The sequence below is a fragment of the Hydrogenophaga sp. genome (assembly GCF_050182545.1).
In the GTDB taxonomy this organism is placed as follows: domain Bacteria; phylum Pseudomonadota; class Gammaproteobacteria; order Burkholderiales; family Burkholderiaceae_C; genus Hydrogenophaga.
In genome coordinates, this window is the sequence record NZ_JBFXCD010000002.1 from 221,730 (window position 1) to 334,837 (window position 113,108).

Genomic DNA, 113,108 nt, shown 5'->3' on the forward strand with positions numbered 1-113,108 from the left:
CCGAACGCGCCGAGTACGCACTGCACCGCAATGCGGCCGACGACACGGGTTACCGCCGATTCCTGCAGACGGTGGCCGCCCCCCTGCTGCAACGCCTGGCGCCGGGGCAGCAGGGGCTCGACTACGGCTGTGGTCCTGGCCCGGTGCTGGCCTCGATGCTGCGCGAGGCCGGCCACGCGGTCGCGCTCTACGACCCGATCTACCAACCCGACCCCGCCACGCTGGCCGGCACCTACCACTTCATCACCTGCACCGAGGTGGCGGAACACTTCCACCGCCCGGCAGACGAGTTCCGGCGGCTGGATGCGCTGCTCGCGCCCGGCGGCTGGCTCGCGCTGATGACGCGCTTTCAGACCGATGACGCGCGCTTTGCGCAATGGCACTACCGCCGCGATCCGACCCATGTGGTGTTCTACCGCGAGGCCACGCTGCGCTGGCTCGCGCGACACCACGGCTGGCGCTGCGAGGTGCCATGTGCCAATGTGGCACTGATGCAAAAGTCCGTCACCGGCTGAGGGGCCGCTTGCAGTGCCCGTGAGACAATCAGCCGCGTGCGCACACGGGTGCCACGCCCCTTTCCACAGCCTCTGGACACATACCATGAACCGCTGCACGACCCCCACACCCTCCCGAACCCGCAGGACCGCTGCCGCCCTGGCGGCCACGATCGGCCTGGGCTTTTTCAGCGCCGGCACCGCGCACGCGCAAGCGGTGCAACGCAACTTCCCCGACAAGGCCCTGCGCGGCGAGATGGTGGTGGTGCAACCACCGTTGGTGGCGATGGACGACCGGCCCACGCGCCTCTCGCCGGGCGCCCGCATTCTGGACACCAGCAACCGGCTGGTGCGCTCGGCCACGCTGGTCAACCAGGAACTGGTGGTGAACTACACCATGGACCACCGGGGTCAGGTCCATCAGGTCTGGATCCTGACCGAGGCCGAGGCGAAGGAAAAGCGCCCGGGCTACGGCACACAGCGCAACTTCACATTCGAGTCGCAGCAGGCCACCCCGGCCGCCACATCGTCCAACTGAGGGCGGCGGCCCGCGCCGCACCGCCACCCGGGCCAGCACGCCTCCCGCGGCGGGCCGCGCCCATTCCCGACTGGAACACCCATGAGCAGAAAAGTCTTCATCAAAACCTTCGGTTGCCAGATGAACGAGTACGACTCGGACAAGATGGCCGACGTGCTGGGCGCTGCCCAGGGTTACGTGCCCACGCAGGACGTGGAGGAAGCCGATCTGATCCTGTTCAACACCTGCTCGGTGCGCGAGAAGGCGCAGGAGAAGGTGTTCAGCGACCTCGGCCGTGTGCGGCACCTGAAGGAAAAAGGCGTGCTGATCGGCGTGGGCGGCTGCGTGGCCAGCCAGGAAGGCGCCGAGATCATCAAGCGCGCGCCCTACGTGGACGTGGTGTTCGGCCCTCAGACCCTGCACCGCCTGCCCGAGATGCTGAACCAGCGCGCGCTGCAGGCGCTGCCGCAGGTCGACATCAGCTTCCCCGAGATCGAGAAGTTCGACCACCTGCCACCGGCCAGGGTCGATGGTGCCTCGGCCTTCGTCAGCATCATGGAAGGCTGCTCCAAGTACTGCAGCTACTGCGTCGTGCCCTACACGCGCGGCGAAGAAGTGAGCCGCCCGTTCGACGACGTGCTGGTGGAGGTGGCGGGCCTGGCCGACCAGGGCGTGAAGGAAGTGACCTTGCTGGGCCAGAACGTGAATGCCTACCGCGGCGCCATGGGAGAGACCAGCGAGATCGCCGATTTCGCGTTGTTGCTGGAGTACGTGGCCGACATTCCCGGCATCGAGCGCATCCGCTACACCACCAGTCACCCCAATGAATTCACCCCGCGCCTGATCGAGGCCTACGCGAAGATCCCGCAACTCGTGAACCACCTGCACCTGCCGGTGCAGCACGGCAGCGACCGCATTCTCATGGCGATGAAGCGCGGCTACACCGCCATGGAATACAAGAGCACGGTGCGCAAGCTGCGCGCGATCCGCCCCGAGCTGTCCCTGAGCAGCGACTTCATCGTCGGTTTCCCCGGCGAGACCGACGCCGACTTCGACAAGATGATGAAACTCATCCACGACGTCGGCTTCGACGCCAGCTTCAGCTTCATCTTCAGCCCGCGCCCGGGCACGCCCGCGGCCAACCTCGCCGACGACACACCGCACGCGGTAAAGCTCCAGCGCCTGCAGCACCTCCAGGCCGTGGTCGAGGACAACGTGCGCCGCATCAGCGCGTCGCGCGAGGGCACGGTGCAGCGCATCCTGGTGGAAGGCCGCTCGCGCAAGAGCGCCGACGAACTGATGGGCCGCACCGAATGCAACCGCATCGTCAATTTCGATGGAGGCCCGCAGGCCGCGCGCCTCGTGGGGCAGATGATCGATGTGCGCATCACCGAGACCCGGCCCCATTCGCTGCGCGGGGCGGTGCAGGTGCGGGAAGAAGCCGCGTCAGCGTGAAAGTGCCGCGCTTTTCGTTCCAGCAGCTGCTGCTGGTCGCCTTCCTGCTTATCGGCGCGCTGCTGGGCGCGGCCGCGCTGCGCGCCCTGTTTTCACTCGAAACCCTGATGGCGCAAAGCCGCGAGAGCGCCGCGCAGGCCATTGCGCTGTCGACCGCCGCACAATCGCTCTCCGAACGCAGTCTGACGATGGAGCGCGCGGCGCGCCAGTCGCTGGTGCTGCGCGACAGCCAGCTGCGCCGGCGCTTCGACGAAGCCTCGGGCAACGCCCGGGACATCCTGCGCCGCCTCGAGGACAACGAGCTGCCACCCGAGTACGCCACCAACTGGCGCGAGCAACTCGACGCCATCACCGAACTGCTCGACGGCCCACCCGAAACCGCGCTGGACCGCGAGCGCGACGTGGCTCGCGCGTTTCGCGAGATCGACGGCCACAGCGCCTCCATTGCGCAGAAGGTGCAGTCCATCATCGGCGCGCGCAACGACGCGCTGCAGGCGCGCTTCGAGACCAGCCGCCAGCAGCTCACCCAGCAGGTGGTGGGCTCGATCGGCATCGCCGCCCTGCTGGCGCTGGCCTTCGGTATCTGGCTGGCGCGGCCCTTCAAGCGGCTGGAGAAGGCGATCCAGGGACTCGGGGAAAACCGGCTCGACCTGCCCATCGACATACCAGGCCCGAGCGACGTGCGGCGCGTGAGCCAGCAGCTGGAATGGTTGCGGCTGCGCCTGACCGAACTCGACGCCGACAAGGCGCGCTTCCTGCGCCATGTCTCGCACGAGCTCAAGACGCCGCTGGCTTCGCTGCACGAAGGCGTGGCGGTGCTGGGCGACGGCGTGGCCGGCGCGCTCAACCCCAACCAGGCCGAGGTGGTGAACATCCTGCAGCACAACACGCAGTTGCTGCAGCACCAGATCGAGGCGCTGCTGCGCTTCAACGCCGCCGCCTTCGAGGCGCGCCAGCTGCGGCGCGAGCGCACCGACCTGCTGGCCCTGATCGAGGACCAGGTCGACAGCCAGCGCCTGCGCTGGCAGGCCCAGGCGCTGACGGTGCGCGTCGAAGGGGAGCCGGTCACGTTGCCACTGGACCGCGAGAAGATCGCCTCGGCCATTGGCAATCTGCTGTCCAACGCGATCCGTTTCTCGCCGCATGGCGGGCACATCCGGCTGGTGCTGAACAACCTGCCCGGGCGCGTGAGCGTCGACGTCGTGGACCAGGGTCCGGGTGTGGCCGACGTTGACCGCGACCGCATCTTCGAACCGTTCTACCGCGGTGCACGGCAGCCCCAGGACACGGTACGCGGCAGCGGTATCGGCCTGTCCATCGTGCACGAGTACATTCTGGCCCACGGTGGCCGCATCACCCTGCTGCCGCAGCGCCAGGGCGCCCACTTCCGCATCGACCTTCCCCATGTCCACTGACCATTCCCGGCCTCGCCCCGACCGCCGCCTTGCCCGCGCCGGCCATGGCGCCTGCGCGGCCCTGCTGAGCTTCTGGCTCGCCGCATGCGGCACTGCGCCCACCGCCACGGCAGACGAAAGCACGACGCCCGCGGTGGCGCCGGTGCCCCCGGTGCCGCCCCCCGCGGTCACACCGGTGCACCCTCCGCCGGTCGATCCGCCCCAGGTGCTCGACGCGCGCACGCCCCCCGTGCCCGACGTGCTCACCGCCTTGCTCACCTATGCGGAGCGCCTGCGCGCGCTCGGCGCCACCGAACTCGCCGCCGAGATCGTCGTGCAGGGCGACCCGGGCAACGCCCCCTTGCGCCAGATGCAACTCGCGCTGGCGCTGGCGCAGACCCAGGCACCGGCGGACACGGCGCGCGCGCTCGGCCTCGCGCAGCGCGTGGTCGCCCACCCCGGGACGGATAGCGTGCCGCTCAAGCCCCTGGCGCGCCTGCTGGTCAACCGCCTGATGGTCCAGCGGCGGCTCGAGGACACGGCCGATCGCCAGGCCCAGCAACTGCGCGATGCGCAACGCCGCATCGAGCAGCTCAGCGACCGCCTCGAAGCCATGCGCGCGATCGAGCGCAGCCTCACCACCCGCCCGCCGGTCAACCCACCCAACGGCGGCGCACGCCCCTCGCCGCCATGACAGCCACCACGCCGCGCGCGCGCCTGCTGGTCGTCGACGACGACGCCGACATGCTGCGCCTGCTGGCCATGCGGCTGGGTTCGGCGGGCTATCAGGTCACCTCGGTCGGTTCGGCCGAAGCCGCCCTGGCGCAACTCGACATCGAGCGCCCGCAGCTGGTGCTCTCCGACGTGCGCCTGCCCGGGCGCGATGGCCTGGCGCTGTTCGACGAGATCCGCGCGCGCCACCCCTCGCTGCCGGTGATCCTGCTCACCGCGCACGGCACCATCCCCGACGCGGTGGAGGCCACGGCGCGCGGCGTGTTCACCTACCTCACCAAACCCTACGACGCGAAGGAACTGCTCGAGAAGATCGCGCAGGCGCTGGCGCTGAGCGCCCCGACGAGCCAGAGCAGCCATGTTGACGAGGCCTGGCGCGGCGAGATCGTGAGCCGCTCCAACCGCATGGCCGACCTGCTGGCCGAGGCGCGCATGGTGGCGCAGTCCGACGCCAGCGTGCTGCTGCGCGGCGACTCCGGCACGGGCAAGGAGATGCTGGCCCGCGCCATCCACAAGGCCAGCGCGCGCGCGAGACGGCCTTTCATCGCGGTCAACTGCGGTGCAATCCCCGAGGCGCTGCTGGAGTCCGAGCTCTTCGGCCACATGAAGGGCGCCTTCACCGACGCCGTGGCCAACCACAAAGGCTTGTTCCAGGCGGCCGATGGCGGCACGCTGCTGCTGGACGAAATCGGGGACATGCCGCCGGCGCTGCAAGTCAAGCTGCTGCGCGTGTTGCAGGAGCGTGCGGTGCGCCCGCTGGGTTCGAGCCAGTCGATCCCGGTGGACGTGCGCATCGTCTCGGCCACGCACCGCAACCTCGAAGCCGCCATGGCCGAGGGCCAGTTCCGCGAGGACCTGTACTACCGGCTCAACGTCGTCACGCTCACCCTGCCGACGCTGGCCGAGCGGCGCGAGGACATCGCCCTGCTGGCCAACCACTTCCTCGCGAAGCTGGCCGCCAAATACGGCAAGCGCAGCTCGGGCTTTGCACCCGAGGCCCTCAAGGCACTGACCATGGCGGCCTGGCCCGGCAACGTGCGCCAGCTCTACAACGTGGTCGAACAGGTCTGCGCGCTCTCGACCACGCCGCTGGTGTCGCTCGCGCTGGTGCAGCGCGCGCTGCGCACGCCCTCGGTGGAGGTGCTCAGCTTCGCCGATGCCAAGCAGCGCTTCGAGCGCGCCTATCTCGTCGACCTGCTCAAGATGACCGACGGCAACGCCGCCGACGCGGCCCGTCTGGCCCAGCGCAACCGCACCGAGTTCTACCGCCTGCTGCAGAAGCACGCGCTCACGCCGGGCCTGTTCAAGAGCGACGCCGCAACCGGCTCCCCGGACGCTGCGGGCGATGCTGTCGCCGAAGAGTGACAGCGCAACAGCCTTGTTTTTGCTGGGTTTTTTTGCGCACGTCGCACAGCTTGTCGCCATCCGGCGACAAAAACACGGGGCTGAGTCCTTTCGGCAGGCGGTTTGACCCGCAGAACACATCCGGATACGCACAAAAGTGTTGATCCGTATGGTTTTTCTGGCCTTGGCACAGGGTTTGCCCTTATACCGGCATGCCCATTGCGATCCGCCCGTTTTTCACCGCCCGACGCCCGCGCGGCTGGGCCGTGTCCGGTGCCCTGCTGCTCCTGCTGTGCGGGGCGTCGGCCCACGCCCAGCGCCTTGACTGGGACAGCCTGAGCCAGCTCGCGCAAAACCGCGCGCGGCAGCCCTTCGTGGCAAACAGCGACAAGCTGCCCGCCGAACTGGCAAGCATCACCTACGACCAGCTGCGCGACATCCGCTTCAAGACGGCGCAGTCCGTCTGGCGCAACGACAAGCTGCCGTTCGAGGCCCAGTTCTTCCACCTCGGCCTGTACCAGACCGAGCCGGTGCGCATCCACGAACTCCTGCCCGACGGCAGGGTGAACCACCTGCCCTACCGCACAGCCGATTTCGACTACGGCAACAACCGCTTCGACACCAGCGCCTGGGCTGACCTCGGTCATGCGGGCTTTCGCCTGCACTACCCGCTCAACGGCGCCGCCTACAAGGACGAGCTGGTGGTATTCCAGGGCGCGAGCTACTTCCGCGCGCTCGGCGCCGGCCAGGGCTATGGCCTGTCGGCGCGCGGCCTGGCCATCGACACGGTCGGTGGCAACGGCGAGGAGTTCCCGCGTTTCACCGAGTTCTGGCTGCAGCGCCCGGCCGCCGGCGCGACCGAGGTCACCGTGTTCGCCCTGCTCGAATCGCCGCGCGCCACCGGCGCCTACCGTTTCGTGATCCGTCCCGGCCAGCAGACCACCACCACGGTGAATGCGCGCATCTACCTGCGCGCCGGCGCCGGCCCGGTGAACACCCTGGGCATCGCCCCGCTCACCAGCATGTTCCTCTCGGGCGAGAACCAGCCGATGCCGGGCGACTTCCGCCCCGAGGTGCACGACTCCGACGGCCTGATGATGGTCAGCGGCGAGGGCGAGTGGCTGTGGCGCCCGCTGCAGCGCCCCAAGGCCGTCACGGTCAGCTCCTTCACCCTGCGCAACCCGCGCGGCTTCGGCCTGATGCAGCGCGACCGCGCCTTCACCAGCTACGAGGACGTGGAGGCGCGCTACGAGCGCCGCCCGAGCGCCTGGGTCAAACCCCTGGGCGACTGGGGTGCCGGCCGCGTGGAACTGGTGCAACTGCCCGCGCCCGACGAGACGCACGACAACGTCGTTGCCTACTGGGTGCCGGCGCAACTGCCCGCGGCCGGCGAACCGCTGGAGTTGAGCTACGAACTGGCCTGGCAGGGCGACGAGCAACAGCGCCCGCCTTCGAGCTGGGTGACGCAGACGCGCCTCGGCTACGGATTCACCCGGCTCTCAGTGGCCGAGCAGGCGCGCCAGCCGCAGTACGTGATCGATTTCACCGGCCCCGCGCTGCAGGCCCTGCCTGCCGATGCGCCGGTGAAGGCCGTCGTCACCGCCAGCGCCAACGGGCGCGTGCTCGAAACCCTGGCCTACCCCAACCCTGCCACGCGCAGCTGGCGCGTGACCCTGCGCGTCGAGCGCGTGGACGCGGCGCAGCCGGTCGAGCTGCGCGCCTTTCTGCAACACCACAACGACACCGTGAGCGAAACATGGACACATCTGCTGCTACCCGAATGAACCCCACCGCACCAGAGCGCATCCTGGCCACTTCGCAACACCGCGGCGTGCTGCGCGAGGAGCGTCACCCCAATGCCGTGACGGCACCGCCCATCAACCGTGGCTCCATGGTGCCGCGCCCCTGGCGCGGCTTCTGGAACAGCATCGGCACGGCCGTGCTGAGCACCGCGAGTCGGGCCCTGCCGCCGCGCACACCGGCCGCCGCGACCACTGCCGCCACGCCACGCCCCGCCTGGCAGGCCGCGGCCAACCGCCGCAGGGCGGTGTTCGCCCTGCTCACCGTATTGAGCACGGCGTTCGCCACCAGCCTGTTCGCCGACGCCCAGCCCGTGCACGACAACCCCTGGCTGCAGTACGGCCAGCTCGCCCTGTTCGGCCTGCTCTCGGCCTGGGTCGTGACCGGTTTCGTCACCGCCCTGATGGGCTTCTGGGTCTCGCTCTACGGCGACCGCCACACCCTGCGCGCCGCCGACGTGCGCGACCATGCGATGAACCCTGACGCGCGCACGGCGGTCATCATGCCCATCTGCAATGAGGACGTGGCCACCGTGTTCGCCGGCCTGCGCGCCACCTGCGAATCGCTCGCCGCCACCGGCCACGCCGGTCAGTTCGACGTGTTCGTGCTCTCCGACAGCCACGACCCCCAGATCGCCAAAGCCGAGCGCACCGCCTGGGAAGACCTGCGCGCCGCGCTCGCCGCCCAGCCCGAGCTGCCGCAGATCGAGGTGTACTACCGCCTGCGCACGCGCCGCACGCACCGCAAGGCCGGCAACGTGGCCGACTTCTGCCGCCGCTGGGGCAAGGACTACCGCTACATGGTGGTGCTCGACGCCGACAGCGTCATGAGCGGCAGTTGCCTGGTCTCCATGGTCAAGCTGATGGAGGCCCACCCCCAGGCCGGCATCGTGCAGACCGCCACGCAGGCCATCGGCCACGCCACGCTGCACGCGCGCGCGCAGCAGTTCGGCTCGCGCGTGACGGGCCGCCTGTTCACGCTGGGCATGCAGTTCTGGCAACTGGGCGAGTCGCACTACTGGGGCCACAACGCCATCATCCGCGTCGAGCCCTTCATGAAACATTGCGCGCTGGCCCCCATCAAGGGCACGGGCGGCATGTCCGGCGGCATCCTGTCGCACGACTTCGTCGAAGCCGCGCTGATGCGCCGCGCGGGCTACCACGTGTGGCTTGTCTCCGATCTCACCGGCAGCTACGAGCAGCAGCCGCCCGACCTGTTGAGCGAACTGCAGCGCGACCGCCGCTGGTGCCAGGGCAACCTGCAGAACTCGCGCCTCATGGCCGAGCCCGGCATCCACCGCGTGCACCGCGCGATGTTCGCCATCGGCGCCATGTCCTACCTGTCGGCGCCGCTGTGGCTGGCTTTCCTGAGCATCGGCACCGCCCTGTGGACCGCGGGTGGTCCGAGCACCGTCCCCACCTGGCAGGCCGTGCCCGACGAGCTGCGTGCCCTGTGGATGTGGACGCTCACCATGCTGTTCATGCCACGCGTGCTGGGCCTGCTGGCGGTGTTCATGAAGGGCGAGCAGAAGTCCTTCGGCGGCACGGCCGGCCTGCTCGGCAGTTCGGCGGTGGAGACGCTGCTGGCCGTGATGCAGGCACCCATCCGCATGCTGGCGCATTCGCTGTTCGTGCTGGTGGCGATCACCGGTCTGAAGCTGGAGTGGAAGTCGCCCCCGCGCGAAGCCGCCGGCGTGAGCTGGCGCGACGCCGTGGCCCGGCTGGCGCCGATGACGCTGGTGATCGGTCTGCTGGCCCTGGGCGTGGCGGTGATCAACGCGAGCGCGCTGATCTGGCTCGCGCCGGTGGCCCTGCCGCTGCTGCTGGCGGTGCCGCTGACGGTGGCCACCAGCCACGTGGACCTGGGTGCCTGGATGCGTTCGCGCGGCGTGCTGCTGGTGCCCGAGGAGTCGTGGTCACCCGCTGTGCTGCGCCGCGCCTGGCGGCACGCCAGCCGGCTGGGTTTGCCACAGGCCGCTTGATGGGCAGGCTCCCGGCCTCTACCCGCCGGGTGGGCGGGCGGAAGTCACCACTCGCCTGATGCGAGGTCTCAGAGCGCTGCAGCTACGAGCGACGAGACGACCACCACCCCCCAAGCTGGTTCACCACCAGCCCCAAGAGCACCAGCCCCGTGCCCAACCACTGCAGCGGCAGCGGCCATTCGCCAAAGAACATCCACGCGGCCCACAAACCCACCACCGGCACCAGCAGCGAAAACGGTGTGACGCGCCCCGCCGGGTGGCGCTTGAGCAGGCGCGTCCACAGGCTGTAGGCCAGCAGCGTGGCCAGCCAGGCCAGGAACAGCACCGCAAGCACCGCCGGCCAGGTGATGCCGGCGAGCTGATCCTGCAGCGCGCGCGGCCCGTCCATCCACAGCGCCAGCGCCACGAAGGGCAGGATGGGAAACACGCTGCTCCAGACGATGAAGGGGAAAGGCTCGTAGTCGGCCACCCGGCTGGCCAGGCGCGCGACCAGGTTGGAGACGGCCCACATGAAGGCCGCCGAGAGCGTGAGCACAAAGCCCGCCAGGGTCATCTGCCCTGGCCCCTCGCCGTGCGCGGTGGCGATCAGCAGCAAGCCCAGCAGGGCCACCACCAGCCCCAGGCCCTGCGACCAGCGGGCGCGCTCACCCAGCACCGGCACCGCCAGCAGCAGCGTGAAGAAGGCCTGCGTCTGCATCACCACCGACGCCATGCCCGCCGTCATGCCCAGTTGCAAGCCCAGGAACAGAAAACCAAACTGGCCCAGGCCCTGCGCCAGACCATAGCCGGCCACGTAACGCCAGGGCAGGCGCGGGAACCGGACGAACAGCAGGAACGGCAGCGCGGCGGCGGCAAAGCGCAACGCGCCGAGCAGCATCGGGCCGATGCCCTGCAGACCGACCTTCATCACCACGAAATTCAGGCCCCAGATGACCACCACCGCGAGGGCGCGCAGCAGATCGCCGCGCGAAAGAGGCAAGGCGTTCATGCGGACGGCTGCTTCACCGGACGGCCCTGCGCGGTGCGCGCGGCGACGAAGGATTCGAAGGCCTCGGCGCTGGTCTTGCGGGGCGTGTAGCCGAAGCGCTCCTTGAGCGCGGTGTTGAGCAGCACAGGGCGGTAGCGCAGGAAGTCCAGTTGCTCGGGCCCATAGCGGCTCACACCCAGCATCGAGCCCACGCGCAGCGCGGCGCGCAGCAAGCCGGCCGGCAACACGCGCGGCTTCTTGTTCAGACGCTGCGCAATCTCGAACAGCGTGAGCGCGCCATCGCCCGCTAGGTTGTAGCAGCCGGGCACGCCCTGTCCGCCAAGCGCGTGCAGGATGGCGCCGGACACGTCCTCGTCCCACACGAACACGAAAGGGCTGTCGCTGCCGGCGATGGCCAGGATGCGCGGCTTCTCGAACAGCGCGGTGATCTGGTTGTCCACCCGTTCGCCCAGGATGGTGCCGATGCGCAGCACGGTCTGCAGCAGCGCGGGGTGGTTCGCGCGCGCCCTGGCCAGCATCTCCTCGACCAGGCGCTTGTGGTGCGCATAGGCAAACACCTCGTTGCCGCGCAGAGGATGGTCTTCGGTCAGCCAGGCCGGGTTGTCGGCGTGGTAGCCATAGGCCGCGCCGCTGGACGACACCACCAGGTGCTGCACGCTGTGCGCCAGGCAGGCGCGGATGACGTTGCGCGTGCCGCCCACGTCCACGGCGTATTCGAACGCGCGGTTCGACCCCTTGCCCGGCGTGACGATGGAGGCCAGGTGCACCACGGTGTCGATCGCGTGCAGGGCCACGGTGTCGGCCAGCGCCGGCGCGCGCACATCCTGCTGCACGTAGGTCACATTGGGCACGCGGCGCTCGGGTGGCACCTCGCGCACATCGACCGCCACCAGGTGCTGCACGTGCGGCTGGCGCACCAGTGCCTCGACCAGGCCACGCCCCAGAAAACCGTCGGCACCGGTGACCAGCACGCGCCGGGCCATGGGCGCCCGCTCGATCGCGCCCATCATGGGCGCGGGGCGGTCGGCACCGCCGGCACGCCGCCCTGCAAGGGCCTGCGCGACCACCAGCCCGCCAGCAGCAGGCCGGCGATGATGTCCCAGAAGCCCCAGACACCGGCCACCACCGCCATGCCGCCCAGGCCACCGAAGAAGCTGAAGATCAGCACCAGGCCCAGGCCGGCGTTGCGGATGCCGACCTCGATGGAGAGCGCGCGGCGGTCGTAGTCGGGCAGGCCGGCGGCGCGCGCGATGGCGTAGCCCGTGCCGAAGGCCAGCGCGTCGTGGATCACCACCGCCAGCAGCACCAGGCCCACGTAATCCAGGAAGTAGCGCCAGTTGCCGGCGATCGCGCCGACGATAAAGGCGATGAGCGCGAGAAAGCTCAGGATGCGCACGGGCTTCTTGAAGCGCGCCGTCCAGTTCGGGAAACGGTGCGCGCACCACAGCCCCAGCACGAAGGGCGCGCCGATGATGAGCAGGATGTGGCCCACCATTTCGAGCGGGTCCAGCGCAATCGTTTTGAGCAGCGGCGCGGCCGTGGGGTGGATGCCGCCCCAGAAGGCGAAGTTCAGCGGCATGGCGACGATGGCAATCGCGTTGGACACCGCCGTCATCGACACGCTCAGCGCCACGTTGCCGTTGGCGCGGTGGGTGAGGATGTTGCTCACGTTGCCCGGCGGGCAGCAGGCCACCAGGATCATGCCCAGCGCAATGCTCGGGCCGGGCTGCAGCAGCAGCGTGAGCGCGTAGGTGATGGCCGGCAGCGCGATGAACTGCGCGACGATGCCGACCGTGAACGCCAGCGGCATGCGCGCGACGCGGCGGAAGTCGTCGATGCGCGTGTCCAGCGCGATGCCGAACATCAGAAACGCCAGCACGCCGTTGAGCACCGCGAGCGAGGCGGGGTTGAAGTTCAGGCGAATCTCGTCCACGGGCAGCATCGGGTGTCTCCTGTGTGTGGGTGATCAGGCCAGCGCCCCGGCGGCCTGGCGCACCGCCTTGCGGTAAGCGTCCTTGTTCACGTAGTAGGCCATGCGTTCGAGCTGCAGGTACTTGTAGCCGCCCGACAGATCCGGCGGCGGGCCGGCCTTCGCGGCCTTGAGCGCGGCCGCGGCCGCCGAGCCCGCGTCCAGCCCCTTGAAGTAGCGCGCCACCAGCTCGGCCTGCTCGTAGCGGCCCTGCCAGCCGAGGCCGCTGGCCTCGACCATGCCGAGCACGGCCAGGCGGTCGAAACGCGGCGCGAAGATGTTGAGGTAGAGCGACGGCGCCATGCCCTGCCAGTTGAGCAGCGCGTGGTCCAGGAAGGGGTAGTGCAGCTTGTAGCCAGTGGCTGCGAGCACCAGGTCGTAGTCACCCTGGCTGCCGTCCCTGAAGTGCACGGTGTGGCCGTCGAGGCGCGCGATGTCGGCGCGCACGCCCACGTCGCCGTGACCGATGTGGTACAGGATGAGCGAGTTCACCACCGGGTGCGACTCGTACATCTTGTAGGCCGGCCTGGGGAAGCCGAAACGCACCGGGTCGCCGGTGAACCATTTGAGGATGGTGCTGTCGATGCGCTGCTTGAGCCAGGGTGGCAGCGTGATCTTGCCGCCAATGGAATCGGCCGGCTTGCCGAACACGTACTTGGGCACGAAGTAGTAGCCACGCCGCACCGAGATGTCCACGCTGCGCGCCTGGTGCACCGCGTCCACGGCGATGTCGCAACCCGAGTTGCCGGCGCCGACGATCAGCACGCGCTTGTCCCGGAACTGGTCGGCGTGCTTGTAGGCCGAGGTGTGCAGCAGCTCACCCGCGAACTCCCCTTCGAACCGCGGCATGTTGGGTTCGGCCAGTGTGCCGTTGGCCACCACCACACCCTTGTAGTCGGCCGTGGTCTGCTGGCCATTGGCGTCCTCGGTGGTCACGCGCCAGAGCGTGTCGGGCGCGTCGCTGACCGGCGTGACCTTGAGCACGCGCGTGCCGAAGCGGAAATGCGCGCGCAGGCCGAAGTGGTCGGCGAAGGCGCTGAAGTAGTCCAGCAGTTCGCGGTGGCTGGGGTAGTCGGCCACGTGGTCGGGCATGGGGAATTCGCTGAACTCCGTCATGCGCTTGCTGGAGATCAGGTGCGCCGAGGCGTACACCGTGGAGCGCGGGTTGTGGATGTTCCACAGGCCGCCCACGTCGGTGTGGGCCTCGAAGCCCTGGAAGGCGATGCCGTGCTTCTGCAGGCAGCGCGCCCCGGCCAGGCCCGAGGGGCCCGCGCCGATGAGGGCAATCTGTTGTTGTGTCGAAGTGGTCATGGTGCGCGGCGGTGCATCTTCAAGGGACATCGCGGAACCGGCTTCGCCGGGCCGCAGATGTCACCCTCTTGAGGGGGTCGCGCGGAGCGCGGCGGGGGTGTTTCATTTCAAGCCGGGGATGTCGGTGGCGCCCGGTTCGCCGGCGCGGGGCTTGCGTGGCTGGCCGAGCAGGATGCGGTCGTGCAGGCGCGCGGGCAACAGGCCCAGCGCTCGCGAGAGCCAGCCGATGCGCCGGGGCAGCACGATGTGTTCGGTGCCCGCGGCCACGCCCGCGAGCAGGCGCCGCGCGGCCTCCCCGGGCTCAAGCAGGCCGGGCATGGCAAAGCGGTTGCCGGCGGTGAGCGCGGTGCGCAGGTAGCCCGGGCTGACGGTGTGCACGCGCAGCGCGCTCGGGCGCAGCTCGGCGCGCAGGCTCTGCAGGTAGGCGATCAGCCCGGCCTTGCTCGCGCAGTAGGCGCCATTGCCCGGCATGCCGCGCCAGCCGGCCACGCTGGCCACGCCCACCAGCGCGCCGCGCCGGCCGCTCTCGCGCATGGGTGTCAGAAACGGCTGGAAGGTGGTGGCCACGCCGAGCAGGTTGATCTCCAGCATGCGGCGCATCACGGCCAGGTCGCTCGCCTGCGCGGTGTCGAAACCGCCGGCGACGCCGGCGTTGGCGATCACAAGGTCGGGCGCGCCGAAACGGCCCATCCAGTCCGCCGCCATGGCCTGCATGGCCTGGCTGTCGGAGACGTCGGGCTGGTAGATGGCGCAACGGCCCGGCGCGAGCGCGGCGAGTGTCTCCAGCGCCGGGCGATGAAGACCCACCAGCGCCACGCGCGCGCCGCTGTCGATCAGCGCCCGCGCCAGCGCCTGGCCCAGGCCGCCGCAGGCGCCGGTCACCACGGCGTTGTGATAGCTCGGAGTGATCAAACCACCCATCTCCTCGAAGTTGTGCCCGCAATGTAGGCGGCACTAGAATTTGTCTCGAATTAATTTAAAGAATCGTCTCATTTTTCGAGATATGATCACCGAAACCGACAACAGCCCGGGCCTGCGGCTCATGGCCCTGCTGGACCTGCTCACGCGCCAGGAGCGTCCGCTGGCGCTGCCCGAGGTGGTCGATCTGAGCGGCTGGCCCAAGCCCACGGTACACCGCATGCTGGTGCAGCTGGAAGCCGGTGGCTGGCTGCTGCGCGAGCCCGACGGGCGCCGTTTCGCGCTCGCGCCGCGCCTGCTGCGTTTTGCCGAGGCCACGCTGAGCGCGAGCACGCTGCAGGGCGTGCGGCACTCGGTCTTGCGCCAGCTGGTGGCCGAGGTGGGCGAGAGCTGCAACCTGACCGCGATGTCGGGCGCGGAGGTGGTCTACCTCGACCGTGTGGAGTCGGCGTTTCCCCTGCGGCTCGAACTGCGCCCCGGCACGCGCGTGCCGGCGCACTGCTCGGCCAGCGGCAAGCTGTTCCTGGCCTGGATGGGTGCGCGCCAGCGCCGCGCGTTGCTCGACGGCCTCGCGCTCACGCGCTACACCGCACACACGCTGACCGAGCGCGCGGCACTGGACGCCGAGCTGGACGCGATCCGGCGCGACGGTCATGCGGTGGACGCCGAGGAATTCGTCGAAGGGCTGGTGTGCGTGGCGGTGCCGGTGCTGGCACCGGGCAAGCGCACGGTGCGTTGCGCGCTGGCGCTGCAAGCCCCCGCAGCACGCATGACGCTGGCGCAGGCCCGCCTGCAACTGCCGCGCCTGCAGTCGGCGGCGCAGGCGATGGCGCGCACGCTGGGCTGAGCCCCGCGTGCCGGCGCGCTTCAACGGTCGAAGTACAGCGCCAGGGCATTCGCCCCGGTGATGCGTGCGCGCTCGCTGGCGTCGGGGACGACTTCGCTCAGCCAGTCGATGGTGCTCTGGTAGGTCGTGGACTCGGCGCCCACGAAGGGGCAGTCGCTGGCCCACACCAGGTGCTCCAGGCCCGCCTGACGGCACAGTTCACGCGCCTGTTCCGTGGCCTGTGGCCCCAGGCGGTAGGCGCCCGAAAGCTTCACCCAGGTGCGCCCCTTTTCGATGGAACGCACCATGGCCTTGAAGCCTTCGCTGTGGATGCCCTGCACCGGGTCCGGACGGCCGATGTGGTCGATGACGATCTTCACGCCCGAACGCTCGAGCAGCGGCAACACCTGCGGGATGCGTGGCCCGTCGAGGTGCAGGTGCACATGCCAGTTCAATTCGTTGAGCCGGTAGAGGAACTTGCGCCAGGCCCAGCTGTCGAGGTCGGGCAGCGCCTTCATGCTGATGAAGGGCAGGCGCACACCGACGATGCCATCGCGGGCCATCTGCTCCAGCAGGTAGCGATCGGTGCGCTCGGGGTCGAGGATCGCGGTGCCGCGCCAGCGCGGGCGGTGGCGCACGGCGTCGATGATGTAGTCGTTGCAGTCGCCCCAGGGGCTGGCGGCAGCGATCACGCAGAACTGCACGCCGTGCGCGTCCAGGGTGGCCTGCAACTGCTCGGCGCTGAAGCTGTAGTCGGGGCTGTGGCGCGGATCAGGCACCAGGGGCATGCCGCGGTGGAACACGTGCACGTGGGCATCGACCAGGGGCGCCTCGGTCGGGGTATCGGACGTCAATCGGCTTCCTTGAAAAAGAACGGGTGAAAGCGCAGCGGATGTTCAGGACAGCTTGATGTTGGCCCGGGCGATGACCTGTGCCCACTTCGCGGTGTCGCGGCGGAACACCTCGGCCTGCTCGGCGGACGTGCTGGGGCTGGCCTCGGTGCCCAGGTCAAGCAGGCGCTGGCGCACATCGGGCATCTGCATCTCCGCCTGCATGTGGCCATTGAGCAGTTGCACCGCGCTGGCGGGAGAGCCGGCGGTGGCATACAGCGCGTTCCAGCCAGTGACGACGTAGTTGGGCAGACCCGCTTCCACGACCGTGGGGACCTCTGTCAGCCAGGGCGTGCGCGTCGGGCCGGTGGTGGCCACCACGCGCACCTGTCCGCCATCGACCGCGCCCTTGAGCGCGGCATAGGACTCGAAGGCCACGTCGACATCGCCGCGCAGCACGCTGGTGAGCACCTGGGGCGTGCTCTTGTGCGGGATCACGCTGGCGTTGAGACCGGCAACGGACTTGAACAGCTCGGCCGACAGGTTCTGGGTGCTGCCCGGGTTGATGCTGCCCAGCAGCAACGGCCGCTCCCGCCCGGCGGCAAGCAGCTTGGACAGATCGGTCAGCGGTCCGTCCTTGCGCGTGATGAGGATGAGGTCGAACAAGGCCATGCGCGAGATCGGCATGAAGTCAACCTCGGGGTCGTGATCGAGCTTGAACAGCGTCTTGGCGATGGTCGTGCCGTTGGAGAACACGATGAGCGTGTGTCCGTCGCGGGGTGCGGCCAGCGCCGCATTCGCTGCCACCACGCCACCCGCACCCGGGCGGTTCTCGACCACCCAGGGCTGGCCCGTGCGCTCGCTGAGCTTCTGCGCCACCAGGCGCATGGAAATGTCGGCCAGGCCGCCCGGACCGAACGGCACGATCACCTGGACCGGGCGCGAGGGATACGCGGACTGGGCGAGCACGCCGCCCGTGCCGGCGGCCAGGGCCAGCGCGGCGCTGCCCTTGATGAAGTCGCGGCGCTGGGTGGGATGCGACAGGGGAAATGAAAGGGCCGGCGGGCGGCGGTGTGGTGCGGTCATGGCTTGTCTCCTGGGTGTCGGAGAAAGTCTAGGTGGCACCGGATGCGGGAACAAATGAATTGTTCTTGCCCATCCATGCGCCAGATTCATCTGGCGCCGTGCGAGCGGGGTCAGGGAACGGTGATCCGCTCCCGTATCAGGGCCACCGCGCGGTCTTTCAGAAAGGCTTCCTGCTCGCTCAACGCGGCATCGCGGCGCATGATCACCGCCAGCGTGCGCGCCACCAGCGGTGCCTCCAGCGGCACCACCGCCACGCCGGGACCGGGAGCGGCCACGAGCAGGGGCACGACGGTCAGGCCCAGTCCGCCGCGCACCATTTCCACCGCCATCGCGGTGTGCTGGGCTTCCAGGCGCCAGCGCAGCTGCTCGCGCAAGGCACCCAGCGATTCGTCGATCGTGGTGCTGTTGCCCGAGGTCATGCTGATGCGGATCAGCGCCTCGCCGCGCAGGTCGTCCCAGCGCACGCTGGCGTGGCGGGTCAGCGCATGCCCCTCGGGGCAGAGCAGCACGAAGGGCTCTTCGCCGATGCGCTCGATGGCGAGTTCGGGGTGCGTGGTCTGGGCACGGAACACGCTGATGCCGAACGCGGCGGTGCGCGAGTCCACGAGTTCGAGGATTTCATGGATGCTGCTGTCGAACACGCGCACCGGCGTGTCGGGCCAGCGCTCGCGGCATTCGCGCAGCACGTCGATGAACACACCGGATGCGAGCGTGGGCAGGCAGGCCAGCACCAGCCAGTTGTTGGCGTTCTGCCCGTGCTTGCGCACGGTCTCGCAGGAAGCGCCCAGTTCCTGCACCGCGTTGCGCGCGCGCGGCAGCAGTGCCCGGCCCGCATCGGTCAGCGACACCTCGCGCGTGGTGCGCGCGATCAGCCGCACACCGAGCGTCTCCTCCAGCTTGCGCATGCGGTGGCTGACGGCGGTCTGCGACAGGTTGAGCTGGGCCGCCGCGAGCTGGAAGCTGCCGCACTCGACGATGGCGAGAAAGGCCTGGATGCCCAGGAAGTCAATCGGCATGGGTCAATGGTGTGGTCAGGCCCGGATGAAGCGCGTTCATCGGCGGATGCAAACAAATCATTTGTGGGTGAGGAGAGCCGGTGGTGTACTGCGCGCCTCGCGCTGCCCCCCATCCCTGACGGAGACCCACCCCATGTCCTGCTTTTCATCGCGCTCGCGCTGGTTCACGATTATGGTCGCGATCAGCGTCGCGGCACTCACCCTGTCATTGCCCGCGCGCGCGGCCTACCCCGACCAACCGATCCGGCTGGTCGTGCCGTTCCCCGCGGGCGGCACCGTCGACTTCGTGGCCCGCATGGTCGCCACCCAGCTGGGCCAGCAACTGGGGGCAACGGTGGTGGTGGAAAACCTGCCGGGCGCCGGCGGCACCATCGCCGCGGCCCGGGTCGCCAAGGCCCCGGCGGATGGCCACACCCTGCTGTTCGCCACGCCCAACCACACGATCAACCCGGCGCTGACCCCCAACCTGCCGTTTGACACCGAGAAGGACCTCGCCCCGGTCTCGCTGGTGGCCGAAATTCCCGAACTGCTGGTGGCCAACAGCACGCAGCCGTTCAACACCTTCTCGGAATTCGTGGCCTACGCCAGGGCCAACCCGGACAAGCTGAACTACGCCTCCGCCGGCAACGGCACCTTGCCGCACATCACCATGGAACTGCTGCTGCAGCGCGTGGGCGCGCGCGTCACGCACGTGCCGTACCGGGGCGCCGCCCCCGCGATGAACGACCTGCTCGGTGGCGTCGTGGCGGTGAAGATGGACACCATCGCCACCGCCACGCAGCACATCAAGTCCGGCAAGCTCAAGCCGCTGGCCATTGCCAGCCTGCGCCGCTCGCCATTGATGCCCGACGTGCCAACGGTGGCCGAATCGGGCCTCCCCGGCTACCAGGGCATCCTGTGGATGGGCATCCTCGCGCCGGCCGGCACGGAGGCCGCACGCATCACCCGGCTGCACCAGGCGATCACCGCGTTCGCACGGACACCGGCCTTCCAGGACAAGCTCAAGGCCGACGGTGTGGACACCGTGGCCAGCGATCCCGACGCCTTCGCCAGGCTCATCCGCACCGAACTGGGCCAATGGGCCGAGGTCGTTCGCAATTCGCAGATCAAGGCGGACTGATGCCTTCGTCACCCGGCTCACCACCCCTGACCCAACCACCGGACCACCAACCGCGCCGGCCCGCCACGGCCTGCCCGCCAGGGGCCATCGACTGCCATATCCACCTCTTTGGTCCCGCGGCGCAGTACCCGTTCCACCCGGACAGCAAGTACGTGTCGGCAGACGCGACACCGCAGATGCACATGCACCTGCAGGACACGCTGGGCCTGGCCGGAGCGGTGGTGGTCAGCGGCGGTGGCTATGGCCGCGACACCACCCACCTGAGCGCGGTGCTGGCACTGCACCCGGGCCGCTTCAAGGGCGTGGCCCTGCTGCCGGACGATGTGACACGCGCGGACCTCAAGCGCCTGGACGCCCTGGGCGTTCGCGGTGCGCGCTTCGTGAGCCCCGGGCACCGCGGCGCACTGCCCCGGCTGGACGCGCGCATCGCAGGCCTGGTGGCCGACCTGGGCTGGCACGTGCAGTTCTATCCTTGCGGCGACGACCTGCCCACCTTTGCCGGCGCGCTGCGGGCGCTGCCCAACGCCGCCATCGTGCTCGACCATTTCGCTGCGATTCCAGCCTCGGGCGGAGTCGTTCAGCCAGCCTTCCAGTGCCTGCTGGAACTGCTGGACACCGGCCGCTTCTGGGTCAAGCTCTCGGGGCCGATGCGCTGCACGCCCGGCGATTTTCCCTACGCAGACGTCACGCCACTGGCGCGGGCGCTGGTCGCCGCCGCGCCCCACCGGCTGGTCTGGGGCACCGACTGGCCCCACGTGAACATGAACGGGCGTGGCATGCCCAACGACGGCGATCTGTTCGATCTGCTGGCGCAATGGGTGCCGGATGCCGCGGTGCGCGAGCGCATCCTCGTCGACAACCCGCGCGCGCTCTACGGGCCTTTCGGGCCCTGAAGCTTCAGCCCATGCCGGGCAGCTTGGGCATGCCCTTCATGCCGCCCATGCGCTTCATCATCTTCATCATGCCGCCGCCCTTCATCTTCTTCATCATGTCCTGCATCTGTTCGAATTCCTTGAGCAGCCGGTTCACGTCCTGAACCTGCACGCCCGCGCCGGCGGCGATGCGGCGCTTGCGCGTGGCCTTGATGATCTCGGGCTTGCGGCGCTCCTTGAGCGTCATGCTGCAGATGATGCCTTCCTTGCGCTTGATGTCCTTCTCGGCGCGGTTCATGTCGACCTCGCCGGCCTTGGCCGCCATCGCGGCGGGCAGTTTGTCCATCAGGCTGGAGAGCCCGCCCATCTGCTTCATCTGGCGGATCTGCTCGAGGAAGTCGTTGAGGTCGAAACCTTCGCCGCTCTTGACCTTGGCGGCGAGCTTCTGCGCCGCGGCCATGTCGACGCCGGCCGTGACCTGCTCCACCAGCGCCAGGATGTCGCCCATGCCCAGGATGCGTTGTGCATGGCGCTCGGCATCGAACACTTCGAGCCCGTCGATCTTTTCCGACACGCCCGCGAACTTGATCGGCGCACCCGTGATGGCGCGCACCGAGAGCGCTGCGCCACCGCGCGAGTCGCCGTCGGTCTTGGTCAGGATGATGCCGGTCAGGGGCAGCGCGTCCTTGAACGCCTTGGCGGTGTTGACCGCGTCCTGGCCCTGCATGGCGTCGACCACGAACAGCGTCTCCACAGGCTTGAGGACTGCATGCAACTCCTGGATCTCGCGCATCAAGGCTTCATCGATGGCCAGGCGACCGGCGGTGTCGACCAGCAGCACATCGAAATAGTGGCGGCGCGCATGGTCGATGGCCGCGCGCGCGATATCGACCGGCTTCTGATCGGGCGTGCTGGGGAACCACTCGGCGCCGGCCTGTGCGGTCACGGTCTTGAGCTGCTCAATGGCGGCCGGGCGGTACACGTCGCCCGAGACCGTGAGAACCTTCTTCTTGCGCTTCTCGATCAGGTGCTTTGCCAGCTTGGCCGTGGTGGTGGTCTTGCCCGCGCCCTGCAGGCCGGCCATGAGGATGACCGCCGGCGGCTGCGCCGCCAGGTTGATGTCGGCGACGCCGTCGCCCATGGTCGCGGCGAGCTCGCGGTTGACGATGCCCACCAGCGCCTGCCCGGGCGTGAGCGAACCCACCACCTCCTGGCCGAGCGCTTTCTCCTTCACGCGGGCGATGAAGTCGCGCACCACCGGCAGCGCGACGTCGGCCTCCAGCAGCGCCATGCGCACCTCGCGCAGCATGTCGGTGACGTTGCTCTCGGTGATGCGGGCCTGGCCGCGCATTTCCTTGACGATGCGTGAGAGACGGTCTGAAAGGGCTGATGCCATGCTGCGCTCGTGTGGGGGAGGAAGGGGCGGAAAGCCGCCCCGGGCGGGCCGTCGGACGGGCGGTTGGGCCGGCGGACCGGCGGCGTCTGGCCGGGCGGGGCCGTTAAACTGTGTGGATGATTTTAGCTGCGCCCTCCGCACGCTCGCCCGGCGCACCATGCCCCCGATGAGCCTGATGCCCGCACTCGCCTCCCCCCTGCCCGCGGCCGTGCTCTCGGGCTGCGCGGCTTTGACCTATGCGGTGCTGGCCTGGGTCCACCCAAGAATTTCCGTGCCGCAGAGCCGCAGCCTGCTGGGCCTGGCCTGGCTGCTGCACTTGGTGGTGCTGCTGGTCGGCCTGTTCGAACAGCCCGCGCGCTTCGGCTTCGCGCCCGCGCTCTCGGTCACCGCGTGGCTGGTGCTCACCGTGTACCTGGTGGAGAGCCGCCTCTACCCGCAACTGCGCGCGCGCTGGACGCTCGCGGTGCTGGGCACGGTCGCGGTGCTGCTGGCCTGGATCTTCCCGGGCACCCACTACCCGGCGCTTGGCTCGGCCCTGATGCCCCTGCACTGGGCACTGGGCATTGCGTCCTACGGCCTGATCGCCGCGGCCGTGGTGCACGCATGGCTGATGCAGCGCGCGGAGAAGGCCATGCGCCTGGGCAACGCGAGCGAGACGGCCATGCCATTGCTCACGCTGGAGCGACTGACCTTCCGTTTCGTGGCGGCGGGCTTTGTGCTGCTCAGCGCCACCCTGCTGGCGGGCTGGTACTTCTCGGAGACCCTCAACCACCGCTGGGTCTGGGACCACAAGACCACGTTCTCGGTGCTGTCGTGGCTCACCATGGGCGTGCTGCTCTGGGGGCGCTGGCGGCTGGGCTGGCGTGGCAGGGTGGCCGTGCGCATGCTCTACCTGGCCGCAGGCCTGCTGCTGCTGGGCTATGTCGGCTCGCGCTTCGTGCTCGAGGTTCTGCTGCAACGCGGCTGAATCGCCCCGCCATGAAATACCTCCTTGTCCTGGCCGTGGTGATCGTGGCCTTCTATGTGTGGCGCAACAACCGCCTGGGTGACCAGTCGGAGGCCGCGCGAAAGGCCCCACCCCAACCGGGTCGGCCCAAGGTGCCCACCGTCATGGTGGCATGCCGCCAGTGCGGCACGCACCTGCCCGAGAACGAGGCGGTGCAGGGTAGGCAGGGCGTCTACTGCAGCGCCGAGCACCGGCGCCTGCTCGAGGACTGACATGGGCAGGGACGTCAGTTCGCAGTTCGCGCCGTCCTGGTACTCGGCCTTCGAGGGCAGCCACACCCAGGGTCGCGAACAACGCATGCGTGCTTTCGTGCGCTTGTGGCGGGCCTTCATGCGCGCTCGCGTCTTCATTGCCACGGTGCTGCTGGCGATGCAGGTGTTCATGGTGGTCTCCAAGGCCGACAGCACGGGCTGGCTGGTGCTGCTGTGCTCGCTGCACCTGTGCTCCACACTGGTGGTGCTTTACGCTTGGCGTCCCGTTGAACAGGGACGTCTGCTGCAATTGCAATGGCTGGTGACCATCGGCGTGGACGTGGTGGTGTTCGCCGTGCTGCAGACTTTTCAGGCCACCAGCATCAATTACACGGCGCTGTTCGCGCTGCCGGTGCTGCTGGCCTCCATCCTGGGACCGCTCATCCTGGCCCTGGCCACGGCCGCGGGCGTGACGCTCTACCTGCTGGGCGAGGCAGCGCTGAGCGCCACCTTGTTTGGCGACCTGTCGACCGCGCGTTTCCTGCAGGCGGGTTTGACCGGCACCGGCTTTTTTCTGGTCGCCGCACTGGCCAATCAGCTGGCGATCCGGCTGGCGCGCGAGGAGGCCGTGGCTGCCAGCAGCCAGGCTGCCGCGCGCGCGCAGGCGCAGGTGAACGAACTCGTCATCGAGAGCCTCACGGTGGGCGTGCTCGTGGTCGACCCGCACGGCGTGGTGCGCAACGCCAATCCCGCGGCGCAGGCCATGCTGCTCGGTCACTCATCCCCGCAGTCAACCAAGCTGCTGCTCTCGGCGCGGCCCAGTTGGCACCATCTGGCCCATATCGTGAACGAAACCTTCGCGATGGGCGAGGCGCTCGAGATGGAGACCACGATCAACAGCGAGGACGGGCCCAGCCAGCGCCTGCATGCGCGCACCCGCCTGACGGCACGACACGGGCGACGCGCGGGCCTGTGCGTGCTGTTCCTCGAAGATCTGCGCGAGGTCGAGGCACGGGTGCGCACCGAGAAACTGGCCTCGATGGGGCGTATGTCAGCGGCCGTGGCGCACGAGATCAGAAACCCCTTGTCGGCCATCACCCAGGCCAACGCACTGCTCGACGAGGAGGTACAGGCGCCTGCCCAGAAGCGCCTGACGCGCATGATTGAACAGAATGCCCAGCGGCTCTCGCGCATCGTGGACGACATCCTCAACGTGGCGCGCGCCCAGCCCAGCCAGGACCAGGCTTCCGCGCCCGCGCTGCCACTGGACCAGACGGTGCGCCAGATCACACACGAATGGGCACGGCAGAACCGGGCCGAACGCATTCTTGGCGTGCATGTGCACGCACCGGCGCTCCACATCGGCTTCGATCCCGAGCACCTGCGCCGGCTGCTGATCAATCTGCTGGACAACGCGCTGCGCCATGCCAGCGGCAAGCCGTCGTCGATCCGTGTCATCACGCAGCCCAGTGGTGGCGAACACATCCGCCTGTCGGTGTGGAGCGATGGCCAGGCACTCGAAGCCAGCGTCATGCGCCACCTGTTCGAACCCTTCTTCTCGTCTGAAAGCCGCTCCAGCGGCCTGGGTCTCTACATCTGCCGCGAGCTGTGCGAGCGCTACGGCGCGCAGATCGCCTACCGCCGCACCCGGCTGGACCAGCGCGAAGGCAACGAGTTCTATGCCCTGATCCCGTCCAAAGGGCCTGGCGCGAGTTCGAACCGCGAACCCACACAGCAAAGCCTGCCCTACCCCGGCGACTCCGTGGCCACGCGCACCGTGCAGTACGGCGGCCCGATGTCCGGCGACGCGCCGCTGGCCACCCGCTGACCCCCGCGCCCGGACCGATGCCCAGCACACCGAATGCCGCCTCCGTTCTGGTCGTCGACGACGAACCGGATCTGCGCACGCTCTACGAACTCACCCTGCTGCGCGAAGGCCATGCGGTGGTGGCGGCGTCCGACCTCACCCAGGCCCGCGAATGGCTGGCCCAGCAGCGCTTCGACGTGCTGATATCGGACATGCGCCTGCCCGACGGGCTTGGCCTGGAATTGCTACGCGAACTCACCGAAGCCCAGCGCGAGGAGAAGTGCATCGTCATCACCGCCTATGGTTCCGCGGAGAACGCCGTGGAATCGCTCAAGGCGGGCGCTTTCGACTACCTCACAAAACCGGTGGACCTCAAGCAACTGCGCAGCGCGGTGACCGCTGCCCTGCAGAGCCAGCGCGGACCGCTGGCGGCTGGCGCCACCGGCGGCGTGCCGGGCGGCGCTGGCAATGGGGCCGTCGCCGATGCGCCGCGCAAGCCCACCATGGCCGCCAGTGGTGCGGCATCCCTGCGGCGCATCGTCGGCCACTCCCCGAGCATCGTGCAGATCAAGGCACGCATTGAAAAAGTGGCATCGAGCATGGCGCCCGTGCTCATCCTCGGCGAATCCGGCACCGGCAAGGAACTGGTGGCGCGCGCGGTGCACGACTGCAGCCACCGCAGCGCGGGGCCGTTCGTCGCCGTCAATTGCGGCGCCATTCCGGAAAACCTCATCGAGGCCGAATTCTTCGGTGCCCGCAAGGGCGCTTACACAGGGGCCACCGCCGACCGCGAGGGCTATTTCCAGGCGGCACGTGGCGGCACCTTGTTCCTCGACGAAATCGGTGACTTGCCACTGGCGATGCAGGCCAAGCTGTTGCGGGTGATCCAGGAGCGCCGCGTGCGGGCGCTGGGCGGTGTGCAGGAGGAGGCGGTCGACGTGCGGCTGGTCAGCGCCACGCACCGCGACCTCAGCGCTCTGGTGCAAGGCGGCAGCTTCCGGCAGGACCTGTTCTACCGCCTCAACGTGATCGCCCTGCGCACGCCGGCATTGCGCGAACGCCGCGACGACCTGCCAGGACTGGTGCAAGCGCTGCTCGACCGCCTGTGCGCCGAGTCCGGTCAGGAAGTCCCGGATGTCTCGCCACGCGCACTCGCGTGGCTGCAGTCGCGCGAGTTGCCCGGCAACGTGCGCGAACTCGAAAATCTGTTGCAGCGCGCCCTGGCACTGAGCAGTGGCGATGCGCTCGAACCCGAGGATTTCGGCGAAGTCGAAGACGACGATGAAGTCCCCACCCAGCCTGACGAATTGCCCCCGACCGACGGGCCCGCGTCGCCCACCTCGGGGCCGCCCGCGGAAATTCCCGCCGACCTGCAGACCTACCTGGACGAACAGGAACGGCAGGTGCTGCTCAAGGCGCTGCGCGAGTGCGACTTCAACCGCACCGCGGCGGCGGCCCGCCTCGGCCTGAACCTGCGACAGATGCGCTACCGCATCCAGCGCCTGGGCATCTCCATGCCGTCCGACGATGAAGATCCCGCCTGATTCGGCCCCTGAGCAGGCGCTATGGACGGATGGCTGGTTGCGTGGCGCGCGACACTGCCCTTCGCCCAACTTCGGTCCAAGACCCGACGGAACACGCGTCGATCTCATCGTCATCCACTCCATCAGCCTGCCGCCGGGCGTGTATGGCGGCCCGGAAGTGGAGCAGCTCTTCACGAACCGACTGGACTGGAACGCCCACCCCTATTTCGAACGCATCCGCGGCATCGAGGTGTCGGCGCACTTCTTCGTGCGGCGCGATGGCGAGCTGCTGCAATTTGTCGATGTGGACGCGCGCGCATGGCACGCTGGCGCGTCCTGCTGGCGTGGCCGCGACAACTGCAACGACCACTCCATCGGCATCGAGCTCGAAGGCCTTGAAGGCGGGCACTTCGAGGACAAGCAGTACGCGACGCTGACCCGCCTGTGCCGGCAACTTGCGCAGCGCCATCCCATCGCGCATGTGGCGGGTCACGAGCACATCGCACCTGGCCGAAAGCAGGACCCGGGCCCGGGTTTTGACTGGCGCCGTCTGCGAGATGACCTGGGCTGGGCGGATGCCTGTTTCCCCCATGACACACTGCGCCACGACGCGCCGTCCAGCGGGCTCTGAACCGCGCCAGAACGACGCAGGGTCCGCGGACCTTGCAACGACGCGCCCGCCGGTGGCAAAACGGGCCACAGTGCGCACGTGCACTGCAGTCCCGCATGCAAACGCAGACGGAGCGCCCACTCACCGGCATCCGGCCTCCGCCGCGAGGTTGCTCAGTCACCGCGCTTTTCCTGCCTCGTGAAATGTGCGCGGCACAACCGGGCTGAAGTTTTCTGGAAAACGCTACCTGTAGTGGCTTGAATGGGGCTTGCACACCAGATATAGTGTGCTCCGTGAGTTTCGGAAATCCCCCTGCCCTGCGTCGATCCACCCGGCCCCTTGCCAGGCAGGTAAACCTGTTGACGCCCTGCGGCCTGCGCTGATACCGACACCCCCGTCCCCCGCACTGCCACCGGACAACGCGCACCCGATGCAGTGACCACACAACAAATGAAAGAGGAACCATGCTGACCGCTTCCCCCATCACCCCTTCATCCACCGCTTCGCTGAAGTCCCCCTCCGGCTCCCCGGTGGCGGTTCCGCTGGCCGCGAGCAGCTCGGTTTTTTCGCACTACCAGATCATCCGCCGCAACGGTGCCGTGGTGCCGTTCGAGCCCGGCAAAATTGCCGTGGCCCTGATGAAAGCCTTCCTGGCCGTGCACGGCACCCAGGGCGCGGCTTCGGCCAGCGTGCGAGAAACCGTCGATACGTTGACCCAGAACGTCGCCCGCGCGCTGATGCGTTCGCGCCCGGGTGGTGGCACCTTCCATATTGAAGACGTGCAGGACCAGGTCGAACTCGGCCTGATGCGCAGCGGCCACCATGAGGTCGCACGCGCCTACGTGCTCTATCGCGAGCGCCGCACCCAGGAGCGCGCCCACCAGGCAGAAGCGGCGCAGCCGGCCGAGGCCACTTTGCATGTGATCGACGGCGGCCAGCGTGTGCCGCTCGACCTGCAGCGCCTGCAGGGCCTGATCGCCGCGGCCTGCAGTGGCCTTGGCCAGGACGTCCAGGCCGAGCCCATCGTGGCCGAAACCAAGCGCAACCTGTATGACGGCGTGCCCATGGAAGAGGTCTACAAGGCTTCCATCCTGGCCGCACGCACGCTGATCGAGAAGGACCCCGATTACACCTACGCCACCGCGCGCCTGCTGCTGCACACCATCGTCAAGGAAGTGATGGGCGAGGAAGTGCCCACCGCGGAGATGGGCGCGCGCTACGCCGACTACTTCCCGCAGTTCATCAAGAAAGGCGTGGACAACGACCTGCTCGACGAAAAGCTGCTGCAGTTCGACCTGGCCCGCCTCGGTGCCGCACTCAAGCCCGAGCGGGACCTGCAGTTCGATTACCTCGGCCTGCAGACCCTGTACGACCGCTACTTCCTGCACGTGCGCAAGACCCGCATCGAGCTGCCGCAATCCTTCTTCATGCGCGTGGCCATGGGCCTGTCGCTCAACGAGATCGACCGCGAAGCCCGCGCCATCGAGTTCTACGAGGTCCTGTCCTCTTTCGACTTCATGTCCTCCACCCCCACGCTGTTCAACAGTGGCACGCTGCGCTCACAGCTCTCCAGCTGCTACCTGACCACCGTGCCCGACGACCTCGACGGCATCTACGAGTCCATCAAGGAAAACGCCCTGCTGTCCAAGTTCGCGGGTGGCCTGGGCAACGACTGGACGCGCGTGCGCGCCCTGGGCAGCCACATCAAGGGCACCAACGGCGAGTCGCAAGGCGTCGTGCCCTTCCTCAAGGTCGTCAATGACACGGCGGTCGCGGTGAACCAGGGCGGCAAGCGCAAGGGCGCGGTCTGCACCTACCTGGAAACCTGGCACCTCGACATCGAGGAATTCCTGGAGCTGCGCAAGAACACCGGCGACGACCGCCGCCGCACGCACGACATGAACACGGCGAACTGGATTCCCGACCTGTTCATGAAACGTGTGATGGAAAAGGGCGAGTGGAGTCTGTTCTCGCCCAACAGCGTCCCTGACCTGCACGACAAGTTCGGCGCCGATTTCGAGAAGGCCTACCTGTCCTACGAAGAGCGCGCATCACGCGGCGAGATCAAGCCCTACCGCAAGGTCCCCGCCAGCGACCTGTGGCGCAAGATGCTCTCGATGCTGTTCGAGACCGGCCACCCCTGGATCACCTTCAAGGACGCCTGCAACGTGCGCAGCCCGCAGCAACACGCCGGCGTGGTCCACAGCTCCAACCTGTGCACGGAGATCACGCTCAACACCAGCGACACTGAAACCGCCGTGTGCAACCTGGGTTCGGTCAACCTGCTCAACCACGTCAAGCGCGGCGACGACGGCACCAAGCTGCTCGACCACGAGAAGCTGCAGGCCACGATCAAGACCGCCATGCGCATGCTCGACAACGTGATCGACATCAACTACTACGCGGTCAAGAAGGCGCGCGACTCCAACATGCGCCACCGCCCGGTGGGCCTGGGCGTGATGGGCTTCCAGGACGCGCTGTACGAACTGCGCATTCCCTACGCATCGACCGAAGCGGTGGACTTTGCCGACCGCTCGATGGAAGCCGTCTGCTACTACGCTTACTGGGCCTCCACCGAACTCGCCCGCGAGCGCGGCCGCTACGCCAGCTACCGTGGCTCGCTGTGGGACAAGGGCATTCTCCCGCCCGACACGCTGGACCTGCTGGCGCGCGAGCGCGGTGGCTATGTCGACGTGGACCGCTCGAGCAGCCTGGACTGGGACGCGCTGCGCAAGAAGATCGCGGCCGACGGCATGCGCAACTCCAACTGCGTGGCCATCGCACCCACCGCCACCATCTCCAACATCATCGGCGTGGACGCGTCCATCGAGCCCTGCTTTGGCAACCTCTCGGTCAAGTCCAACCTGTCGGGTGAGTTCACCGTCATCAACAGCTATCTGGTGAAGGACCTCAAGCGTCTGGGTCTGTGGGACGACGTGATGGTCATGGACCTCAAGCACTTCGACGGTTCGCTGCGCCCCATCGACCGCGTCCCGCAGGAGGTGAAGGCGCTGTACGCCACCGCCTTCGAGGTCGAACCGCTGTGGCTGGTGGAAGCCGCGGCGCGGCGCCAGAAGTGGATCGATCAGGCGCAGAGCCTGAACATCTACATGGCCGGCGCGTCGGGCAAGAAGCTCGACGACACCTACAAGCTCGCCTGGCTGCGCGGCCTCAAAACCACGTACTACCTGCGCACCACTTCGGCGACACAGATCGAGAAGTCGACGGGCCGCACAGGTCAGCTCAATGCGGTGTCACTCAACCCCGCCAGTGTGGTCACGACCGCCACCGCGCCCGTGGAAACGGAGCCCGCGACCGACATCAAATTCTGTGCAATCGACGACCCGGGTTGCGAAGCATGTCAGTGATCGGAATCGACATGAGCGCAATTTGCATGCGGTCCATCGAATGCAATTCGATGCAACACCGCAACACAAATTGCGTGCATTGCGCCTGATCACTTTGCATTTCATGCAGACACTTTGATAATCCGAACATTGGAAACCTCTATGTTGACCTGGGACGAACACATCACGCCCTCATCGAAGCCAGCGAACAGCCCACTGCCCTCCGGCGCGTCGGGCCTGCAAGCCGCACTGTCCTCATCGTCAGGTGAGCGCACTCTCTCCTCTCCCGCTTCGATCAACTCAGCGACCATCCCGCAAACCGCCGCAGTGCCTGCTGCGCGCCGCATCAACGTCGCCGACAAGCGCATCATCAATGCGCAGACCGACGTCAACCAGTTGGTGCCGTTCAAGTACAAGTGGGCCTGGGAAAAGTACCTTGCCACCTGCGCCAACCACTGGATGCCGCAGGAAGTGAACATGAGCCGTGACATCGCGCTCTGGAAGGACCCCAATGGCCTGACCGAGGACGAGCGCCGAATCGTCAAGCGCAACCTCGGTTTCTTCGTCACCGCCGACTCGCTCGCCGCCAACAACATCGTGCTGGGCACCTACCGGCATATCACCGCGCCCGAGTGCCGCCAGTTCTTGCTGCGCCAGGCCTTTGAAGAAGCGATCCACACGCACGCCTACCAGTACATCGTGGAGTCGCTGGGTCTGGACGAGTCCGAGATCTTCAACGCCTACAACGAAGTCCAGTCGATCCGCGACAAGGACCAGTTCCTGATCCCCTTCATCGAGGCGATCATGGACCCGAATTTCCACACAGGCACGCCCGAGACCGACCAACGCCTGCTCAAGAGCCTGATCGTCTTCGCCTGCCTGATGGAAGGCCTGTTCTTCTATGTCGGCTTCACGCAAATCCTGGCGCTGGGCCGCCAGAACAAGATGACCGGTGCTGCCGAGCAGTACCAGTACATCCTGCGCGACGAATCCATGCACTGCAATTTCGGTATCGATCTGATCAATGCGATCAAGATGGAGAACCCGATGCTGTGGACCAGCGAATTCAAGGCCGAAATCAAGGAGTTGTTCCTCAAGGCCGTCGAACTCGAATACCGATATGCCGAGGACACCATGCCACGCGGCGTGCTCGGCCTCAATGCATCCATGTTCAAGGGCTATCTGCGCTACATCGCCAACCGGCGCGCCACGCAGATCGGCCTGGAGCCCCTGTTCCCGAACGAAGAAAACCCGTTCCCCTGGATGAGCGAGATGATCGACCTCAAGAAGGAACGCAATTTCTTCGAAACCCGGGTGATCGAATACCAATCCGGCGGCGCACTTTCCTGGGATTGATGCCACGCCACCGCAGCCGCATTGCCCATACCGAACCACTACATGTATTTCGTTCAATCAAGACCCAGCCCACAACGCCTCGGCGTTGGTGACTGGGTCTTGTCACAGGATTCAGTGCCTTGGGGCCTACCGTGGATGCATCCACAGGACCCCAGGGTGTTGAATCACTTCAGCGGCAACAAGGCTGGCTGAAGTGCTCTTTGCAACTTGATCAAGGAGAAAACAATGGCAACTGCGAAAAAAGCCCCGGCCAAGAAGGCCGCTGCGAAGAAGGCCGCTCCGGCCAAGAAGAAAGCTGTCGCGAAGAAAGCGCCGGCGAAGAAGGCGGCTCCGGCCAAGAAGAAGGCGCCTGCAAAGAAGGTCGCCGTGAAGAAGGTCGCGGCCAAGAAGGCACCGGCGAAGAAGGCTGCGGCCAAGAAGGCACCTGCGAAGAAGGTCGCCGTCAAGAAAGCACCGGCGAAGAAGGCCGCTGCGAAGAAGGCACCGGCGAAGAAGGCTGCGGCCAAGAAGGCACCTGCGAAGAAGGTCGCCGTCAAGAAAGCACCGGCGAAGAAGGCCGCTGCGAAAAAGGCGCCTGCCAAGAAGGCACCTGCGAAGAAAGCCGCTGCGAAAAAGGCGCCTGCCAAGAAGGCCGCCCCTGCGAAAAAGGCAGCCCCAGCAAAAAAAGCTGAGCCGGCCAAGAAGCCGGCGGCCCCTGCTGCACCTGCGGCGCAGACGAAGCTCAACCCTCAGGCAGCCTGGCCGTTCCCCACGTCCAGCAAGCCCTGAAGTTCTCGTTGAGATGACCTGCAGCCCGGCGCGAAAGCGCCGGGCTTTTTCGTTTCAGATGGTGTAGTTCTGGCCGCCGCGACTCGCGATCTTCGTCGCACCCATGCGGTTGCCGAGCTCAGCGCAGCGCTGCAGCGGCCAACCCTGCTCCAGACCATGCAGCAGCGCGGCGCGAAAAGCATCACCACATCCGGTCGGATCCACAATCGACGTGGCGGCCACGCCAGCAATCCGTGTTTTTTCGGTGCCATCCCACACGTCACAGCCCTCGGCGCCCAGCGTGACGATGAGACCACGCACCTGCGCGGCGATCGAATCCAGCGTGAGCCCAGTGCGGTCGCAGAGCATCTGTGCCTCGTAATCATTGAGCGTGACCCAACTGGCCAGCGCAATGAACTGCCGCAGCTCCTCTCCGTTGAACATGGGTAGGCCTTGTCCAGGATCGAACACAAAGGGCACGCCGGCGTCGTGCAGCTGGCGCGCATGTGTGAGCATGGCGTCGCGCCCATCGGGTGAAATGATGGCCACGGCGATGTCACCGCGCGGCGGCACCGGGTTGTCGTGCGCCATCGACATCGCACCCGGGTGGAATGCGGTTATCTGGTTGTTGTCGCGGTCGGTCATGATCATGGCCTGCGCGGTGTAGCTCTCACCCACGCTGGACACATGGCTCACATCCACGCCCAGGGCGCGCAGGCGGTCCAGGTATTCGCCACCATCATTGCCGAGTGTGGCCAGGGGCACGGCCTGGGCACCGAGCTGGCGCAAACCGTAGGCGATGTTGCCGGCACACCCGCCATATTCGCGGCGCAGACCAGGCACAAGGAAAGACACATTGAGGATGTGCAGCTGACTGGGGAGTATCTGTTCGGCAAAGCGACCCTCAAAGGTCATGATGGTGTCAAAGGCCAGCGAACCACAAACAAGAATGGGCATGGACGTATTCCAGGGTCAGGGGTAGAAAACCAGGGCGCGGTAGCCCGCCATGGGCGTGGATTCGCCCAGGGCGAGGGAGAGTCGGAAATTCACAGTGACCGAACCACCCGCAGGCAGCACGGCAGGCGCATCGGGCCATTCCGAAGGCAGGAACACGCGGCGCGATATCACCTGGTCAGCAATGTCGGTGAGGCTCAGTTCCAGCGCCGGCACCGCCAGCGGCATGGACGCGGTGTTCTTCAGCACAAGATCGAACGAGTAGAAATTGCCGAGCCGACGCACCAGGGCCGTGCTGTCGATGACGATGTCGTCGATGCGGCGCACCGGCGCCACGGTGCAGCCCAGGTGCTCGCACGCCTGCACGAGCAGCGGCTGCAAGTCGGGCCGCCACGCGGCCAGCCTGTCGCGCTCCTGCAAGGCCCATTGCGCAGCCAGCAGCGCGGCCAGCACCAGCACACACAGCGAGAGCAGAATCCGCATGCCAGGTGACTGCCAGAATGCCTCTCGGCGAGCCTGTCGCACAAAGCCGGGTTCGATGATGGGCACCTCCAGCTCGCTGTCCACCACGCCGGAGGACAGGACGTCGCGCGGGGCGGGCGCTTCTGGAATGGCGCCTGCCTCCATTGCGACCACTTCGCTGCTGCTCACGACCGCACCGGTGCCCGCCGCGCTCAAGCGCCCCAGGCCGGCGGCGAACCGCTCCAGTTCGGTTTGAAAGTCAGACTCCTCGGCATCTGGTGGCTCCTCCGACTCGATCACCTCGGCGCCCTCGGGTGGCGGCAGGGTTTCGACAGCGTGCTCGCCAATTGCCTCGTCATCATCCCAGGTGGGGTCGGCACGCGCCGACACGTCGCCCGGCAGCCCGCCCAGCACCGCATCCTGCGCCTCAGGTGATGGTGCGAGTTCCGGGTCGGAGCGCACCTCGGGTTCAGGCGCGGCTTCGACGAAATCCTCGGGCGTGCTCTGGGAGCCTGGCGGTATCCAGGGCTGCAGGTACAAGGTGGCGTCGAACACGTCGGCGCAATGACCACAACGCACCCAGCCTTCGGAAATCTTCAGTTGATCGGCGACGACCCTGAACATCGTTCCGCACGCGGGGCAACGGGTGGTGAAACTCATGCGCCGATTATCGCGGGCGCTGCCCGAGGTCTCAGGCCTTGACCGCAGTCATGAGAATCCAGCCGTCCTCTTCGTCGCTGACCTGCAACGCGACCCACGGCGCGTAGGCCTCGATCAGCTCATCGGCCTGGCGCGCCAGGATGCCCGCGAGCACCAGTTGGCCCCCAGGGCGCACATGCGCGCACAACAGGGGCGCGAGTACCTTGAGCGGTGTGGCCAGAATGTTCGCCAGCACCAGGTCGTGCTCACCTTGCGCGAGACCGGGCAACCCGGTCGCCAGCACCGCGTGATTGGCCTCGGCGTTGAGCCGCGTCGACTCCACCGCCGCCGGATCGATGTCCACCGCGACGATGTCGCGCGCGCCGTGTTTGGCCGCGCCGATGGCGAGGATGCCGGAACCGCAGCCATAGTCGAGCACGCGCGGCCCCACCGGCGCATGCCTTGCGGTCCAGCGCAGGCACATGCGGGTGGTGGGATGGGTACCTGTGCCGAAGGCCAGGCCGGGGTCGAGACGGATGACCTCGCGTGCCGCGGCGGGCGGCTCGTGCCAGGTCGGCACGATCCAGAAGCTGGGCGTGATCTCGACCGGGTCGAACTGCGACTGCGTCAGACGCACCCAGTCCTGATCGGGCACAGCGCGCACGCCCTGCACGACACAACCCTCAAAAAACTCCTGTACCTGCAGCAGACGGGCCGCGTCACGCGCCGCCGCATCGGTGGGAAACAGCGCAACCACACGGGACCTCTGCCACCCTTCTTTTGGGGGCGGCATGCCGGGCTCGCCAAACAGCGCCGACTCGGCGTCGGTCATCGCGTCGGCGTCCTCCACCGAGACGCTGAGTGCGTCCAGCGCCACCATCGCGTCGCTCACATCGTCCACGGCCGCTTCGGGCACCAGCAGCACCAGCTCGAACAGCGACCCGACCGGTGGCTGGGTCGGCGCGGATGCGTCAGCGTTCACGTTGGGAGAGCCACTCTTCCAGATAGTGGATGTTGGTGCCCCCGGCAACAAAGCTCGCGTCCACCATCAGCTCGCGATGCAGCGGCACGTTGGTCTTGATGCCTTCGATCACCGTCTCGGCCAACGCCGTGCGCATGCGCGCCAGCGCCTGTTCACGCGTGTCGCCGTGCACGATGAGCTTGCCGATCATCGAATCGTAGTTGGGTGGCACGAAGTAGTTGGCATAGGCGTGCGAGTCGACCCGCACCCCGGGTCCTCCCGGTGCATGCCAGGTCGTGATGCGCCCGGGCGAGGGCGTGAACTTGTAGGCATCCTCTGCGTTGATGCGGCACTCGATGGCGTGGCCGCGCAACTGGATCTGGCGCTGCGTAAATGGCAGCTTCTCGCCCGCTGCCACGGCAATCTGCGTGCGCACGATGTCGATGCCGGTGATCCATTCGGTGACCGGATGTTCCACCTGCACACGCGTGTTCATCTCGATGAAATAGAACTCGCCGTTTTCGAACAGGAACTCGAAGGTACCCGCCCCGCGGTAGCCGATCTTCTTGCAGGCCGCCGCGCACCGCTCACCGATCTTCTCGATCAGGCGGCGCGGAATGCCCGGTGCCGGCGCTTCCTCGATCACCTTCTGGTGACGGCGCTGCATCGAGCAGTCGCGCTCGCCCAGATAAACCGCATTGCGGTGCTGGTCAGCCAGGATCTGGATTTCGATGTGCCGTGGATTCTGGAGAAATTTCTCCATGTACACCTCGGGATTGCCGAAGGCCGCGCCAGCTTCTGCCTTGGTGGTCTGCACGGCGTGCAGCAGGGCCGCCTCGGTGTGAACCACGCGCATGCCCCGCCCACCGCCGCCGCCAGCGGCCTTGATGATCACCGGGTAGCCCACGGCCTTGGCTGTGCGCTTGATGATCACCGGGTCGTCGGGCAGCGCACCTTCGGAGCCTGGCACGCAGGGCACGCCCGCACGGATCATGGCCTGCTTGGCCGAGACCTTGTCGCCCATGGTACGGATTGAATCCGGCGTCGGGCCGATGAAGGTGAAGCCGCTCTTCTCGACGCGTTCGGCGAAGTCGGCGTTTTCCGACAGGAAACCGTAGCCTGGATGAATGGCCTCGGCGTCCGTCACCTCGGCCGCCGAGATGATGGCCGGCATGTTGAGATAGCTGTGCGCGCTCGATGCCGGGCCGATGCAGACCGCCTCGTCGGCCAGGCGCACGTACTTGGCGTCCCGGTCCGCTTCGGAATACACCATCACTGCCTTGATGCCCATTTCCCGGCAGGCGCGCTGGATGCGCAGCGCGATCTCTCCCCGGTTGGCAATCAGGATTTTCTTGAACATGGGCTCGGGGCCTTCTTTATTCGATCACGTACAAAGGCTGGCCGTACTCCACGGCCTGACCGTTCTCGACCAGGATCTGGGTCACGGTGCCGGATTTGTCGGCTTCGATTTCGTTGAGGATCTTCATCGCCTCAACGATGCAGATGGTCTCGCCCTCCTTGATGCTGTCGCCCACTTCCACAAAGGGCTTGGCGCCCGGGCTCGATGCGCGGTAGAAGGTGCCGACCATCGGAGACTTCACGGTGTGGCCCGAGGGCGCCGCAGGGGTCGGGGACACCACGGGCGCTGGAGCGACTTCCACCGCCGGTGTCACCGACGGCGTGACGGGCGCAGGCGCCATGCTGTAGGTCACGGGTGCGGCGGCCACCACAGGCGCGCTCTTGACGATGCGCACCTTGCCTTCGGCCTCGGTGATTTCCAGTTCGGACACGTTCGACTCGGACACCAGGTCGATCAGTGTCTTCAGTTTTCTTAAATCCATGATTTCTCCAACGAAGTTCGGTCAAGTTGATTTAAAAGCATTCAACTTCATCGAATTGAGGCCGTATCAACCCGCCGGGGTGCCGCAGTGTACACGATAGAACCGGCTGGACAAGCCGCTGTGCAATGGGCTGACAACCGTCTCGGGCTGGACGGTTGCATGAGCATTTGAGAGAGAAGTGGGAATTTACCCCTTTTTGACGGCGTCTTGCGGTGGCTTGACGAAAGGCGGGCCGCCCTTGCAGCACCCGGTCACTGAACACAGTGCGGCCATCAACCCAAGGCGGCCCACTGCGTCAGGTCGCCCTCGGACACCTTGCCGATCTTGCGATGCAACAGCGCACCGGACGCGCCGAACACCACACTGAAGGGCAAGGCCCCCGTCGCGTTGCCCAGACTGCGACTGAGTTCGGTGCCTGCGAAACCGGCCATGCCGACAGGAAAGTTCAACGGCAGTTTCTGCATGAAGCCTCGGACAGCACCGGCCTGATCCACAGCCAGGCCCAGCACCTGCCAACCCCGGGCCTTGTGGGCCAGGTGGAAGGCATTGAGCAAGGGAAGTTCCTCCACGCATGGTGGGCACCAAGTGGCCCAGAAGTTCACGAGCAGAGGGCGCCCCAGGAAATCGGCGACACGCACCACCTCGCCATTCGGACCATCGTAGGCACCGGCCCAGAAAGCGGCTTCGGCCCCGCCCGGCACCGCTTGCGGCTGCAGCCTGCGCCACGAGAGCCAACCGCCCGCGGCGGCGGCGGCCACTGCGATGCCGCCCATCCAGAGAGTGCGGCGTGTCGGCATCACGCCCCCTCCTCGCCAGCCTGCGAGATCAAGTGGCGCAGCGAGGCTGCGTCGCCACGCGGCTTGCGGCCCTGTGCGTCGGGCCTGAGCGCCCCACGCAGGTCATCGTGCCCATGCACCATGAGATGCACCAGCGTCCACTGGCTCAGCGCCTCGCACCGGGTGCGCAGCGTCAGCGCCTCCACCGGTTCACCCCGCCATCCGTTGACAGTACCGGGGTGGTATTCCACCCGATGATCGAGCAGGGTCCATTCGGGCGCTTTGGGGTCATCGCAGAAAAGCTGTAGATAGATATCGCTGTGGCGGGTGGCCGTCCCGTGCCAGACCGCGCCACCCACGTGCGGACGGAAAGTCTGCAGGCGCTCCATCCAGACCAGTGCGAGCTCCCTCAGGGCCCGCAGTTCGACCGCCTGGGACTCAGGGCAGAACACCGCGATGTCCTCTCGCACCGCGGCATCGAGAACGGCGTTGTCGGGCAGCGGCGTGCGTGCCGGCAGGCCCATCTGTTTCACGGCGCGGCGCTTGGCTGCCGCGTATTCCAGGCCATCCTCGACCACCAGGCGGGCGGCCACGGCTGCAATTTCCAGGGTGATCTCGTCTCGACTGGCATTCATGCGGGGATTGTGCCTGCCGAGCGGGCAGCGCGCGTTGCGCCACCCCCATACCCGCAAGGGCGCAAGGTACGCCCCCTAGAATCCCGGGATGCACATCCACATTCTGGGCATTTGCGGCACCTTCATGGGTGGCCTGGCCGCCCTGGCGCGCGAAGCAGGCCATCGCGTGACCGGCTGCGACGCCGGCGTCTATCCGCCCATGAGCGACCAGCTCCGCGCACTTGGCATTGAGCTCATCGAAGGCTTCGGCGCCGACCAGATGGCCCTCCAGCCCGACGTGTTCGTGGTCGGCAACGTGGTGAGCCGGGCCCGTGCGGCCGACGGCACACCAAAGTTCGCGCTGATGGAAGCCATCATGGACAGCGGCGCGGCCTACACCAGCGGGCCGCAGTGGCTGGCCGAACATGTGCTGCAGGGGCGGCACGTGCTGGCGGTCGCCGGCACCCATGGCAAGACCACCACCACCGGCATGCTGACCTGGATTCTGGAAGCCAATGGCCTGCAGCCCGGCTTCCTCATCGGCGGTGTGCCGATGAACTTTGGTGTGTCGGCGCGCCTGGGACAGGGCCAGGTCTTCACCATTGAAGCCGATGAGTACGACACCGCGTTCTTCGACAAGCGCAGCAAGTTCGTGCACTACCGTCCGCGCACCGCGATCCTGAACAACCTCGAGTTCGACCACGCCGACATCTTCGACAACCTGGCCGCCATCGAGCGCCAGTTCCACCACCTGATCCGCACCGTGCCAGGCAATGGCCGCGTCGTCGTCAATGGGTTGGAAGAAAGCCTGGAACGCGTGCTGCACAAAGGCCTGTGGAGCGAGCTGCGCAGCTTCGGCGCTGCGGTGAGCGATTTCACCGCGCGCGGCGAGCCGCACGCCTTCGATGTGCTGCACCAGGGTCAGCCCGTCGGGCGAGTGGAGTGGGCGCTCACAGGCGTGCACAACCAGCTGAACGCTTTGGCGGCCATCGCCGCCGCCGAGCATGTGGGTGTGTCACCGGTCGATGCGGCGCGCGCACTGGGGTCCTTCGAGAACGTTCGACGCCGTATGGAAGTGCGCGGCATGGTCCCGCGCGCGGGCGGTGAGATCACGGTTTACGACGACTTCGCTCACCACCCCACCGCCATCCGCACCACGCTGGATGGTCTGCAGCGCCGGCTCGGCAGCCCGCGCGGGCGCATCCTGGCGGTGTTCGAGCCCCGCAGCAACACCATGAAGCTGGGCACCATGAAGTCGCAATTGCCCTGGAGTCTGGAGGCCGCGGACCTCGCCTTCTGCCACGCCGGCGGGCTGGACTGGGACGCCGCCGAAGCGCTGGCGCCGATGGGCGCTCGCGCGCAGGTGGGCCGCAACATCGACGAGCTGGTGGCGCAGGTGACAGCGGCCGCCCGGCCCGGTGACCACATCGTCTGCATGAGCAACGGCGGCTTCGGCGGCGTGCACGAACGCCTGCTCCAGGTGCTGGCCGCCTGAAGGGATCCGCCTATCCAGGGCACCCGCTGAACCGGCTTTGCCGGGCCGCCAGATGCGCCCCCTTGAGGGGGTCGCGCGCAGCGCGGCGGGAGTGGCTCTCTAATACGTCAGCAACTGCTTCGGCACGTCCACGGACACCACCGGCTTGGCAAGGGCCGCGCTGGCGGCGCGCGCAAATGCCATGGCCCACGGACGGTGGGCCGCATCGCGGAACCGGCCCTCACCGGCGGCTTCCGCCACGCACAGGATCTTGTCGGCCGTGAGCACCTTGCCGGTAGGCCGGATTGGCTCGCAGCCCAGGAAGGTGAACTGCTCGTCGAGCCAGCTGCGGGCCAGGTCGTGCGGCATGGGCTGCACCTCTTCGAGATCAAAGCGGTAGGTGGCGGGTTCGCCCCAACTCACGGTGACTTGGCTGCGCATGCGTGGTTCTCCTGATCAATCCGCGCATTGTGGACCGCGCGCCATGCGCGATCCACCCCGTGAAAGCCCGATGGCCGCGTCAGACCCGCGCGCGGCGCGCGGAGAGCACCGCGCCCGACAGCACGTCCAGCGCCTGCAGCGAGTCGCCCCAGCCGAGGCAGGCGTCGGTGATGCTCTGGCCATACTTGAGCCCACCCACCGCGTCCTTGCCGGGAGTGAACTTCTGCGCACCGGCTTCGATGTGGCTCTCGATCATCACGCCGAAGATGCTGCGCGAGCCACCGGCGATCTGCGCAGCAATGTCGCGCGCCACATCGAGCTGCTTCTCGTGCTGCTTGCTGCTGTTGGCGTGGCTGCAGTCCACCATCAGGCGCGGCGCCAGCTTGGCGGCTTCGAGCTCCTTCACCGACGCGGCCACGCTGGCGGCGTCGTAGTTGGGCGCCTTGCCGCCGCGCAGGATGACGTGGCAGTCTTTGTTGCCATTGGTCTGCACGATGGCGACCTGGCCATTCTTGTGCACCGACAGGAAGTGATGGCCGCGCGAGGCTGCCTGAATGGCGTCGGTGGCGATTCTGATGTTGCCGTCGGTGCCGTTCTTGAAGCCGATGGGTGCCGACAGGCCCGAGGCCAGTTCGCGGTGCACCTGGCTCTCGGTCGTGCGCGCGCCAATCGCGCCCCAGGCAATCAGGTCGCCGATGTACTGCGGCGAGATCACATCCAGGAACTCGCTGCCGGCCGGCAGCCCCAGGCGGTTGATTTCGATCAGCAGCTGGCGCGCAATGCGCAGCCCCTCGTCGATGCGGTAGCTCTCGTCGAGGTACGGGTCGTTGATCAGGCCTTTCCATCCCACGGTGGTGCGTGGCTTCTCGAAATAGACCCGCATCACGATCTCCAGCGTGTCGGCGTACTTCTCGCGCAGCGGCTTGAGGCGGCGCGCGTAGTCGACTGCGGCGACCGGGTCGTGGATGGAGCAGGGTCCGATCACGACCAGCAGGCGGTCGTCCTTGCCATGCAGGATGTCGTGGATGCGCTTTCGCGTGCGGCTGATGAGCGCTTCCACCGGCGTGCCGCCGATGGGGAAGAATCGGATCAGGTGTTCGGGAGGCGGCAGCACGGTGATGTCCTTGATGCGTTCGTCGTCGGTCTGGCTGGTCTTGTCGACGGGACGGGCATGCCAGGCATCGCTGCTGGCGGGGGCATTCTTGGCGGTCATCGCAGGGCTCCTGAGTGGGTTTGCACGAAAAACTGGAAGGACGAAAAAAAACCGCCGGGCTTGGAGCTCCGGCGGTTTGATCGAGATTCGGTGATGCGCTTACAGCCTCGCCTCTCGTCCGCCGGGGACCGAGAACCAGAAATAAAAGGCAAAAAAGGCGAAGCGCGAAGACATGGGGTCGAAATGTAGCACAGCAGGTTTCAGGCGGTGCCGCCGACGGTCAGGCCATCGATGCGCAGCGTCGGCTGGCCCACGCCCACCGGCACGCTCTGGCCTTCCTTGCCACAGGTGCCCACGCCGCTGTCGAGCTTCATGTCGTTGCCGATCATGCTCACGCGGGTCAGTGCGTCCGGCCCGTTGCCCACCAGCGTGGCACCCTTCACCGGGTACTGAATCTGGCCGTTTTCCACCCAGTACGCCTGGCTGGCCGAGAAGACGAACTTGCCGCTGGTGATGTCGACCTGGCCGCCGCCGAAGTTGGTGGCGTACAGGCCCTTCTTGATGGAGGCCACGATCTCTTCGGGCGCCTTGTCGCCACCGAGCATGTAGGTGTTGGTCATGCGAGGCATCGGCACGTGGGCGTAGCTCTCGCGCCGGCCGTTGCCGGTGGGCTTGACGCCCATCAGGCGTGCGTTCATCGCGTCCTGGATGTAGCCACGCAGGATGCCGTCCTCGATCAGCACGTTCTTCTGCGAGGTGTGGCCCTCGTCGTCCACGTTGAGCGAGCCTCGGCGATCGGCGATGGTGCCATCGTCGAGCACGGTCACGCCCTTGGCCGCCACACGCTGCCCGATGCGGCCGGCAAATGCGCTGGACCCCTTGCGATTGAAGTCGCCCTCCAGGCCATGACCCACCGCCTCGTGCAGCAGGATGCCCGGCCAGCCCGAACCCAGCACCACCACCATCTCGCCAGCCGGCGCAGGCCGGGCATCGAGGTTGGTGAGGGCGTAGGAAACGGCCTCGTCCACGTAGGACTGCACCAGGGCGTCGTCGAAGTACGCCAGGCCGAAACGGCCTCCCCCGCCTGATGAACCGGACTCGCGTCGGCCCGACTGCTCGGCGATGACGGTGACCGAGAGGCGGATCAACGGGCGCACGTCGGCGGCCAGCGTACCGTCGGCGCGCGCCACCAGCACCACGTCGTGCTCGGCCGCCAGGCCCGCCATGACCTGCTTGACGCGCGGGTCCTTCGCCTTGGCCAGCCGTTCCACCTTTTCCAGCAACGCCACCTTGGCGGTGCTGTCAAGTGTGGCGATCGGGTCCAGCCCCGGATAAAGCGAGCGCGATTTGGGCACCTTCACCGCCGGCACGCGCGCCTTGCGGGTCTGACCCTGCGCGGAGATGGAACGCACCGTGTGCGCGGCGTCGAGCAACGAGTCCCAGGACAGGTCATCGGAGTAGGCAAACGCCGTCTTCTCGCCGCTGACGGCGCGCACGCCCACGCCCTGATCGATGCTGAAGCTGCCGGTCTTGACGATGCCCTCCTCCAGGCTCCAGCCTTCGCTGCGCGTGGTCTGGAAGTACAGGTCGGCGTCGTCCACGCCGTGCGACATGATCTCGCCCAGCGCGCGCTGCAGGTGCGAAGGGCTCAGGCCGAAGGGTTCGAGCAGCAGGCTTTCGGCGGTGGCCAGACGGGCCAGGGTGGGTTCGCGTGAAATCATCGGGCCATTGTAAGAAGCAACGGCAATTTTGCTCGCCTCAGGGTCTTGGCGCCACCCTGCGCAACAGCGAGAACAGGGCCGCGTCGTCCAGATCGGCCATGCCGGCGTCATGGGCATCGACGAACACCTGCGCGGCGCGCCCGCCCAGCGGACCTTCAAAACCCGCGGACCGGCCAGCCGCCACCGCCAGCCGTGTGTCCTTCTCCAGCAGGGTCACGTGAGCGCGCGGAGCGAAGTCGCCCGCCACCGCACGGCGCATGCGATCGAGGCCGATCCAGCTCTGGCCACTGGAGCGTTCGATCACGTCCAGCGTGGTCGACAGGTCCAGCCCCATGCGTTCGGCCATCGCCAGCGCCTCGGCCGCGCCCACCAGGTTGATGCCGGCCAGCAGATTGTTGACCAGCTTGGTGCGCGCACCGTCGCCGACGCGTTCGCTCACGCGCATCACGTTGTCGGAAAGGGCCGCCAGAAGGCCGGCGTGGCGCTCCACCACCGGCCCGGGCGCGGCCACCATCAGGCTCATGCGGCCATCGCGAGCGCGCTGCGGGCCGCCGGACATCGGTGCGTCGATGCAGTCCACGCCCTGCAAACCCAGCCGCTCGGCGATGCGCTCCACATCTTCGGGTGCGACCGTCGGGCACAGCAGCACGGCCTGCCCCGCCTGCAGCGCGGTGGCGGCGCCATGGGCACCCCACAGCACCTCGTCACACTGCAAGGCGTCCACCACCACCAAGATCAGCGCGCTGTTCGCACCGAGTGCGCGCGCTGCGTCCTGCGGCGTTGCCGCGAGCGCGGCGCCGGCGGCGCGGGCCTGCCGCTGGCGCAGGGGGTCGGGGTCGCACACCGTCACCGGCCAACCGGCTGCGCACAGGCGCTCCACCATGGCGCCGCCCATGTTGCCCGCGCCCACCACCGACACGGCTTCCAGGGCGCTCATCGGAGTACCTTCGCCCTGCGGGCTGCGGTGCGAGCTTGCTTGGGAGCGGCCCGGCGCGACGCTCATGACTGCATCAATCGCTTGGACTTGGCCACCGACATCAGAATGCCCAGGCCCACGCCCAGGGTCACCATGGCGGTGCCGCCATAGCTCACAAACGGCAGCGGCACGCCCACCACCGGCAGGATGCCGCTGACCATGCCCATGTTGACGAAGGCGTACACGAAGACGTTGAGCGTGATCGCGCCGGCCAGCAGGCGCGAGAACTGCGTCGGCGCCTCCAGCGCGATCACCAGGCCGCGCAGGATCAGGAAGATGAAGCCGGCCATCAGTACCAGCGTACCCACCAGACCGAACTCCTCGGAAAAGGCGGCATAGATGAAGTCGGTCGTGCGTTCGGGAATGAATTCGAGATGGGTCTGCGTGCCCTGCATGAAGCCCTTGCCCCACACCCCGCCCGACCCAATGGCGATCATGCCCTGGATGATGTGGAAGCCCTTGCCCAGCGGGTCCTTCGATGGATCGAGCAGCGTGCAGACGCGCTGGCGCTGGTACTCGTGCAAGATCTGCCAGTCCACCCCGGGCGCGCACATCTGCGGCTCCATGGCAATCAGCGTGACGATGCCGACCGCGCCAAGCAGCACCGGCGGCAGGATGAGCTTCCAGCTCAGCCCGGCAAAGAAGATCACGAACAACCCAGATGACACCACCAGCAAAGAGGTGCCCAGGTCGGGCTGCTTGAGGATCAGCGCCACCGGCAGCAGCAGCAGGATGCCGGCCACCACGAAATCGAGCGGCTTGAGGTGTCCCTCGCGCCGGTGGAACCACCAGGCCAGCATGAGCGGCATGGCGATCTTCATGAGCTCGCTGGGCTGGATGACGGTGACGCCCACGTCCAGCCAGCGCTGAGCGCCCTTGCGCTCGATGCCGAACAGCGCCACCGCCAGCAGCAAGGCCACACCCACCGCGTACATGGGCAGCGCCAGGCTCATCAGCCGCTGTGGCGGCACCTGGGCCACCAGGAACATCAGGGCCACCGCGATCAGCATGTTGCGCGCGTGCATGGCGAACCGGGTGCCGTGGTCGAAACCCACGGAATACATGGTGAGCAGCCCAGCGCCCGCCATCAGGACGACCGCGAACAGAAGCGGCAAGTCAAAGCCCTGAAAGATCGGAGCGATGCGTTGCAGCAGGGAGGGTTTGTCGAACACGACGGCCATGGCGCCCGATTATCCTTCGCCCATGAGCCCTTCCACCGCCGCGCACACCACCCACCTGCTGTACCTGCATGGTTTTCGCTCGTCGCCGCAGTCGACGAAGGCGCGCCAGATGGCTGCGCGCGTACAGGCGCAACACCCTGGTGTGACCTGGTGGTGCCCGCAGTTGCCGCCTTCGCCGCGCGAGGCCATGGCCCTGGTGAGCGAAGGCATCCGGGCCTGGCCGCGCGAGACCATGGCTGTCGCCGGCTCCTCGCTGGGTGGTTTCTATGCGCGCTGGCTTGCGCTGCAGACTCCTTGCCGCGCGGTGCTGCTCAACCCCGCGGTGTTCCCCGCGCGCGACCTGGCCGGGTACATCGGCGAGCAAACCGCCTGGCACGACCCGCGGGAGCGCTTCTTCTTCGAGCCTGCCTTCGTGGACGAGTTGCGGGCCCTGGAGGACGACATCGCCCGCCTGGCGCCGCTGCACCCGGCCACGCCCGAGAGCCAGTTCGCCATCGTCGCGAAAGGCGACGAAGTACTGGACTGGCGCGACATGCAGGCCTTCTGCGCCGGTGGCCAGATCCGCCTGTTGCCGGGCAGCGACCACGCGATCAGCGACTTTGACCAGCACATCGACGCGGTCTTTGAATTCCTCGGGCTGTAGCGGGCGCCACACGCCCCCATGGGACAATCCCGCCCATGCACATTCTGTTTGATGACGCCGGCAAGCTGTTGACCGGCCGCCTCCTGTCGGAGGCCGAAAGTTCCCTGCAGGTCGAGCTCGAATCGGGCAAGCGCGTCAAGGTCAAGTCCGCCAATGCACTGCTGCGCTTCGACAAGCCCACACCCAGCCAATTGATGCCCGAGGCCACCACACTGGCCGGGACCATGGAACTCGAACTCGCCTACGAATTCGCACCCGAGGACGAGTTCGGCTTTGCCGACCTGGCGCACGAGTACTTCAGTGACAGCGCCAGCACCACCGAGCAGGTCGCCGCACTGTTGTGCCTGCAGGGCGCGCCGCACTACTTCCGTCGCGCCGGCAAGGGGCGGTACAAGAAGGCCCCGCCCGAGATCCTGGCGCAGGCGCTGGCGGCCATCGAGAAGAAGAAGGAGGTGCAGGCCCGGATCGAGACCTGGGCCACCGAACTGGCCAGCGGCGTCTGTCCCGAGCCGGTGAGCCAGCAGCTCTACAAGATCCTCTTCAAACCGGACAAGAACGCGCCCGAGTACAAAGCCGTGGTGGAGGCCGCGCGCATCAGCCACACCGCGCCGCTGGCGCTGCTGCAGAACGCTGGCGCGATCCGCAGCGCCTACCAGTTTCACTGGCAGCGTTTCCTGTTCGACCAGTTCCCCAAGGGCACGGGCTTCCCGGTGCTGCAGGCCCCGGTGATCACCGAGGAGTTGCCACTGGCCACCGTGCAGGCCTTCTCCATCGATGACTCGGCCACCACCGAAATCGACGACGCACTCTCGCTCCAGGGCCTGGGCAGCGGTCAGGTCATCCTGGGCATCCACATCGCCGCGCCAGGTCTGGCGGTATCGCCCGACGGTGCCATCGACCAGGTGGCGCGACAGCGCCTCTCCACCGTCTACATGCCGGGCCACAAGATCACCATGCTCCCCGACGATGTGGTGCAGGCCTACACCCTGATGGCCGGGCGCGACTGCCCCGCCGTGTCGCTGTACGTCACATTCGACGAATCCACGCTGGCGGTCACCGACAGCCGCACGGCACTGGAGCGCGTGCCGATCGCACTCAACCTGCGCCACGACCAGCTCGACACCGTCATCACCGAAGCCTGGCTCGACGGCGCGGCGCCGGCCACCGGCGCCACGCCCGAGATCGCGGCCCTGCAGCCCTCGCTGGCTTTCCTGCACCGTCTGGCGCGACACCTCAAGGCGCAGCGCGAAGTGGTGCGCGGCAAGCCCGAGAACTTCAACCGCCCCGACTACACCTTCCGTCTCGAGGGCGTGGCGGGCGACGAACCCGCGGGTGACGAGCACGTGCGGATTGGCACACGCCAGCGCGGCGCGCCGCTGGACCTGATGGTCGCCGAGGCCATGATCCTGGCCAACAGCACCTGGGGCCAGTGGCTCGCGGAATGCGGCGTACCCGGCATCTACCGCAGCCAGGCCAGCCTGCAGCCGGGCGTGAAGGTGCGCATGGGCACCAAGGCGCAGCCGCACGCCGGCATCGGCGTCAAGAGCTACGCCTGGAGCACCTCGCCGCTGCGCCGCTACGTGGATCTGGTGAACCAGTGGCAGATCATCGCGTGCGCGCGCCACGGCAAGACCGCCGCGCTGGCCGCGCCGTTCAAGCCCAAAGACGCCAACCTGTTCGCCGTGATCAGCGCCTTCGACGCCGCCTACACCGCCTACAACGGCTTCCAGAACGGCATGGAACGCTACTGGACGCTGCGCTACCTGCGCCAGGAAAACCTCACCGAACTCACCGCAACCCTGATCAAGGACAACCTGGTGCGTGCCGATACCCTGCCCCTGGTGCTGCCGGTGCTCGGTGCCGAAGGCCTGCCGCGCGGCGCACACCTGCGCGTGAAGCTCGGCGAGATCGACGACATCACGCTCGACATCCACGGCACCGTGATCGAGCGCCTGGACCTGCCGGTGGACAGCACGCTGGACGACGACGGTGGCTCAGGCGAGGATGGCGAAGACGAGGAACTGGCCGCGCCTCTGGCACTGGCCATCGAGGTCGACGAGGCCGAAGACGAGCCTGCCGCCCAGCCCTCTCAAACGCCCGGCCCGGCAGGGGATTGAGGCCCGAGCCGCGCGCAACACGGATAATCCCCGCGTGAAGAAGTCTGCCCTGTCCTTTTTCAAGACGCTGAGCACACTGCAGCTCGCACTGGGCATCTCGGTGGCCGTGCACGCGGCACTGCTGACCGTGCGCTTCGTGGACCCCGAGCGCTTCAACCGCGTGTTCCAGGACACCCCACTGGAGGTGATCCTGGTCAATGCACGCAGCGACGCACGACCCGAGAAGGCCACGGCCATTGCGCAAGCCTCGCTGGCCGGCGGAGGCGACAAGGAACGAGGGCGCGCGACGTCGCCGCTGCCGCCAGCGGCTGTGGCGCGCATCGGCGACGCGCACGAGGACGACGAGCGCAGGATCGAACAGCTGCGCGAGCAGCAGAACCGCCTGCTGGCGCAGGTCCGGCGTGAGCTCGCGAAGATGCCGCCGCCCGACCCGGAGTCGGTCACGCCCAGCCCGGACGCCTCCGAACGCGAGCAGCGGCGCAGGGCCCTGGTGAAAATCCTGGCCGAGATCGAAAAGCGCATCAGCGAGGAAAACGCCCGACCCAAGAAGCGCTACATCAGCCCGGCCACGCGCGAGGCGGTCTATGCGATCTACTATGACGAACTGCGCCGCAAGATCGAGGACCGCGGCACGAGCAATTTCCCCGAGGCCGGCGGGCGCAAGCTGTATGGCGAACTCACCATGATCATCACGGTCAACCACAATGGCGCCGTACTCGACACCGAGGTGGTGCAACCCTCCGGCATCGCCCTGCTTGACCGCCGCGCGCAGGCCATCGTGCGCAGCCTGTCCTTCGGCAACTTCAACGACGCCATGCGCCGCCAGGCCGACCAGATCGTGGTGGTATCTCGCTTTCGCTTCACCCGCGAAGAGACGCTGCAGACCCAGCTCTCCGGGCAGTGAATGAAATCCTTCGGCCGCTGGTTGTCGTGGTTGCTCCTTGCTGGTGTGGCGCTGCAACTGTTCTTCGTCACACGCATCGCAGTGATGGCCGCCATCGATCCCGTGAGCACCGCCTTCATGCGCTCCGAGGCCTGGCGCGTGGCGGGTGAGCGCCTGCGGGACGACAAACCCTGGCGCTGGTCCCACCAGTGGGTGGATGACGCGCAGATCAGCCCCCACCTCAAGCGCGCGGTGATTGCGTCCGAGGACGCGGGTTTCATCGACCACGGTGGGGTGGACTGGGAAGCGATCGAGGGTGCATGGCAAAAGAATGTGCGCCGACAGCAGCAGGCGGAAAAGCGCGCCGCCCAACAGCCCAACCGGCCCGCGCGCGAACCGAAAATCGTCGGTGGCTCCACCATCACCCAGCAGCTGGCCAAAAACCTCCTGCTATCGGGAGAACGCCAGTTCCTGCGCAAGGGTCAGGAACTGGTGCTCGCGCTGGCGCTGGAGGTTCTGCTGGACAAGCGCCGCATCCTGGAGATCTATCTCAACAGCGTGGAATGGGGCGAGGGCGTCTTCGGTGCCGAGGCGGCCGCGCAGCGCTACTTCAACAAGCCGGCCAGCAAACTCAACGCCCACGAGGCCGCGCGCCTGGCGGTGATGCTGCCCTCGCCCAAGTTCTTCGAAACCCGCCAGGGCTCGGCCTACCTGGCGCGGCGCACGGGCACCATCGTCGCGCGCATGGGCGCCATTCAACCGCCATGAACCTGCGCGCCCAGACCATGTCCATGATCTTGCTGGGGCTGGTGCGCCTGCTCACCGGCGCGCAGGCGCGCTGGCATGGCTGCCCACCCAAGGCTGAGCAGCGCATCTACTTCGCCAACCACCAGAGCCACGCCGACCTGGTGCTGATCTGGGCCGCGCTGCCACAGGAGTTGCGCGGCATCACGCGACCGATCGCCGCGAAAGACTACTGGACCGCGTCAAACTTCAAGCGATGGATCACCACCGAGGTGTTCAACGCCGTGTATGTGGAACGAGAAAGAAAGGGCGACGAAGACCCGCTGGCGCCGCTGGTGCAGGCGCTGGAGAGTGGCGACTCGCTGATCCTGTTTCCCGAAGGCACGCGCGGCCATGAGGAAGATCCGCAGCCCTTCAAGTCGGGCCTGTACAACCTGGCCCAGCGCTTCCCCGACGTGGTGCTGGTGCCCGCCTGGATCCACAACGTGCAGCGCGTGATCCCCAAGGGCGAGGTGGTGCCGGTGCCGGTGCTGTGCTCGGTGACCTTTGGCGAACCGCTGGCACTCGGTGCCGACGAGCCGCGCGCCGAATTCCTGCAACGCGCGCGCGCGGCCGTCATGGCCCTGCGCGAGGTTTGAAGGGGTTTGCCATGGGCAGCTTTCTGCGCAGCCTCACCCCCGAACAGCAGGTCAGTCTGGTGTTCGTGGCGCTGTTCGGGCTGCTGCTGATCGCCAGCGGTGTGTCGGTGCTGCTGTCGCTGCGCGAACGCCGCGCCGCAGAGGACGATGATGCGACGGCGGACGCGCGCGCCAAGCGCCTGCAGGACAACCAGGCACTCCTGCGCAGTTCCTGGATCATGGTGTTGGTGTTCTGGATCGGCTGGTCCCTGGGCGAAGGCTTTGCCATCGTCATGTTTGGCTTCGTGTCCTTCTTCATCCTGCGCGAATTCATCAGCCTCTCGCCCACGCGCCGGGGCGATCACCGCAGCCTGGTGCTTGCTTTCTTTGTCGTGCTCCCCTTGCAGTACGCCCTGGTATGGACCGAACGTTTCAACCTGTTCACCGTCTTCATCCCGGTTTATGTCTTCCTGGGCATTGCGGTGGTCAGTGCGCTGGGCAACGATCCGCAGCGCTTCCTGGAGCGCAGCGCCAAGCTGCAGTGGGGCATCATGGTCTGCATCTATGGCATGAGCCACGTGCCGGCGCTGCTGCTGCTCGACTTCAAGGGCTTCTCCGGCAAGACCGCGTTCCTGGTGTTCTTCCTCGTGCTGGTGGTGCAAACCTGCATGCTGGTGCAGCACCTGGCCGCGCGCGGCCTGCGCCGGCCGGTGGCGCCCGCCATCAGCGACAGCTTCCACTGGCGCAGCTGGGTCCTGGGCTTGGTCGCTGGCGGCCTGCTGGGCGCGGCGCTGGCGGGCTTTACCCCGTTCAAGCCCTTGCCTGCCTTTGCCATGGCGCTCGTGGCCTGCGCGGCGGGCAGCTTCGGCCACCTCGTGATGAAGGCCATCAAGCGCGACCGGGGCGTGACGCACTGGGGCCTCGCGGGTCGCTCGGTCACCGGCGCCAGCGGCCTGCTTGACCGGGTGGACGCCCTGTGTTTTGCCGCACCGGTGTTCTTCCACTCTGTGCGCTGGACCTTCGACCTCTGAGACCCTCCCATGCGAATCCTCGGCATTGACCCCGGCCTGCAGTGCACCGGCTTCGGCGTCATCGACACCGACGGCGCGTCCCTGCACTACGTCGCCAGCGGCACCATACAGACCAGCCCGAAAGACGGCGCGTTGCTGCCGGCGCGGCTGAAGGTGCTCTTCGACGGCATCACCGAAGTCGTGGCGCGATACCAGCCCGAGGTGTCGGCCTGCGAGATCGTGTTCGTCAACGTCAACCCGCAGGCCACATTGCTGCTGGGCCAGGCGCGCGGCGCCTGCCTGACCGCGCTGGTGGCCAACCAGCTGCCGGTGGCCGAGTACACCGCGCTGCAGTTGAAGAAAGCGGTGGTCGGCTACGGCAAAGCGGCCAAGCCGCAGGTGCAGGAAATGGTGAAACGCCTGCTGCGGCTGCCCGGCCTGCCCGGCAAGGACGCGGCCGACGCGCTGGGCCTGGCGATCACGCATGCCCAGGTGAGTCGGACCCTCGTGGCCATCAACAAAGTCTCGACGGCACAGGCGCGGTCCAGCGCTTCGTACAAGGCCAGTCGCCTTTACTGAGCACGCGCTACAGCAACCTTTCGAGCGCCAGCACGCCGAAGAAACCGAGCGCGGCGATCACCGTCCATTTCAGGATGACGATGCCCCAGGCGCGGTACCGCGGCTGGCTGGTGCCGATGTAGAACGCGAAGCACACGCCGGCCGCGAGCAGCAGCAGCATGATGGTCCAGCGGAACAACAGCATGGGTTTGCGAGCAACGCGGCTGGTTTACCAGGCCGGCGCGAGCTGCGCGAAGCCGCTCGGTGCTTCGCGGTCGTGCGCGAAGCTGACCACCTCGTAGGCATCGGGCCGATCCAGCAGGGCCCGCAGCAACTGGTTGTTCATGGCGTGGCCGCTGCGGAAGGCGCTGTACGCCGCCAGCAGGGGTTTGCCAACGATGTACAGGTCGCCCATGGCGTCGAGGATCTTGTGCTTGACGAATTCGTCCTGGTATCGCAGGCCGTCGGCATTGAGCACCTTGACGTCGTCCATCACGATGGCGTTGTCCAGCCCGCCGCCCATGGCCAGGCCGTTGGAACGCATCATCTCCACGTCGCGCGTGAAGCCAAAGGTGCGTGCGCGCGCGATCTCGCGCGCGTAGCGCCCGCTGCCGAAATCGAACTCGACGCGTTGACCAGTAGAGTTCACCGCCGGGTGGTCGAACTCGATCTCGAAGGCCAGCTTGTAGCCATGGAACGGGTCGAGCCGCGCCCACTTCACGTTCTTGCCCTCGCCTTCGCGCACCTCCACCGGCTTGGTGACACGGATGAAGCGCTTGGGTGCGTTCTGCATCACGATGCCGGCGCTCTGCAGCAGGTAGACGAAGGACGCGGAAGAGCCATCAAGGATGGGCACCTCTTCGGCCGTGATGTCCACGTGGAGGTTGTCCAGCCCCAGTCCGGCGCAGGCGCTCATCAGGTGTTCGATGGTGTGGACCTTCGCGCCCCCGTTGGAAATGGTGGATGCCAGCCGCGTGTCGGAGACCGCGAGCGCGTTCACGGCGATCTCCACCGGCGTGGCCAGGTCCACGCGGCGGAACACGATGCCGGTGTCGGGTGCGGCGGGGCGCAGCGTCAGCTCCACGCGCTGACCGCTGTGCAGGCCGACGCCGACCGCCTTGGTCAGGGATTTGAGGGTGCGTTGCGCGAGCATCCGGGAATTGTAGGTTTTTGCCCTTTGGAACACGGTGAGAAATAGTGATGGCCTTGATAGCAGGCCCGCTGTCTGCTGTTCTCCGGGTGGCTCCGGTCGGTGGCGACCGGGGTATCTGGCTCCGCTCATGTCCCCCGGGCCGGCTGCGCCGGCCCTCCTCCTTTACTTCGCTGCGCCAGACACCCCGATCACCGCCGACCTCGTTGGCACCGGGAACGGGGATACCCAGGTATCACTTCAGCTCGCGAGTGTGGGGTGCTCCACGCAGCGACATAAAGGAGGAGGCCCTGCTCGGCAGGGCCGGGGGACAGTCGCGGAGTGGAGTACCCCGCAATCGCGAGCGTGCGCGAGGAGTCACGAGCGAAAGAACCAGAAATCAATCCGCTTGCTTGCGCAGGAACGCCGGAATCTCGAAGTCGTCCATGCCACCTGAAGCCAGCGCGTCCACCTTGGCCGCGGCCTGGGTGCGGTTGGTGCGCCAGACACTGGGGACAGCCATGGAGTTGTAGTCCGGCTGCGCCGCGCCCGGGCCGCTCACCGGGGTGTTGACCGTCGGCACGTTGAACGGCACGTTGTCGGTGCCGGTGCGCAGCACCTGCAGCGGCGGCGCGGTGCGGCGCGCGCCCTGGCGCGACAGGCCGGTGGCGACCACGGTGACGCGCATTTCGTCGCCGAGGTTGTCGTCGTAGGCGGCGCCGTAGATCACGTGCGCCTCGGACGAGGCGTAGGCGCGGATGGTGTTCATCGCCAGCTTGGATTCGGACAGCTTGAGCGAACCTTTGGCCGCCGTCACCAGCACCAGCACGCCCTTGGCACCCGAGAGGTCGATGCCTTCGAGCAGCGGGCAGGCCACGGCCTGCTCGGCGGCGATGCGGGCGCGGTCGGGGCCCGCGGCCACCGCCGTGCCCATCATGGCCTTGCCGGGTTCGCCCATCACGGTGCGCACGTCCTCGAAGTCGACGTTGACGTTGCCGTACTCGTTGATGATCTCGGCGATGCCGCCCACCGCGTTCTTGAGCACGTCGTTGGCATGCGCGAAGGCCTCATCCTGCGTGACCTCGTCGCCCAGCACCTCCAGCAGTTTCTCGTTGAGCACCACGATCAGCGAGTCCACGTTCGCTTCCAGCTCGGACAGCCCCTGGTCGGCATTGGTCATGCGACGGCCACCCTCCCAGTCGAAAGGCTTGGTGACCACGCCCACGGTGAGGATGCCCATTTCCTTGGCCACGCGCGCTATCACTGGCGCCGCGCCGGTGCCGGTGCCGCCGCCCATGCCTGCGGTGATGAACAGCATGTGCGCGCCCGCAATCGCCTCGCGGATGTCGTCCACCGCGATCTCCGCAGCCTCGCGACCCTTCTCGGGCTTGCTGCCCGCGCCCAGGCCGCTGGTGCCGAGCTGGATGGTCTTGTGCGCGGCGCTGCGCGAGAGCGACTGCGCATCGGTGTTGGCGCAGATGAACTCCACGCCCTGCACGCTGCGCGAGATCATGTGCTCGACCGCGTTGCCGCCGCCGCCGCCCACGCCGATGACCTTGATCTGGGTGCCGAGGTTGAACTCTTCGACTTCAATCATTTCGATGCTCATTGCTGTACTCCTTGATGTGTCTGGTGCCGGGTTGTCGGCGGTATCTGAAAGGGCTTCGGGGTGGAGGTTCGGCTCATCCGGGGGGTCCGGTGTGTTCGACACACCGGCCTCGTCTTCGTCGGTCCCGCAGGAAGGGAATGGGATGGCGTCTCATCAGAACGTCCCCAGGAACCAGTTCTTGACCCGCTCGACCGCGCCCTGCACGGAGCCCGCCTTCTGGGCCACCTTGTGCCCGCGCACGCGCGCCAGGCGCGCCTCCTCAAGCAGCCCCATGACCGTGGCCGCGCGCGTCTGCGCCACCATGTCGGAAAGCGCGCTGGTGTAGTTCGGGATGCCGCGGCGCACCGGCTTGAGGAAGATGTCCTCGCCAAGCTCGACCATGCCGGGCATGACCGCGCTGCCGCCGGTGAGCACGATGCCCGAGGACAGCATCTCCTCGTGGCCCGAGTCGCGCAGCACCTGCTGCACCAGGGAGAAGATTTCCTCCACGCGCGGCTCGATCACACCCGCCAGCGCCTGGCGGCTGAGCATGCGCGGGCCGCGGTCACCCAGGCCGGGCACCTCGACCTGCGTGTCCGGATCGGCCAGCAACTGCTTGGCGCAGCCGCTCTCGACCTTGATGTCCTCGGCGTCCTTGGTCGGCGTGCGCAGCGCCATGGCGATGTCGCTGGTGATCAGGTCGCCGGCAATCGGGATCACCGCCGTGTGCCGGATCGCGCCGCCCGAGAAGATCGCCACGTCGGTCGTGCCCGCGCCGATGTCAACCAGCGCCACGCCCAGCTCCTTCTCGTCGTCGGTCAGGATGGCCTGGCTGGAGGCCAGGGGGTTGAGCATGAGCTGGTCCACCTCCAGGCCGCAACGGCGCACGCACTTGATGATGTTCTCGGCCGCGCTCTGCGCGCCGGTGACGATGTGCACCTTGGCTTCAAGCCGGATGCCGCTCATGCCGATCGGTTCCTTGACCTCCTGGCCGTCGATCACGAATTCCTGTGGTTCCACCAGCAGCAGGCGCTGGTCGGTCGAGATGTTGATCGCCTTGGCGGTCTCGATCACGCGCGCCACGTCGGTGGCACTCACCTCGCGATCCTTGATGGCCACCATGCCGCTGGAGTTGATGCCGCGGATGTGACTGCCGGTGATGCCCGTGTACACCCGCGCGATGCGGCAATCGGCCATCAGCTCGGCCTCCTTGAGGGCCTGCTGGATGCTCTGCACCGTGGCGTCGATGTTGACCACCACGCCGCGCTTGAGGCCGTGGCTGGCGGACACGCCCAGCCCCGCGAGCTTGAGCTCGCCACCGGGCTGAACCTCGGCGACCACCACCATGATCTTGGCGGTGCCGATGTCGAGTCCGACCACCAAATCCTTGTATTCCTTGGCCATGATTGCTTCTTGATTACCTTCGGGGTTGTGATGCGCCTGCAGCCGGCGTGTCGGTCACGGTGGTCACGCCGCGCAGTCGCAGCGCGTAGCCATTGGGGTAGCGCAGGTCCACCGACTGCACAGCCCCGGCGTAGCGTTCGGTGAGCTGGGCCAGCGTGCCCGTGAAGCGGCGCGTGCGCTGCAGCAGTTCGTCGGGCGTGCCGCGCCCCAGTTCGATGCTGGCGCCGTTGTCGAGCCGGGCGCGCCAGCTGCCGCGCTCGGTGAGTTCGAGCCGTTCCAGGCCCATCGCCAGGCGCCCGAGTTCGGTCTGCAGCAACTGATAGAGCGACCACACCTGCGTCGACTGCTCGGGTGGCCCCGCCAGTTCGGGCAGACCGTCGCTGTCGTCCGGGCTGGCGTCGAACACCTCGCCCAGCTGGTTGACCAGTTGCCCCGAACCGGACTCGCCCCACCAGGCGACGGCCTGATGCTCTTCCAGCGTCACGCGCAGGCGGTTGGGGAACTCACGCTGCACCACGGCCCTGCGCACCCAGGGCACGGATTCGAACAACTGGCGCACCTGCTGCAGGTCCACCGTGAGGAAGCTGCCGCTCAGGCGTGTCTTCATCTGCGAGGCCAGTTGCGCACGGAAGCCCACCGCGCTCTGGTGCGCCACGTCGCCATGCACAGTGATCGCCTTGACCGTCCAGACCGGGTGGCGCACCAGCCAGGTGGTGAACAGCCCCAGGCTCAACACGGCAAACACCCCGATCAGGACGTGCGTGACCACGGCCATGAGCTTGACGTCCAGGGGCAGTTCGGTGGTGGCCATGGTATGGGGACCGCGTCGTTCAGGCCGGGTTGTCCAGCGCGGCGCTGGCCAGCAGCGCCAGGCAGAGGTCTTCGTACGACAGGCCGGCGGCCTTGGCCGACATGGGCACCAGGGAATGGCTGGTCATGCCGGGCGAGGTGTTGATCTCCAGCAGGAAGGGCTTGCGGTCGCTCGCGCGGATCATCAGGTCGGCACGGCCCCACCCGCGGCATCCCAGCGCGCGGTAGCTGGCCAGCACGATGCGCTGGATCTCGCGTTCCTCGGCGTCGGGCAAACCACTGGGGCAGTGGTACTTCACCTCGTCGGTGAAGTACTTGTTCTGGTAGTCGTAGGCGCCATCGGGTGCGACGATGCGGATCACCGGCAGCGCGCGGGCCTGCTCGCCGGTGCCGATCACCGGGCAGGTCACCTCCTCGCCTTCGATGAACTCCTCGCACAACACGTCGGGGTCGTACCGCACCGAGAGGGCCACCGCCTCCTGCATGTCCGAGTAGCCTTTCACCTTGGTCACGCCGATGGACGAACCCTCGTGAGGCGGTTTGACAATGAGTGGCAGGCCGAGGACGTCGGGCACACCGCGCGCGTCCTCGTGCGCCTGGCGACCGGGTGGAAGGACCACGTAGCGCGGCGTGGGCAAGCTCTCGGCAATCCACATGCGCTTGGTCATGATCTTGTCCATGGCGATGGCCGAGGCCAGCACACCAGGGCCGGTGTAGGGGATGCCGAGCAGTTCCAGTGCGCCCTGCACCGTGCCGTCCTCCCCATGGCGGCCGTGCAGCGTGATGAAGCAGCGCTGGAACCCCTCGCGCTTGAGTTCACCCAGCTCGCGCTCGGCCGGGTCGAAGGCATGCGCATCCACGCCTCGGGCCTTCAGCGCAGCCAGCACGCCGCTGCCCGACATCAGCGAGACCTCGCGCTCGGCCGAGGTCCCCCCCATCAAGACCGCCACCTTGCCGAATGATTTCGGATCGATCACCGTGTTGTCCTTTGTGTTCATGACGCAGCTCCCTGCGCCAGTTCGATCACGCGACCGGCCACGGCCCCCACGGTGCCCGCACCCATGCACAGGACCACGTCGCCGTCCTGTGCGTTGTCGAGCACCGCTTGTGGCATGGCGCCAATGTCGTCCACGAACACGGGCTCGAGCTTGCCGGCCACGCGCAGCGCGCGCGCCAGCGAGCGTCCGTCGGCGGCGACGATGGGCGCCTCGCCCGCCGCGTACACCTCGGCCAGCAGCACCGCGTCGGCCAGGCCGATCACCTTGACGAAGTCTTCAAAGCAGTCGCGCGTGCGGGTGTACCGGTGCGGCTGGAAGGCCAGCACCAGGCGCCGGCCCGGGTAGGCGCCGCGCGCGGCCGCCAGCGTGGCGGCCATCTCCACCGGGTGGTGGCCGTAGTCGTCCACCACGGTGCAGTGGCCACCGCCGGGAAGGGGCGCATCGCCATACGGCTGGAAGCGCCGGCCCACCCCCTTGAACTCCGCCAGCGCACGCACCACAGCGGCGTCGGACACGCCCAGCTCCACCGCAATGCCGATGGCCGCGAGCGCGTTGAGCACGTTGTGCTCGCCCGGCAGGTTGAGCACCACATCGAGGTCGGGCAGTTCCACGCCATTGCGGCGTTGCACCGTGAAGTGCATCTGCGTGCCGACCGGGCGCACATGGATCGCGCGCACCTGGGCATCCTCGGAGAATCCATAGCTGGTGATCGGGCGTGCAATCTGCGGCAGGATCTCGCGGATCGCCGGGTCGTCCACACACACCACGGCGGCGCCGTAGAACGGCATCTTGTGCAGGAAGTCGATGAACGCGCCCTTGAGCTTGCCGAAATCATGGCCGTAGGTGTCCATGTGGTCGGCGTCGATGTTGGTGACAACCGAGAGCACGGGCAGCAGGTTCAGGAAGGAGGCGTCGGACTCGTCGGCCTCGACCACGATGTATTCGCCCGAACCCAGCTGCGCGTTGGCGCCCGCGCTGTTGAGGCGCCCGCCGATCACGAAGGTCGGGTCCAGCTCGGCGGCGGCGAGCACGCTGGCCACCAGGCTGGTGGTGGTGGTCTTGCCGTGCGTGCCGGCAATGGCCACGCCCTTCTTCATGCGCATGAGCTCGGCCAGCATCACGGCGCGCGGCACCACCGGCACCAGCTTCGCGTGCGCGGCGACCACCTCGGGGTTGTCTTCCTTCACCGCAGTGGAGGTGACGATGGCGTCCGCGCCTTCGATGTGCGCGGCGTCGTGGCCCGCGAACACCTCGGCGCCGAGGGCGACCAGGCGGCGCGTGGCCACGCTCTCGCCCAGGTCGCTGCCCGAGATGCGGTAACCCTGGTTGAGCAGCACCTCGGCAATGCCGCTCATGCCGGCACCGCCGATGCCGACAAAATGGATGTGACGGATGGCGTGTTTCATGTCTTGTTCACCTTGGCGAGCTGCTCGCAGGCGGACACCACGGCCGCCACGGCCTCTGTCTTGCGCATCTGAAAGGCCTTGTCCGCCATGGTCAGCAGCTGTTCGCGCTGCAGCGTCTGCAGCGTCTGCGCCAGCGAATGGGCGGTCAGTTCGGTCTGGGGCACCAGCCAGGCGGCGCCGGCATCCACCAGGAAGCGCGCGTTCGTGGTCTGGTGGTCGTCCACCGCGGCCGGGAACGGCACGAACAGCGCAGCCGCACCGACGGCCGCGATCTCGGTGACCGTGCTGGCGCCGCTGCGGCAGACGATCAGGTCGGCGTCGGCGAAGGCCTGCGCGGTGTCTTCAATGAACGGGGTGAGCTCGGCCTGCACGCCCGCGGCCACGTAGTTGGCCCGCAGCGCGTCGATCTGTTTTTCGCCGCTCTGGTGGGTGACCTGCGGACGCACCGCCCTGGGCAACAGGGCCAGGGCCTGGGGCACGACGTCGTTGAGCGCCTTCGCGCCCAGGCTACCCCCCACCACCAGCAGGCTTAGCACGCCACTGCGGCCCGCAAAGCGTTCGGCCGGCACCGGCTGCTGCAGAAAGGCCGCGCGCAACGGATTGCCCACCCACTCGGCCTTCTTCAGCACGTTCGGGAACGCGGTGAACACCCGGTCGGCCACACCCGCGAGCACCTTGTTCGCCATGCCGGCCACCGAGTTCTGCTCGTGCAGCACCAGGGGCTTGCCGGCGAGCACGCCCATCATGCCGCCCGGAAAGCTGATGTAGCCACCCAGGCCCACGACCACGTCGGGCTTGACACGGCGCACCACCTGCAGCGACTGCCAGAACGCGCGCAGCAGCCGCAGGGGCAGCAAGGCCAGGGTGACCAGGCCCTTGCCGCGCACGCCACCGAAGTCGATGGTCTCAAGCGCAAAACCGCGCGGCGGCACGAGCCGGCTTTCCATGCTGCCGGGTGCGCCCAGCCAGTGCACGCGCCAGCCGCGCTCGCGCAGGGCTTCGGCCACGGCCAGACCGGGGAAGATGTGGCCACCGGTGCCGCCGGCCATGATGAGGGCGCAGGGCATGGTCATGGCCGGCCACCCTTCATCATCTGGCGATTCTCGTAGTCCACTCGAAGAACTATCGCAATGGCCACGAGGTTCAGCAGAATCGCGGAGCCGCCGTAGCTCATCAGGGGCAGGGTGAGGCCCTTGGTCGGCAAGGCGCCCAGGTTCACGCCGATGTTGATGAAGGCCTGGAAACCCATCCACAGGCCCACGCCCTGGGCCACGAGGCCGGCGAAGACCTGGTCGAGCGCGATCGCCTGGCGGCCGATGTGCATGATGCGGCGCGTGAGCCAGAGGAACAGGCCGATCAGCAGCAGCACGCCCACCAAACCGAACTCTTCCCCAATCACCGCGAGCAGGAAGTCGGTGTGCGCCTCCGGCAGCCAGTGCAGCTTCTCCACGCTGCCGCCCAGCCCCACGCCGAAGATCTCGCCGCGGCCGAAGGCAATCAGCGAGTGCGAGAGCTGGTAGCCCTTGCCCAGCGCGTGCTCGACGCTCCACGGGTCGAGGTAGGCGAAGATGCGTTCGCGGCGCCAGTCGCTCATCATGACCATGAGCGCGAAGGCGCCCACCACCACGAGCGCGATCAGGAAGAACATGCGCGCGTTCACGCCACCCAGGAACAGGATGCCCATGGCGATCACCACGATCACCATGAAGGCGCCCATGTCGGGTTCCGCCAGCAGCAGCATGCCAACCACACCCACGGCCACCGCCATGGGCGCCACGGCCTGGAAGAAGCGCTGCTTCACTTCCATCTTGCGCACCATGTAGTTGGCCGCGTAGAGCAGCACCGCGAGCTTGGCCAGCTCCGAGGGCTGGAAGTTCATGATGCCCAGCGAGATCCAGCGCCGCGCACCGTTCACGCCCTTGCCGACGAAGGGCAGCAGCACGAGCGCGAGCAACACCAGTGCCGCCGCGAACAGCCAGGGCGCCATCTTTTCCCAGGACCGCATCGGGAACTGGAATGCCACCATCGCGCACACCACGCCGATCAGCATGGAGACACCATGGCGCAGCACGAAGTGGGTGTGCGCGTAGTTGGCAAAGCGCGGGTTGTCGGGCAGCGCGATGGAAGCGGAGTACACCATCACCAGACCCCAGGCGAGCAAGGCCACCACGACCCACAGCAGCGGCTGGTCGAAGCCGAGTTCGCGCACGGCGACATTGCGCGTGCCGGCGTAGGTGCGGTTGGACAGGCGCACCGGCAGGTCGTCGCGCGAGCCCCCGCCCGCGAGCGCACCCGCCAGGTCGCGCCCGCCCAGTCCGGGCAGGGCGTCGCGCAGGCGTTGCGTCCACGTCTGCGCTGACGCTGCGGGCTTGCGGGCTTTCTTCGCGCTCACAGGCTGCCCTCCACCATGGTGCCGTTGCGGTGCGCGAGGGCGCCCACGGCCTGCACGAACACGCGGCCGCGGTGCTCGTAGTTGTCGAACATGTCCAGGCTGGCGCAAGCGGGCGACATGAGCACCGCATCGCCCGAGCGTGCCTGCTGCGCGGCGAGCGCCACCGCGGCCGGCAGCGTGTCCGCGTCGTGCTGGGCCACGTTCGCCTGCGCCAGCGCCTCGCCCACGGCCGCGCGAATGCGCGCGGCGTCGCGGCCGATGTAGACCACGGCGCGGGCAAAGCGCGCCAGCGACTCGGCCAGCGGCGTGAAGTCCTGGCCCTTGCCGTCACCGCCTAGGATCACGACCAGGTGGCGTTCGGCGCCCAGGCCACGCACAGCAGCCAGCGTGGCGCCGACGTTGGTGCCCTTGCTGTCATTGAAGTACTCGACCTCGTCGAGGATGGCCACCGGCTCCACCCGGTGCGGCTCGCCCCGGTACTCGCGCAGGCCGTGCAGCATGGGGCCGAGCGCGGCGCCCGTGGAAGCGGCCAGCGCCAGCGCGGCGAGCGCGTTGGCCGCGTTGTGGCGCCCGCGAATGCGCAGCGCGTCCACCGGCATGAGACGCTGGAAGTAGATCTCCTCGTCGTCCTCGGCGCCGCGCCCCCGCTTGCGTGTCTCGTCCAGCGCAATGGCCCGCACCAGCCAGTCCATGCCATTGACCGATTCAATGCCCCAGTCGCCTGCGCGGCTGGGCGCGTCCAGGCCGAAGCTTGCCCAGGGGCGGGCGCTCTGCTGCCGGTTGCGGTTGCCCACCTTGACCGTGACCAGGCCGGGCTTCATCGCCATGACCAGCGGTTCGTCGCGGTTGAGCAGCATCAGCGCCTGCGCGCCAAACACCGCGGCCTTGGCCTGGGTGTATGCGGCCATGCTGCCGTGCCAGTCGAGGTGGTCTTCGCTGAGGTTGAGCACGGTGGCGGCGCTCGGCACCGCGGCCCAGGCGCCGTCGCCCGCGCCGTCGAGCTGGAAGCTGGAGAGTTCGAGCACCCAGACGCGTGGCAGGTGCGCGGGCTGCGGCGGCTCGACCGGCGGCGGCACGAGCAGGGTCGGGTCCTCGGCGTCATCCTCAGCGGCGGCTGCCGCGGCCTCATCGACATCCACATCGGCATCCCCCTCCGCATTCCGGTCGGGATCGGCACCGCTGGCCGGTGCTTCGGCCGCAGGAGCTGGCGTGGCGTCGCGCGCGGCCTGCGCCTCGACTTCGGCTTCGGCCGCGGCGCGGTCGTCATCGGCCTGCTGCGCCTCGGCCTCCGCGTCGAGCGCGGCAGACAGGACGTCCAGCAGCGATGGGCCGATGTTGCCGGCCACCGCCACGTTCACGCCCGCGCGCTGCAGCAACAGGCCAGTCAGCGCGGTCACCGTGGTCTTGCCGTTGGTGCCGGTGATCGCCAGCACCTTCGGGCGGTACGGCAGGCGTTCGCGCTGCGCCAGTTCACCCAGCGCGCGGGCGAACAGGTCGAGTTCGCCCACCACATCGATGCCGCGCGCGGCGGCCCGGTCGAACACCACCTGCAGCGCGGCCGGTGCCAGGCCTGGGCTGCGCGCGATCAATTGCCACTCGGCCCGCGCCAGCAGCGCCTCGTCGAACGCACCCGCCACGAAGCTCGCCTGCGGGCAGTCGGCCCGCAGTGCGGCCAACTGCGGTGGTGCATCGCGCGTATCGGCCACGGTGACGCGCGCACCCTGGCGGGCACACCAGCGCGCCATGGCCAGGCCGGAGGCGCCCAGTCCGAGGATGAGGACGTCCTGGTCTTTCATCGCAGCTTGAGCGTGGACAGCCCCACGAGGCAGAGCAACATGGTGATGATCCAGAAGCGCACGACGACCTGCGTCTCCTTCCAGCCCTTTTTCTCGAAGTGGTGGTGCAGCGGCGCCATATGGAACAGGCGTCGGCCGGCGCCGTAGCGCCGCTTGGTGTACTTGAACCAGCTCACCTGCAGCATCACGGAGAGCGCTTCCACCACGAAGATGCCACCCATGATGGCGAGCACGATCTCCTGGCGCACGATGACCGCGATGGTGCCCAGCGCGCCACCGAGCGCGAGCGCGCCCACGTCGCCCATGAAGACCTGCGCCGGGTGCGTGTTGAACCACAGAAAGGCCAGGCCCGCGCCGGCCACGGCGGCGCAGAAGATCAGCAGCTCGCCCGCGCCGGGAATGTGCGGCAGCAACAGGTAGCGCGCGAACACCACGTTGCCGGTGACGTAGGCGAACACCCCCAGCGCCGAGCCCACCATGACCACCGGCATGATGGCCAGGCCATCGAGCCCGTCGGTGAGATTGACCGCGTTGCTCGATCCCACGATCACCAGATAGGTCATGACCACGAAGCCGAACACGCCCAGCGGGTAGCTGATTTCCTTGAAGAAGGGCACAAGCAGGCCGGCCTGCGGCGGCATGTCCAGCGTGAAACCCGAGCTCACCCAGTCGATGAAGAGTTCAAGCACGCGCGCGTTGCTGGTCTCGGAGACCGCGAACACGAGGTAGAAGGCCGCGACCAGGCCGATCAGCGATTGCCAGAAGTACTTCTCGCGCGAGCGCATGCCCTCGGGGTTCTTGTGCACCACCTTGCGCCAGTCGTCCACCCAGCCGACGGCGCCAAAGCCCAGGGTCACGATCAGCACGATCCAGACAAAGCGGTTGCTCCAGTTGAACCACAGCAGCGTGGACAGCGCAATCGCGAACAGGATCAGCACACCGCCCATGGTGGGTGTGCCTCCCTTGCTCAGGTGCGTCTGCATCGCGTACTCGCGGATCGGCTGCCCGATCTTGAGCGCGCCCAGTCGGCGGATGAACCAGGGGCCGGCCACCAGGCCGACCACGAGCGCCGTCATGGCGGCCATCACCGCGCGGAACGTGAGGTACTGGAACACCCGCAGGAATCCGAAGTCGGGTGACAGGCCTTGCAGCCAGAGGGCCAGGCTAGGCAGCATGGGTGTTGTCCTTCTTGTCTTTGTTGTATTGCGCGGGGTCCAGTGCCTGCAGGGCCTGCACCACGCGCTCCATGCGCATGAAACGCGAACCCTTGACGAGCACGCTGCGAAACACCGGGCGGTTGTCGCGCACCGCGGCGCAGACGGCGCCCGCCAGGGCCGGCACCTCGACCCAGTGCACGACCTGCGGCAGCGCTGCGCTGGCCTGGCGCATCCAGTCACCCGTGACGTGCACGGCCTCGATGCCGCGCGCCAGCGCATGGCGCAGCACCTCGTCGTGGAACGCCAGACCCTGCTCGCCCACCTCGCCCATGTCGCCCAGCACCAGCAGGCGTGGCGCGGGCAGCTCGGCGAGTACGTCGATGGCGGCGCGCACCGAATCGGGGTTGGCGTTGTAGGTGTCGTCGATCAGGGTGAGCTGGCGCTCGCCCAGGTGCAGCGACAGCGCGCGCGAGCGCCCTCCCACGGGTTCGAACGCGTCCAGACCGCGCACCACCGCCGGCAGCGGCACGCCGGCAGCCAGCGCGCAAGCCGTCGCCGCCAGTGCGTTGCGCACGTTGTGGCGCCCCGCGATGCGCAGCCGCACCGTGGCCTTGCCGGCGGGCGACGCAAAACACAGCGACCAGGCGCCATCGAGCCAGTCGGTCTGGATGGTGCTCACGTCGGCGGCCGGGTCGGTGTCGCTGAAAGTCAGCACGCGGCGTTGGGCTGCGAGATCGCGCCACAGCGGCGTCCAGGCGTCGTCGGAGGGGAACACCGCCACGCCCGTCGGCCCCAGCGCCTCGATGACCTGGCCGTTCTCGCGCGCCACGGCTTCCACCGTGGCCATGAATTCGAGATGCTCGCGCTGGGCGTTGTTCACCAGGGCCACGGTGGGCAGGGCCAGTGCCGCGAGCTCGGCGATTTCGCCCGGGTGGTTCATGCCCAGCTCGACCACGGAGTACCGGTGTGCCGGGCCCAGGCGCAGCAGCGTGAGCGGCACGCCGATGTCGTTGTTGAAGTTGCCCTGCGTGGCGTGGGCGGCGTCGCCCGCGGCGGCCCGCAGGATGGACGCGATCATCTGCGTCACCGTGGTCTTGCCGTTGCTGCCGGTCACGGCAATCAGGGGCAGATCGAACTGGCTGCGCCACAGGCGCGACAGCTCACCGAGTGCGCGGCGCGTGTCCGGCACCTCCACGCCCGACAGGCCGGCGCTGGCCAGGCCCTGGTGGGCCACCGCCGCCAGCGCGCCCTGCGCCTTCGCCTGCGCGAGGAAGTCGTGCGCATCGAAGCGCTCACCCTTGAGCGCCACGAACAGGTCGCCAGGCTGCAGGCTGCGGGTGTCCGTGTGCACGCGGGTGAAGGGCAGATCGGGTTGGCCCACCACGCGGGCGCCTTCGAGCCGTGTCAGGAGCTGGCCCAGGGTGTTCATGCCAGCGCCCCCTGCCCGGCCGCACGCCGCGCGAGCGCCTGGCGCGCGTGTTGCACATCCGAGAACGGTGATTTCACGCCCATCACGTCCTGGTAATCCTCATGCCCCTTGCCAGCGATCAGCACCACGTCGTGCGCCTCGGCGCGCGCGACGGCCAGATTGATGGCGCGCGCACGGTCCGGTTCGACCAGCGCGGCGTCGGGCACCGACAGGCCCGCCACCATCTGCCGCAGGATGGCGAGTGGATCTTCACTGCGCGGGTTGTCGCTGGTGAACACCGGTCGTTGCGCTTCGCGCTCGGCGGCCATCGCCATCAGCGGGCGTTTGCTGGCGTCGCGGTCGCCGCCGCAGCCCACCACAACCCAGAGCACGCCCTGGCGCTGGCGCGCCAGCGGCTGCAGGGCCTGCAAGGCCTTCTCGAGCGCGTCGGGCGTGTGCGCGTAGTCCACCAGCACCAGCGGCTGGCCCGGCATGTTCACCGCCGCCTGCTCCATGCGACCGGGTACCGGGGTGAGTGCGGCACAGGCGTGCACCGCATCGGTCAGCGGCACGCCCAGCGCGCGCGCCGCGGCCAGCACGCAGAGCAGGTTGGACACGTTGTAGCGCCCGACCAAAGGCAGGCTCAGGGCATGCAGGGCGGCCACCTGACCCGACGCATCGCGTTCGCCCACCTGCAAGGCCATGCCGCTGTCGGTGAAGACGATGTCCTGCGCGAACAGGCGGGCCTGGCCAGGCTGGTCGCCGGCGTCACCTGCTGCCTCGATGGCCACCGTCCAGACGTCCAGCCCGCGCTCGCCCATGGTGGTGGCGAGCCCCGGACCGCGCGCATCGTCGAGGTTCACCACGGCACTCGCCAGGCCGGGCCAGTCGAACAGCGCGGCCTTGGCCGTCCAGTAGGCGTCCATGTGGCCGTGAAAGTCCAGATGGTCCTGGGTGAAGTTGGTGAATACCGCCACGCGCAACCGCGTGGCGTTGAGGCGGCCTTCGACCAGGCCAATGGACGAGGCTTCGATGGCGCAGGCCTTCAAGCCTTCGTCCACGAAGCGGCGCAACTGGGCCTGCAGCATCACCGGATCGGGCGTGGTCAGCCCCGTGGCGACGAGCGGTGCGGCCGAGTCACCGGGTTGCGGTGCACGCCCCATGCCCAGCGTGCCGACGACCGCGCAGGGGCGCTGACAGAACGACAGCAGCTGCGCCACCCACCATGCGGTGGAGGTCTTGCCGTTGGTGCCGGTGATGGCCACCATGTCGAGCGCGGCGCTCGGCGTGCCGTAAAAGGCACTGGCGATCGCGCCGGCTGCGGCCTTGAGGCCCGGCACGGCGAGCACGCGGCCGTCATTCTCAAAGCCAAAGGTCCCGGCGCCTTCCTGCTCGACCAGCGCAGCCGCGGCCCCCGCCTGCAGCGCGGCACCCACGAAGCGGCGCCCGTCGGTGGCGGCCCCCGGCCAGGCCACGAAGCCATCGCCCTCGCGCACGCGGCGGCTGTCGCAATGCAATTCCCCGCGCACGCGCTCGCGCAGCCACTCGGCCACGGCCTGGGGCGTCTGGCGCGTCCTCATCAGAACGACTCCTCCACAACGTCAGCGACGATCTGCGGCTTGACGTTCATGTCGGGCTGCACGCCCAGGATGCGCAGGGTTTGCTGCACCGTCTCGCTGAACACCGGCGCGGCCACGACACCACCGTAGTACTGGCCGTTGCTGGGCTCGTCGATCATCACCGCGACCACGATGCGCGGCGCCTCGATCGGCGCGAGGCCCACGAACCAGCTGCGGTACTTTTTCTCCGCGTAGCCCTTGCCTTCCTGCTTGTGCGCGGTGCCGCTCTTGCCGCCCACCGAATACCCCATGGTCTGCGCCCGCGAGCCGGTGCCACCCGGCCCGGCGGCCAGTCCCAGCATCTGGCGCACCGCGATCGCGTTCTTCGCGCTGAATACCCGCACACCCGAAACCGGTTCGGTGGACTTCTGCAGGCTCAGCGGGATGAGCTCGCCATCACGCGCGAAGATGGTGTAGGCATGCGCGAGCTGGAACAGGGAGGTCGACAGGCCGTAGCCATAGCTCATGGTGGCCTGCTCGATCGGCCGCCAGCTCTTGTAGGGACGCAACCGCCCGGTGACCGCGCCTGGAAACGGCACCTGGGGCTTCTGGCCGAAACCGGCCTGCGCATAGGTCTCCCACATCTCGCGCGGGCTCATCTGCATGGCCATCTTGACCGTGCCCACGTTGCTCGACTTCTGGATCACTTCGGCAACGGTCAGCACATCGTGCGGGTGCGTGTCGCTGATGCTGGAGCCGCCGATCATGATGCGGCCCGGCGCGGTGTGGATCGGCGTGCGCGGCGTGACCAGGCCCTTTTCCAGCGCCAGCGCAGCGATGAAGGGCTTCATGGTGGAGCCGGGCTCGAAGCTGTCGGTGAGCACGCGGTTGCGCAGCTGCTCGCCACTGAGGTTCTGCCGGTGGTTGGGGTTGAAGCTCGGGTAGTTGGCCAACGCCAGCACCTCGCCGGTGAGCGTGTCGATCACCATCACGCTGCCGGCGCGCGCCTTGTGCGCCTGCACCGCCTCCTTGAGCTTCTGGTAGGCGAAGAACTGCACCTTGCTGTCGATGGACAGTTGCAGGTCGGGGCCGTCGACCGGGGGAACGACGTCGCGCACGTCCTCGACCACGCGGCCCAGTCGGTCCTTGATCACGCGGCGCGATCCGTTGCGGCCGGAGAGCTGCTTGTTGAACGCAAGCTCCACACCTTCCTGGCCCCGGTCTTCCACGTTGGTGAACCCGACCACGTGCGCGGCCGCCTCGCCCTCCGGGTACTCGCGCTTGTATTCGCGGCGCTGGTAGATGCCCTTGATGCCGAGCGCGGCGATCTGCCGCGCCACCGGCTCGTCCACCTGGCGCTTGATCCAGACGAAGGTCTTGTCCTCGTTGGCCAGTCGCTTGCGCACCGTGGCCAGCGGCATGTCGAGCAACTTGGCGAGCTGGCGCAGTTGCGGGTCGGCGCGGTCCACGTCCTCGGGAATTGCCCAGATGCTTTGCGCGACCACGCTGGACGCCAGGATCAGGCCATTGCGATCCAGCACGCGGCCGCGGTTGGCCGGCAGCTCCAGCGTGCGCGCGAAGCGCACCTCGCCCTGGCGCTGGAAGAAGTCGTTGCCGAACACCTGCACATAGGCAGCACGCCCGGCGAGGCCGGCAAAGGCCACGGCCAGGCCGGCCACGATGAACTTGCTGCGCCACACCGGCGTGCGGCTGGCCAGCAGCGGACTGGCGGAGTAGTTGATGCTGCGCACACCCATGCTCAGCGCTCCTGCGGGGTGGGCGTGGTCGCGGCCGGTTGCGGCTCGAACACGGTGACGTACTGCGTGATGCCGGGCGTGACCGGCCGCATCTGCAGCTGGCGCGTGGCGAGCTGCTGCACGCGCGCCGGCGTGGCCTGCGCGCGTTTCAGCACCTGCAGCTGCTCATGCTCGACGTCGAGCTTGCGCGACTGCGCCTGCGAGCGGTCCAGCGCGGCGTAGAGCCGACGCGACTCGTACTGCGTGTGCACGAGGTAAAAGGCGCTCGCCACCACGGCCAGCAACAGGACCAGGTTCAAGCGGATCATGCCGGGGCCTCCGTGCGCTCGGCCACGCGCATGACGGCGCTGCGCGAGCGCGGATTGCCCCTGACTTCCTCGTCCGACGGCATGACGCGGCGCACGCCGCGCAGCGCCATGGGCGCAGGCTCGGCGAACGGCACCCGCCGGTCCACCACAGCACGCGAATGGCGCGCCATGAACTGCTTGACCATGCGGTCTTCCAGCGAATGGAAGCTGATCACCACCAGTTGTCCTCCCGGGCGCAACACCTGCAGGCTGGCCTCTAGCGCTTGTTGCAGCTCTTCAAGCTCGGCGTTGATGAAAATCCGAAAAGCCTGAAATGTGCGCGTTGCAGGGTCCTTGCCCGGCTCGCGGGTTTTGACCGCGCCAGCCACGACTTCGGCCAGCTCGCCGGTGGTTCGAAAAGGGCCCCGTTCCTGTCGGCGACGATCAATCGCCTTTGCAATCGATTGAGCAAACCGTTCTTCGCCATAGTCACGAATGACCTCCGACAGGGTTGAGACATCGGCCGTCTCCAGCCACTGCGCCACGCTCTGGCCGCGCGTGGTGTCCATGCGCATGTCCAGCGGTCCGTCGTGACGAAAAGAAAAACCCCGTTCGGGGTCGTCGATCTGCGGGGAGCTCACGCCCAGATCCATCAATACCCCGTCCGCGCTCGCCGCCCCCAGCTCGCCCAGGTGCCTGAACCCCTCGTGGCGAATGACCAGCCGGCCATCGCTGGCCGACAGGGCCTGCGCCGCCTGCACCGCCAGGGGATCTTTGTCGAAGACGGTCAGCCGTCCCTTGCGGGACAACTGCTCGAGGATGGCGCGCGAATGGCCGCCGCGCCCGAAGGTCGCGTCGACATAGTGCCCGTCCGGGTTGATGGCCAGTGCCTGCACAGCCTCGTTCAACAGGACGGTTTGATGGGTCCATGCGCCTTGCACCATCGCCCTTAGAAAGAGAAGTCCTTGAAGACATCGGGCATCTCGGCCTTCATGGCCTCTGCTTCCTGCGCCGCATAGACCTGTGCGTCCCACAGCTCGAAGTGGGCCCCCATGCCGAGCAGGACCACGTCCTTGCTGATGCCCGCGCCCGCGCGCAATTCGGGCGAGACCAGCACGCGACCCGTGCCATCCATGTCCACATCCATCGCGTTGCCCAGGAAGATGCGCTTCCACCACTGGGCCTGCATCGGCAGCGCCGCGATGCGATCGCGGAACTGCTCCCAGGCGCTGCGGGGGAATACCATCAGACAACCGTGGGGGTGCTTGGTGATCGTGAGTGCCGCGCCCAGGGCGTCACGGTGCCGGGTCGGCATGGACAGCCGCCCCTTGGCATCGAGACTGAGAGAAGAAGCACCCTGAAACACCGCGCTCAATCCTTGAAAGACACTTTTCACCACTTAATTGCACTTTTTTCCACTGTAGCAGGAAATGTGGTGCGCGCAACCGCGTGGCTACAGATTTTTGCAATGAAATCAACCACTTAGGACACATTTAGAAGCTATATCGCGTTCAAAAATGCAGCAAAAGCAAGCACTTACAACATGCACTGCATGTGATGCTTGAAAACCCTGTTGCAGGCAGGACTGTATGAACGATCAGGTGGGAGGAGATGGGCGGCGCGGTATCTGCGGCAGGCGCAGGCGGGCCGCCAAGGCCGCCGGCGACCGCCGACGGCCTGGCGCGGACATCAGAGGATGTAACGCGAGAGGTCTTCGTTCTGGCTGAGTTCGGCCAGGCGCCCGTTGACAAGGGCGGCATCGATGGTGATGGTCTGGCCCTGCAGGCGCGTCGCGTCGAAGCTCACTTCGTCGAGCAGGTGCTCCATCACCGTGGCCAGCCTGCGCGCACCGATGTTCTCGGTGCGCTCGTTGACATCGCAGGCGATCTGCGCCAGGCGGCGGATGCCATCGGGCGCGAACACCAGCGTCACGCCCTCCGTGGACAGCAGCGCCTGGTATTGGCGCACCAGCGAAGCATGCGTCTGCGTCAGGATCGCCTCGAAATCATCGACCGAGAGCGATTGCAGCTCGACGCGAATGGGAAAGCGCCCCTGCAGTTCGGGGATCAGGTCGCTCGGTTTGGCCAGGTGGAAGGCGCCGCTGGCAATGAAGAGGATGTGGTCGGTCTTGACGACGCCGTACTTGGTGGACACGGTCGTGCCCTCCACCAGGGGCAGCAGGTCGCGCTGCACACCCTGGCGCGACACCTCGGCGCTGCCCGCGTCGCTGCGCGAGGTGACCTTGTCGATCTCGTCGATGAACACGATGCCGTTCTGCTCGGCGTTGTGCAGCGCGCGCGTCTTGATCTCTTCCTCGTTGACCAGCTTGGCGGCCTCCTCGTCGATCAACAGCTTCATGGCCTCGCCGATCTTGAGCTTGCGCGTCTGGCGCTTGCCCGCACCGATCTGGCTGAACATGCCGCGCAACTGCTCGGCCATTTCCTCCATGCCCGCCGGACCCATGATCTCCATGGCCGGGCGCGGCTCCGCGAGATCAATCTCGATCTCCCGGTCATCAAGCTGGCCCTCGCGCAGCTTCTTGCGGAAGTTCTGGCGCGCAGTGCTTTCGGGCGTGGCCACGACCGCGGCCGACGGTTCGGCGGCCATGGCGCGCGGCGGCGGAATGAGGATGTCGAGGATGCGGTCTTCCGCGGCGTCTTCGGCGCGCACGCGCTGCTTGCGCATCTCCACCTCGCGCGTCTGCTTGACCGCGACCTCCGCGAGGTCGCGGATGATGCTGTCCACGTCCTTGCCCACGTAGCCCACCTCGGTGAACTTGGTGGCCTCGACCTTGATGAAAGGCGCATCGGCCAGCCGCGCCAGACGGCGCGCAATCTCGGTCTTGCCCACGCCGGTGGGACCGATCATGAGGATGTTCTTGGGTGTGATCTCGGGCCGCAGCTTTTCATCGACCTGCTGGCGGCGCCAGCGGTTGCGCAAGGCAATGGCGACAGCGCGTTTGGCGCCGTTCTGGCCAATGATGAAGCGATCCAGCTCGGAAACGATTTCCTGGGGGGTCATCGATGACATGTGTCGGGCTCAGTCCAGGGTTTCGACCGTGTGGTTCATGTTCGTGTAGATGCACAGATCGCCCGCGATCGCGAGCGACTGGCGCACGATCTGCTCCGCGCCCAGATCGGTGTGATCGAGCAGGGCTTTGGCGGCCGCCTGTGCATAGGCCCCACCCGAGCCGATGGCAACGATGCCGTGTTCGGGTTCGAGCACATCACCATTGCCGGTGATGATCAGCGAGGCGCTCTGGTCGGCCACGGCCAGCATGGCCTCCAGACGGCGCAGCACGCGGTCGGTGCGCCAGTCGCGCGTGAGTTCGATCGCCGCGCGCGCCAGGTGACCCTGGTGCTTCTCGAGTTTGGCTTCAAAGCGCTCGAACAGCGTGAACGCGTCGGCGGTGGCGCCGGCAAATCCCGCCAGCACCTTGTCGTGATACAGCTTGCGCACCTTGCGCGCGGTGCCCTTGACGACGATGTGGCCCAGGGTAACCTGGCCGTCGCCGCCGATGGCGACCTGCATACCCTGCGGCGTCTGTCGGCGCACGCAGACGATGGTGGTTCCGTGAAATGATTCCATGGGGGAGGACTTGGGGTCTGAAAGACCGATTGCAACCGCACCGGGTGCGCCGTCGCCGCAGGAAGACCTCAGTCGACGCGCACCACGACCTTGGCGTATTCGGTGATGCCGATGACGTTGAAGAAGGCAGAAACCAGCCGGTGGGCATCCACGAACTGCACCGTTCGCCCTTCGGCGTGGTGGCCCGATACCCAGTTCAACAGCGTACCGGCGGCGGAGAAGTCGACCCGGATCAGGTTGCGGCACGAAATGATGAGCACGTCGGCGCCCTTGAGGCGGCGCTCCAGTGCCTCCAGCGTGGTCTGCGGGTCGCCGCGGATCTCGCCCGAGAGCTCGACGAGGCCGAGCTGGTTGAATTCGCTGGGCTCGCTGTCCAGTTGCGACTCGCCACCCGGGTACACGGAGGGCACCTGCTCCAGCACCGACTCGCCCAGCACCGACTGCCCCGCTTCACCGGGTTTGTCACTCGACTGCGAGGCGTAGTGGCCACGGGGTTTTTCCCACCCGGGCGGTGACACCTCGTAGGTCACGCAGAAGTCCAGCGCGGTGAGCTCAAATTCATCGGGCCGGTTCATCACCCGCAGCACGGCCATGCGCAGCTCCCACCAGAGTTGCTCGACATCGCGCCGTCCCGAAGGCGTCTGGCGCTTGAGCAGCTCCCTGAACGAACTGGCGCCCAGAAAGCGCAACTCGCTCTCCTGGTCACCCCAGAGCGTGAAGATGCCCAGCAGCGCGCGCGCCGCCTTGAGGTCCATGCTCTCCAGAGGCGTCCAGTCCAGTACCCAGGGCTGCGGCGCACGCAGGAGCACGTTCTGCAAGGTCCCGACGGCATGCGCATCGAGCTCGGGCTCACTGACCCAGACCGCCTTGCTCGGGCCGGTGGATGGCGTGAAGACCTTGCCCGTCATGTTGGAGACGATCTCCGGCATGTCGTACCACTGGGGCGCGGAACGGTTGAACCGGTTGACGAAATCGACCGCACGGCTCTCGAAGGGGGCAAGTTGCCCGGTGGCGCGATAGAGGTCGAACAAGGCCAGCCAGTCTTCCTGCTGCCCGGCCTTCGAGCCCCCATCGCCCAGCACCTCCAGCAAGCCCTGCTCCGCCCCTGCATCGTCGCCATTGGCAAACCGGATCGCGGCCTCCTCGACCTCTGGATCCTGGGCGATCTCCTGCACGTCGAGCGCAAAGAAGTGCGAGGCCGAGAAGGCAGGACCACCTGTGCCACCAGTGCCGCGCGATTCGCCGGATGAAGTGGGCGCCATCAGGCCGGTGCGTGCCACGGACGGCGCCGCTGCCACGGGCGCGGGCGCCTGCGGCGATGCCACTTCACGCTCGCGAGATGGGTTCCAGGTCTTGTTCAAGGCAGCCGGTGCGGAACTGGCAGCCGGAATGTTCAACACGGGCTCGTTCAGCGAAGGCGCTGCCGGGGGGGTGGTCGCTGCCGGGTTGGGCAGGGGACTCGGTTCGGTTTCATCGTACTGTGCCTTGCGCTGCCGCACGGCGGCATCCGGCACGGCAGGGGTCAAAGGCCCCTGCTTCGACTTGAGTGGCGCACCACCCACCGTGTGCGCCGCGGTGTTCAGACCCGAGCCGGTACTGACGAGTGAGTCCGGCCCCTTGGTCTTCCACCACTGCATCGACATCTGGGCTTCGATTTCGTCGATCTTCTTCAGCGTCTCGGCGCGGTCGTCCGGTTTGGACGGCAGGCTGCTCTGGAAGAACGAGGGTCGCATCCCCGGCCCTTCGACACCCGTGCCCTCGCGGCTGCGGATCTTGCGCAACATGTCGAACTCGCGCTTGCGCACGAAGTCGTTGCGCCGCTTGCGCTCGATCATCTCCTTGAGCGCGGCCTTGCTGTATTCGCTCTCGCGGTCGGCCGACCGCGTGTCCAGGTCCGCCCAGCTGGTGGTCGGATGGCGCACGAACTTCACCACCTTGGACAGAAAGCCGCCGTTGGAATCGTCCTTGGACATGGGGAATCGGTACCGGAATGAAAGCGTAGGTGAAGAGGCGGAAACTCAGTCCCCGAACATTTTCTGCTTGAGCTCCCGGCGCTGCTGGGCTTCCAGCGAGAGACTGGCCGTGGGGCGCGCCATCAGGCGACCCACACCGATGGGTTCACCGGTTTCTTCGCAGTAGCCGTAGTCACCGGCATCGATGCGGGCAATTGCCTGCTCGATCTTCTTGAGCAGCTTTCGTTCCCGATCGCGGGTGCGCAGTTCAAGCGCGTGTTCTTCCTCGATGGTCGCGCGGTCAGCCGGATCGGGCACGACCACGGTGTCCTCACGCAGGTGCTCGGTGGTCTCGCCGGCATTGGCCAGCATATCGTCCTTGAGCTGCGTGAGCTTGCGGCGGAAGTACGCCAGCTGCAGGTCGCTCATGTACTCGCTGTCGGGCATGGCCTGCACATCCTGATCGGTGAGTTGATCGACCGGCAGGGTCTTCCAGTTGTTGGCGCGCTTGGGATCCTTCTGGATCGATGAGGGCACGGGAGGGGTCATGACGGCACGTTCATTCATATGGGAAAAGGTCGCTTTGGCAGCGTCCGGAGCATGGGTGGGAACCACCTCGGCCTGCGTCATCTGCTCCATCATGACCTTTTTGGCCGCGCGTTTGCCCAGGGGACGTGGCGTGGGCTCTATCACCACCGGCGCCGGCGTGGCCGCGCGCTGGGGGTTGCTGGCAGTCTTTGAAGCAGGGGCCGCAGCAGGTGCAGCCTTGGAAACCGAAGGGGTCACAGGGGAGGCAGCCGCTTTGGCAGCAGGCTGTTTCTTGGTGTTGGTGGCGGTCCTGGCCGCCGATTTGACTGCAGGTTTGGCCGCCTTGGTCGTTGCTGCGGTCTTGACCGGAGTCTTTTTGGCCGGTGGGCGTGCGGCCGCCTTGCTGGCAGCGGTCTTGGCAACCACCGCCTTCTTGTTCACCGGTTTGGCGGCCGCCTTGGTCTTGGGGGCTGGCTTGGCCGTCGCCTGGGTTCTGGCGGGCGATTTGACCGGCGAGCTGGCGGCTTTTTTTGCCACAGGCTTGGCCTTGGCAGCGGTTTTGGCGACCGGTTTCGGCGTTACAGCCTTCTTTGCCACCGGCGCGCGTGCCTTGGCCCCCGCCGCGGCAGGTTTGCCTTTTTTCGCTGTCCTGGTAGCCGGGGCTTTCACAACGGGTCTCCTCTCAGTGACTGACGCAGCGGGATCCGGGAGGGCTTGCTGCTGCGGGCTCCACCCGGGAAGCGCTGCGCCGGATCGCCGGATGCAACGTTATACCCTCATTGCCGGATGGCATTCGGCGCTGATCGACCAGTGCCTGTGGCACCGACCGGCCGGCCAACTTGGGCCGCGATTGTAACGACCCACCCCGACGCTGCCCGCATTCCGGCAGCGCGCCGACGCCCGGTCGTTGGAGAAGCGAGACAAACAACACGGTGGGGTCAGACCAGGCTCTGATCCAGGCCCTGCACCAGGATGTCCCTGGGCAGGTCGATGCCAATGAACACCATCTTGCTGACACGGGGTTCGCCTTCGGCCCAGGCGGGCCCGAGGTCGCTGCCCATGAGCTGGTGCACGCCCTGGAAGATCACCTTGCGCTCGGTGCCCTGCATGTGCAGGACGCCCTTGTAGCGCAGCATGCGCGGGCCGTAGACCTGCACGATCGCGCCCAGGAAGTCTTCCAGCTTCTCGGGACTGAAAGGACGATCAGCACGGTAGACGAAGCTCTTCACGTCGTCGTCGTGATGGTGGTGGTGGCCGGGCCCGCCATGGTCGTGGCGGTGCGACGGGTGGTCGCAGTGCTCGCCATGTTCATGGTCATGGTGTTCATGCCCATGGTCGTGGTCGTCGGCCTTGAGGAAATCGGGGTCGATGTCGAGCTTGGCGTTGAGGTTGAAACCGCGCAGGTCGAACACCTCCTTGAGCGCCACCTCGCCGAAATGCACTGGACGCATCGGCGCGCGCGGGTTCATGTGCTTGAGGCGATGGGTCAAAGCGTCGAGATCCTCACCGCCGACCAGATCGGCCTTGCTGATGAAGATCTGGTCGGCGAACCCCACCTGGCGCCGCGCCTCCTGACGCTCGTTGAGCTGCTCGGCCGCGTGTTTCGCGTCCACCAGCGTGAGGATGGAGTCCAGCAGGTACTGCTCGGCGATTTCGTCGTCCATGAAGAAGGTCTGAGCCACCGGGCCGGGGTCGGCCAGGCCGGTGGTCTCGATCACCACGCGCTCGAAGTCGAGTTCGCCTTTGCGCTTCTTTTGCGCCAGGTCCTGCAGAGTGGCGCGCAGGTCGTCGCGGATGGTGCAGCAGATGCAGCCGTTGCTCATCTGGATGATGTTCTCCGTGGTGTCGGCGACCAGGATTTCGTTGTCGATGTTCTCCTCGCCGAACTCGTTCTCCACCACGGCGATCTTCTGCCCATGCGCCTCACTGAGCACGCGTTTGAGCAAAGTGGTTTTTCCAGAGCCCAGGAAGCCGGTGAGGATGGTGGCGGGAATGAGTGACATGGCGGGCGCGAACAGGGAATGAGGGGACGAAAAAGGCAACCCGGGAGTGTATGCCACCCGCATGGTTTTCGCCCTGATCCAGGACATGCAAAAAGAAGGCCGGGCAAGGCCCGGCCATCGCGCGCGCCGGTACCGGGCTTCAGGGGCGCAGGTACACGTAGCCTTCGCGCGCCTGCAGCCGCGCCACCTCGGCCACCCCGGAGGGCACCACGGAGGCTTCGAGCACCACCTTCGACGGGTCGATGTTGCGCGCCACCAGGGTGTTGTTGCAGACGCGGAATTCCACGCCCTTGGCGGCCAGGTCACCGATCGAGCCCGAGAACGGCTGCTTCGAGGTCGTCACCGCGCCGTCGAGCAGGAAATCGATGCCGGCGCCATGGGTCACGACAACGATCCTCGCTGTCGGGTCGGCCGCCAGGTGGTTGCGGATGTTGCCGATGGCGCGCGTGGCCTGGCCGATGCCGTCGCTCAGGTGATAGACCACCTTGATCGCCGGCTGTGCCAGGGCCTGGGCCTGGGCTTGCAGCGAACCCGCGAGCACGGCGCAGAACAGCAGGGTCTTGAGGAAGTCGAGAAACTTGGGCATGGGGTGTCTCCGGAAGGCAGCGGGCGTGACGGGGGTGGTCGGGAATCGCACAATCCTACCCTTGGCATCCCGCCAGGGTGGCCCGCAGGGTCAGGGCGTGGACGGCTGGCCCGGTGCGGGCGGCTGCGGGTCGGGCGCCTGCCCGGCGCGCGCCTGGGCGCGCGGGTGCGCCGCGTCGTACACCTGGGCCAGGTGCTGGAAATCCAGGCGGGTGTAGACCTGCGTCGTGCTGATGCTGGCATGGCCGAGCAGTTCCTGCACCGCGCGCAGGTCGCCGCTGGATTGCAGCACGTGGCTGGCGAACGAATGCCGCAGCATGTGCGGATGCACCGGCGTGGCCAGCCCGGCCTGCTGCGAGCGGCGCCTGAGCCGCACCCGGATGTGCTGCGGCGTGAGCCGCTGGCCGCGCGAGCCGATGAACAGGGCCGGGTCATCGCCGGCCCAGGCTGCCCGCTGCACCAGCCACGCGGCCAGGGCCGCCAGCGCCTGGCGACCCACCGGCACGCTGCGGCGCTTGGATCCCTTGCCCAGCACGTGCGCGCTGCCGTCCTGCGTGTCGATCCAGCCCCGCGCAACGCCGCTCGCGGCCACGTCCAGACCCACCAGTTCGCCAATGCGCAGACCGCAGCCATACAGCAGCTCGGTGATGCAGGCGTCGCGCGCCTCCAGCGCGGGGGCGTCGGCACTGTCGTGGTGCGACGCCAGCCGCACCGCGTCGTCCACCCCCAGCGCCTTGGGCAGCGGCTTGCCGGCCTTGGGCGCTCGCACGTCCTGCACCGGATTGTGGTCGATCAGGCCCTGGCGCCCCAGCCACACATAGAAGCCGCGCCAGCCCGAGAGGATGAGCGCGATGCCGCGCGCGCTGCGACCACCGCCATGCATCTGCGCGACCCAGCGGCGGATGTGTGTGTTTTGCACCGCCGTCAGTGCCACGCCAGCTTCGCGCGCCAGCGCGGCCAACTTGTCCAGGTCGAGCGTGTAGAGCGCGACGGTGCGCTCGGCCAGCCGTTTCTCCACCCGCACATGGCCCAGGTAGGCCTGCACCAGCGCGTCGTCGTCGGCGCTGGCCGGGGCGTTCACTGGAGTACCTTCGCCCTGCGGGCTGCGGTGCGAGCTTGCTTGGGAACGGCCCGGCGCTGTGCTCATGCGCGCGAGCCCCGAGTGACGCGTCTGGGGGTCATGGCCTCAGGCGGGAGAGTGCGGCGCTGGTGAGTTCACCAATGCTCTCCAGGAAATCGGTGCCCATGTCGGAAGCGAAGCGCTGGGTGTCCGACGAGGCCAGCACCAGCAGACCGAAGGCCTGCGGCGCCATGCCCACGCGAAGCGGGATCAGTGCCAGCGAGGCGGCACTGGCGGGGTCGTCCAGCCATTGCGCCGCTTCCAGCCCGGGGTTGGCGCCGCAGTACGGCCGGGTGAGCGAGGAAGCAAAGGCCTGCACGTCCTCGCTGGCGCCCTGGGCAAAAGCCTCGGTGGTGAATTCGGGCGCCACGTCCCACACCCGGATCGCCACTTGCGGCACCATGAACTGTTCGGTGATCGCGCGCACCGCCACCGCAGGCAGGTCGCGCGCCTCGCGCGCGAGCAACAGCTCGCGCGTCCAGCGCTGCAGCTTGTCGGCGATCGCGGTGTTTTCGTGGCCGTGGCGGATCATCTCCGCGCCCTTGAGCTCCAGGCCGCGAATTTTCTCGCGCAGCATTTCGGCCTGGCGCTCCTGCAGGCTCACCGCGCGCTGGCCGTGCGGGCTCGTCAGCTGCACCGCCGCCAGCAGGCTGGCGTGGCGCTCGAAGAAATCGGGCGTGTTGGCCAGGTAGTTGGCGATGTCGTCTTCGGTGATGGGGGGGATGTTGTTGGCGTTCATGACTGGAATGTAGGGCCATCAGGCGAGATCGGGAACCTCGATCTCGCCATCGAAGACCGTGGTGGCCGGGCCGGTCATGAAGACCGGGCGGTCGTGTTGGGGGCTGTCCTGCCACTCGATGGTGAGCATGCCACCGTGTGTGAGCACATCCACACGCTCGTCGAGCAGGCCCAGGCGGACGCCCGCGACGACCGCCGCGCAGGCGCCGGTGCCGCAGGCCAGCGTCTCGCCCGCGCCGCGCTCGTACACGCGCAGCCGCACCTCGCCGCGGTTCACGACCTGCATGAAACCGGCGTTCACGCGCCGGGGGAAGCGCTCGTGCGATTCGATCCAGGGGCCCCAGGACGGCACGGGCGCGGCCTGCACGTCGTCCACCAGCAGCACCGCGTGCGGGTTGCCCATGGACAGCACGGCCACCGGCACGTCGCCCGCATAAGGCAGGGCCAGCGGCCAGCGCTCGAAACGCCCCATGGGTTCGGGCACCAGGCCGTCGGCCTTGAACGGCACGCGCGGGAGTTCGAACACAGGCGCGCCCATGTCCACGGTGACGCGGCCATCTGGGTGCATGCGCAGCTCCAGCTCGCCATTGGTCACCTTCACGCGCAACGGGTTGCGCGTGCTCAGGCCCTTGTCGTGCACATAGCGCACGAAACAGCGTGCGCCATTGCCGCAATGCTCGACCTGGCCGCCGTCGGCGTTGTGGATCACGTACTCGAAGTCCAGCCCCGGGCCGGGCGACGACCGCACGCTCAGGATCTGATCGGCGCCGATGCCGAAATGGCGGTCGGCCAGAAAGCGGTACTGGGCCGAGCTCAGACCCAGACGGCCCTGCGTCTCGTCGAGCACCACGAAGTCGTTGCCCGCGCCCTGCATCTTGGTGAAGCGGATGTGCATGAGGCGGATTATCCGTCCATGCCCGACCGCGCACCGGACTGGCGCAGCGCACCGCGATGGCGGGTCTGGCGCGCGCGGTCCGCCGCCTGCGCACAATCGCGGTGCGCTTTTGTATGCAATTTGCAACTTTGGCAGGCGAAGCGTGCGGATCCGGCCTGGCACGGCTTATGCAAACAGGCGGGGCATGAACGACCCCGCCCCGACGCCCGCCGGCATCGAACTCATCGCGCTGACCAAGCAGTACGCCGCCGGCAGCGTGGCCGTGGACGGCATCAACCTGCGCATCGCCAGCGGCAGCTACTGCTGCCTGCTCGGGCCCTCGGGCTGCGGCAAGAGCACGACGCTGCGGATGATCGCGGGCCACGAGAGCACCACCAGCGGCGACATCCTGCTGGAGAACCGCAACATCACCCATCTGCCGGCCGCCGGACGCGGCACGGCCATGATGTTCCAGAGCTTCGCGCTGTTCCCGCACCTCTCGGCGCTGGACAACGTGGCCTTCAGCCTGAAGATGAAGGGCGTGGACAAGGCGGCACGCCACCGACAGGCCCAGGACCTGCTGGAACGCGTGGCCATGGGCCATCTGGCCCAGCGCAAGCCCGGCGAACTCTCGGGCGGACAACAACAGCGCGTGGCGCTGGCGCGCGCCCTCATCACGCAACCGCGCGTGCTGCTGCTGGACGAGCCGATGTCCGCACTCGATCCGTTCCTGCGCGTGCAGATGCGCGCCGAACTGCGCCGCTGGCAGAAGGAACTGGGCCTGACCTTCATCCATGTCACGCACTCGCAGGAGGAGGCGATGGCCCTGGCCGACACCATGGTGGTGATGAACCAGGGCCGCATCGAGCAGGTGGGCTCGCCGCACGAGGTCTACAACCGCCCGGCCAGCGAGTTCGTGGCGCGCTTCATGGGTGGCCACAACGTGCTCGAGACCACGCAGGGCAAGGTGGCGGTGCGCAACGACCACATCCACCTCGCCCCGCTGACCGACGGCGACAGCGGCTGGCCCGCCACCGTGCACGACGTCGAATACCAGGGCAGCTACGTGCTGCTCGGCCTGCACCTGAGCGAAGGCCACGAAGGCGAGACCGTCTCCGTGATGCTGCCCGAGGCCCGGTTCGCCCAGCGCCCCTATGCACCGGGCGACCAGGTCAGCCTGACGTGGTCCGCCTGGCAGGCCCACACCTTTCCGCCCACCCTGGCCGCCTGAGGCGCACCCCGGGTTTTCTTCACCCCTTCCCACCACCCGCACCGCAGGAGATTCGCCATGTCCCGACCCGAACACGAGCCCAACACCCCCGCCACGACCGGCCTGAGCCGGCGCAGCCTGCTGCAGGGCACGGCCGGCATGGCCGGCATCCTCGCCAGCGGCCTGGCGCCCGCCGTGCACGCGCAGGACAAGATCGTGCTGCGCTACCTGGGCACCGCCGTGAACCAGGACAAGGCCATTGCCGAGAAGTTCAAGGCCGACACCGGCATCGAGATCCAGTACGTGGCCGTGACCACCGACGACGTGACCAAGCGCGCCGTGACCGCACCCAACAGCTTCGACCTGATCGACACCGAGTACTTCTCGCTCAAGAAGATCGTGCCCACTGGCAACCTCAAGGGCATCGACACGAAGAAGATCAAGAACGCCGACAAGATCACGCCGCTGTTCACCACCGGCACCGTGGCCGGCAAGGCCGTGGGCGACCAGGGCACCGCCCCCAAGAAGGTGATCTTCCTCGAAGGCGAGAAGAGCAAGAAGTTCGCGACGGCGCCGACGCAGTTCATGTCGCTGATCCCCACCGTCTACAACGCCGACACGCTGGGCATCCGGCCCGACCTGATCAAGCGCCCCATCGAGAGCTGGGCCGAATTGCTCAACCCGGAGTTCAAGGGCAAGGCCGCGATCCTGAACATCCCGTCCATCGGCATCATGGACGCCGCCATGGTGGTGGAGGCCAAGGGCATCCACAAGTACAAGGACAAAGGCAACATGAGCAAGGCCGAGATCGACCTGACGATCAAGACCCTGATCGAGGCCAAGAAGGCCGGCCAGTTCCGTGCGCTGTGGAAGGACTTCAACGAGTCGGTGAACCTGATGGCCTCGGGCGAGGTGGTGATCCAGTCGATGTGGAGCCCGGCCGTGACCGCCGTGCGCACCAAGGGCATCGCCTGCAACTTCCAGCCACTGAAAGAGGGATACCGCGCCTGGGCCGCCGGCTTCGGTCTGCCCGCCACGCTCAGCGGCCGCAAGCTCGACGGCGCCTACGAGTTCATCAACTGGTTCCTTGACGGCTGGGCCGGCGCCTACCTGAACCGCCAGGGCTACTACAGCGCCGTGCTCGACACCGCCAAGGCCAAGATGGAAGCCTACGAATGGGCCTACTGGATGGAGGGCAAGCCCGCGTCACAGGACATCAAGAGCCCCAACGGCGACGTGCTGGCCAAGGCCGGCAGCGTGCGCGACGGCGGCAGCTACGAAGCGCGCATGGGCGGCATCGCCTGCTGGAACGCGGTCATGGACGAGAACGAGTACATGGTCCGCAAGTGGAACGAGTTCGTGGCGGCCTGACCATGAGCCACAGCACCACGAACCCCGTCAAGACCGTGCAGGCCTGGTGGCAGGCCGCGCCGTTCACGCTGGTGTTCGTGGTGTTCTTCGTGATCCCGCTGGCGCTCACGCTGATGGTGAGCTTCTGGGACTTCAACGAATACGAACTCATCCCGGCCTTCACGCTGCGCAACTACGCGGCCATCTTCGAGGGCTGCTCCACCCTCACCGACCACGGCGACTTCTGCGTCTCGCTCTCCACCTACCTGTCCACGCTCAAGTTCTGCCTGCTAGTCTGGGGCATCACCCTGGTGGTGGGTTTCGCGGTGGCGTACTTCCTGGCCTTCCATGTGCGTTCGCCCGGCATGCAGACGCTGCTGTTCGTGCTGTGCACCGTGCCGTTCTGGACGTCCAACGTCATCCGCATGATCTCCTGGGTGCCACTGCTTGGCCGCAATGGCCTGGTGAACCAGACCCTTACCGGTCTGGGCGTGGTCGACGAGCCAGTGGAGTGGCTGCTGTTTTCCGACTTCTCGGTCGTGCTGGCCTTCGTGCACCTCTACACCATGTTCATGATCGTGCCCATCTTCAACAGCATGATGCGCATCGACCGCAGCCTGCTCGAAGCCGCCAGTGACAGTGGCGCCAGCAGCTGGCAGACGCTGTGGAACGTGATCGTTCCGCTGTGCAAGACCGGCATCATCATCGGTTCCATCTTCGTCATCACCATCGTCATGGGCGACTTCGTCACCATCGGCGTGATGGGCGGCCAGCAGATCGCCTCGGTGGGCAAGATCATCCAGGTGCAGACCAGCTACCTGCAGTTCCCGCTGGCCGCGGCCAACGCGGTGATCCTGCTGGCCATCGTGCTGATGATCATCTGGGGCCTGACCCGGCTCGTGGACATCCGCAAGGAACTCTGAAAATGGCCGCGCCCCGCATCGTCGAACCCCGCGCGCCCGGCTTCTGGCCGCTGGCCATCGTCTTCGCGCTGTTCGTGCTGTTCATGTACGGCCCGATGTTCGTCATTTTCATCCTGAGTTTCCAGGGCCCGGAAGGCGGGCTGACGTTCCCGCTGCGCGGGCTGTCCCTGCACTGGTTCGGCAAGCTGGCCGAAGGCCTGGGCACGGTGGACATTGGCGCGGCCTTTCTGCGCTCGCTCATGCTCGGGGGCGTGGTGATGGCCTTCACCGTGGTGCTCTCGGTGCTCGCGGGCCTGGCCTTCCGCAAGCCGCTGCGCGGCGGCAACGCCCTCTTCTACATGACGGTGGCCAGCCTGATCATGCCTTCCATCATCGTCTCGCTCGGCATCGGCCTGCAGTTCCGCCTGCTCGATGGTGGCATCAAGTGGCTGCTGGAAGCGGTGGGGGCCACGGGCACGCTGGAGAACTACGGCACCGCGCTCGGCCTCATGACCTCGGCACTGGGCGCGCACCTCACCTGGACGCTACCGTTCGGCCTGCTGATCATGTTCGCCGTGTTCAACCGCTTCAACCCGGCATACGAAGAGGCCGCGCGCGACCTCGGTGCGACACCCTGGCAGGGCTTCCGCCATGTCGTGCTGCCGCTGATCGGCCCGTCGGTGGTGGGCATCGGCATGTTCGGCTTCACGTTGAGCTGGGACGAGATCGCGCGCACCTCACAGGCCATTGGCGACGTGAACACGCTGCCGCTCGAATTGCAGGGCCTCACCTCCACCGTCACCACCCCGGCCATCTACGCGCTGGGCACCGTGACGACCGTGGTCTCGCTGCTGGTGATGGGTGTGGCCGTGTCGCTCGCCCTGTGGCTGGGCCGGCGCCAGAAGAGGGGCAGGCCCGCATGACGTCCCGGCTGCGCCAACGAACCGCATCCCCGAACGAAGACGCCGCTCCCACCGGCATCGACAGCACCATCTACGAGCGCGTGGTCTCAGCCATCCTCGACCACCGCCTGCCTCCGGGCACCAAGCTGGTGGAAGACCGGCTGGCCAGCGCTTTCGGTGTCTCGCGCACACTCATCCGGCCGGTGCTGGTGCGCCTGGCCAACGAACAGGTGGTCACGCTCACGCCAAACCGGGGCGCCACCATCGCGCAACCGAGCGAGCAGGAAGCGCGCGAGGTGTTCGAGGTGCGCCGCCTGATCGAGTCGCGCCTTGTGGAGCGCTTCGTGGGCCGCGCCACGCGCGAGGACATTCAGTTGCTGACCCGTTGCATCCGCGACGAGGAAGCCGCGCGCGAGGCCGGCGATATGCGCCGCGCCATCCGCCTCTCGGGCGACTTCCACCTGCACATCGCCGAATGCGCCGGCCAGCTGACCATGGGCCGCATCCTGCGCGAGATGGTCTCGCGCACCTCGCTCATCCTCATGACCTACAGCAGCAGCCACCTGCAGGCACGGCGCGAAGCCACGGCCTGCGGCTGCGAGGAGCACCGCGCGCTGCTGGCCGCCATCAAGCTGCGCGACGCGCGCGAGGCCGCGCGCCTGATGCGCGAACACCTTGAACGGCTCGAAGCCCAGCTCGACTTTGCACCTCCCACCGGGCAGGCCCCCGACCTCGAACGCCTGTTCGCCCCGCTGGCCTGAGCAGCCCACGGTCCATGCGGCACCTGCTGGTCATCAACCCCAACACCTCGGTCGGCGTCAGCTCGCTGCTGCAGACCCACGTGCAGCAGGCCGCCGGCCTGCACGTGAAGGTGCGCACGGTCACCGCGCGCTTTGGCTCGCCCTACATCGCCGACGAGGCCAGCTACGCCGTGGCCGCCCACGCCGCGCTCGATGCCTGGGCACACGACCTGGCAACCCAGGAACCCGCGCCCGATGCGGTGCTGATCGGCTGCTTTGGCGACCCCGGCCTGATGGCACTGCGCGAGAGCAGCCCGGTGCCGGTGACCGGCCTGGCCGAGGCCGCCTTCGTCGAAGCCGCGCGCCATGGGCGCTACGCCATCGTGACCGGCGGCGAGCGCTGGGGGCCCATGCTGCAGCGCCTGGCGCAGGCCCTCGGCCAGGCCCAGCAGCTCGCCGGCATCCACACCGTGGCGCCCACCGGCGCGCAGCTCGCGGCCGACCCGGTGGCCGCGCGCGCCCTGCTCGCCCAGGCCTGCCGCGACGCCTCGCGCCAGCTGGGTGTGCAGGCCGTCATCCTCGGCGGCGCGGGCCTGGCCGGCATGGCCGCCGCGGTGCAGGCCGAGGTGCCGCTGCCGGTGATCGACAGCGTGCTGGCCGGCGCGCACTGGGCGCTGCGCAGCGCACCCCTGCCACCGGAGCGAGACCGGCCGGGCTTCGATGTGGCGTGGCAGGGCCTCTCGCCCGACATGACGGCGCTGGGGGAGCGCTAAGCACCCCCTGCGCCGCTTCGCGGCTTCCCCCTCTCTCTCGCCTGCGGCGGGAGGGGGACGGCGCCTTGGCCCGGCGGAGCCGCGCCTTGGTGCCTCTGGACCATACGCACACGACCGATGCGCGTCACGAGCTTGCCGCAAAATGCCGCATGGTCCGCCCCACCCAACTCCTGCACCCTCCCCGCCCCCTGGCCGCCGTGCGGCCCGCCGCCACCGTGCTGCTGCTGCGCGACAGCACCGATCCGGCGCGCCCCGGCATCGAAGTGCTGATGACGCGCCGCTCCATGACGGCCAGCTTCGCCCCCGGCGCCTACGTGTTCCCTGGCGGCGGCATCGACGCCGCGGACGCCCAGTCCCACGCGATGTCCACGCGGCGTGACACGCAAGGCGACCTGCACCTGACCCAGGCCATTGCCGCCATCCGCGAGAGCTTCGAGGAACTTGGCGTGCTGCTGGCCCACCGGGCCGACGGCACGCCGGTGGACGACAGCGACATCGCCCGGCTGGACCGCAAGGCCCCGTTCGCCGCGCAGTGCCAGGCCCACGGCCTCACGCTCGACGGCGCCGGCGTCTTCGTGCTTGCGCACTGGATCACCGACCGCGACCTGCCGCGCCGCTTCGACGTGCCCTTCCTCGTGGCGCGCATGCCCGACCGCCAGCAACCCGTGGCCGACGAGGCCGAACAATTCGAGCCGGTCTGGGTGCGCCCGGCCGATGCGCTGGAGCGCCACCAGGCCGGCAGCTTCTTCATCATCTTCCCGACCATCCGCACGCTGGAGCGGCTGCAGGCATACCCCACCGTGCAGGCCGTCCTGGACGCCTGCGCCCGCAACGACGAACCGCTGTGGACCAGTTGCCCGCGCGCCGGCCTGACCCACGGCACCGAGTCGCGCCACATGGAGCACGAGCCGCCGTTCGGCGAACTGGCCATGGTCTGCCCCGACGGCCAGATCGTGCACAGCCTGGACTGGCAGCACGAGCAGCCAGTCCAGTTGTTGAAGAACGTGCAACGCCTGACCGCGCCCAACCCCGGCTTCATGACCGGCCCGGGCACCAACAGCTACATCGTGGGCGACCCGGCCAGCGGCCACATCGTGATCGACCCCGGCCCGGACGAACCCGCCCACATCGAACGCCTGTGGCGCGCCGCCGGTGGCCGCGTCCAGGCCATCGTCTGCACCCACTCGCACCCAGACCACTCGCCCGGCGCGCCGCGCCTGCAGCAACTCTGCGTGGCGGCCGGGCTGGAGAAACCGCCCATCCTCGGCCTGCCCAGCGCGCCGACCTCGCGCGAGAACAGCCGCTTCACCCCCGAGCGCGCGCTGGCCGACGGCGAACAGCTCGTGCTGGTCGGCCAATCCGCCGACGGCATGGTCGCGCACACGCTGGAGGTGGTGCACACCCCCGGCCACGCCGCCAACCACCTGTGCCTGGCGCTGGTGGAAGACGGCCTGCTGCTCACCGGCGACCACATCCTCAACGGCAGCACCACCGTGATCGACCCGCCCGACGGCAACATGGGTGCGTACCTGGATTCGCTCGACAAGCTCGATGCGCTCTGCGAGCGCCACGGCATCGAGTTCCTGCTGCCCGCGCACGGCTACGTGCTGGGCGACCTGCGTCGCAGCGCCGACAACCCCAGCGCACCGGCCGAGGGCGGCGCGCGCGCGGCCATCGCCCACCTCAAGGCGCACCGCCTCGCGCGCGAAGCCAAGGTCGCGCGCGCCATGGCGGCCGTGCCCGAAGGCTCCATGGACGACTGGGTAAAGATCGCCTACGACGACGTGCCCGACCGGCTCTGGCCCGTGGCCAAGCGCTCCATGTTGGCGCACGTGGAGCGCATCCAGAGCCTGGGGGGCTTCAACCTCTGAACGCGCCGGAGCTACGCGCCATGCCGAAACCCACCAACCGCTATTCCCGCCTGGCCAAGGCCGCGTCCCATTTTGTGGCCGCCCGCGCGTGTTCACCCTGGCGGTCGCGCTCATCCTGGTGTGGCTCGTCACAGGGCCGCTGTTCGGCTTCAGCGATACGTGGCAACTGGTGATCAACACTGGCACCACCATCATCACCTTCCTGATGGTCTTCCTGATCCAGAACACGCAGAACCGCGACACCCAGGCAATCCAGCTGAAACTGGACGAACTCATCCGCGCCACGCAGGGAGCGCACAACGCGTTGCTCGACCTGGAAGAGCTGGAGGAAGAGGAGCTGGACGCTTTCCGCGTGAAGTACGAGGCGCTGGCCACCGAGGCACGGGCGCTGTTGCAGCGAGGCGAGAAGGACACGGACAGTCCGGAGACTTGAACGGGAGATCGCCATCCCGGATCGGAAATGCCACCATCCCTGGGGGCGGTTGCACCGGCGACAACGACAGCAACAACGCCAGCGACGGGGGAAAAGTGTGAAGCGCGCCGTTACGCCGGATTCTGTGCGTCCGGGTTGCCCCGGACGTGACCGCCATTCATCTGGGCCGGGGGTCGCCCACCCGGCTCGGTGCTACCTACCCGCCAGCTCCGCGGAACCACGTCAACGCTGGCCTATTTGGTATTGCTGCGCGTAGAGATTGCCCGTTTCACCCGCACTGAAGCGGCTCGTCTCTGTTGCTCTGATCCTCACCTTAGGGCCTTGCGGCTTGTCGGTGGAGAGGTGTTACCTCCTACGCTGTCCTGTGCAGTCCGGACGTTCCTCCAGCACACCCTTTCGGGCATCGTGCCAGCGGCGGCCTGGCGCGCTTCACCGGGCGATTATCCCCCGCCCTCAGACCAGGCGCTCGATCCGCCGGTGGCGCCACACCCCGCGGTAGTAGGTGCCCTGCAGCAGCAGCATGGCCACATACGCCACCGGGAACGCCACCCACACGCCCGACAGGCCCAGGTGCGCGTCCAGCACATAGGCGGCCGGCAGCTGGATGCCCAGGATGCAGAAGACCGAGATCGCCATGGGCACCAGCACGTCACCGCTGGCGCGCATGATGCCGCCCACCACCGCCTGGAAGCCGAACACCAGAATGCTCCAGAGCATGATGTGCAGCAGGTGCCCTGCCTGCTCGCGCGCCTCGGGTTGCGTCAGGAACAGGCCCATGAGCGAGTGCGAAAGCAGGTAGCCCAGCAGCACCAGGCTGCCGGTGAGCGCGGCATTGAGCCACAGCCCGGTGCGCAGGATGTCGCCCAGTCGTTCCACGCGACCCGCGCCAATGGATTGCGCCGCCAGGATGGAGGCGGTGATGGCGATCGACAGCGCGGGAAACTGCACGTAGTTCACCACCTGCGTGACCGCGCCATACGCAGCGGTGGCCTGCGACCCGTGGCCGTTCACCAGCGCGAGGATCACCAGCTCGGACACCGAGATCACCACCATCTGCAAGCCGGTCGGCAGCCCGATGCGCATCACCTTGGCCAGGATGGCGCGGTCCAGCCTCAGGGCCTGCAGCAGCTCGCGGTCGAAGGCCAGCACATGCTGGCGCCGCTGGAGGCGCCACACCAGGAAGCCCAGCGCGGCCGCGTACGACACCAACCCCGCATATGCCCCGCTCTGGATACCCAGGCGCGGCAGGCCGAGCCAGCCCTGGATGAGCGCCGGCGTGAGCAGCAGGCCCATCGTGGTGGACAGCAGCAGCGCCAACAGCGGCGAGACGGTGTCGCTCACGCCGCGCAACAGCTGCGTGAACAGGATGAACACCAGCAGCAGCGGCATGATGAGCAGCATCACCCGCGCGTAGGCCACCGCGTCGTCAATCACGTCCACCGGCGTGCCCAGCGCCTGCATGGCCTGCCGCGCGAAGACCAGACCCAGCACCGCGGCCACCAGACCAATGAGCGCGCCCAGTACCAGCGCCGTGCCTGCAATCGTCTTGACCTTGTGAGGCTCGCGCGCTCCCCAGGCCTGGCCGATCAGCACCGAGGCGCCCGCGCCGATGCCGATCACCAGCGAGATGAAGAAGAACACGATGGGAAACATGCCCGAGACCGCCGCCAGCGCCTGCGTGCCCAGCATCTGGCCAATGAAGATGCCGTTGAGCGTGCCCGACAGGCCCTGCAGGATGTTGGACAGCACCATGGGCACGAGGAACACAAGGTAGACGCGCCAGAGCGGGCGCTGGGGAATGTGGGACATGGTGTGAAGGGGAAGACAAAGTCAGGGAATCGCGTCCGGGCATCAGGGCACGGACGCCGAGCCGGCGTCGGCCGACACGAACGCGTCGCGCGCGAGCCAGTTCAGGTGGGCCTGCACGTCCGGCGGCCAGTAGGCGATGCGCCGCGCAAACGCCTCGCCATCGTGCGCGAACAGCGCGCGGGACGCCTCCTCGAAGCCCTCGAACCCGCCGGCGATGGCGCTCATGAAACGGTAGGCCCGCTCGGTTGCCAGCCGCGCGGCGTCGCGCCCGGCGTGGGTGCGGCGCGCCTCCTCCACCAGACGGCGCAGGGCCGCCGATGCGCCGCCCGGCTGCTGCGACAGCCATTCCCAGTGGCGCGGCAGCAGCGTCACTTCGCGCGCCACCACGCCCATGCGGGGGCGGCCCACCTGGGGCGGCGCGGCGGGGGCGGCACGGGCGGGAGCAGGGTCAGCCGGTGGGGCCGAGCCCCATCCCGGCGGCCAGGGGTGGTCCACCTGGGCGCCGGTGGCATCGTCGAACACCAGCAGGCCGCCGGCCGAGAGATCGAGCACGGCCAGCGCCCGCGCCACGTCGTCATAAGGGCCGAAGGCGACGCGCCGGGCGCCCAGGAACGCGGTGCAACGGGGAAGGGTATCGGTGTTCATGCCGCAATTATGCCCGGGTTTAATTGTTTTACCCGGGTTATTTTAAGAGGGCAGCCAGTGCGTGGCGCTTTGACGACAATACGCGGGCCCCGTCACTTGCTTGATCACCACAAGCCGCACGACACATGATCCGCCTCTCCGAACTCAAGCTGCCCCTGGCCGAGCTGCCCGTCGAGCACCGCCGCGCCGCCGACGCGCCCACCGAAACCGAGGACGACCGCCAGCCGCCGCCCCACCCGGTGGCCGCGCTCACGGCGCTTGCCGCGGCCGCCCTGGGCATCGATGCCGCGCAAATCGCCCACCTGCACGTCTTCAAGCGCAGCTTCGACGCGCGCAAGGCCGACTTGCTGGCGGTCTACATCGTGGACGTGGCGCTGGCCGACCCGTCGCAGGAGGCTGCCCTGCTCGCCTCGCACGCCGGCAAGCCCCACGTGCAGCCCACGCCCGACATGGCCTGGCACCCGCCCGGCCGCTCGTCCGCCGGCTGGCCCGCGGACGAGCGCGACCGACCGGTGGTGGTGGGCCTGGGACCCTGCGGCCTGTTCACCGCGCTGGCGCTGGCGCAGATGGGGTTCAGACCCATCGTGCTCGAGCGCGGCAAGCCGGTGCGCGAACGCACGAAGGACACCTGGGGCCTGTGGCGCCGCCATGTGCTCAACCCCGAGAGCAACGTGCAATACGGCGAAGGCGGTGCCGGCCTGTTCTCCGACGGCAAGCTCTACAGCCAGATCAAGGACCCGCGCTACCTGGGGCGCAAGGTCATGCAGGAATTCGTGGACGCGGGCGCGCCCGCCGAAATCCTCTACACCGCGCACCCGCACATCGGCACCTTCAAGCTGGTGCGCGTGGTCGAGGCCATGCGCGAGAAGATCGTCGCGCTCGGCGGCGAGATCCGCTTCCAGCACCAGGTCTGCGGCATCACCCTCGCAGGCGATGGCGATGGCGATGGCGACGCGCAACGGGTCGACGCATTGCAGGTGCGGCGCCTCGACAGCGGCGACACGCTGGACATGCCGGTGCGCCATGTGGTGCTGGCCCTGGGCCACAGTTCGCGCGACACCTTCGCCCTGCTGTGGGACGCCGGCGTGTTCATGGAGGCCAAGCCCTTCTCCATCGGCTTTCGCATAGAGCACCCGCAGGGCGTGATCGACCGCGCGCGCTGGGGCCGCCATGCCGGCCATCCGCTGCTGGGCGCGGCCGACTACAAGCTGGTGCACCACGCGAAGAACGGGCGCGCGGTCTACAGCTTCTGCATGTGCCCGGGCGGCATGGTGGTGGCCGCCACGTCCGAGCCGGGGCGCGTGGTCACCAACGGCATGAGCCAGTACTCGCGCAACGAACGCAACGCCAACGCCGGTCTGGTGGTCGGCATCGAGCCGGCGGACTTCCCGCAGGCCTTCCCGCAAGACCTGCCCGAGTGGACGGCCGCATTCGGTCCGGCCGATGGCGCGCGCTACGCCGACCAGGCCCGCCAGTTCGCGCAGCAGGGCCGGACCCACCCGCTGGCCGGCATCGTGCTGCAGCGCCAGCTCGAGGCGCGTGCCTACCAGCTCGGAGGCGCCACCTACGACGCGCCCGGCCAGCTGGTCGGCGACTTCCTGCAGCAGCGCCCCTCCAGCGCGCTGGGCGAGGTCGAGCCCTCGTACCAGCCCGGCGTGAAACTGGGCGACCTGGCCCCCGCCCTGCCCGGCTACGCCATCGAGGCCATGCGCGAGGCGCTGCCGGTGTTCGGCCGCAAGATCAAGGGCTATGACATGCCCGACGCGGTGCTCACCGGCGTGGAAACCCGCACCTCGTCGCCGCTGCGCCTCACCCGCGGGGAGGACTGCCAGAGCCTGAACACCCGTGGCCTGTACCCGGCCGGCGAAGGCGCGGGCTATGCGGGGGGTATCCTCTCGGCCGGCGTGGACGGGCTCAAGGTGGCCGAGGCCCTGGCGCGCGAACTGCTGCACACCGCCTGAGCGCGACACATCGCACGCGCGTCACACATCTTTACAAGCGCCGCACACAGAGTTGACAGGACCGGCGCAGACTTCAGGCTGTCCACTACAGGAGAACCCCATGAAAACCCCCGTTCTGATTCCCGTGATGACCGGCCTGATCGCACTGGCCGGCTCCGGGCTGGCGCAGGCGCAGGACGAACAGGGCCGCGTCATCAGCAGCACACCCGTGATCCAGCAGGTGGCCGTGCCGCGTGAGGTCTGCAGCGACCAGCAGGTCACCCACCAGGGGCAGAAGTCCGGTGCGGGTGCGCTGCTCGGCGGCATCGCCGGCGGCGCCATGGGCAACGCCATCGGCGACGGCAGTGGCCGGGCGGCGGCCACCGTGATCGGCCTGATCGGCGGCGCCATGCTGGGCAACCGCATCGAAGGCCCGGGCCAGCCGTACACCGAAACCTACCGCCAGTGCGGCACCCAGACCTTCTACGAAAACCGCACCGTGGCCTACGACGTGGTCTACGAGTACGCCGGCCGGCAGTACCGCACGCAGATGCCGCACGACCCGGGCCGCTTCGTGCGCCTGAACGTCACCCCGGCCGACGCCATGCCGCCCCCGCCCGTGACCTACCCCTCGTACCGGCCGCAGACGCAGTACGTCGAGCCCACCACCCGCATCACCATCGGCACCACCTACTACCCGCACCCCGGCACCGTGATGCCCATCCACGGTTATCGCTGGGGCCCGGGTCACCCGCATTACGACAAAAACCACCGCGGCCACAAAGGCCATCGCGATGACGACCGCTGGGAACGCAACCGCTGAGTCAAGGCTCTCAACAAAAAAAAGCGACCCGAGGGTCGCTTTTTTTTTGTGGCCGCAGAAACACCCCTGGAGAGGTGGCGCCGCAGACGGCCTCAGAGGCTTACTGCTGCTGCAAGGCGGCAATGCGCTCCTCGATGGGCGGGTGGGTGCTGAACAGCTTGCCCAGGCTGCCGGTGATGCCCAGCGCCTGCATGGTCTTGGGCAGTTCGCCCGGCGTAAGGCCGCCCAGGCGGGCCAGCGCGTTGATCATGGGCTGCTTGCGCCCCATCAGGCTGGCGGCACCCGCGTCGGCGCGGAATTCGCGCTGGCGGCTGAACCAGGCCACGATGATGGCGGCCAGGAAACCGAGCACGATGTCCATCACGATGGTGGTCACCATGTAGCCGATGCCGGGGCCGGAGTTGCTGTCGCTCCCGCGGCGCAGGAAGCTGTCCACCGCGTAGCCGATGACGCGGCTGAGGAACACCACGAAGGTGTTCATCACACCCTGGATCAGCGTCATGGTGACCATGTCGCCGTTGGCCACGTGCGCCACCTCATGGCCGATCACCGCCTCGACTTCTTCTTTCGTCATGTTCTGCAGCAGGCCCGTGGACACGGCCACCAGCGCCGAGTTCTTGAACGCGCCGGTGGCGAAGGCATTGGGCGCGCCCTCGAAGATGGCGACCTCGGGCATGCCGATGCCAGCCTTGTCGGCAAACTTCTGCACCGTCTGCACGATCCAGGCCTCGTCGGCCGTCTGCGGCTGGTTGATCACGCGCGCGCCGGTGCTGAACTTCGCCATGGGCTTGCTGATGAGCAGCGAGATGATCGCGCCACCGAAACCGATGACGAGCGAGAACCCGGCCAGCGCCGTCATGTTCAAACCATTGGCGGTGAGGAAACGGTCCACGCCCAGGATGCGGGTGGTGATCAACAGCACCGCCATGACGGCGAAGTTGGTCAGAACGAACAGCAGGATGCGCTTCATGTTTTCTCCGTTGGTGCAGCGCCACGTGGGGTGTGGCGACCTGCGATTGCGACCCTTCAAGGGCCTTCCTGGTTCCCGCCCGCGGCGGGTGCCGGCGGATGATACCGAGAACCCAGTATGGGGCTGGCGGCGCCGGATTCAAGCGGCCGGCGCGCGAAATCAGGCGCCGGTGCCCGCACGCTTCGGGCGGAACACCGCCGCGTCGGCGTAGAACGCCGGGTCGTCGTTCGCCGCCCACCAGCCGGGCACGCCCAGCACCGGCAGCGGTGTGAAGGGCTTGGTGGCCAGCAAGGGCGCGCTCAGGTGTTCGCACAGCCAGGCGTCCCACGCCGCCATGTCGCTGCCCAGCGAAGCGGGCACAGGCTCGCGCAGCACATGGGCGGTGATGGACTTGTAGGGCCGCACCAGTTTTTCCAGCAGCGCATGACCGAACAGCACCAGCCGCGCCTGCGCCCACAGCGGGCGCAAGCTGATGAACAGGCGCTGCCAGTCCCGCTCGAGCAACGCCGTCCACAAGGCATCGGGCGCCTGCAACAGGGCGGCGTTTTCGTCGAACAGGGTGAGCGCATCGCGAACCGGTCCGCGCACATCGCGCACGCCGTCGGCGGCGATCTGCGCGGCCTGCAGGCGGTTCAGGCGCTGCTTGGCCAGTGGAAAGCGCAGCCAGCACAGACCGTTGAAGAAATCGTGCAGGTTCTCGCGCGTGGGCACAGAGCCCGTGTCGAAGATGAACTGCTCGTAGGCCACGCCGGCGGGCAGCTCGGCCTGGGGCACGAAGCGCACCGGGCAGGGGCCGCCCGCACCCAGCGCCTGCGGCAGCGGCGCACCACCGGCCAGGGCCTGCGCGACCGCCTCGCCGCCGCCGGCCAACGGCGCGAACCAGGGCGCGCGCCAGTCGGGCGCAGGCTCCCGGGGTGTCAGGCCTGCAGTCGCCAGGGCAGTGCCTCGCCGCCACGCAGCGGCTTGAGCTCGGCCTCGCCGAAGCGGAAGCTCTCCGGGGTGGTCCAGCTCTCGCGCCGCAGCGTGACCGTGCCGCTGTTGCGCGGCAGGCTGTAGAAGGCCGGGCCGTTGAAGCTGGCGAAGGCTTCGAGCTGGTCGAGCGCGCCGACCGAATCAAACGCCTCGGCGTACATCTCGATCGCGGCGTGCGCGGTGTAGCAGCCCGCGCAGCCCGTGGCGTGTTCCTTCAGGTGCGCCGGGTGCGGCGCGCTGTCGGTGCCGAGGAAGAAGCGGTCGCTGCCGCTGGTGGCCGCCGCCACCAGGGCCTGGCGGTGCGTCTCGCGCTTGAGCACGGGCAGGCAGTAGTAGTGCGGGCGGATGCCGCCGGTGAAGATGGCGTTGCGGTTGTAGAGCAGGTGGTGGGCGGTGAGCGTGGCGGCGGTGTGCGGACCGGCCTCGGCCACATACTGCGCGGCCTCCTTCGTCGTGATGTGCTCCATCACGATCTTCAACTCCGGGAAGTCGAGCCGCAGCGGAATCAGCTGCTGTTCGATGAACACCGCCTCGCGATCGAACAGGTCGATGTCGGCCGAGGTGACTTCGCCGTGCACCAGCAGCAGCAGGCCGGCGCGCTGCATGGCTTCGAGCGTCTTGTGTGTCTTGCGGATGTCGGTCACGCCGGCGTCGCTGTTGGTGGTGGCGCCGGCCGGGTAGAGCTTGCAGGCCACCACGCCGGCGTCCTTCGCGCGCGCGATTTCGTCGGGCGGCAGGTTGTCCGTGAGGTACAGCGTCATCAGCGGCTCGAAGGCCACACCTTCGGGCACGGCGGCGCGGATGCGCTCGCGGTAGGCCACGGCCTGGGCCGCGGTGGTCACCGGCGGTTTGAGGTTGGGCATGATGATCGCGCGGCCGAACTGTGCCGCGGTGTGGGGCACCACGGTGTGCAGGGCTTCGCCGTCGCGCACGTGCAGGTGCCAGTCGTCGGGGCGGGTGATCGTGAGGGTATCGGGAGCAGGGGCGGTCATGACCGGATTGTCGCAGCCCCGGCCCGGCGGGACCCGGCGCTCAGGCCGGCACCGTGCCCAGGCTCTCGGCCAGCCGGTTCCAGAACACCTGCACCGCGCGCTTGCCCTTCTGGGCGTCCAGCGGGCGCGCCCGGTAGAGGCGGATGTCCAGCGCGGTCTCCAGCCCGGGGCCGGCCGAGACCAGCTTGCCGGCGGCCAGTTCGTTGCGCACCGCGCTCGCCGGCAGGAAGGCGATGCCATGCCCTTCGAGCGCCATGGCCTTGAGGCCCTCGGCCATGTCGGTTTCGTAGATGCGGTCCAGGTGCACCGGTGGGATGCTCTGCTTGACCATCTGGTCCACTGCGCGGCCCAGATAAGCGCCGGGGGCGTAGCCGAGGTAGGGCAGCGGCTGGCCGGGCTGGCCAGGCAGCGCATGCAGCGGCACGCCCCGGGCATTGGGCTTCGCGTAGGGTCCCAGCAGTTCGCGGCCCAGGGCCAGCATTTCGTAGCGCGTGGCATCGAGCTGGATCGGTTGCGAGGCGTGGTGGTAGGCGATCAGCAGGTCGCAACTGCCTTCGACCAGGCGCAGCACCGCGTCGTGCACATTGAGCGCGATCAGCCGGCTCTTGATCGGCCCGCAGGTCTCGCGCAGGCCCGAGAGCCAGGACGGGAAGAAGGTGAAGGCCAGCGTGTGCGGCACGGCGAACTCGATCACGTCCTGCGCGGCCGCCGTGTGCGCCCGCAGCATGGCGCGCGTGCTCTGCAGGGCCTGCAGCATCTCCAGCGCCTGGGCATACAGGGTCTGGCCGGCGGGGGTCAGGCGGGTGGGGTAGGAAGATCGGTCCACCAGGTCGGTGCCGGCCCAGGCCTCGAGCGACTGGATGCGGCGCGAGAAAGCCGGCTGCGTGACATGGCGCAGCTGGGCCGAGCGGCTGAAGCTTCGCGTTTCAGCGAGGCTGACGAAATCTTCCAACCATTTGGTTTCCATATGGGGGGCGATTATGGCGAGTCGGACTGGCTTTGCTGCAAGGCCCACATGCCGGCATACGTCCCGCCGCGCGCGACCAGCGCCGCATGCGTGCCGCGCTCGACGATCTCGCCGTTGACCAGCACCAGGATCTCGTGCGCATCCACCACGGTGGAGAGCCGGTGCGCGATCACCAGCGTGGTCTTGTTGCGCGCCGCGCTCTTGAGCTCCGCCTGGATCGCGCGCTCATTGGCCGAATCCAGCGCCGAGGTGGCCTCGTCGAAGATCACGATCGGCGGGTTCTTGAGCAGCGTGCGCGCGATCGCCACGCGCTGCTTCTCGCCGCCCGAGAGCTTGAGGCCGCGCTCGCCCACCATGGTGGCGTAGCCCAGTGGCAGGCGTTCGATGAAGCTGTGGATGTGCGCCGCCTGCGCGGCCTGCACCGCGGCCTCGTGCCCGGCGTCGGGGCGGCCGTACAGGATGTTGTATTCGATGGTGTCGTTGAACAGCACCGTGTCCTGCGGCACGATGCCGATGGCCTGGCGCAGGCTGGCCTGCGTCACCTCCCGGATGTCCTGGCCGTCGAGCGTGATCGCGCCCGAGCCGATGTCGTAGAAGCGGTAGAGCAGGCGCGCGAGCGTGCTCTTGCCCGAGCCCGAAGGCCCGACCACCGCCACCGTCTTGCCGGGCGGGATCTCGAAGCTGACGCCGTGCAGGATCTCGCGCGCCGGTTCGTAGGCAAAGTGCACGTCCTCGAACTTCACCGCCGGCGGGCCGGACAGAACGAGCGGCTGCGCACCGGGCGCGTCGGCGATCTCGCGTTCCTTCTCCAGCAGCACGAACATCTTGTCCAGGTCGGTCAGGCTCTGCTTGATCTCGCGGTACAGCACGCCCAGGAAGCCGAGCGGGATGTAGAGCTGGATCATGAAGGCGTTGACCATCACCAGGTCGCCCAGCGTGAGTTCGCCGCTGACCACACCCTGCGTGGCGCGCCAGAGCATCAGCACCAGCGCGATCGCGATCACCAGTTGCTGGCCCGCGTTGAGCAGGGAGAGCGTGGTCTGGCTCTTGATGCGCGCGCGCCGCAGCTTCTCCAGCGCCTCGTCGTAGCGCCGCGCCTCGAAGTCTTCGTTGTTGAAGTACTTGACCGTCTCGTAGTTCAGCAGCGAGTCGATGGCGCGGCTCTGGCTGGTGGACTCCAGCTCGTTCATCTGGCGCCGGAACTTCGTGCGCCACTCGGTCACGACCACCGTGAAGGTCACGTACAGCACCAGCGCCACGAGCGTGATCCACACATAGCCCATGTCGAACTTCGTGCCCAGAAGGGTGAGCACCATGGCCACCTCGATCAGCGTGGGAAAGATGCTGTAGAGCGAGTACGAGATCAGCGACTGCACGCCGCGCGTGCCGCGTTCGATGTCGCGCGTCATGCCGCCGGTCTGGCGTTCCAGGTGAAAGCGCAGGCTCAGCGCATGCAGGTGGCCGAACACCTGCAGCGCGATGCTGCGCGTGGCGCCTTCGGTGGCCTTGGCAAACACGAGTTCGCGCAGTTCGGTGAACACGCTGGTGGACAGGCGCAGCAGACCGTAGGCCAGCAACAGGCCCAGCGGCACCACCAGCAGCGATTCCACGCTGCCCGGTTTGATGGTCATGGCGTCGACCAGCTCCTTGAGCAGCAACGGCACGCCCACGTTGGCCATCTTCGCGCCCACCATGAAAGCCAGCGCCAGCACCACGCGCAGCTTGTACTGCCACAGGTAGGGCAGCAGGCGCCCGAGCGTGACCCAGTCCGAGCGTTGCGCCGGCGGCTGGGCACCGGGCGCCGCGGGACTGGCGGGCAGTGCGATGGAGGAACGGGCGGAGGAGTCGGGGCGCATGCGGGAGAATCGGACGTCGTCGTCCACAGATTGTGCCCATGTCACCCGAATCAAGCCCGAACCCCGAAACCACCCTGCCGCAGGACCGCGAGCTGGTGCTCAAGGTCATCCCCATGCCGGCCGACTGCAACGCCAACGGGGACATCTTCGGTGGCTGGGTCATGGCCCAGGTCGACCTGGCCGGCGCGGTGCTGCCCGCGCGCTACGCACGCGAGCGCATGGCCACGGTGGCGGTGAACCAGTTCGTGTTCAAGCAGCCGGTGCGCGTGGGCGACATCCTGAGCTTCTTTGCCCACATCACGCGCGTGGGCCGCACCTCGGTCACGGTGCAGGTCGAGGTGTTCGCCGAACGCTTCTCGACCCAGGGCCAGTACCTGAAGGTGACCGAGGCGAGCCTGACCTACGTGGCGATCGACGACAACGGCCGGCCCAAACCGATCGCGCGCGAGAACGACAGCCCGCCCGGCGCGGCGGGCTGAGGCAAGCCTCAGGCCGCCGGCCAGCGCGCGCGCCAGCTGGCGTAGATGCGCGCGGCCAGCGCCTCGCTGCCGGCCTGGTGCACGCGGGTGGCGGCGTGCATGCCCGCCGGGTCCTGCACGCTGTCGCGGTGCAGCAGCACATGCACCGGGTAGGCCTCGCCAGGGTGCTCCAGCCAGGCGGCGATCTTGGCCGGCGTGATCTCGATGTGGAACTGCATGGCCAGGTGCGGCCCCAGCGCAAATGCCTGGTGCGCGCAGGTGGGTGACGAGGCCAGCACCTCGGCCCCCGGCGGCAGCGCCACGAAGCTGTCCTGGTGCCACTGGAAGACCGTGGGTGCGGCGTCGTCACCGAACCAGGCGCGCGCCGCCGCGCTGCCGTTGTGCGCCATCGGCCACCAGCCCACCTCGGGCTGGGGCAGGCGTTCCACCCGCCCGCCCAACGCCCGCGCCATCAATTGCCCGCCCAGGCAATGCCCGATCACGGGAATGCCCAGCGCGTCGGCCTCCCGGATCAGGGCCTCGGCCTGGCGCAGCGTGGGGCGCTCGTCGTTGGCGCTCCAGGCACCCCCCAGCACGGCCAGGCCACGGTAGCCGCGCACCGCGGCCGGGTAGTCCTCGCCGGCCTCGGCGCAGCGCAGGTGCCACCGGATGCCCTGCGCATCGAGCCACTGCCCCAGGTAGCCAGGACCGTCCTCGAAAAGGTGTTGCAGCACCAGCACCTCGGCCGGCGTGTGGAAGTCGCATGCGCTCATGCCGCCATCATAGGAAGCGGCCCATCAGAACGGCGCGCCGCGCACGAAGCGCGCGATGCCCTCCACCATCGCCGCCTCCTGGCCGACAAAGCCATGTGGCGTCCGGCCTTCGCAGGCCTCGAGCCCGCGCGGCGCCTGCTGCGCCGGGCCGCCGGTCATGTTGGCCACCTGCTGGCGCGGGCCCCGGGTGCGGGCGACGATGCGCCCCATCTCGCCGGGCGGTGAGCGCACGCAAGTGTCGCTGGCGTGGCCCAGCACCAGCACGGGCTGGCGGATGTCTTCCAGCGGCAGGTCGAACACCGAATGCGCCACCCAGTCTTTCTTCATACCTGCCTGGCCGGCCATCAGCGCCGAGGTCAGCACCAGGCCGTCGGGCGCGGCCGCCCCGCTCAGGCGCGACGCGGCGTTCACGGCCGAAATGGCCCCGCGGCTGGTGCCCACCACCCAGACCGCGCCGCCCGTGCGTGCGCGCAAGGTGGTGATGAGCCGGCCCAGGTCCTGCGCGTGCTGCGGCGCGATGCGGTAACCGCCCAGGCCGTCCTCGCCCTGCCAGTCAGAGGGTGCGTCCACCAGCGCCGTGCCCAAGCCGGACGCGCCGAACAGCGGCACGGAGCGCACCAGCGAGTTGCCCTTGAGCTGGCGCGCGCAGCCCTTGTCGTCCAGGTCGATGTGTCCGTGTCCACCGGGCAGCAGCAACAGCGTGACCGGCGCACCGGACGCAGGCGGCCGCACAGCCATGCGCGTGCTGCTGCCCTCGCGGGTCACCACAGAAACCACCTCGCCACAGACACCACCGCCGGGCACGGCCTGCGCCCATGCGGCGGCGGCGGTTGCCATGGCCATCAGAAGCGGGATCGGAAACATCAAACGGCTTGACATGCCATGGGCTCCTGGCAACGGGACCCGGCGAACCGGGCGAACGCGCAAGCGTAGTCGCCAGCGAGCGGCGCGACAAGGCTCAGAACCGGCCGTGTCGCCCCTGCCCCGCCGCGAAGCGCTGCGCGCCTTCCAGCGCGTCGGGGATGCGCGCCTTGCCGCGCGCCCATTCCTGCTGCAAGGCCTCGCCCGGCGGCATGTCCCATTGCGCGAACGCGCTTTCGCGGTCGGCGCGCATCGTGGCCTGCGGAAAACCCGCCAGCTGGCGCGCCAGCGCCATCGCCGCTTCGCGCGCCTGGCCGCTGGGCACGACGCGGTTGGCCAGCCCCATCTGCAGTGCTTCGGGTGCTTCCACCTTGCGACCTGTGAGGATCAGGTCCATCGCGTGGCCCATGCCGATCAGGCGCGGCAGGCGCACGGTGCCGCCGTCGATCAGCGGCACGCCGAAGCGGCGGCAGTAGACGCCGAAATACGCGTCTTCCTCCATCACGCGCAGGTCGCACCAGAGCGCCAGCTCCATGCCCCCGGCCACGGCCGCGCCGCTCACGGCGGCGATCACGGGCTTGGACAGCCGCAGGCGCGAAGGACCCATGGGGCCGATGGCGCGCGCGTCGTCGCTGGCGAAGTCGAGCTGGCCCAGGCCGCCGGTCTCGCCCGAGGCCGCCAGCCGCGCGCCGTACTGCAGGTCCCAGCCGGCGCAGAAGTGGCCGTGCGCACCGTGGAACACCGCCACGCGCGCGTCGGCGTCGTCCTCGAACGCGAGGAAGGCCGCGTGCAGGGCCTGCGCGGTCGGGCCGTCGACGGCGTTGCGGACTTCGGGGCGATCAAGGGTGACGACCCAGATGTCGCCTAGTTGCTCGGTGGTGACGGCGGATGGGGTCATGCGTCGCCCCACCAGCCCACACGCGGCGCGTTCAGGGCTTCATCCAGTTCGGCCGGCGTCACTTCGATTTCCATGCGCAACAGCGCCCCCGCCATGGCCTTGCCCAGGTTGTCCAGCCGCAGGTTGCGCGCGCCGCCGCCTTGCAGGGCGCCGCGCAGCACGAACTTGAGCGCCAGGATGTTGGGCAGCGGCCAGGCGTCCACCTCGCCCGGCAGCCAGGGTGCGAAGTGCGCTTGCACGCGCTGCGCCGTCACTTCGCGCGCCAGCAGCCGGTAGCCCGCTTCGTTCCAGGCGAACAGGCCGAAGTCCACCCAGTCGGCCTTGTCGCCGCTGCGCGCATGGGTGATGCGCACGAGAGGGATGCGGATCGCCGTCATGCTGCGTCTCCGAAGATGTCCATCCGGACACCGGCTTCCACCGCCGCGCGCGGGATCAGCGTCGGCCAGATGCCCAGCAGCTCGCTGGTGTTGTGCAGTCCGGTGAAGCCGCAGGTGTAGGCCGGCCCGCTCAGGCCGATCCAGGGAAACAGGCGGCCAAAGCCGTCGGCGGCGGCCTTGTCGGGCGTGCGCAGCACCAAGCGGGTCCAGATCTCGTTGCTCTGGTTCAGCGCATCGGCCGCCGGCAGGGGCGCCAGCGCGCCATGGGCCGAGTTCAGGCCCGGGTACTCCACATACAGTTCGTCGTGCGGGATGCGCTTGTCCTGCAACAGCGTGCGGATGGTGGCCTGCGCGGCCTGCGCCTTGTCCCAGGCGTCGGGCCACGAAAAGCCCCAGGTGACCTCGGCCTTGTAGCCGTCGCGGTAGCCCGCCACCACCTTGAGGGTGTCGGTGGGTGCCGCGCCGCGCGCGCCGGTGAGGCGCACGCGGTCATGCCCTTCGTCCGTCAGCGCGATGCCGCCCATGTCCAGCACCACGTCGGGCGAGAAGTAGGCGTGCGGGTTGTGCACCTCGTACAGCAGTTGCTGGCGCACGGTGTCGAAGTTGACGCGCCCGCCGGTGCCGGGTGCCTTGGTGATGAAGGCGGTGCCGTCCTCATGCACCTCGGCAATGGGGTAGCCGATGTGTGTCAGGTCCGGAATGGCCTGCCACGCGCCCTGGCTGCCGAAGTTGCCGCCACTGCCCTGGCCCGAACACTCCAGCAGATGGCCGACGGTGAGGCCCTGCGCCAGCCGGTCCAGGTCGCGCTGGCTGCGCGCGCCCTCCAGCGTCCAGCCCAGTGCGTGCACCAGCGGCCCGAGGAACAACGCGGCGTCGGCCACGCGGCCGGTGATCACGATGTCCGCGCCAGCGTCCAGCGCGGCGACGATGGGTTTCGCGCCCAGGTAGGCATTGCCGAACACCAGGCGTTCGCGCACGCCCGCCACCGGCGCACCGGTGAACAGGTGGGCAAATGCATCGTCGGGCTGGGCATTGTCAAGCAGGCGCGGCAGCACGTCGTCGCCCGTCACCACCGCCACGCGCGCCGGCCAGCCGTTCGCCTTGAACGCGGCCAGCACCGCCTGCGCCGCGCCCGCCGGGTTCAGGCCGCCCGCATTGCATACAAAGCGCACGCCGCGCGCGCGCATCAGCGGCCAGAGCTTCATCAGCATGGGCACGACGTCGCGCGCGTAGCCCAGCGCCGGGTCGCGCTGGCGGTCTTTCTGCAGGATGGCCAGCGTGAGTTCGGCCAAGTGATCGCTGGCGATGAACTGCACATCGCCGCGCTCGATGCTCGCGGCCACGGGCTCCCAGTTGTCGCCGTAGAAGCCCAGGCCGGCGCCAATGCGTACGGATTTCATGTGCCTGATCTTCATGGCGCCTCGGCGACTCAGGATGGGGGACAACCCCTAGCGGCAGTCCCACGCAGGACAGCTATAAATTGCGCACAACATCTGACAGGCCTGCCATACAGATTGCAGCACCGCGGCACCACCAGGGCGGTCGGACACCAAGGAGACAACGCGTGCAATTGCTGCAACTGCTCATCAGCGGTGTGGCCCAGGGCTGTATCTACGGACTCATCGCCCTGGGCTTCGTGCTGATCTACAAGGCCACCGAAACGGTGAGTTTTGCCCAGGGCGACCTGATGATGGTCGGCGCCTTCGGCGGCCTGGCCGCCATGACCATGCTGGGCTTTCCGTTCTGGCTCTCGGTGCCGGCCGCCATCGCCGCCATGGGCCTGTTCGGCGTGCTGCTCGAACGCGTGGTGATCCGCCCCATCCTGGGGCAACCGGCCTTCTCCATCGTGATGCTCACCATCGGCGTGGGCTACACGCTGCGCGGGCTGATCACCATGATCCCCGACATCGGCACTGACACCCACACCCTGCCCGTGCCCTACGCCAACGAGGTGCTGCGCATGGGCGGGCTGGTGGTCTCGGCCGAACAGATCGTGGTGATCGGCTCCACCGCCCTCCTCTGCGCCGGCCTGTTCGCGATGTTCCGCTACAGCAAGCTGGGCATCGCCATGCAGGCGTCGTCGCAGAACCAGCTGGCCGCCTACTACATGGGCATTCCGGTCAAGCGGCTCAATGGCCTGGTGTGGGGCCTGGCGGCGGCGGTGGCCGCCATCGCAGGCCTGCTGCTCGCGCCCATCACCTTCGTGCACGCCAACATGGGTTTCATCGGCCTCAAGGCCTTTCCGGCGGCCGTGGTGGGTGGCTTCGGCAGCCTGCCCGGCGCCATCGTGGGCGGGCTGATCATCGGCACGGTGGAAGCGCTCTCCGGCTTCTACCTGCCCGAAGGCTTCAAGGACGTGGCGCCGTACATCGTCGTGCTGATCATGCTGGTGCTCAAGCCCAACGGCCTGTTCGGCGAGAAGCTGCGGAAGAAAGTGTGATGACTTGTGGGTCAGGCTACTCGCGCAGCGACGTGCTCTGACCCCGACTGATCGGGAACCATGAGATTTCTCTTCAAGACCGACTACAACCAGGACATCCGCCTGGCCAAGCACGGCGGCCACACCTTCTGGTACGGCCTGCTGATGCTGTTCCTGCTGGCCGCGCCCTGGCTCATCCAGGAGTACTGGCTGGCCCAGCTCACCTTCGTGCTGATCTACTCCATCGTCGGCCTGGGGCTGATGCTGCTGGCGGGTTTCACCGGCCTGTTCTCGCTCGGCCACGCGGCGTTTCTCGGCGTGGGCGCGTACACGCAGGCCATCATGGTCAACGCGGGCATTCCGTTTCCGCTGGCGCTGGCCTGCGCGGGCCTGCTCTCGGCGGCGGTGGGCATGGTGGTGGGTCTGCCGGCGCTGCGCGTGAAAGGCATCTACCTGGGCATGGCCACGCTGGCCTTCGGCTTCATCGTCGAGGAAGTCATGGCGCGCTGGGAACCCGTGACCGGCGGCAACGCCGGCCTGCTGGTGCAGTACCCCGCCCTGTTCGGCTGGGAACTGGACTCCACCAACGAGTTCTACTTCCTGTGCCTGGTGGTCACGGTGCTGGCCACGCTGGCCATCGTGAACCTCATGCGCTCGTCCACCGGGCGCGCCTTCGTGGCCATCCGCGATTCGGAGATCTCGGCGCAGAGCATGGGCATCCACCTGGCGCGCTACAAGACGCTGTCCTTCGCGCTCTCGGCTGCGCTGGCGGGCATCGGTGGTGCGCTGTATGCGCACAAGATCCAGTTCCTCTCGCCCGAGCAGTTCAGCATCATCCAGTCGATCGACCTGCTGCTCATGGTGGTCATTGGCGGGCTGGGTTCGATCCACGGCGCCTTCCTGGGCGCGATCTTCCTCATCGTCATGCCGCAGCTGATCTCGCTCGGCAAGGATTTCCTGCCCGCCGCGATCGGCCAGGCCGCCGGCCTGCAGGGCACGGTCTACGGCCTCGTGCTGATCGCCTTCGTGCTGTTCGAGCCCATGGGCCTGTATGGGCGCTGGCTCAAGGTGCGCGCCTATGTGCAGCTGTTCCCGTTCTATCGCAAGGGCATGTTCAAGCGGCAGAAGACCTTCCAGAAATCGGATCGATTGAAATGAACCACCCCCGCGCCGCTTCGCGTCACCCCCTCAAGGGGGCAATGCCTGCAGCCTGGCAAAGCCAGTTCTGCGGCATTTCTGGACGAATGCCTACTCACGCCAAGGTGGCTTGCTCATGAGTGAAATCCTGTTGTCAGCCAAGAACCTCAGCGTGCGCTTCGGCGGCGTGCTGGCGGTCAACAACGTCAGCTTCGATGTGAAGCGCGGCGAGGTGTTCACCCTGATCGGCCCCAACGGCGCGGGCAAGACCACGGTGTTCAACCTGATCAGCCGCATCTACACGCCCACCACCGGCACCATCGACTACGCCGGCCCCGACGGCATGCTGCGCCTGACCGACCAGGCGCCGCACCAGATCGCGCGCCTGGGCATCGCGCGCACGTTCCAGAACATCGAGCTGTTCGAGCACGCCACCGTGCTGCAGAACCTGCTGATCGGGCGCCACACGCACCGGCGCACCGGTCTGTGGAGCGAGATCTTCTTCACCGGCAAAACGCGCGCGGCCGAGATCGAGGCGCGCGAGAAGGTGGAACACGTGATCGAGCTGCTGGACCTGCAGCACCACCGCGAGTCCATGGTGGCCGGCCTGCCCTACGGCGTGCGCAAGGTGGTCGAACTGGCGCGCGCGCTGTGCACCGAACCCCAGCTGCTGCTGCTGGACGAACCCTCCTCGGGCCTGAACGTGGAAGAAACCGACGACATGGCGTTCTGGATCACCGACATCAAGGAAGAGCTGGGCATCACCGTGCTCATGGTCGAACACGACATGAGCCTGGTCTCCAAGGTGTCCGACCGCGTGCTGGCCATGAGCCAGGGCGAGGAACTGGCCTCGGGCACGCCGACCGAGGTGCAGAACCACCCGGGCGTGATCGAGGCCTACCTCGGCTCGATGGACGACGTCTCCAGCCTGCGCCGCGAGAACCACGGGAAGGTGGCCGCATGAGCATACCGACCACCGACATGCCGGTCCTCAAGCTGCTCAACGTCGAGAGCGCCTACGGCCCGATCAAGGCCATCCGCGGCGTGAGCCTGCAGGTTCGCCGCAGCGAGATCGCCACCGTGCTGGGGTCCAACGGCGCGGGCAAGACCACCATCCTCAAGACCATCAGCGGCATCATCGACCCGCGCAAGGGCAGCATCGAGTTCAAGGGCGAGAACATCACCGCGCAGGACCCGGCGCTGATCGTGCAGCAGGGCCTGAGCCATGTGCCCGAGGGGCGCGAGGTGTTCCCCCTGCTCTCGGTGCGCGACAACCTGCTCATGGGCGCCTACACCCGCTCCGACCGCGACGGCGTGGCGCGCGACATGGAAGCCGTGTTCACCTACTTCCCCATCCTGCGCGAACGCGCCGCGCAGGACGCCGGCCTGCTCTCGGGCGGGCAGCAGCAGATGCTGGCCATCAGCCGCGCGCTCATGGCCAACCCCGACCTGATCCTGCTCGACGAGCCCAGCCTGGGCCTGAGCCCGAAGCTGACCAAGGAAATCTTCGAGATCGTGGTGCGCATCAACCGCGAACGCGGCACCACCATCCTGCTGGTGGAGCAGAACGCCAACATGGCGCTCAACGCGTCCGACTACGGCTATGTGCTGGAGAACGGCCGCATCGTCATGGAAGACACCTGCGCCCACCTGCGCGAGAAGGACGACATCAAGGAGTTCTACCTCGGCATGAAGGAAGAAGGTGCCCGCGGCGAGCGGCGCTGGAAGAAAAAGAAGAACTGGAGATAACGCATGACTTACCTCTGGGACCTCTCCCACATCAAGCCGCAGACCGAAGTGGTGCTGCCCGGCGAGACCATTCCGGCCCTGTTCTGGAACGGCGTGAAGGCGCGCGGCCCCAAGGTGTGGATGCGCCAGAAGGACTACGGCATCTGGCGCGCCTGGACCTGGGACGAAACCGGCACCGCCGTGCGCGAGATCGCCCACGGCCTGATGGCACTGGGCTTCGAGGCGCGCGAGACCGCGTCCATCCTCTCCAACACCACCATCGAATGGGTGCTGTGCGACCTGGCTGTGCTCAGCGCCGGCGGCGTGGCCAACGGCATCTACCCGACCGACGCGGCCGAGCAGGTGCAGTACCTGTGCGAGGACTCGCGCACCACGGTGCTGTTCGTCGAGGACGACGAGCAGCTGGACAAGGCGCTGGAGGTGCGCGCGCAGCTGCCGCTGCTCAAGAAGATCGTGGTCTGCGACATGGAAGGCCTGCGCGACCTGGACGACCCGCAGGTGATCAGCCTGGCCGCGCTGCGCGAACTCGGCCGCGCTCACCTGCGCGAACACGCCGGCCTGCTGGAGCAGCGCGTGGCCTCCGTCAAGCCCGAGGACCTGGCCATCCTCGTTTACACCTCGGGCACCACCGGCCGCCCCAAGGGCGCGATGCACAGCCACAAGGGCCTGGTCTACACCGTGCGCGGCTACAACACGCTGATCGCGCGCGACGAGAACGACGAGTGCATGTGCTTCCTGCCGCTGTGCCACATCGCCGAGCGCATGGGCGGCGAGTACTTCTCGCTCTACACCGGGGCCAAGCTCAACTTCGTCGAGAACCCCGAGACCGTGCCCGAAAACGTGCGCGAGATCGCGCCCACGGTGTTCACCGCCGTGCCGCGCGTGTGGGAGAAGTTCTATTCGGGCGTGATGATCGCGCTCAAGGAAGCCGGCAAGGCGCAGCAGGCGGCCTACGCCTGGGCCATCGGCGTGGGCCAGCAGGTGGCCGACCTGGTGCTGGCCGGCCAGCCCGTGCCTGCCAGCCTGCGCATGCGCTTCACCGTGGCGCGGCTGCTGGTGCTGGACAACGTGCGCAAGCTCATCGGCATCCACAAGGCGCGTTTTCTCGTCACGGGCGCCGCGCCCATCTCGCCCGACCTGGTGCGCTGGTACCTGGCACTGGGCGTGCCCATGCTGGAGGTGTGGGGCATGACGGAGACCTGCGGCGCCTCCACCGGCATCCCGGCCGAGCGCATCAAGCCCGGCAGCATCGGCCCGGCCGCCAGCTACAACGAGGTGAAGCTCGACCCGCAGACCGGCGAGATCCTGGTGCGCGGGCCCAATGTGTTCATGGGCTACCTGAACCTGCCCGAGAAAACCGCCGAGACCATCGACAAGGACGGCTGGCTGCACACGGGCGATGTGGGCACGGTGGATGAGGAAGGGTTTTTCCGCATCACCGACCGCATGAAAGACATCATCATCACCGCAGGGGGCAAGAACATCACGCCCAGCGAGCTGGAGAACGAACTGAAGTTCTCGCCCTACGTGACCGATGCCGTGGTGATCGGCGACAAGCGCCCCTACCTCACCGTGATCATCATGATCGACCAGGAGAACGTGGAGAAGTATGCGCAGGACAACGACGTGCCGTTTTCCAACTACGCCAGCCTGACCCGCGCACCCGAGGTGCAGGCCCTGATCCAGGCCGAGATCGACCGCGTGAACAGGAAGTTCGCCCGGGTCGAACAGATCAAGAAGTTCTTCCTGCTCGACACCCAACTCAGCGCCGAGGACGAAGAACTCACGCCGACCATGAAGCTCAAGCGCAAGCTGGTGCAGACCAAGTACGAACCCCAGATCGATGCCATGTACCGCTGATGCCGGCCAACCCGTTGACAACGCAGACGACGAACCACCACCCAAGGAGACACCACACATGAAGACCCGTTTGACACTGATGGCCGCCGCCACAGCGCTGGCGCTCGGCAGCGGCGCTGCGCTTGCGCAGACGCAAGGCGTGAGCAAGAACGAAATCGTGCTCGGCTCGATCCAGGATCTCTCCGGCCCCATCGCCGGCTTCGGCAAGCAGGTGCGCCTGGGCATGATGCTGCGGGTTGACGAGGCCAACGAGCAAGGCGGCATCAACGGCCGCAAGATCCGCCTGCTGGTGGAAGACTCGGCCTACGACCCGCGCCGCGCGGTGCTGGCCGCGCAGAAGCTCGTGAACCAGGACAAGATCTTCGCCATGGTGGGCCACATCGGCACCGCGCAGAACATGGCCGCCATGCCGGTGCAGTTCCAGAAGAACGTGATCAACTTCTTCCCCGTGACGGCCGCGCGCGAGATGTACGAGCCCTTCCACAAGCTCAAGTACAGCTTTGCCGCCACCTACTACGACCAGATGAAGATCGCCGTGCCCAAGCTGGCCAAGGAAAAGGGCGCCAAGAAAGTCTGCACCATGTACCAGGACGACGAGTTCGGCCTGGAAGTCAAGCGCGGTGCCGAAGACGGGCTGAAGGCCGCGGGCATGACGCTGGCGGTGGAAACCAGCTACAAGCGCGGCGCCACCGACTTCTCTTCACAGATGCAGAAGCTGGCCTCCGAGCAGTGCGACATGGTCGTGCTGGGCACCATCATCCGCGAGACCATCGGCGGCATCGCCACGGCCAAGCGCCTGGGCTTCAACCCCACCTTCATCGGCTCCAGCGCGGCCTACACCGACCTGATCCACAAGCTCGGCGGCCCGGCCATGAACGGCCTCTACGCCACCATGACGGTGCAGAACCCCTACACCGACGAAGCCTCGCAGCCGATCCGCTTCTGGGCCAACAAGTACAAGACCAAGTTCAACGAAGACCCGACCGTGTTCTCGGTCTACGGCTACTCGCTGGTGGACACCTTCCTGCGCGCCGCGGGCAAGGCCGGCAACAACCTCACCACCGAGAGCTTCATCAAGGCCATGGACACCATGGTGATCCCGCCCGACATCTTCGGCAGCGCCGAAATGACCTTCGGGCCGCAAAAGCGCCTGGGCAGCAACGCCACGCGCCTGTCGCAGCTGCAGGACAACCGCTGGAAAGTCGTCTCGGAGTACATGAAGATCGACGGCGCGAAATGACGTGACCTGAACTGATATGACGCCGCCTGCCTCGGCAGGCCCTGCGTGCAGCCGCCAGTGCCTTGTGTGCTGGCGGTTTTTTTATGCCGCTGACGGGGCCGCCAGTTCATCGGGAATGCAGTTATACTGATTTTCATTTTTCTCAGTATAACGACCAGCATGCTGTCCACCCCACTCTCCACCGCCGCCCAGACCGCCTATGCCGCCGTCAGAAGCGCGAGCATGCTCGACGGCGTGCGCTCGGTGGCCTCGCTGCCGGGCAGCTTCTCCCGAAAAGTCATCAAGGGCAACCCGTACTGGTACTACCAGACCCCGGACCTGACCGGCAAACAGAAGCAGATCTTCCTGGGAACGGCCAGCGACGAGCTGACCACCCTGATCGAACTGCACCGCCGGGGTGACGAGTCCAAAACCCATCTGCGGCAATTGACGCGCCAGGCCATTGCAGCGGGCTGCCCTCCCATCGTCCCCTCGCACGCGAAGATCATCGAGCGGCTGGCGGACGCGGGCTTCTTCATGGCGGGCGGCATCCTGGTGGGTACGCACGTGTACATGGCCTACCAGAACCACCTGGGTGTGCGCTGGCACTCGGGCGCGCAAACCGTTGATCTCGACTTCGCCCATGCCGGGCGAAATGTGTCCGTGGCCATTCCCTCGGACGTGACCATGGACATGGGCAGCGAAATCGAAGCACTCAAGAT

General features: G+C 67.7%; 104 protein-coding genes, 1 other RNA gene and 1 pseudogene (2 of these 106 cut by a window edge). 45 read left to right on the plus strand and 61 right to left on the minus strand.

Features of this window, described 5'->3' with window-relative positions:
- The 8 genes from AB7P10_RS03130 to mdoH form a co-directional block, all read left to right on the plus strand.
- Positions 1-515, plus strand: partial view of a class I SAM-dependent methyltransferase gene (locus AB7P10_RS03130; protein WP_428292380.1) — the 3' portion only. 127 nt of this gene lie to the left of the window's left edge; 515 of the gene's 642 nt are visible here — the last part of the coding sequence; its start codon lies off the left edge, out of view; the stop codon is at positions 513-515.
- Between the two features lie 85 nt (positions 516-600).
- The gene (locus tag AB7P10_RS03135) at positions 601-1,032 is read left to right on the plus strand and encodes a hypothetical protein (protein ID WP_428292381.1); all 432 of its coding nucleotides are present in this window, start codon (positions 601-603) and stop codon (positions 1,030-1,032) included.
- A gap of 81 nt (positions 1,033-1,113) precedes the next feature.
- A complete protein-coding gene (gene miaB / locus AB7P10_RS03140; protein WP_428292382.1) occupies positions 1,114-2,466 on the plus strand; it encodes a tRNA (N6-isopentenyl adenosine(37)-C2)-methylthiotransferase MiaB in 1,353 nt (450 codons plus the stop codon).
- A complete protein-coding gene (locus AB7P10_RS03145) occupies positions 2,463-3,881 on the plus strand; it encodes a sensor histidine kinase (protein ID WP_428292383.1) in 1,419 nt (472 codons plus the stop codon). The genes miaB and AB7P10_RS03145 overlap by 4 nt, the downstream gene beginning before the upstream one ends.
- Positions 3,871-4,554 (plus strand): hypothetical protein, encoded by a 684-nt coding sequence (locus AB7P10_RS03150; protein ID WP_428292384.1) that lies wholly within the window; start codon positions 3,871-3,873, stop codon positions 4,552-4,554. The genes AB7P10_RS03145 and AB7P10_RS03150 overlap by 11 nt, the downstream gene beginning before the upstream one ends.
- Positions 4,551-5,957 (plus strand): sigma 54-interacting transcriptional regulator, encoded by a 1,407-nt coding sequence (locus AB7P10_RS03155; protein ID WP_428292385.1) that lies wholly within the window; start codon positions 4,551-4,553, stop codon positions 5,955-5,957. Before AB7P10_RS03150 ends, AB7P10_RS03155 begins: the two co-directional genes overlap by 4 nt.
- Positions 5,958-6,148: 191 nt before the next feature.
- Positions 6,149-7,720, plus strand: coding sequence for a glucan biosynthesis protein G (locus tag AB7P10_RS03160; protein ID WP_428292386.1), 1,572 nt, complete (start codon positions 6,149-6,151; stop codon positions 7,718-7,720).
- Positions 7,717-9,717: a glucans biosynthesis glucosyltransferase MdoH gene (mdoH, locus tag AB7P10_RS03165; RefSeq protein WP_428292387.1), complete on the plus strand. Its 2,001-nt coding sequence runs from the start codon at positions 7,717-7,719 to the stop codon at positions 9,715-9,717. The genes AB7P10_RS03160 and mdoH overlap by 4 nt, the downstream gene beginning before the upstream one ends.
- A gap of 82 nt (positions 9,718-9,799) precedes the next feature.
- On the opposite strand, the gene AB7P10_RS03170 is transcribed toward mdoH, so the two are convergent.
- From AB7P10_RS03170 to AB7P10_RS03190, 5 genes are all read right to left on the minus strand, one after another.
- Positions 9,800-10,705 (minus strand): EamA family transporter, encoded by a 906-nt coding sequence (locus tag AB7P10_RS03170; RefSeq protein WP_428292388.1) that lies wholly within the window; start codon positions 10,703-10,705, stop codon positions 9,800-9,802.
- Positions 10,702-11,715: an SDR family oxidoreductase gene (locus tag AB7P10_RS03175; protein ID WP_428292389.1), complete on the minus strand. Its 1,014-nt coding sequence runs from the start codon at positions 11,713-11,715 to the stop codon at positions 10,702-10,704. Before AB7P10_RS03175 ends, AB7P10_RS03170 begins: the two co-directional genes overlap by 4 nt.
- Complete coding sequence (locus AB7P10_RS03180) at positions 11,712-12,647, minus strand: bile acid:sodium symporter family protein (RefSeq protein ID WP_428292390.1); 936 nt, start codon at positions 12,645-12,647, stop codon at positions 11,712-11,714. The genes AB7P10_RS03175 and AB7P10_RS03180 overlap by 4 nt, the downstream gene beginning before the upstream one ends.
- Positions 12,648-12,671: 24 nt before the next feature.
- Entirely contained in the window at positions 12,672-13,985 is a 1,314-nt protein-coding gene (locus AB7P10_RS03185; protein WP_428292391.1) for a flavin-containing monooxygenase, read from the minus strand.
- A 102-nt stretch (positions 13,986-14,087) separates the two neighbouring features.
- Positions 14,088-14,897, minus strand: coding sequence for an SDR family oxidoreductase (locus tag AB7P10_RS03190; protein WP_428292392.1), 810 nt, complete (start codon positions 14,895-14,897; stop codon positions 14,088-14,090).
- A 91-nt stretch (positions 14,898-14,988) separates the two neighbouring features.
- Here AB7P10_RS03190 and AB7P10_RS03195 point away from each other — a divergent pair, with 91 nt between their 5' ends.
- Positions 14,989-15,750 (plus strand): IclR family transcriptional regulator, encoded by a 762-nt coding sequence (locus AB7P10_RS03195; RefSeq protein WP_428292393.1) that lies wholly within the window; start codon positions 14,989-14,991, stop codon positions 15,748-15,750.
- Between the two features lie 20 nt (positions 15,751-15,770).
- Here the strand turns inward: AB7P10_RS03195 and AB7P10_RS03200 are convergent, their stop codons facing one another.
- From AB7P10_RS03200 to AB7P10_RS03210, 3 genes are all read right to left on the minus strand, one after another.
- A complete protein-coding gene (locus tag AB7P10_RS03200; RefSeq protein WP_428292394.1) occupies positions 15,771-16,583 on the minus strand; it encodes an amidohydrolase family protein in 813 nt (270 codons plus the stop codon).
- A gap of 42 nt (positions 16,584-16,625) precedes the next feature.
- Positions 16,626-17,645, minus strand: coding sequence for a Bug family tripartite tricarboxylate transporter substrate binding protein (locus AB7P10_RS03205; protein WP_428292395.1), 1,020 nt, complete (start codon positions 17,643-17,645; stop codon positions 16,626-16,628).
- 110 nt (positions 17,646-17,755) lie between these two features.
- Positions 17,756-18,661 carry a LysR family transcriptional regulator gene (locus tag AB7P10_RS03210; RefSeq protein WP_428292396.1) on the minus strand — a complete coding sequence of 302 codons (906 nt, stop codon included), beginning with the start codon at positions 18,659-18,661 and terminating at the stop codon, positions 17,756-17,758.
- A 133-nt stretch (positions 18,662-18,794) separates the two neighbouring features.
- Here AB7P10_RS03210 and AB7P10_RS03215 point away from each other — a divergent pair, with 133 nt between their 5' ends.
- Together AB7P10_RS03215 and AB7P10_RS03220 are read left to right on the plus strand one after the other, a co-directional pair.
- Positions 18,795-19,781, plus strand: coding sequence for a tripartite tricarboxylate transporter substrate binding protein (locus AB7P10_RS03215; RefSeq protein WP_428292397.1), 987 nt, complete (start codon positions 18,795-18,797; stop codon positions 19,779-19,781).
- A complete protein-coding gene (locus tag AB7P10_RS03220) occupies positions 19,781-20,674 on the plus strand; it encodes an amidohydrolase family protein (RefSeq protein ID WP_428292398.1) in 894 nt (297 codons plus the stop codon). Before AB7P10_RS03215 ends, AB7P10_RS03220 begins: the two co-directional genes overlap by 1 nt.
- 4 nt (positions 20,675-20,678) lie before the next feature.
- On the opposite strand, the gene ffh is transcribed toward AB7P10_RS03220, so the two are convergent.
- The gene (gene ffh / locus AB7P10_RS03225; protein ID WP_428292399.1) at positions 20,679-22,049 is read right to left on the minus strand and encodes a signal recognition particle protein; all 1,371 of its coding nucleotides are present in this window, start codon (positions 22,047-22,049) and stop codon (positions 20,679-20,681) included.
- Between the two features lie 157 nt (positions 22,050-22,206).
- Here ffh and AB7P10_RS03230 point away from each other — a divergent pair, with 157 nt between their 5' ends.
- The 8 genes from AB7P10_RS03230 to AB7P10_RS03265 all read left to right on the plus strand — a co-directional run bounded on the left by AB7P10_RS03230 (position 22,207) and on the right by AB7P10_RS03265 (position 32,657).
- Entirely contained in the window at positions 22,207-23,016 is an 810-nt protein-coding gene (locus AB7P10_RS03230; protein ID WP_428292400.1) for a cytochrome C assembly family protein, read from the plus strand.
- Positions 23,017-23,027: 11 nt separating this feature from the next.
- Positions 23,028-23,267, plus strand: coding sequence for a PP0621 family protein (locus tag AB7P10_RS03235; RefSeq protein ID WP_428292401.1), 240 nt, complete (start codon positions 23,028-23,030; stop codon positions 23,265-23,267).
- 1 nt (position 23,268) lies between these two features.
- Positions 23,269-25,074 (plus strand): sensor histidine kinase, encoded by a 1,806-nt coding sequence (locus tag AB7P10_RS03240; RefSeq protein ID WP_428292402.1) that lies wholly within the window; start codon positions 23,269-23,271, stop codon positions 25,072-25,074.
- A 17-nt stretch (positions 25,075-25,091) separates the two neighbouring features.
- Complete coding sequence (locus tag AB7P10_RS03245) at positions 25,092-26,597, plus strand: sigma-54-dependent transcriptional regulator (protein ID WP_428292403.1); 1,506 nt, start codon at positions 25,092-25,094, stop codon at positions 26,595-26,597.
- Positions 26,581-27,207 carry a 1,6-anhydro-N-acetylmuramyl-L-alanine amidase AmpD gene (ampD, locus tag AB7P10_RS03250; RefSeq protein ID WP_428292404.1) on the plus strand — a complete coding sequence of 209 codons (627 nt, stop codon included), beginning with the start codon at positions 26,581-26,583 and terminating at the stop codon, positions 27,205-27,207. The genes AB7P10_RS03245 and ampD overlap by 17 nt, the downstream gene beginning before the upstream one ends.
- A 443-nt stretch (positions 27,208-27,650) precedes the next feature.
- Entirely contained in the window at positions 27,651-30,554 is a 2,904-nt protein-coding gene (locus tag AB7P10_RS03255; RefSeq protein WP_428292405.1) for a ribonucleoside-diphosphate reductase subunit alpha, read from the plus strand.
- A 141-nt stretch (positions 30,555-30,695) separates the two neighbouring features.
- A complete protein-coding gene (locus AB7P10_RS03260) occupies positions 30,696-31,889 on the plus strand; it encodes a ribonucleotide-diphosphate reductase subunit beta (RefSeq protein WP_428292406.1) in 1,194 nt (397 codons plus the stop codon).
- 225 nt (positions 31,890-32,114) lie between these two features.
- The gene (locus AB7P10_RS03265) at positions 32,115-32,657 is read left to right on the plus strand and encodes a histone H1-like DNA-binding protein (protein WP_428292407.1); all 543 of its coding nucleotides are present in this window, start codon (positions 32,115-32,117) and stop codon (positions 32,655-32,657) included.
- A 54-nt stretch (positions 32,658-32,711) separates the two neighbouring features.
- Here AB7P10_RS03265 and AB7P10_RS03270 read toward each other — a convergent pair whose 3' ends face one another.
- The 7 genes from AB7P10_RS03270 to AB7P10_RS03300 all read right to left on the minus strand — a co-directional run bounded on the left by AB7P10_RS03270 (position 32,712) and on the right by AB7P10_RS03300 (position 38,904).
- Positions 32,712-33,593, minus strand: a complete 882-nt coding sequence (locus AB7P10_RS03270; RefSeq protein ID WP_428292408.1) for a carbohydrate kinase family protein — start codon at positions 33,591-33,593, stop codon at positions 32,712-32,714.
- 15 nt (positions 33,594-33,608) lie between these two features.
- Positions 33,609-34,712 (minus strand): DUF3426 domain-containing protein, encoded by a 1,104-nt coding sequence (locus AB7P10_RS03275; RefSeq protein WP_428292409.1) that lies wholly within the window; start codon positions 34,710-34,712, stop codon positions 33,609-33,611.
- 31 nt (positions 34,713-34,743) lie between these two features.
- Entirely contained in the window at positions 34,744-35,628 is an 885-nt protein-coding gene (gene prmA, locus AB7P10_RS03280) for a 50S ribosomal protein L11 methyltransferase (protein ID WP_428292521.1), read from the minus strand.
- 34 nt (positions 35,629-35,662) lie between these two features.
- Positions 35,663-37,012 carry an acetyl-CoA carboxylase biotin carboxylase subunit gene (gene accC, locus AB7P10_RS03285; protein WP_428292410.1) on the minus strand — a complete coding sequence of 450 codons (1,350 nt, stop codon included), beginning with the start codon at positions 37,010-37,012 and terminating at the stop codon, positions 35,663-35,665.
- A gap of 16 nt (positions 37,013-37,028) precedes the next feature.
- On the minus strand, positions 37,029-37,493 hold the full coding sequence (accB, locus tag AB7P10_RS03290) for an acetyl-CoA carboxylase biotin carboxyl carrier protein (RefSeq protein ID WP_428292411.1): 465 nt from the start codon (positions 37,491-37,493) through the stop codon (positions 37,029-37,031).
- Positions 37,494-37,765: 272 nt separating this feature from the next.
- Positions 37,766-38,290 carry a TlpA disulfide reductase family protein gene (locus AB7P10_RS03295; RefSeq protein WP_428292412.1) on the minus strand — a complete coding sequence of 175 codons (525 nt, stop codon included), beginning with the start codon at positions 38,288-38,290 and terminating at the stop codon, positions 37,766-37,768.
- Positions 38,290-38,904: a hypothetical protein gene (locus AB7P10_RS03300; RefSeq protein WP_428292413.1), complete on the minus strand. Its 615-nt coding sequence runs from the start codon at positions 38,902-38,904 to the stop codon at positions 38,290-38,292. Before AB7P10_RS03300 ends, AB7P10_RS03295 begins: the two co-directional genes overlap by 1 nt.
- Before the next feature lie 88 nt (positions 38,905-38,992).
- On the opposite strand from AB7P10_RS03300, the gene mpl reads away from it, so the two are divergent.
- Entirely contained in the window at positions 38,993-40,378 is a 1,386-nt protein-coding gene (gene mpl / locus AB7P10_RS03305) for a UDP-N-acetylmuramate:L-alanyl-gamma-D-glutamyl-meso-diaminopimelate ligase (protein ID WP_428292414.1), read from the plus strand.
- 99 nt (positions 40,379-40,477) lie between these two features.
- Here mpl and AB7P10_RS03310 read toward each other — a convergent pair whose 3' ends face one another.
- The 5 genes from AB7P10_RS03310 to rodA form a co-directional block, all read right to left on the minus strand.
- A complete protein-coding gene (locus AB7P10_RS03310; RefSeq protein WP_428292415.1) occupies positions 40,478-40,798 on the minus strand; it encodes a hypothetical protein in 321 nt (106 codons plus the stop codon).
- 79 nt (positions 40,799-40,877) lie between these two features.
- The gene (locus AB7P10_RS03315; RefSeq protein ID WP_428292416.1) at positions 40,878-42,011 is read right to left on the minus strand and encodes a 3-deoxy-7-phosphoheptulonate synthase; all 1,134 of its coding nucleotides are present in this window, start codon (positions 42,009-42,011) and stop codon (positions 40,878-40,880) included.
- Positions 42,012-42,211: 200 nt separating this feature from the next.
- Positions 42,212-43,672 carry a metalloprotease TldD gene (gene tldD, locus AB7P10_RS03320; RefSeq protein ID WP_428292417.1) on the minus strand — a complete coding sequence of 487 codons (1,461 nt, stop codon included), beginning with the start codon at positions 43,670-43,672 and terminating at the stop codon, positions 42,212-42,214.
- Positions 43,673-43,709: 37 nt separating this feature from the next.
- Positions 43,710-44,609 (minus strand): NAD(P)-dependent oxidoreductase, encoded by a 900-nt coding sequence (locus AB7P10_RS03325; protein WP_428292418.1) that lies wholly within the window; start codon positions 44,607-44,609, stop codon positions 43,710-43,712.
- Between the two features lie 62 nt (positions 44,610-44,671).
- Positions 44,672-45,829: a rod shape-determining protein RodA gene (rodA, locus tag AB7P10_RS03330; protein ID WP_428292419.1), complete on the minus strand. Its 1,158-nt coding sequence runs from the start codon at positions 45,827-45,829 to the stop codon at positions 44,672-44,674.
- 22 nt (positions 45,830-45,851) lie between these two features.
- Between rodA and AB7P10_RS03335 the strand changes: the two genes are divergently transcribed.
- Genes AB7P10_RS03335 through ruvC form a run of 7 tightly spaced genes read left to right on the plus strand, consistent with a single transcriptional unit; the run spans position 45,852 to position 52,422 of the window.
- Complete coding sequence (locus AB7P10_RS03335) at positions 45,852-46,472, plus strand: YqiA/YcfP family alpha/beta fold hydrolase (protein WP_428292420.1); 621 nt, start codon at positions 45,852-45,854, stop codon at positions 46,470-46,472.
- Positions 46,473-46,507: 35 nt separating this feature from the next.
- Complete coding sequence (locus tag AB7P10_RS03340) at positions 46,508-48,589, plus strand: ribonuclease catalytic domain-containing protein (protein WP_428292421.1); 2,082 nt, start codon at positions 46,508-46,510, stop codon at positions 48,587-48,589.
- Positions 48,590-48,623: 34 nt separating this feature from the next.
- Positions 48,624-49,493 (plus strand): energy transducer TonB, encoded by an 870-nt coding sequence (locus tag AB7P10_RS03345; RefSeq protein ID WP_428292422.1) that lies wholly within the window; start codon positions 48,624-48,626, stop codon positions 49,491-49,493.
- Positions 49,494-50,240: a monofunctional biosynthetic peptidoglycan transglycosylase gene (mtgA, locus tag AB7P10_RS03350; RefSeq protein WP_428292423.1), complete on the plus strand. Its 747-nt coding sequence runs from the start codon at positions 49,494-49,496 to the stop codon at positions 50,238-50,240.
- Complete coding sequence (locus AB7P10_RS03355) at positions 50,237-50,854, plus strand: lysophospholipid acyltransferase family protein (protein WP_428292424.1); 618 nt, start codon at positions 50,237-50,239, stop codon at positions 50,852-50,854. The genes mtgA and AB7P10_RS03355 overlap by 4 nt, the downstream gene beginning before the upstream one ends.
- 11 nt (positions 50,855-50,865) lie before the next feature.
- On the plus strand, positions 50,866-51,864 hold the full coding sequence (locus tag AB7P10_RS03360; RefSeq protein ID WP_428292425.1) for a phosphatidate cytidylyltransferase: 999 nt from the start codon (positions 50,866-50,868) through the stop codon (positions 51,862-51,864).
- A gap of 9 nt (positions 51,865-51,873) precedes the next feature.
- The gene (gene ruvC, locus AB7P10_RS03365) at positions 51,874-52,422 is read left to right on the plus strand and encodes a crossover junction endodeoxyribonuclease RuvC (RefSeq protein WP_428292426.1); all 549 of its coding nucleotides are present in this window, start codon (positions 51,874-51,876) and stop codon (positions 52,420-52,422) included.
- Positions 52,423-52,429: 7 nt separating this feature from the next.
- On the opposite strand, the gene AB7P10_RS03370 is transcribed toward ruvC, so the two are convergent.
- From AB7P10_RS03370 to dapF, 27 genes and pseudogenes are all read right to left on the minus strand, one after another.
- The gene (locus AB7P10_RS03370; RefSeq protein WP_428292427.1) at positions 52,430-52,606 is read right to left on the minus strand and encodes a hypothetical protein; all 177 of its coding nucleotides are present in this window, start codon (positions 52,604-52,606) and stop codon (positions 52,430-52,432) included.
- Positions 52,607-52,630: 24 nt separating this feature from the next.
- A complete protein-coding gene (gene lpxC / locus AB7P10_RS03375) occupies positions 52,631-53,554 on the minus strand; it encodes a UDP-3-O-acyl-N-acetylglucosamine deacetylase (protein ID WP_428292428.1) in 924 nt (307 codons plus the stop codon).
- A gap of 162 nt (positions 53,555-53,716) precedes the next feature.
- Positions 53,717-53,773 (minus strand): annotated as a pseudogene (gene cas5, locus AB7P10_RS03380) (CRISPR-associated protein Cas5); the annotation flags it as partial.
- 157 nt (positions 53,774-53,930) lie between these two features.
- Complete coding sequence (gene ftsZ / locus AB7P10_RS03385; protein ID WP_428292429.1) at positions 53,931-55,139, minus strand: cell division protein FtsZ; 1,209 nt, start codon at positions 55,137-55,139, stop codon at positions 53,931-53,933.
- Between the two features lie 153 nt (positions 55,140-55,292).
- Entirely contained in the window at positions 55,293-56,522 is a 1,230-nt protein-coding gene (ftsA, locus tag AB7P10_RS03390; protein ID WP_428292430.1) for a cell division protein FtsA, read from the minus strand.
- Between the two features lie 13 nt (positions 56,523-56,535).
- Positions 56,536-57,333: a cell division protein FtsQ/DivIB gene (locus AB7P10_RS03395; protein WP_428292431.1), complete on the minus strand. Its 798-nt coding sequence runs from the start codon at positions 57,331-57,333 to the stop codon at positions 56,536-56,538.
- A gap of 19 nt (positions 57,334-57,352) precedes the next feature.
- On the minus strand, positions 57,353-58,330 hold the full coding sequence (locus AB7P10_RS03400) for a D-alanine--D-alanine ligase (RefSeq protein WP_428292432.1): 978 nt from the start codon (positions 58,328-58,330) through the stop codon (positions 57,353-57,355).
- Entirely contained in the window at positions 58,327-59,736 is a 1,410-nt protein-coding gene (gene murC, locus AB7P10_RS03405) for a UDP-N-acetylmuramate--L-alanine ligase (RefSeq protein ID WP_428292433.1), read from the minus strand. The genes AB7P10_RS03400 and murC overlap by 4 nt, the downstream gene beginning before the upstream one ends.
- Positions 59,733-60,809: an undecaprenyldiphospho-muramoylpentapeptide beta-N-acetylglucosaminyltransferase gene (murG, locus tag AB7P10_RS03410; RefSeq protein ID WP_428292434.1), complete on the minus strand. Its 1,077-nt coding sequence runs from the start codon at positions 60,807-60,809 to the stop codon at positions 59,733-59,735. The genes murC and murG overlap by 4 nt, the downstream gene beginning before the upstream one ends.
- Positions 60,806-62,059 carry a putative lipid II flippase FtsW gene (gene ftsW, locus AB7P10_RS03415; RefSeq protein WP_428292522.1) on the minus strand — a complete coding sequence of 418 codons (1,254 nt, stop codon included), beginning with the start codon at positions 62,057-62,059 and terminating at the stop codon, positions 60,806-60,808. The genes murG and ftsW overlap by 4 nt, the downstream gene beginning before the upstream one ends.
- Positions 62,060-62,124: 65 nt before the next feature.
- Positions 62,125-63,924, minus strand: coding sequence for a UDP-N-acetylmuramoyl-L-alanine--D-glutamate ligase (gene murD / locus AB7P10_RS03420; RefSeq protein WP_428292435.1), 1,800 nt, complete (start codon positions 63,922-63,924; stop codon positions 62,125-62,127).
- The gene (gene mraY, locus AB7P10_RS03425) at positions 63,921-65,099 is read right to left on the minus strand and encodes a phospho-N-acetylmuramoyl-pentapeptide-transferase (protein ID WP_428292436.1); all 1,179 of its coding nucleotides are present in this window, start codon (positions 65,097-65,099) and stop codon (positions 63,921-63,923) included. The genes murD and mraY overlap by 4 nt, the downstream gene beginning before the upstream one ends.
- The gene (locus AB7P10_RS03430; protein WP_428292437.1) at positions 65,089-66,510 is read right to left on the minus strand and encodes a UDP-N-acetylmuramoyl-tripeptide--D-alanyl-D-alanine ligase; all 1,422 of its coding nucleotides are present in this window, start codon (positions 66,508-66,510) and stop codon (positions 65,089-65,091) included. Before AB7P10_RS03430 ends, mraY begins: the two co-directional genes overlap by 11 nt.
- The gene (locus tag AB7P10_RS03435) at positions 66,507-68,069 is read right to left on the minus strand and encodes a UDP-N-acetylmuramoyl-L-alanyl-D-glutamate--2,6-diaminopimelate ligase (protein WP_428292438.1); all 1,563 of its coding nucleotides are present in this window, start codon (positions 68,067-68,069) and stop codon (positions 66,507-66,509) included. The genes AB7P10_RS03430 and AB7P10_RS03435 overlap by 4 nt, the downstream gene beginning before the upstream one ends.
- Positions 68,069-69,805, minus strand: coding sequence for a peptidoglycan D,D-transpeptidase FtsI family protein (locus AB7P10_RS03440; RefSeq protein ID WP_428292439.1), 1,737 nt, complete (start codon positions 69,803-69,805; stop codon positions 68,069-68,071). The genes AB7P10_RS03435 and AB7P10_RS03440 overlap by 1 nt, the downstream gene beginning before the upstream one ends.
- A 2-nt stretch (positions 69,806-69,807) precedes the next feature.
- On the minus strand, positions 69,808-70,113 hold the full coding sequence (ftsL, locus tag AB7P10_RS03445; RefSeq protein WP_428292440.1) for a cell division protein FtsL: 306 nt from the start codon (positions 70,111-70,113) through the stop codon (positions 69,808-69,810).
- Entirely contained in the window at positions 70,110-71,036 is a 927-nt protein-coding gene (gene rsmH, locus AB7P10_RS03450) for a 16S rRNA (cytosine(1402)-N(4))-methyltransferase RsmH (RefSeq protein ID WP_428292441.1), read from the minus strand. The genes ftsL and rsmH overlap by 4 nt, the downstream gene beginning before the upstream one ends.
- Before the next feature lie 5 nt (positions 71,037-71,041).
- Entirely contained in the window at positions 71,042-71,458 is a 417-nt protein-coding gene (mraZ, locus tag AB7P10_RS03455) for a division/cell wall cluster transcriptional repressor MraZ (RefSeq protein WP_428292523.1), read from the minus strand.
- 323 nt (positions 71,459-71,781) lie between these two features.
- Positions 71,782-73,122, minus strand: coding sequence for an ATP-dependent protease ATPase subunit HslU (gene hslU, locus AB7P10_RS03460; RefSeq protein WP_428292442.1), 1,341 nt, complete (start codon positions 73,120-73,122; stop codon positions 71,782-71,784).
- 9 nt (positions 73,123-73,131) lie between these two features.
- Complete coding sequence (gene hslV / locus AB7P10_RS03465) at positions 73,132-73,680, minus strand: ATP-dependent protease subunit HslV (protein WP_428292443.1); 549 nt, start codon at positions 73,678-73,680, stop codon at positions 73,132-73,134.
- 68 nt (positions 73,681-73,748) lie between these two features.
- Entirely contained in the window at positions 73,749-75,653 is a 1,905-nt protein-coding gene (locus AB7P10_RS03470; RefSeq protein ID WP_428292444.1) for an STAS domain-containing protein, read from the minus strand.
- Positions 75,654-75,698: 45 nt separating this feature from the next.
- Positions 75,699-76,757, minus strand: a complete 1,059-nt coding sequence (gene dksA, locus AB7P10_RS03475; RefSeq protein WP_428292445.1) for an RNA polymerase-binding protein DksA — start codon at positions 76,755-76,757, stop codon at positions 75,699-75,701.
- A gap of 341 nt (positions 76,758-77,098) precedes the next feature.
- Positions 77,099-78,163: a CobW family GTP-binding protein gene (locus AB7P10_RS03480; RefSeq protein WP_428292446.1), complete on the minus strand. Its 1,065-nt coding sequence runs from the start codon at positions 78,161-78,163 to the stop codon at positions 77,099-77,101.
- A 139-nt stretch (positions 78,164-78,302) separates the two neighbouring features.
- Positions 78,303-78,749 (minus strand): DsrE family protein, encoded by a 447-nt coding sequence (locus AB7P10_RS03485; RefSeq protein ID WP_428292447.1) that lies wholly within the window; start codon positions 78,747-78,749, stop codon positions 78,303-78,305.
- A 90-nt stretch (positions 78,750-78,839) separates the two neighbouring features.
- The gene (locus AB7P10_RS03490; protein ID WP_428292448.1) at positions 78,840-79,895 is read right to left on the minus strand and encodes a tyrosine recombinase XerC; all 1,056 of its coding nucleotides are present in this window, start codon (positions 79,893-79,895) and stop codon (positions 78,840-78,842) included.
- A gap of 31 nt (positions 79,896-79,926) precedes the next feature.
- On the minus strand, positions 79,927-80,607 hold the full coding sequence (locus tag AB7P10_RS03495) for a DUF484 family protein (protein ID WP_428292449.1): 681 nt from the start codon (positions 80,605-80,607) through the stop codon (positions 79,927-79,929).
- An 18-nt stretch (positions 80,608-80,625) separates the two neighbouring features.
- Entirely contained in the window at positions 80,626-81,501 is an 876-nt protein-coding gene (dapF, locus tag AB7P10_RS03500; RefSeq protein ID WP_428292450.1) for a diaminopimelate epimerase, read from the minus strand.
- A 184-nt stretch (positions 81,502-81,685) separates the two neighbouring features.
- On the opposite strand from dapF, the gene AB7P10_RS03505 reads away from it, so the two are divergent.
- The 8 genes from AB7P10_RS03505 (at position 81,686) to AB7P10_RS03540 (ending at position 89,661) form a co-directional block, all read left to right on the plus strand.
- The gene (locus AB7P10_RS03505) at positions 81,686-82,711 is read left to right on the plus strand and encodes an ABC transporter ATP-binding protein (RefSeq protein WP_428292451.1); all 1,026 of its coding nucleotides are present in this window, start codon (positions 81,686-81,688) and stop codon (positions 82,709-82,711) included.
- Between the two features lie 57 nt (positions 82,712-82,768).
- A complete protein-coding gene (locus AB7P10_RS03510) occupies positions 82,769-84,061 on the plus strand; it encodes an ABC transporter substrate-binding protein (protein WP_428292452.1) in 1,293 nt (430 codons plus the stop codon).
- Between the two features lie 2 nt (positions 84,062-84,063).
- Positions 84,064-84,963 carry an ABC transporter permease gene (locus tag AB7P10_RS03515; protein WP_428292453.1) on the plus strand — a complete coding sequence of 300 codons (900 nt, stop codon included), beginning with the start codon at positions 84,064-84,066 and terminating at the stop codon, positions 84,961-84,963.
- Between the two features lie 2 nt (positions 84,964-84,965).
- The gene (locus AB7P10_RS03520) at positions 84,966-85,865 is read left to right on the plus strand and encodes an ABC transporter permease (protein ID WP_428292454.1); all 900 of its coding nucleotides are present in this window, start codon (positions 84,966-84,968) and stop codon (positions 85,863-85,865) included.
- The gene (locus AB7P10_RS03525) at positions 85,862-86,605 is read left to right on the plus strand and encodes a GntR family transcriptional regulator (protein WP_428292455.1); all 744 of its coding nucleotides are present in this window, start codon (positions 85,862-85,864) and stop codon (positions 86,603-86,605) included. The genes AB7P10_RS03520 and AB7P10_RS03525 overlap by 4 nt, the downstream gene beginning before the upstream one ends.
- Positions 86,606-86,619: 14 nt before the next feature.
- Complete coding sequence (locus AB7P10_RS03530) at positions 86,620-87,357, plus strand: aspartate/glutamate racemase family protein (RefSeq protein WP_428292456.1); 738 nt, start codon at positions 86,620-86,622, stop codon at positions 87,355-87,357.
- Between the two features lie 149 nt (positions 87,358-87,506).
- Positions 87,507-89,228, plus strand: a complete 1,722-nt coding sequence (locus tag AB7P10_RS03535; protein WP_428292457.1) for an MBL fold metallo-hydrolase — start codon at positions 87,507-87,509, stop codon at positions 89,226-89,228.
- A gap of 88 nt (positions 89,229-89,316) precedes the next feature.
- Positions 89,317-89,661, plus strand: a complete 345-nt coding sequence (locus AB7P10_RS03540) for a low affinity iron permease family protein (RefSeq protein ID WP_428292458.1) — start codon at positions 89,317-89,319, stop codon at positions 89,659-89,661.
- Between the two features lie 95 nt (positions 89,662-89,756).
- Here AB7P10_RS03540 and rnpB read toward each other — a convergent pair.
- The 3 genes from rnpB to AB7P10_RS03555 all read right to left on the minus strand — a co-directional run bounded on the left by rnpB (position 89,757) and on the right by AB7P10_RS03555 (position 92,115).
- Positions 89,757-90,092: RNase P RNA component class A (gene rnpB / locus AB7P10_RS03545), an RNA gene on the minus strand.
- Positions 90,093-90,114: 22 nt separating this feature from the next.
- Positions 90,115-91,470, minus strand: coding sequence for an MATE family efflux transporter (locus tag AB7P10_RS03550; RefSeq protein ID WP_428292459.1), 1,356 nt, complete (start codon positions 91,468-91,470; stop codon positions 90,115-90,117).
- A 42-nt stretch (positions 91,471-91,512) separates the two neighbouring features.
- Positions 91,513-92,115, minus strand: coding sequence for a DUF2239 family protein (locus AB7P10_RS03555; protein ID WP_428292460.1), 603 nt, complete (start codon positions 92,113-92,115; stop codon positions 91,513-91,515).
- Between the two features lie 125 nt (positions 92,116-92,240).
- Here AB7P10_RS03555 and AB7P10_RS03560 point away from each other — a divergent pair, with 125 nt between their 5' ends.
- Together AB7P10_RS03560 and AB7P10_RS03565 are read left to right on the plus strand one after the other, a co-directional pair.
- On the plus strand, positions 92,241-94,076 hold the full coding sequence (locus AB7P10_RS03560) for an NAD(P)/FAD-dependent oxidoreductase (RefSeq protein WP_428292461.1): 1,836 nt from the start codon (positions 92,241-92,243) through the stop codon (positions 94,074-94,076).
- 100 nt (positions 94,077-94,176) lie between these two features.
- A complete protein-coding gene (locus AB7P10_RS03565) occupies positions 94,177-94,878 on the plus strand; it encodes a glycine zipper 2TM domain-containing protein (RefSeq protein ID WP_428292462.1) in 702 nt (233 codons plus the stop codon).
- A gap of 100 nt (positions 94,879-94,978) precedes the next feature.
- Here AB7P10_RS03565 and htpX read toward each other — a convergent pair whose 3' ends face one another.
- The 5 genes from htpX to AB7P10_RS03590 form a co-directional block, all read right to left on the minus strand.
- Positions 94,979-95,848 carry a protease HtpX gene (gene htpX / locus AB7P10_RS03570; protein ID WP_428292463.1) on the minus strand — a complete coding sequence of 290 codons (870 nt, stop codon included), beginning with the start codon at positions 95,846-95,848 and terminating at the stop codon, positions 94,979-94,981.
- 159 nt (positions 95,849-96,007) lie between these two features.
- A complete protein-coding gene (locus AB7P10_RS03575) occupies positions 96,008-96,718 on the minus strand; it encodes a DUF3025 domain-containing protein (protein ID WP_428292464.1) in 711 nt (236 codons plus the stop codon).
- Positions 96,719-96,765: 47 nt separating this feature from the next.
- Positions 96,766-97,812: a dihydroorotase gene (gene pyrC, locus AB7P10_RS03580; RefSeq protein ID WP_428292465.1), complete on the minus strand. Its 1,047-nt coding sequence runs from the start codon at positions 97,810-97,812 to the stop codon at positions 96,766-96,768.
- Between the two features lie 40 nt (positions 97,813-97,852).
- Positions 97,853-98,779, minus strand: coding sequence for a LysR substrate-binding domain-containing protein (locus AB7P10_RS03585; RefSeq protein WP_428292466.1), 927 nt, complete (start codon positions 98,777-98,779; stop codon positions 97,853-97,855).
- A gap of 11 nt (positions 98,780-98,790) precedes the next feature.
- Positions 98,791-100,635 (minus strand): ABCB family ABC transporter ATP-binding protein/permease, encoded by a 1,845-nt coding sequence (locus AB7P10_RS03590; RefSeq protein ID WP_428292467.1) that lies wholly within the window; start codon positions 100,633-100,635, stop codon positions 98,791-98,793.
- A 38-nt stretch (positions 100,636-100,673) separates the two neighbouring features.
- On the opposite strand from AB7P10_RS03590, the gene AB7P10_RS03595 reads away from it, so the two are divergent.
- Entirely contained in the window at positions 100,674-101,114 is a 441-nt protein-coding gene (locus tag AB7P10_RS03595; RefSeq protein ID WP_428292468.1) for an acyl-CoA thioesterase, read from the plus strand.
- An 8-nt stretch (positions 101,115-101,122) separates the two neighbouring features.
- Here the strand turns inward: AB7P10_RS03595 and AB7P10_RS03600 are convergent, their stop codons facing one another.
- From AB7P10_RS03600 to AB7P10_RS03620, 5 genes are all read right to left on the minus strand, one after another.
- Positions 101,123-101,866, minus strand: coding sequence for a type 1 glutamine amidotransferase (locus AB7P10_RS03600; RefSeq protein ID WP_428292469.1), 744 nt, complete (start codon positions 101,864-101,866; stop codon positions 101,123-101,125).
- Between the two features lie 24 nt (positions 101,867-101,890).
- Entirely contained in the window at positions 101,891-102,745 is an 855-nt protein-coding gene (locus AB7P10_RS03605; protein WP_428292470.1) for a hypothetical protein, read from the minus strand.
- Between the two features lie 79 nt (positions 102,746-102,824).
- Positions 102,825-103,625 carry a crotonase/enoyl-CoA hydratase family protein gene (locus AB7P10_RS03610; RefSeq protein ID WP_428292471.1) on the minus strand — a complete coding sequence of 267 codons (801 nt, stop codon included), beginning with the start codon at positions 103,623-103,625 and terminating at the stop codon, positions 102,825-102,827.
- On the minus strand, positions 103,622-104,002 hold the full coding sequence (locus tag AB7P10_RS03615; protein ID WP_428292472.1) for an AtuA-related protein: 381 nt from the start codon (positions 104,000-104,002) through the stop codon (positions 103,622-103,624). Before AB7P10_RS03615 ends, AB7P10_RS03610 begins: the two co-directional genes overlap by 4 nt.
- Positions 103,999-105,402 (minus strand): acyclic terpene utilization AtuA family protein, encoded by a 1,404-nt coding sequence (locus tag AB7P10_RS03620; RefSeq protein ID WP_428292473.1) that lies wholly within the window; start codon positions 105,400-105,402, stop codon positions 103,999-104,001. The genes AB7P10_RS03615 and AB7P10_RS03620 overlap by 4 nt, the downstream gene beginning before the upstream one ends.
- A gap of 164 nt (positions 105,403-105,566) precedes the next feature.
- Here AB7P10_RS03620 and AB7P10_RS03625 point away from each other — a divergent pair, with 164 nt between their 5' ends.
- The 7 genes from AB7P10_RS03625 to AB7P10_RS03655 all read left to right on the plus strand — a co-directional run.
- Positions 105,567-106,442, plus strand: coding sequence for a branched-chain amino acid ABC transporter permease (locus AB7P10_RS03625; RefSeq protein ID WP_428292474.1), 876 nt, complete (start codon positions 105,567-105,569; stop codon positions 106,440-106,442).
- A 60-nt stretch (positions 106,443-106,502) separates the two neighbouring features.
- Complete coding sequence (locus tag AB7P10_RS03630; protein WP_428292475.1) at positions 106,503-107,579, plus strand: branched-chain amino acid ABC transporter permease; 1,077 nt, start codon at positions 106,503-106,505, stop codon at positions 107,577-107,579.
- A gap of 115 nt (positions 107,580-107,694) precedes the next feature.
- Entirely contained in the window at positions 107,695-108,522 is an 828-nt protein-coding gene (locus AB7P10_RS03635; protein ID WP_428292476.1) for an ABC transporter ATP-binding protein, read from the plus strand.
- Complete coding sequence (locus tag AB7P10_RS03640) at positions 108,519-109,307, plus strand: ABC transporter ATP-binding protein (protein WP_428292477.1); 789 nt, start codon at positions 108,519-108,521, stop codon at positions 109,305-109,307. Before AB7P10_RS03635 ends, AB7P10_RS03640 begins: the two co-directional genes overlap by 4 nt.
- 3 nt (positions 109,308-109,310) lie before the next feature.
- On the plus strand, positions 109,311-111,167 hold the full coding sequence (locus AB7P10_RS03645) for an AMP-dependent synthetase/ligase (RefSeq protein ID WP_428292478.1): 1,857 nt from the start codon (positions 109,311-109,313) through the stop codon (positions 111,165-111,167).
- A 58-nt stretch (positions 111,168-111,225) separates the two neighbouring features.
- Positions 111,226-112,407, plus strand: coding sequence for an ABC transporter substrate-binding protein (locus AB7P10_RS03650; RefSeq protein ID WP_428292479.1), 1,182 nt, complete (start codon positions 111,226-111,228; stop codon positions 112,405-112,407).
- 159 nt (positions 112,408-112,566) lie between these two features.
- Positions 112,567-113,108: the 5' portion of a GSU2403 family nucleotidyltransferase fold protein gene (locus AB7P10_RS03655; protein ID WP_428292480.1), read on the plus strand. It continues 478 nt past the right edge of the window; only the first 542 of its 1,020 coding nucleotides appear in the window; the start codon lies at positions 112,567-112,569; its stop codon lies off the right edge, out of view.

Coding starts and splice junctions, on each gene's coding strand:
- AB7P10_RS03135 (WP_428292381.1), top strand. CDS start 601: ATGAACCGCTGCACGACCCCCACACCCTCCCGAACCCGCAGGACCGCT.
- miaB (WP_428292382.1), top strand. CDS start 1,114: ATGAGCAGAAAAGTCTTCATCAAAACCTTCGGTTGCCAGATGAACGAG.
- AB7P10_RS03150 (WP_428292384.1), top strand. CDS start 3,871: ATGTCCACTGACCATTCCCGGCCTCGCCCCGACCGCCGCCTTGCCCGC.
- AB7P10_RS03155 (WP_428292385.1), top strand. CDS start 4,551: ATGACAGCCACCACGCCGCGCGCGCGCCTGCTGGTCGTCGACGACGAC.
- AB7P10_RS03160 (WP_428292386.1), top strand. CDS start 6,149: ATGCCCATTGCGATCCGCCCGTTTTTCACCGCCCGACGCCCGCGCGGC.
- mdoH (WP_428292387.1), top strand. CDS start 7,717: ATGAACCCCACCGCACCAGAGCGCATCCTGGCCACTTCGCAACACCGC.
- AB7P10_RS03170 (WP_428292388.1), bottom strand. CDS start 10,705: ATGAACGCCTTGCCTCTTTCGCGCGGCGATCTGCTGCGCGCCCTCGCG.
- AB7P10_RS03175 (WP_428292389.1), bottom strand. CDS start 11,715: ATGATGGGCGCGATCGAGCGGGCGCCCATGGCCCGGCGCGTGCTGGTC.
- AB7P10_RS03180 (WP_428292390.1), bottom strand. CDS start 12,647: ATGCTGCCCGTGGACGAGATTCGCCTGAACTTCAACCCCGCCTCGCTC.
- AB7P10_RS03185 (WP_428292391.1), bottom strand. CDS start 13,985: ATGACCACTTCGACACAACAACAGATTGCCCTCATCGGCGCGGGCCCC.
- AB7P10_RS03195 (WP_428292393.1), top strand. CDS start 14,989: ATGATCACCGAAACCGACAACAGCCCGGGCCTGCGGCTCATGGCCCTG.
- AB7P10_RS03205 (WP_428292395.1), bottom strand. CDS start 17,645: ATGACCGCACCACACCGCCGCCCGCCGGCCCTTTCATTTCCCCTGTCG.
- AB7P10_RS03210 (WP_428292396.1), bottom strand. CDS start 18,661: ATGCCGATTGACTTCCTGGGCATCCAGGCCTTTCTCGCCATCGTCGAG.
- AB7P10_RS03215 (WP_428292397.1), top strand. CDS start 18,795: ATGTCCTGCTTTTCATCGCGCTCGCGCTGGTTCACGATTATGGTCGCG.
- AB7P10_RS03220 (WP_428292398.1), top strand. CDS start 19,781: ATGCCTTCGTCACCCGGCTCACCACCCCTGACCCAACCACCGGACCAC.
- ffh (WP_428292399.1), bottom strand. CDS start 22,049: ATGGCATCAGCCCTTTCAGACCGTCTCTCACGCATCGTCAAGGAAATG.
- AB7P10_RS03230 (WP_428292400.1), top strand. CDS start 22,207: ATGCCCCCGATGAGCCTGATGCCCGCACTCGCCTCCCCCCTGCCCGCG.
- AB7P10_RS03235 (WP_428292401.1), top strand. CDS start 23,028: ATGAAATACCTCCTTGTCCTGGCCGTGGTGATCGTGGCCTTCTATGTG.
- AB7P10_RS03240 (WP_428292402.1), top strand. CDS start 23,269: ATGGGCAGGGACGTCAGTTCGCAGTTCGCGCCGTCCTGGTACTCGGCC.
- AB7P10_RS03245 (WP_428292403.1), top strand. CDS start 25,092: ATGCCCAGCACACCGAATGCCGCCTCCGTTCTGGTCGTCGACGACGAA.
- ampD (WP_428292404.1), top strand. CDS start 26,581: ATGAAGATCCCGCCTGATTCGGCCCCTGAGCAGGCGCTATGGACGGAT.
- AB7P10_RS03255 (WP_428292405.1), top strand. CDS start 27,651: ATGCTGACCGCTTCCCCCATCACCCCTTCATCCACCGCTTCGCTGAAG.
- AB7P10_RS03260 (WP_428292406.1), top strand. CDS start 30,696: ATGTTGACCTGGGACGAACACATCACGCCCTCATCGAAGCCAGCGAAC.
- AB7P10_RS03265 (WP_428292407.1), top strand. CDS start 32,115: ATGGCAACTGCGAAAAAAGCCCCGGCCAAGAAGGCCGCTGCGAAGAAG.
- AB7P10_RS03270 (WP_428292408.1), bottom strand. CDS start 33,593: ATGCCCATTCTTGTTTGTGGTTCGCTGGCCTTTGACACCATCATGACC.
- AB7P10_RS03275 (WP_428292409.1), bottom strand. CDS start 34,712: ATGAGTTTCACCACCCGTTGCCCCGCGTGCGGAACGATGTTCAGGGTC.
- accC (WP_428292410.1), bottom strand. CDS start 37,012: ATGTTCAAGAAAATCCTGATTGCCAACCGGGGAGAGATCGCGCTGCGC.
- accB (WP_428292411.1), bottom strand. CDS start 37,493: ATGGATTTAAGAAAACTGAAGACACTGATCGACCTGGTGTCCGAGTCG.
- AB7P10_RS03295 (WP_428292412.1), bottom strand. CDS start 38,290: ATGCCGACACGCCGCACTCTCTGGATGGGCGGCATCGCAGTGGCCGCC.
- AB7P10_RS03300 (WP_428292413.1), bottom strand. CDS start 38,904: ATGAATGCCAGTCGAGACGAGATCACCCTGGAAATTGCAGCCGTGGCC.
- mpl (WP_428292414.1), top strand. CDS start 38,993: ATGCACATCCACATTCTGGGCATTTGCGGCACCTTCATGGGTGGCCTG.
- AB7P10_RS03310 (WP_428292415.1), bottom strand. CDS start 40,798: ATGCGCAGCCAAGTCACCGTGAGTTGGGGCGAACCCGCCACCTACCGC.
- AB7P10_RS03315 (WP_428292416.1), bottom strand. CDS start 42,011: ATGACCGCCAAGAATGCCCCCGCCAGCAGCGATGCCTGGCATGCCCGT.
- tldD (WP_428292417.1), bottom strand. CDS start 43,672: ATGATTTCACGCGAACCCACCCTGGCCCGTCTGGCCACCGCCGAAAGC.
- AB7P10_RS03325 (WP_428292418.1), bottom strand. CDS start 44,609: ATGAGCGCCCTGGAAGCCGTGTCGGTGGTGGGCGCGGGCAACATGGGC.
- rodA (WP_428292419.1), bottom strand. CDS start 45,829: ATGGCCGTCGTGTTCGACAAACCCTCCCTGCTGCAACGCATCGCTCCG.
- AB7P10_RS03335 (WP_428292420.1), top strand. CDS start 45,852: ATGAGCCCTTCCACCGCCGCGCACACCACCCACCTGCTGTACCTGCAT.
- AB7P10_RS03340 (WP_428292421.1), top strand. CDS start 46,508: ATGCACATTCTGTTTGATGACGCCGGCAAGCTGTTGACCGGCCGCCTC.
- mtgA (WP_428292423.1), top strand. CDS start 49,494: ATGAAATCCTTCGGCCGCTGGTTGTCGTGGTTGCTCCTTGCTGGTGTG.
- AB7P10_RS03355 (WP_428292424.1), top strand. CDS start 50,237: ATGAACCTGCGCGCCCAGACCATGTCCATGATCTTGCTGGGGCTGGTG.
- AB7P10_RS03360 (WP_428292425.1), top strand. CDS start 50,866: ATGGGCAGCTTTCTGCGCAGCCTCACCCCCGAACAGCAGGTCAGTCTG.
- ruvC (WP_428292426.1), top strand. CDS start 51,874: ATGCGAATCCTCGGCATTGACCCCGGCCTGCAGTGCACCGGCTTCGGC.
- AB7P10_RS03370 (WP_428292427.1), bottom strand. CDS start 52,606: ATGCTGTTGTTCCGCTGGACCATCATGCTGCTGCTGCTCGCGGCCGGC.
- lpxC (WP_428292428.1), bottom strand. CDS start 53,554: ATGCTCGCGCAACGCACCCTCAAATCCCTGACCAAGGCGGTCGGCGTC.
- ftsZ (WP_428292429.1), bottom strand. CDS start 55,139: ATGAGCATCGAAATGATTGAAGTCGAAGAGTTCAACCTCGGCACCCAG.
- ftsA (WP_428292430.1), bottom strand. CDS start 56,522: ATGGCCAAGGAATACAAGGATTTGGTGGTCGGACTCGACATCGGCACC.
- AB7P10_RS03395 (WP_428292431.1), bottom strand. CDS start 57,333: ATGGCCACCACCGAACTGCCCCTGGACGTCAAGCTCATGGCCGTGGTC.
- AB7P10_RS03400 (WP_428292432.1), bottom strand. CDS start 58,330: ATGAACACAAAGGACAACACGGTGATCGATCCGAAATCATTCGGCAAG.
- murC (WP_428292433.1), bottom strand. CDS start 59,736: ATGAAACACGCCATCCGTCACATCCATTTTGTCGGCATCGGCGGTGCC.
- murG (WP_428292434.1), bottom strand. CDS start 60,809: ATGACCATGCCCTGCGCCCTCATCATGGCCGGCGGCACCGGTGGCCAC.
- murD (WP_428292435.1), bottom strand. CDS start 63,924: ATGAAAGACCAGGACGTCCTCATCCTCGGACTGGGCGCCTCCGGCCTG.
- mraY (WP_428292436.1), bottom strand. CDS start 65,099: ATGCTGCCTAGCCTGGCCCTCTGGCTGCAAGGCCTGTCACCCGACTTC.
- AB7P10_RS03430 (WP_428292437.1), bottom strand. CDS start 66,510: ATGAACACCCTGGGCCAGCTCCTGACACGGCTCGAAGGCGCCCGCGTG.
- AB7P10_RS03435 (WP_428292438.1), bottom strand. CDS start 68,069: ATGAGGACGCGCCAGACGCCCCAGGCCGTGGCCGAGTGGCTGCGCGAG.
- AB7P10_RS03440 (WP_428292439.1), bottom strand. CDS start 69,805: ATGGGTGTGCGCAGCATCAACTACTCCGCCAGTCCGCTGCTGGCCAGC.
- ftsL (WP_428292440.1), bottom strand. CDS start 70,113: ATGATCCGCTTGAACCTGGTCCTGTTGCTGGCCGTGGTGGCGAGCGCC.
- rsmH (WP_428292441.1), bottom strand. CDS start 71,036: ATGGTGCAAGGCGCATGGACCCATCAAACCGTCCTGTTGAACGAGGCT.
- hslU (WP_428292442.1), bottom strand. CDS start 73,122: ATGTCATCGATGACCCCCCAGGAAATCGTTTCCGAGCTGGATCGCTTC.
- hslV (WP_428292443.1), bottom strand. CDS start 73,680: ATGGAATCATTTCACGGAACCACCATCGTCTGCGTGCGCCGACAGACG.
- AB7P10_RS03470 (WP_428292444.1), bottom strand. CDS start 75,653: ATGTCCAAGGACGATTCCAACGGCGGCTTTCTGTCCAAGGTGGTGAAG.
- AB7P10_RS03480 (WP_428292446.1), bottom strand. CDS start 78,163: ATGTCACTCATTCCCGCCACCATCCTCACCGGCTTCCTGGGCTCTGGA.
- AB7P10_RS03485 (WP_428292447.1), bottom strand. CDS start 78,749: ATGCCCAAGTTTCTCGACTTCCTCAAGACCCTGCTGTTCTGCGCCGTG.
- AB7P10_RS03490 (WP_428292448.1), bottom strand. CDS start 79,895: ATGAGCACAGCGCCGGGCCGTTCCCAAGCAAGCTCGCACCGCAGCCCG.
- AB7P10_RS03495 (WP_428292449.1), bottom strand. CDS start 80,607: ATGAACGCCAACAACATCCCCCCCATCACCGAAGACGACATCGCCAAC.
- dapF (WP_428292450.1), bottom strand. CDS start 81,501: ATGCACATCCGCTTCACCAAGATGCAGGGCGCGGGCAACGACTTCGTG.
- AB7P10_RS03505 (WP_428292451.1), top strand. CDS start 81,686: ATGAACGACCCCGCCCCGACGCCCGCCGGCATCGAACTCATCGCGCTG.
- AB7P10_RS03510 (WP_428292452.1), top strand. CDS start 82,769: ATGTCCCGACCCGAACACGAGCCCAACACCCCCGCCACGACCGGCCTG.
- AB7P10_RS03515 (WP_428292453.1), top strand. CDS start 84,064: ATGAGCCACAGCACCACGAACCCCGTCAAGACCGTGCAGGCCTGGTGG.
- AB7P10_RS03520 (WP_428292454.1), top strand. CDS start 84,966: ATGGCCGCGCCCCGCATCGTCGAACCCCGCGCGCCCGGCTTCTGGCCG.
- AB7P10_RS03525 (WP_428292455.1), top strand. CDS start 85,862: ATGACGTCCCGGCTGCGCCAACGAACCGCATCCCCGAACGAAGACGCC.
- AB7P10_RS03530 (WP_428292456.1), top strand. CDS start 86,620: ATGCGGCACCTGCTGGTCATCAACCCCAACACCTCGGTCGGCGTCAGC.
- AB7P10_RS03535 (WP_428292457.1), top strand. CDS start 87,507: ATGGTCCGCCCCACCCAACTCCTGCACCCTCCCCGCCCCCTGGCCGCC.
- AB7P10_RS03550 (WP_428292459.1), bottom strand. CDS start 91,470: ATGTCCCACATTCCCCAGCGCCCGCTCTGGCGCGTCTACCTTGTGTTC.
- AB7P10_RS03555 (WP_428292460.1), bottom strand. CDS start 92,115: ATGAACACCGATACCCTTCCCCGTTGCACCGCGTTCCTGGGCGCCCGG.
- AB7P10_RS03560 (WP_428292461.1), top strand. CDS start 92,241: ATGATCCGCCTCTCCGAACTCAAGCTGCCCCTGGCCGAGCTGCCCGTC.
- AB7P10_RS03565 (WP_428292462.1), top strand. CDS start 94,177: ATGAAAACCCCCGTTCTGATTCCCGTGATGACCGGCCTGATCGCACTG.
- htpX (WP_428292463.1), bottom strand. CDS start 95,848: ATGAAGCGCATCCTGCTGTTCGTTCTGACCAACTTCGCCGTCATGGCG.
- pyrC (WP_428292465.1), bottom strand. CDS start 97,812: ATGACCGCCCCTGCTCCCGATACCCTCACGATCACCCGCCCCGACGAC.
- AB7P10_RS03585 (WP_428292466.1), bottom strand. CDS start 98,779: ATGGAAACCAAATGGTTGGAAGATTTCGTCAGCCTCGCTGAAACGCGA.
- AB7P10_RS03590 (WP_428292467.1), bottom strand. CDS start 100,635: ATGCGCCCCGACTCCTCCGCCCGTTCCTCCATCGCACTGCCCGCCAGT.
- AB7P10_RS03595 (WP_428292468.1), top strand. CDS start 100,674: ATGTCACCCGAATCAAGCCCGAACCCCGAAACCACCCTGCCGCAGGAC.
- AB7P10_RS03600 (WP_428292469.1), bottom strand. CDS start 101,866: ATGAGCGCATGCGACTTCCACACGCCGGCCGAGGTGCTGGTGCTGCAA.
- AB7P10_RS03605 (WP_428292470.1), bottom strand. CDS start 102,745: ATGTCAAGCCGTTTGATGTTTCCGATCCCGCTTCTGATGGCCATGGCA.
- AB7P10_RS03610 (WP_428292471.1), bottom strand. CDS start 103,625: ATGACCCCATCCGCCGTCACCACCGAGCAACTAGGCGACATCTGGGTC.
- AB7P10_RS03615 (WP_428292472.1), bottom strand. CDS start 104,002: ATGACGGCGATCCGCATCCCTCTCGTGCGCATCACCCATGCGCGCAGC.
- AB7P10_RS03620 (WP_428292473.1), bottom strand. CDS start 105,402: ATGAAATCCGTACGCATTGGCGCCGGCCTGGGCTTCTACGGCGACAAC.
- AB7P10_RS03630 (WP_428292475.1), top strand. CDS start 106,503: ATGAGATTTCTCTTCAAGACCGACTACAACCAGGACATCCGCCTGGCC.
- AB7P10_RS03635 (WP_428292476.1), top strand. CDS start 107,695: ATGAGTGAAATCCTGTTGTCAGCCAAGAACCTCAGCGTGCGCTTCGGC.
- AB7P10_RS03640 (WP_428292477.1), top strand. CDS start 108,519: ATGAGCATACCGACCACCGACATGCCGGTCCTCAAGCTGCTCAACGTC.
- AB7P10_RS03645 (WP_428292478.1), top strand. CDS start 109,311: ATGACTTACCTCTGGGACCTCTCCCACATCAAGCCGCAGACCGAAGTG.
- AB7P10_RS03650 (WP_428292479.1), top strand. CDS start 111,226: ATGAAGACCCGTTTGACACTGATGGCCGCCGCCACAGCGCTGGCGCTC.